A 115,343-nucleotide genomic window follows, 5' to 3' on the forward strand; every position below is an offset into this window, starting at 1 on the left:
CGCCGAGAGCCATGTTCAAGTCTTCAGCTGCCTGCTCATGGTTCAGCCATCCTTTGCGTACAGCCATCAGCCAGCGCAAGAATTCGCCACCACCCTCATGGATCAGGCGTGCATCGGCATAGGCATCAGTCGCATCACGCATTTGAAAACGATGACTAAATTCATGCGACACAAACAAGGTCATCATGCGTTCTGTCTCCGCATCCGGCTGCAAGGGCCAATTGACAAAAGCCAGACGCATGACGTCGGCAGCGTCGCCATCTGGCCTGAGGCCACCAGGACCTGCAACCCTGGAGACCGCAACGATGGGCATCTCGAATTTTGCTTTTGGCAAAGCCTGGCGCAAAAAAGTGACGCTTTCGTCACCCGTTTTGCGTATATTGCTGATATTGGCTTCCCCCATTGCGGCGTCAAAATAGCCAATAAAATTACCCACCACCTTTAATTGCTTTGGCAATAATAAGGCAGCCATATCACCACCGTTTCCATCAGCGGGCCTGGCATTGTCTGCAAATAACCGAGCATTCATGGCAATACCAGGTGCACTAAAACTGTAGTTCACTTTGCCGCAACTTTCATCCACGGCAAAATTGCTGGTATGAACGTAAATCGCGTCACCCACGGGAAAAGCTGCGGGATACCCCCGCACTTTATTCGCACTGACAGGTACCTGGAAACGTAATTGCGTACACGCCGCCTGCTGACTGCTCGCTTGCTCACCATCCGCCTTGCTGCAAGCATCAAGTGGCTGCCAGCTACTACGTATTTTTGCTGCATCACTGCCATGCTTTTTAAAAACCAGTTGAGCGCATGCCGGTGGTAACTGATAACTCACTTCGAGTGCCTGTGGATGCAGAAATTTGATATTGACGTCAACATCTGCGCAAGCACAACCAGATACTGCCAACAAGCAGGTCGCAAGTATTTTTTTATATTTCATAGGGATAATTATTCAGTGGAATTATTTTCCTGAAGTGGCCCAGTATGTTCCAACAGATAATAAACCCCATCTTCACCTTGCCCCTGTTCGATTTGATGCCATCCCAGATGCTGATAAAATTTCAGGGCAGCATGGTTTTGTGCCACGCATTTCAATTGCCAGGGGAAAGGCAAATAAGTTTGCAGATGCTGCAACAGAGCCCTGCCCAGACCCTGCGTTTGCGCTTGAGGATCTACATACAAGTGATGGATATAGGCATCACCTTCCTGCACTGCAAGAACGGCCAATATATGATCCATTGCATCCACTGCGACCCACACTGTTTCGCCATGAGTAACATCAGCAAAACCGGGAATGGTTTCTACAGCACGCTGCTGCCATGCAGCTTCAACCAGGCATTTCTGGTAAATTGCCTGCAGGGCGCTGGCATCCGAATCACTGGCTCTGCGTATGGTAGTCAAGACTGAGCAGCCGTTTGCTGGCTCAGGAATACGGTCAAAGTATCTTTCGGTAGCTGCTTGCCTATCTGGAACAAGATACGGCCAACCGCACCCCGGTGATAATTTCCATGGGTGGCTACATGCAATAACATCTCACCACGGGACATGCAGCCAGGTGTACCATCCACAAAAGTAAAGCGTATGTCATCTGCGAACCTGGTTTCTTGCTGGGCAGCGACATAGTCCATGTACCACTGATCCACTTCTTGCACGCCTCGCTGCAAATCGGCCAGCGTGGGTGTTTCTTTGGTGTTCAGCGCAGTAAAGCCATGTTGCTGGCTTTGCAGGTTGGCGACGAAAATCTGGTCAACTACATAGATATGATTGAGGATGCGTATCGCATCATGCAATTCACGCGCATGCTCGTCTGGCGAGACGCTGGCTGCCAGCTGATACAAGTCGGCATTGGCCCAGGCCTTGTATTCAAACAAAGTCAGTAAAAGTTTTCTGGTATGCATACAATTCCGCTAAAACACACAATAAATTCATACGTCGGCAATGGTCTGCAAAGTAGCCTGCAGCAAATTGCATTTTCACACATATTTTAGCGAGTAATACACTTACGCGTCGGGATACTGGAATCGATAGTGAGCGGGCAAAAAAAAGCCTGTCATCAGAACAGGCATTTGTGTCATAGCGCAGACAATTTATTTTGCAGCTTCTGTCGAGGCAGTCAGCAAATGCAGGGGCCGCACCTCTTGAGATTTTGACTTTACCTCACTAATGGAAATTGTTCTGCCATCCAAAAACACTTGATAAGACGAAGCAGATCCGCCTGAATTTTGCCTTAGCGACATACGTGTCTTGCCATTGAGCTGGTAATCAACGCCAGAACCGCCATGTACTGCGCGGTATTTGATGGTCTTGCCATCGATACCGGCATTGAACGCCGCAGCCCCCTTCATCTTCAGCAAGACATCATACAAGCCATCTGCATTTCTGCCAGCAAATTGCGCCATTTCCACTTCCACATCTTCACCTTCCAGGTATTTACCATAAGGATTCACGACGATGGTCTCAGCCATGGCAAACCCCGTCACGGCGAACAAAAAAAACGCAGCAATCAATGGCTTTGGTAGTTTCAATTTTATTTACCTTTGGATGTAAGTGACTTATAGACTGGCAATCAGCGATTCATAGCAATTCATATACGCTGAATTTTGGGTCTGGCAATCTTACATAAATAAAATCAAAACTTGGATATAGGCAGAAATATTTACAAAATTTACATTTTTTACAAACTCATCCCCTATAGGCTTTGTCCAGGTCAGCAATGATAATTTTCTTCATCTGGAACATAGCCATCATGACCCTTTGCGCCTTGGCCGGGTCAGCGTCATTGAGATAATTGATCAGGGCTTGTGGCACGACTTGCCAGGAGAGACCGTACTTGTCCGTCAGCCAGGCACACTGGCTTTCTTTGCCGCCGCCCGCCAATAATTTGTCCCAGTAATAATCTACTTCTTCCTGCGACTCGCAATCGATGACAAAAGAAATCGCCGGAGTGAAGCTGTAATGCGGGCCGCCATTGAGTGCCACAAATTCCTGCCCGGCCATGGTGAACTTGATGGTCAGCACCGTCCCCTTGGGCAGGGGTGCGCCTTCACCATAGTGGGCAATGCTGAGAATTTTTGCATCCTTGAAGATGTCGAGATAAAACTGTACGGCTTCTTCAGCCTGATGATCAAACCAGAGGAAAGGGGTGATTTTTTGCATGATGCTGTCTCCGTATTAAATATAGATTCAAGATGAAGTACACGATCTGCTGCTAAAACTTATTCCAATATTCTTGCAATTCACTGATCAATGATAACCAGGGTACCCCTGCTGCCAGCCGCAACCGCGTGCGGAGTATGCGCAGGCACCAGATACAGCTCACCCGCTTTGACAGCGACAATCTCGCCGTGAATGTCGAGATTCATTTGCCCATCCAGCACCAGCAGCGCTTCCGTGAAGTCGTGGGTTTCGTCAGGATAGTCACATTCATCCATGCGCAAGACTTTGACTTGCGCACCACCAGCCTTGCCCAAGATGGCAGACCGCCACGCACTTGGCAAAGATGCCGCTTCTGAAATCAAATTTTTATGCAACATCTGTCTGCAAACCTTTCAATGACTGTCTTTTAAAGCCGGGTCCCAGTGTTCTGCAATCTTCCCGTTTTCTATGCGGAACATGTCAAACCAGGTTGTCGTGTATTTCTTGCTGGCATCTTTGGGATCTGGCACAGTACTGACAAAGCTCAAAATCACTTTGTCGCCTTCGGCAGTAATCGCCACCAGCGGCGCCTTGACCCTGGCCTGTATGTCTTTGGGTTTGACGAATTTGCTGAAGAGTTCGACAAAAGCCGCACGCCCTGTCCCTACTCCTGGGTTGTGCTGCATATAGGACTCGGCCAGATATTTGTCTGCCAGCTCCATATGCCCGCCTTCAAACACTTCCCGCCAAAAGTCATACACCAGCCGCTTGTTCGCAGCCAGCCGCGCATCCGCACTGGCCAGCATGGCCTCATGATCAGGATTGGCCTGCACAGGCAATTGCGCATGAGCAAGCAAAGGCAGACTAAGACAGGAAACCAGGGCAAGACGACGAAAAGAAATCAACATGAAGCGCTCCTATTGGAAAAACATATTTTGCTTACCAGCCTGCAGCCAAGTGCCCCACAAAGCAACGCTACTTGCCCGCATCACCCTTCGCAGGCTTGGCAGCAGCCCCACCCGTTTGGACCTCAACAATCGCCCTTTGTTCATCCGCCTTCTGCTGCATCAACTGCGCCGCCTCTTTCGCCTTATCCAGCTGTGCTTTCTGTTCGGAAAGAATATTGGCCGAAGCGCTGGGTTCAACCTTGGGTTCTGGTGGTTTGTTGCAGGCAGCAAGAATAGAGACGCAAGCTAAAACGAGAATGGTACGCATGGAATACTCCTAGAAGCTGCAGCATCGCAGCCATGACCAGATTAATTGTAGATAGGTATTCTAGCAATAAATAGCGTCTAGCAAAAAACAAAAAAGCCCGAAGAGTTTTCGGGCTTTTGTGCTCTATAAAGGCGCGCGCAGCGTCGCCTTACCAATCAGCCGTATCCGTGGCACGCTGAGAAATTCATTCAGCGGGATGCAGTACAAGGCGCAAAGCACAGCAATACGTCGGTATTGCGCGCATTTGCAACGCAGTAATGCGCCCGCTTAATGGATTTATCGGCGTGACACAACTACATGTTGCGACGATATTGCCCTCCTACTTCAAACAGCGCAGTCGTAATCTGCCCCAGCGAACAAACCCGCGCCGCATCCATCAACCTTGCAAACACATTCTCATTATTGATCGCCGCCTGCTGCAAAGCCGCCAATGCATTCGGTGCCACATCCGCATGACGGCCATGGAAATCCGCCAGACGTTGCAACTGCGATTGCTTTTCTTCTTCAGTCGAACGCGCCAGTTCTATTTTTTGTGGTGTGTCATTGGCTTTAGGATTGCGAAAGGTATTCACACCGATGATAGGCAAAGTGCCGTCATGTTTCAGGTGTTCATAGTGCATGGATTCTTCCTGTATCTTGCCGCGCTGATAGCCGGTTTCCATTGCACCGAGTACACCACCGCGTTCAGCAATGCGCTCAAACTCTTGCATGACGGCTTCTTCTACCATGTCAGTCAGTTCTTCGATAATGAAGCTGCCCTGGATAGGGTTTTCATTTTTCGCCAGACCCCATTCGCGATTGATGATGAGCTGGATAGCCAAAGCACGGCGTACAGATTCATCCGTAGGCGTGGTGATTGCCTCATCATAGGCATTGGTGTGCAGGCTGTTACAGTTGTCGTAAATCGCAATCAGGGCTTGCAGCGTGGTGCGGATGTCATTGAAGTCGATCTCTTGTGCATGCAGGGAACGGCCACTGGTCTGGATATGGTATTTCAGTTTCTGGCTGCGGTCATTCGCACCATATTTGTCACGCATTGCCACTGCCCAGATACGACGGGCAACACGGCCCAGCACGGTGTATTCAGGATCCATGCCATTGCTGAAGAAGAAGGACAGGTTGGCCGCAAAATCATCAATGTGCATGCCACGTGCCAAATAGGCTTCGACGAAGGTGAAGCCATTCGACAGCGTGAACGCCAGTTGAGAAATCGGGTTCGCGCCTGCTTCGGCAATATGGTAACCAGAGATTGAGACAGAATAGAAATTGCGCACCTGGTGATGGACGAAATATTCCTGGATATCGCCCATGACCTTCAGCGAGAATTCTGTCGAGAAGATGCAGGTGTTCTGACCCTGGTCTTCTTTCAGGATATCTGCCTGCACCGTGCCGCGCACGTTCTGCAATACCCAGGCACGTATCTTGGCGGATTCATCGGCAGTCGGCTCGCGCTTGTTATCGACGCGGAATTTTTCCATCTGCTGGTCAATCGCAGTATTCATGAAAAAGGCCAGTATCGTCGGTGCCGGACCATTGATGGTCATCGATACCGATGTGGCCGGATCACACAGATCAAAGCCATCGTACAAAACTTTCATGTCTTCCAGCGTCGCGACGGAGACGCCGGAATTGCCAACCTTGCCGTAGATGTCCGGACGTATGGCCGGGTCTGCGCCGTACAGTGTCACTGAGTCAAAAGCAGTCGACAGGCGTTTCGCATCCATGCCTTGCGACACCAGCTTGAAGCGACGGTTGGTACGGAAAGGGTCACCCTCACCGGCAAACATGCGGGTAGGGTCTTCGCCCTCGCGTTTGAAGGCAAATACACCGGCGGTAAACGGGAAAGAGCCGGGCACGTTTTCCAGCATCAGCCAGCGCAGGATTTCGCCGTGATCGACAAAGCGTGGCAAAGCCACTTTGCGTATCTTGGTACCAGACAGGGATTGCTGTACCAGGCGGGTGCGTATTTCTTTGTCGCGAATCTTGACGACATATTCATCACCGGCATAGGCAGCCTGCATGTCTGGCCACATGCTGATGAGTTTTTTGGATTCGCCATCCAAACGGTTTTCACGTTCAGTAATCAAGTCATCAAAATCAGCAGACTTGCCAGCCACTGACAGCATGCGCTTGCTTTCTTGCAGTTGCTGGCGTTCACGCGCAATCAAAACCTGCTTGCCGGTATTCTTGTGATAGGCGCGTACCGTGTCAGCAATCTCAGCCAGGTAACGACTGCGGGCTGGTGGCACGATGACATTTTTGGCGCTGGAATATTTCACGTCTATGGCAGCCAGTTTGCTGGGCTTCGCCAGCAAACCACGTTGCACCAATGCTGGCAAGATGCCTTGATACAGGGCAGTCACGCCGTCATCATTGAAGCGTGAGGCTTGCGTGCCGTAGACTGGCATTTCATCCGGCTTCTGTGTCCATAATTCGCGGTTGCGCTGGTATTGCTTGGCAACATCGCGCAAGGCATCCTGCGCGCCTTTGCGGTCAAATTTATTGATGGCGACAAAATCGGCAAAATCCAGCATGTCGATTTTTTCCAGCTGTGACGCAGCACCAAATTCTGGTGTCATGACATACATGGAGACGTCGACATGCGGCACAATTGCAGCGTCACCCTGGCCTATGCCTGAAGTCTCGACGATGACCAGATCAAAACCGGCGACCTTGCAGGCCGCAATCACATCTGGCAAGGCTTGCGAAATCTCGGAACCGGCTTCACGGGTTGCCAGTGAACGCATGAAGACCTTGAGCTTACCCTTCCAGGGGTTGATGGCATTCATGCGTATGCGGTCACCCAGCAAGGCACCGCCAGATTTGCGGCGCGATGGGTCTATGGAAATCAGGGCAATGTTCAGGTGATCATCCTGGTCCAGGCGTATGCGGCGTATCAGTTCATCCGTCAGTGAAGATTTACCTGCCCCCCCAGTACCCGTGATACCCAGGGTTGGTGTCTTGCTGACTTTTGCTACTTCCATCAATTGCGTGCGCAATTCTGGCGCGACCTTGTCGTTTTCCAGCGCCGTAATCAATTGCGCCAGCGGGCGGTGCTTATCGGCGATATCGCCTTGCTGCAATACTGCCAGCGTCGTTGGTGCATAGCCAGAGAGGTCACTGTCGCAAACCTGTATCATCGACAGGATCATGCCCACCAGTCCCATGCGCTGACCATCTTCAGGGCTGAAAATACGGGTCACGCCATAGGCATGCAGGTCGGCTATTTCTTCCGGCACGATGACACCGCCGCCGCCGCCAAATACTTTGATATGCGCACCGCCGCGTTGCTTGAGCAGGTCTATCATGTATTTGAAGTATTCAACATGGCCACCCTGGTAACTGGAAATGGCAATGCCCTGGGCATCTTCCTGCAAGGCGGCTGTGACGATTTCTTCTACCGAACGGTTATGGCCCAGATGGATCACTTCTGCACCATTCGCCATCAAAATGCGGCGCATGATATTGATCGAGGCATCATGGCCATCGAACAGGGAAGCGGCGGTAACAAAGCGCACTTTGTTGGCAGGTTTGTATTCAGTCAGGTTCTGGGCAACGGACAGGTCAGTCATGTCTTCCTCATCGGTCTTGTTTTATCACAATGATTATTGTCTTTTGGCAACAATCACTGTGTTTGGGTTAGGCTAAGTTATATGACGTTAACGTAAACGTCAATATGAAAATGTAAAAGGACAATCTCAAGCTGGGCGTGGCTTATGGCAGCAAAATGTCTGAAAAGCTTCATGAACATTGGGTTTTAATAAAATACCAACTATCCATACAATTGCCAACACAAGACTATAGACTCCAGACTGGCAAGCAAGGCTTCCCGCCCGACTTGCCAGATTGCAGATTGCCAATAGGAAATTACGCTACGCGCGACACTTCCTTGATCACTGTTGTATTTTGAGGCTTCAGTAAAACTGCTTTCTCTGCATGATACGCCTGCATGGCCTTTTCTTTGACATGGCCATAACCGCGTATTTTTTCAGGCAGGCTAGCGAGGGCAACGGCCTGTTCCAGATTGTCTGCATTCAAACCCGCAGCAAGCTTTTCCATCAGTGCGGTATATTCAACAATGAGGGCACGTTCGGCCTTGCGTTCTTCTGTGCGGCCAAAGATATCCAGTTCCGTACCACGCAAGCCCTTGAGTTTGGCCAGCAGCTTGAATGCCTGCCAGACCCAGGAACCATATTGCGCCTTGACCAGATGACCCTGCCCATCTTTCTTCGAGAAGATAGGCGGAGCCAGATTGAATTTCAGGCTGAAGTCGCCTTCAAACTGTTGCTTCAGTTTCGCGGCGAATTCGCCATTGGTGTACAGACGTGCGACTTCATACTCATCCTTGTATGCCATGAGTTTGAACGCATATTTGGCAACTGCCATGCTGAACTTGTTACCAGCGTTCAATGCAGATTCAGCCTTGCGGACCTTATCGACCAGGTCCACATATTGTTGGGCATAGGTGGCATTCTGGTAATCCGTCAATACCGCAATACGGCGTTTGATGAGTGCATCCAGGCTTTGCGGCATCTGGATGACAACAGGCTGGCCAGGGATGGCGATTTTTTCAACGCGGGCAAAATCCACCGCTGCACGGCGGCCCCAGAGGAAGGCTTTCTTGTTGGCTTCGATCGCCACGCCATTCAGTTCTATGGCGCGCAACAAGGCTGTTTCGGATACCGGTATCGCGCCCTTCTGGTAAGCAAAACCCAGCATGAACAGGTTGGTAGCGATAGAGTCACCCATCAGTGCCGTTGCCAGCTTGGTGGCATTGATGAAATCAACATTGCCGCCGACTGATTCAGAAATCAGGTGCTCTACTGATTCCAGCGGGAATTGCCAGTCAGGGTTCTTCGCAAACGGGCCAGTCGGTTGTTCATGGGTATTGATGACGGCACGGGTACGGCCTGCGCGCATCTTGGAAATCGCGTCATGTGCGCCAGCGGTCAAAATATCGCAACCCAAAATCAGGTCAGCTTCACCAGTCGCAATGCGCTGTGCACGCAATTTGTCAGCCTGGTTGACGATGCGTATATGCGAAGTCACTGAGCCATTTTTTTGCGACATGCCTGTCATGTCGAGTACCGACGCGCCCTTGCCTTCCAGATGTGCGGCCATGCCCAGCAGGGCACCAACCGTGATCACGCCTGTGCCGCCTATGCCGTTCAACAGGATATTGTAAGAGCTTTCACAGGCTGGCAATTGTGGTTCTGGCAGCGCGCCAAAGTCATCAGTCTTTGCCGTGCCAGTCTTGGACTTGACCAACTTACCGCCTTCTACTGTAACAAAGCTGGGACAGAAACCCTTGACGCAGGAATAATCCTTGTTGCAGGACGACTGATCTATGCTGCGCTTGCGGCCAAATTCCGTCTCCACCGGCATGATGGACGTACAGTTGGATTGCACGCCACAGTCGCCACAGCCTTCGCAGACCGCTTCATTGATGAACATGCGCTGGTTAGGGTCAGGGAATTCGCCTTTTTTGCGGCGACGGCGTTTCTCTGCGGCACAGGTCTGGTCGTAAATGAGTACGGTCGCGCCGGGGATGTCGCGCAACTCACGCTGCACCGCATCCATGTCCTTGCGGTCATGCAGGGTCAGAAAGCTCGGCAGGTTGGAGCGATCGGTATAACGCGACAAATCCTCAGTCACCAGGGCGATGCGCTTGACACCTTCTGCCGCCATCTGCTGTGCCATCATAGGTACACTGATAATGCCATCGACAGGCTGACCACCCGTCATGGCAACGGCATCGTTATACAAAATCTTGTAGGTGATATTGACCTTCGCAGCGACGGCTGCGCGTATTGCCAGGTAGCCGGAATGGAAATAAGTACCGTCACCGAGGTTCTGGAACACATGCGGCAAAGTCGAAAATGCGGCCTGCCCTATCCACGGCGCACCTTCGCCACCCATATGGGTCGTCAGTTTATTGAATTCAGGGTAAATCGCCGTTGCCATGACGTGGCAACCAATACCAGCCAGTGCCAGGCTGCCTTCAGGCACCTTGGTCGAGGTATTATGCGGGCAACCTGAGCAATAGTAAGCTGGGCGCGCTGGCGTATTGACTTGCTTGCTGAGCACCACATCCTTGGCTTCCAGAAACGCCAGGCGTGCCTTGATGAGGTCGCTGGTATGGAAGCGGGCTATGCGTGAGGCAATCACGCGGGCAATTTGTGCTACCGAGAAATCAGCTTTCGAGGTCAACAGCCATTCACCACGCGGATGTACCCATTCGCCTTTTTCATCAAACTTGCCGATAACGCGCGGACGCACATCGTCGCGCCAGTTATATAGTTGTTCCTTGAGCTGGTACTCGACCATCTGGCGTTTTTCTTCAACCACCAGGATTTCATCGAGCCCCTGGGCGAATTCACGCACGCCGTCAGGTTCCAGCGGCCAGGGCATGGATACCTTGAACAGGCGTATGCCTATCTCGGCTGCGAATTTTTCATCGATGCCCAGTTCTTCCAGTGCTTCCAGCACATCGAGGTAAGACTTGCCTGAGGCAACGATGCCCAGGCGCGCAGTCGGGCTGTCTATGGTGACATGGTTGAGTTTGTTGATACGGGCATAGGCCAGGGCTGCATAGATTTTGTAATCCTGCATCAGGGCTTCCTGCTTGCGTGCCTGGATACCCAGGGTGTCCAGAGACAAACGGGTGTTCAGGCCACCTTCAGGCATGACAAAGTCTTGCGGTATCTTGATTTGCAGACGGAAAGGATCAGCATCCACAGACGAGGTGGACTCTACCGTATCCGCCAGCGCCTTGAAGCCGACAGCGCAGCCAGAGAAACGCGACATGGCCCAGGCATGCAAGCCCAGGTCCAGGTATTCCTGCACATTGCTGGGATACAGCATGGGGATCATGCAGGCAGAGAAAATATGATCAGACTGGTGTGGCAGAGTCGATGAATACGCACCATGGTCATCACCAGCCACCAGCAAGACACCGCCATGTTTGGATGTGCCTGCATGGTTCATATGCTTGAAGACATCGGCGCTGCGATCCACGCCCGGGCCTTTGCCATACCACATGCCAAATACACCATCGTATTTGGCCGGGCCTATCAGGTCTACCGTCTGCGAGCCCCAGACTGAGGTGGCGGCCAGGTCTTCATTGACGCCGGGCACGAACTGCACATGGTTTTGCTCCAGCAGTTTTTTGGTTTTCCACAATGTTTCATCCAGGCCACCCAGAGGGGAACCACGATAACCGGAAATAAATCCCGCCGTATTCAAGCCCGCAGCAAGGTCGCGCTGGCGCTGCATCATGGGCAGTCTCACCAGTGCTTGTATACCTGACAAAAAGATCGTGCCGCTGTTCGACGTATATTTATCGTCGAGTTGCACATCATTCAATTGCGGGGGGCTGGTGATCTGGCTGGCTTCGAGTGCATCGCTGGATGCTTCTTGATTGCTATTGCCTGTTCTGGCAAGGGACGAGAGTCCAGCAGACTCCATGGTGGTGTCGGATGACATAAGGTGGCTCCAAAATTTGTGATTTAGATCGCAAAGAGCATGCGTTGCATCCGGTAAGACACAATTTTGCTCAGAGCCTATAGCGAGGTATCAGAGATAGGCTCTCGTTGCGTTGGTAGTGATAACTACCATTTTATTCGAATTCGACACAAAATTCGATATCAAGACGCTATCTGTATCACATCTGCCAACGTCAGATATGCTACGAAGGTGCTTGAGACCAAGCTGGTCGAATCAAAGAGACATCAAAAGAAGCTTTCGAAATTTCGCTGCAGCGCTTCTTCGACTTCCTTTGAAATCTGCTGTGTTCACAGTGTAGGTGGAATACGTCTTTGTGGAAAATATGGAATTAAAATATGGGTATCATGAAAAATGATACCCATGTCATACAAGCATGAACTTGCACTCAAGGGGAAATTGACGATGGGCTGAAAAACCTCAGTATGTGCGTTTCCATACAGCACGCAAGCCCAACGCGAAGAATATGCCTATCGCCAGCCAGATCACGGAAGCGACTATTTCAAAAGTATCCAGCCGCTTCAACCATGCAGGGTTAATCATGATCAGGGGGAAAAAGATCAGACCACGCACTACGCAGATAAAAGCGACCACAAACAAACCTGTGCGCAGCAATGGCAGGCGGTGCACAAAACCAGCCGCTGAAAAAGCATACAGGCTGCATAACCACATCAAGGCAGTGATCAGCAAAGTGCTGACCGGAGCAAGCCAGGTGCCTTGACGGGCTGACTCGACTACCGAGGGTGGTGCATGGAAAAAGTGGATCCAGTCTGCGCCACCGAGCAAGGCAATGATGTGCAACAAGCCACCAAGAAAAGCCGAGGTACCTGCCAGTGTCGCCCAGGGTTCTTTTTTTGCTGTAGTCATTTCTTTGCCGTCGGCTTGCGTATGGAGAGCGCTCATTATTGTTCATAAACATACTTCACGCAAAAAAAACGGGAGCATATAGCTCCCGCAATCTCCTGTAACGAAGAAAAAAAAAATCCAGTTTATTTGGTCGAGTACATGCCTGCATAACGTATGCCGAAATACAGGATGAAGGTATAGCAGGCTGCAGGCACATAGAAAGACACGTGCAGGCCTATGCTGTCGGCAAGGTAACCTTGCAGGAAAGGGACGAGGGCACCGCCGACGATAGCCATGCACAAAATACCTGAACCCTGCCCCGTCAATGGCCCAAGCTTGTTCAAGGCCATGCTGAAGATGGTCGGGAACATGATGGAATTGCACAGACCCACCGCCAGTATCGCCCACATCGCGAACGAACCATGACTATAGATGGCAGTGAGTATCAGGATGATGGCGGCAGCCGAATTAAATGCCAGGGTCTTGCCAGGACTGACCTTGCGCATGACGGCAAAACCGATGAAGCGGCCTACCATGGCACCGCCCCAATAAAAACCGACATAGTGAGCGGCGACTGCCGGTGTCAAGCCGCCTACATCTGCCTCACCCAGGAAATTGATGAGGAAGCTGCCTATGCTGACCTCACCACCCACATACAGGAAAATACCGATGGCCCCCATGACCAGATGACCATGCGACAATACCGATGCTCTACCGGTGCTGACTGTCGTATCGCTGTCTTCTGCGTGAGTAATTTTGGGCAGCCTTGCAAAAGCAAACAAGACAGCCAGCAACAGCAATGCCCCCGCCAGCATCAGGTAGGGCATTTGCACTGCAGCACCGGCGCTGGCACGATAAGTGACTTGTTCTGCCGCTGGCAACTGATTGATCTCTACTGCTGTCAGTGCAGCACCAGATAAAATCAATATGCCGCCAAGTACAGGAGCTACTGTGGTGCCCAGGGAATTGAAGGCTTGCGTCAAAGTCAGGCGACTGGATGCAGTCTTTGCTTCACCCAGTACAGTGACATAGGGATTGGCCGCCACCTGCAAAACCGTGATACCGGATGCCAGAACAAAAAATGCCAGCAGGAACAGCGCGTAGCTGCCCATGGAAGCAGGATAAAACATGGCACAACCAATGGCAGCAATCACCAGGCCAGTCACCGCGCCATGTTGATAGCCAATTTTCCTGATCAGCATGCCAGCCGGTATTGAGACAATAAAGTAAGCGCCAAAAAAACAAAACTGCACCAGTGTCGCCTGCACATAGCTGAGGGTGTAAATCGATTTCAGATGCGGGATCAGCACATCATTGAGTGAGGTCAGAAACCCCCACATGAAAAACAAAATCGTCACGATGACGAGAGAACTGGTCTGGCTTCTGGCATTGCCATCAGACGTCACGGCAGCAGTTGTCGGTAGTGAAGTTTCCAAGATATAGCTCCTTGTAGTTAATTTTTTTCCTGCTTGCCCAGATGATCAGCCAGCATGGCTGACACACCCAGGAAGGCCGGATATTCTTCAGTGATCAGGTAAGTTGGTATCTGCGCCAGAAAACTGCTGAGCCGCCCCTTGGCTTCAAAGCGTTGACGAAATGCCGATGCAGCAAACAAAGGCCCCAGCCTGGGAACAATGCCACCACCTATATACATGCCGCCCGTTGCGCCAAGAGTCAGCGCAACATTACCGGCCATGCTGCCGAGGATGGCGCAGAAATGCTCAACCGTGCGCAGGCAGTCTGCGCAACTGCCATCCAGTGCACGGCGCGTGATATCTGCTGCATCCAGGGTCTTGCCGGAGATGGCAGCACAGATCAATTCCAGCCCCTTGCCCGACAACAGGCGCTCTGCCGAGACATGCTCATATTGTTGCCACAGTGATTCGAGTATGCGCATTTCTTCCCGGCTTACTGGCGCAAAGCTGGCATGCCCGCCTTCACTGGACAAGGCAGCCCAGGAATTACCTGCGGGGATAATGCCGGATACACCCAGCCCCGTACCAGCACCTATCAGGCCGATAGCCGAACCCGGTACATCAGCGCCACCACCAATTTTCTGCAACTGGCTGGCATCGAGATAAGGCAAGGCCATGGCAAGCGCAGTGAAGTCATTGATGACCAGCAGACTGCTGAAGTCCAGTTGCCCACGCACGGCAGAAATGGAAAAACTCCAGTGATGATTCGTCATGCGAACGTTGTCACCATCAATGGGGTTGGCGATCGCAATAGCAGCGTGCGCTATTCTTGCATCATGTCTGATCTGCACTTGCCTGACTGTAGTGCTGGCGAGATAGCTTTTAATCGCATCCGGCAGACTGGGGTAATCAATGCAGGCCAGCACGCTGATCGCCTCAAACTGACGCTCTGCGGTTTCCAGCGCAAAACGTGCATTGGTGCCACCTATATCGGCCAGCAGGCGCGGGTAAGTCTGGTTGGTCTTCTGACTGAACATCATTTCAACTCTGCGCAGTTCAAGGTGTCCTGGTCTTTTGCCGCACCACCGACGATTTGTATATTCGTGAAGGCGGCACTGAAAGCGGCTGTGCTGCTGACGCTGAACGGAACATCCACACTATTAAGCTTGACGCCTTTCGCAGTGAAACAGGACAGGGGGACTTTGATGGTCTGCTTTTCTTTCTTGCCAGCCAACCGTTTGAAGGCTTCAGTCACATCCACACTGGCACTGCAATGGCTGCGGCTGTTGCCACCACAGTGCATGGACAGGCTGACTGTGCCTGCAGGTGCAGTTGCAACGATGGTGTCAAAGCTCAACGCGCCATCCTTGCTGGCAAAGGCAGGTATGGCTTTGCCTTGCGCAGCACGGGCTTCCATGCGTGCGGCACCGCTCCAGCTGACCAGCTTGGCATCTTGCTGGCTATTGACCTGTGCAGTCTGGACGCTGATGCCGGGCATATTCAATACGCGGTTCAGATCCGCCCCCACCGCCTGCTGTTCATTGCCGCTGACGACATACAGAGGATAAGTTGCACGGTCAGTCTGATTGAATACCGGATAAGCATTCGTCACACCGCAACCACCGGAAGGATATTTACTATCGAGCTTTCCAATTTTTGTCTTGCTGGAATAGTTGAGTCCATAGCCAAGCTTGAACAGAGGCGAATAGTTAGCCTCATCAAAATTCAGGCTGGTCTGGCACACTGACTTTGGCCATGAGAACGACAGCGTACCCTTGAAGTCATGCGCCACTTTGCCATCTGCGGCACGGAACAATACATCGGCCACACCCTTGCCTTCTGAACCTGGTAGCCAGGCGGCGACAAAACTGTCAGACAGATTCAACAAGTCGTTCACGTACAGTGGGCGGCCTGAGACAAACAGCGTCACTACAGGTTTACCCTTACCTGCTACTGCCTGCAACACAGCCAGGTCTTCAGGGTAGCGGCCACTATGACGCAAAGTACCAGCGGGGCCGATGTCGCCGTACATTTCTGCATACGGTGTTTCACCGATGACGGCTATCACGGCATCAAAGCGGCTGAGATCCACACCCCTGGCATCTGCACTGAACTCAACATTGGCATCACCCACGGCTGCCTTGATGCCCGTCAGTATGGAATCAGCATTCGGGAAGTCTGCATTTTTATTGTCCGTACCTTGCCAGGTCAGCGACCAGCCACCAGTCTGATTGGAGATATCATCCGCAGTCTTGCCAACTACCAGGATTTTTTTGTTGCGTGCCAGTGGCAAAGTAGCACCATCGTTCTTCAACAAGACCAGGGATTCACGCACGGCCTGCCTGGCCAGCTCACGGTCTTGCAAGGCATCCTGTTTGCCTGCATAGGTATTTTCAGATGGCTTTTTACCGAACAAGCCTGCCCGTAACTTGACGCGTATGATGCGCGTCACTGCATCATCTATCCTGCTCATGGGTATTTCGCCAGACTTGACCTGGGCGATGGTGTTGCTGATGAAAGCCTTCCAGACATCCGGTACCATGACCATATCAATACCGGCATTAATCGCTTGTGGGCAACTGTCGTTGCGGCAGCCAGGTACTTCACCTATACCATCCCAGTCGGTGACGATGAAACCATCGAAGCCCATTTTTGTTTTGAGCACATCTGTCAGCAGGGCCTTGCTGCCATGCATCTTGCCGTAGTTGGCGCCTGAGGTTTTATCGTTCCAGCTATTGTAAGAGGCCATCACGGTTTGCGCGCCTGCTGCCAGCGCGGTCATATAGCCTTGCGCATGCACATTGAGCATCTGCGTATTGGTGGACAGGTTGACACCCCTGTCCTTGCCCTGGTCCGTACCGCCATCACCCATGAAGTGCTTGGCAGTGGCAATCACATTGCCATCCTCCATGAATGAGCCCTGCAAGCCTTTTACATATTCACCGGCATACTGGCGCACCAGTGCGCCATCTTCAGAAAAGCTTTCATAAGTACGCCCCCATCTGTCATCACGCACTACCGCCAACGTAGGGCCGAATACCCAGGCAATGCCTGTGGCGCGCACAGACTTGCCCATGGAGCGACCTATCTGCGCCGCCAGTTGCGGGTTGTGGGCAGCGCCCAGGCCGATATTGTGCGGGAACAGGGTTGCGCCGTAGACGTTGCTATTGCCGTGTATGGCATCTATGCCCCAGACCACGGGTACTTTGACGGCCATGTCAGTCGCCATCGATGCTTCATAATATTTATCCGCCAGCGTAACCCAGTCAGCCGCCGTGCCGCGCTTATTATTGCGGTCTGGCCAGCTGCCACCACCATTCAGAACAGAACCCAGGTAATAGCGACGGACATCCTCCGGCGTGATGGACTTGATTTCAGGCTGTGTCATCTGGCCTATTTTTTGTTCCAGCGTCATGCCTGCGACAATCGCAGCGACCTTGGCTTCGATTGCGGGGTCCTTGCTGATGGTACTCTGAACCTGCGGCCAGGCTGAGAGGTTATTGGCAGGCATATTGCCAGGGCCAAATTGCTGCGAATTGCCAGTCGCAGCCAAGCTGATATTTCCCGCGCTGTAAGCCAGCATCAGGGCTGAGCCTAGTCCAAGTACGCCTGTCTTTAATTTCATGTTTTTACTCTTTATCGTTAATGAATCATCTGATCCACTTTGTCTCTGGATAAACGGATACTGCCTGCTTTTTACTGCTGAACCACATACTAATTTTTACGCCTGTTTTGCGTTTACGATTTGCGCTTGAATACACGCACATAATCCACCAGCATCTGTTGCGGGAACGCCGTGCTGGCATCGGGTGCGCCAGGCCAGTCACCACCTGTGGCCAGATTCAGAATAAGGAAATGCGGATGATCAAACACCCACTTGCCCGCCAACTGATCAGGGTGGACTGTTTGATATTGAATGCCGTCCACATACCAGCGTATTTCTGCGGCTTCCCATTCAACGGCATAGATGTGATAGTCATCGGCGAATTTGCCACTGGCCAGGCTGTATGGCTTGCCATTACCCTGCGCACCTGAATAGCCGGGGCCGTGCACCGTGCCATGTATGGTCGCAGGCTCTCTGCCTATGTTTTCCATGATGTCTATCTCGCCGCAATTGGGCCAGCCTGCGGTGCCTATGTTATTACCCAGCATCCAGAAAGCGGGCCATATGCCCTGGCCTGCGGGGATTTTTATACGGGCTTCAAAGCGGCCATAAGCTGTTTCCTGCAAGCCAGCAGTCTTGATGCGGGCTGAGGTATATTCGCGGCCTGAATAATTTTCTTTGCGTGCTTCGATGATCAGTTTGCCATCGGCGAGACGCAAGTTCTCTGTGCGACTGGTATAGAACTGCAATTCATGATTGCCCCAGCCATCGCCACCGGTTTCTTCTTGCCATTTGCGGTGATCAAGCGTGCTTCCGTCAAATTCATCTTGCCAGACCAATTCCCAGACCGGGCTACTGACTTGCGTTGTAACGCTGGGTTCGAGCACGGGGACTGCAACCTGGGTAGCGCTACCACCGCAGGCACACAAAAAAAACAGGCAAGCAAGAGTAAGGTATTTTTTCATATGGAGCTGATCCCTGTCGACAACAGCATGGCCTGCAAATACAGGCCATGCTGTCAGGCTTACATCAATAACTTACACCTACACGTACACCAAAAGAACGCTGGTCTATATAGCTGGCGCCCATTTTGCCGCCACCTGCATTCCAGCCATTGGTCTTGGCTTTGGCGTCGGTGAAATTGCGTACATAAGCTTCAGCAAACCATTTGTCATTCGGCGCTACCAGTTTCAGCGACACATCGCCCTTGGCATAGGCTTTCTGTGTCAGACCAATATGGGCATTGTCAAAATTGCGCAGGTCGAAATACACCTTGTCTTGCCAACGCATGCCTATCCATGGTGTCAGAGTATAACCATTGTCGAATGCAAACTCTTGCGAGAAATTCATGCCAAAAGTAAATTTAGGCGCATTCGGCATTTGGTTGCCTTCCAGATTGTAAGCACGGCGGCCACGCAATCTGTCATCAGTACCCAGATAAACTGCCGGACAGGGAACTGCACCAAACTCTGCGCGCTGGTCACAGGCATATCCATCATCATAGGAATCATAATCATGGATCACGCTTTTCAGGTAACTGAAGAAGCCCCCCAGTTTGGCACCCGGCCATGGACGATAATCCCACTCGGTTTCTATACCTGACAAATTGACTTTGGCAACATTGACTGTCTGCCACGCAGTTGCCACGTCACAAGTCGGTGCCCATGACGGGCAAGGCAGGTTGTCTGGCGTCGTGACCTTGGCCAGGAAGTTGCTGCCGGTTTGCTGCATGTCTTTATACTGCATGGCAAACAGGACGACGGACAAGGCCAGACGGTTATCCAGCAATTTGCCTTTGTAACCCAATTCAAAATTGGTGACAGTTTCTGGCTTATAGGTCAGGTAGGTTATCTGTTCTTTTTTATTGTCACCATACACGCAGGTAGTCTGGCCGCACTTGTTGGTACGGTCACCAAAGCCGCCGGATTTATAGCCAGTGGCCAAAGCCGCGTACACCATATCGCTTGGCGTCAACTGCGCTTGCAGACCGAGACGATAGGTGCCTTTACTCCAGCTGTCGCTATGGTCATTATTGGTGCCGGGACCATAACCCGCATAGGCGGCTGCACCACCGAGGGAACCCATTTGCGGCGTGATCTGGTTGCCATTTGGGGTACGGTAACTGTCAGTACCTGGGGTACCATAATCAAACATGCCGTTGTAGTAGCCATAGCTTTGGCCACCCCAGCTATTGCCACCATAATTCATACCACCTACGTCGGTCTTGGTATCACGTGTGTAGCGTGCGCCCACCGTAGCTGTCCAGACCGGAGTGAATTTCCAGTCCGCCTGTGCGAACAGGGCCTTGGAATCGATTTGACGGTCAGGCTGCGCGTAGAACTGGCTGATAGGGATATTGTTGGGGCCATAGTGCATCTGTTCCTGGCCAAAGTTGATGGCATTCTTTTCATGCATCCAGAATGCGCCAGCCACATACTGCCAGTTATCAAAACTCTGCTTCAGTTGCAGCTCATTCACGGTAGAGAGGTATTTGGAATTCAGGGTACGTGTGAGGTTATCCGAGATAGGCCAGACTGACCAGTTACCATCTACCGGATTACGGCCAGTGACTTCAAAAGCATAGGGCGAGACGCCACCATCATCATCATGCAATTGGCTGCGTTTCTGGTTTGCATACACAAAGCCGTATTCCAGCGTCGTGTTCTTGTTCATGTTCCAGATAGCTTTGGAACGTACGGTATCGATGGTCATATCGACCTTGCCCGGCACATTGATCAATACATCGTACTGACCACGCACACAAGCCCAGCGCGTACCGGCAGACTGATCACAATCACGCATGCCTATATAGCCAGCACCAGAGTCCTGGAAATGTTCATAGGCAAGTTGCCATTCCAGGTCATTGTTGACCTTCAGTCTGGCAGCCAAACGTCCTGCCCACTGGTTCTGGTTATTATAGCCGTCAGCCTTGGATACCTTGCTGTTGAAACGCTGGGTCACATCAGGTATGCCGTCCGGCTTCCAGCCCAATGCCGGAATATTCGCTTCCGAGAAGTCCTGCATCTGGTTGAACGGACTGTCCCGTGTCACCTTCATCAAAGTGGCACGCAGGGCCAGGTTGTCATTCACTGCAATATTCTGTATGACATTCAGGTTGCGCAAATTCAGGCTGCCAGTTTCCAGAGAAGCACTGCCATAGGTAGAACCAAATTCCGGTTTGGCCGGTATGATATTGATACTGCCTGCGGTTGAATTGCGGCCAAACAAAGTACCTTGCGGACCGCGTAATACTTCTACTTGGTCAAGATCAAACATCAGCGCTTGTGCACCTTGTGGACGCGGCGAATACAGGCCATCTATATGCAAGCCGGCAGAGGGGTCACCGATCTCGGTGAAGTTGGTGGCAGTAATGCCGCGTATGGTGATCTTGACGGCGGAGTCATTGGCCTGTCCATCCATTTGCACATTCGGCAATTCGCCGGAGATACCTGCCAGATTATTAATGCCTTGCTTGGTCAGTTTTTCCTGGCTGAAGGCAGTCACTGCCAATGGTGTTTTTAATAAAGATGTGGCGCGGCGGGTTGCGGTAACGGTAATTTCCTGTACTTCGTTTTTATCTGCGTCTGCTTTTTTTGTTTTGGATTTGCTATCTACTTCTGCGACTTTACTGCTTTCCTGATCTTGTGCCCATGTATAAGCTGTCAACTGTGCGCAGGCGCTGGCTACGGCCAGGCTTATCAGGGTACGCTTGGTTATTTGATGAAACATCATGTCTCCCATATTTTTTCAGTTATCGGCTGACGGTAGTGAACCTCACTAGCGGTCGCCGTGGTCCGCACATGGCTTGCATGCGCGTCTTACTGGTATTTTTGTTTTGGCTGGCATCTTTTTGCGCCATGCACATGTATTGCTGAAAACACTGCCCTGCATTACCCATAATGAATTAGTCATGGATAGATAATTCAATAATGGGAAGGTTTCCAATTTTATCGAAAATGCATAGTGCTACCCCCGTTTCTGTTTGTCAATGAAAATGTGTTCTTGGTACGCCCCGATATATCCTGCATGCGACAGACATATCGATTACATCTGCCTGCTAGGCAGTTGAGGATGCCTGCTGTTGTTGCGCTGCAGTAGTTACAGCAAACGTATCGTCTTTTGCTTTTCCTGCTCCCAGCAAAAAATCCCGGTACCAATGCGCGCTTAGTTTTAGAGTGCGTTTTTGCGTGACGAAGTCGACATACACAATGCCAAACCTGCGCGAGCAACCTTCAGCCCATTCGAAGTTATCCAGCAAACTCCAGAGGAAGTAGCCCTTGACCTGACAACCCAGGCGTATCGCGTCCTTGACAGCCAACAGATGGCGTATCAGATAGTCGCGGCGCAATTCATCCCTGATCTGGCCGTCATCATCAAGATGGTCATCATAGGTTGCACCGTTCTCTGTGATGTACATGGCATGCGGTTGATAATCGTCCTGTATGCGCTTGAGCAAACTGGTCATGCCTTCTGGAGCGATTTCCCAGCCAAAGGCAGTACGTTCAACACCTACCGCATCCACCAGGCGCGTATTCAATGGCGATGCGCCGGGTGCGTGTTCTATGATTTCAGGAAAATAGAAATTCACCCCCAGAAAATCAGTGGAAACTGCCATGGCCTGCAGATCCCCTTCGTGTACCACCGGGACATATTCTCCCAGCGCCTGCCAGACATCCTGTGGGTAGCCACGGCCATACAGGGGATCGAGATACCAGCGATTGCGCAAGCCATCGTGCAAGCGGGCCGCCGCGAAGTCTTCAGGCTTGTCGCTGGCTGCAGAAATAGGATGGAGATTCAGTGCCAGGCCTATTCTGGCATCTGCGACATTGGCACGTATTACCGGCGTTGCCAGACCGTGCGACAGCAAGACATGATGGCATACCTGGATTGCTGTCTTGAAGTCTTTGATGCCTGGCGCATGGATGCCGTCCGCATGTCCCAGCATGGTTGTACACCAGGGCTCATTGTGGGTAATCCAGTGCTTGACCCTGTCACCCAGATGCTCTGTGACGACATCGGCAAATTCAACAAAAGCGTGCACAGTATCACGCGATGCCCAGCCGCCCTGGTCTTGCAGGTATTGCGGCAAATCCCAGTGATACAGTGTGGCCCAGGGTTGCAGGCCACGCTCCAGCATGCCATCTACCAAACGCGAATAGAATGCCAGCCCCTCAGGATTTGGTTTGCTGCCAGGCCCGGAAAATATGCGTGGCCAGGAAATGGAGAAGCGGTAAGCATTGCTGCCCAGGCTTTGTGCAATATCCAGATCTTCAGGCCAGTGATGATAATGGTCAGAGGCTACGGCGCCACTGCTGCCATCACGTATGGTCCCTGCTTGCTCACAAAAACTGTCCCAGATGGATGGAACGCGGCCATCTGTCGCTGCCGCACCTTCTATCTGATAGGCAGAGGTTGCAGTACCCCATAAAAAGTCGCTGTTAAAATCTGTGCGCTGCAACTGTGTAGCAAGTGACGGAACTGCATGAAGAAGATTTTTGCTCATATTTTGCTTGCTCAATCTAAAGTTGATTCAAATTAAAATTATTTGGAAAGCTTTCCAATTATAGTTAAAAAATTTTGAGTATTTACTACTCAGAATTTTTATACGCACTTATTGCAAACTCTTTCCTGTGTCCCCACCCAGCTACTGCCCGCTCCAGAGGGCAAGATGGATGAACTACCAACTCATCTGCGTGGCAAGACTGTTTGCAGACAGTAGCCAGGAGATCTACGGCATCCATTAGCTGCGAAAAAACCCGCGCACACTTTGTATCAGCCCAGCCTTAAATCACTGAGGCCTCGCTAATTCCCGACCTTACAGACTGCAAACTACTTGAATTTCAGCATTCACTATTCACAAATATTTGATACAGCCATTCAGATACAGGTGGAATAACATTCAGCTTTTTAATTTCATGGAAAGGTTTCCATAATTTCATAAAAAAAATGAATAGTCAAGAAAACCATTCACTCTTTTTAAACTTATTTGCGCTCTTTCTACAACAGGCTTTCACACCAAAAACTCAGCCAGACTTAAGCACACTCAACAAGTCCTTCTGCTGTTTTGTCTGAACTTTCAGGCTAAAAACTAAACATCACGGTCATCAGCCAGCCTTGTTTCGCTGCTGCGCAGGTTTCGCCAGGGATGCGCGCATAGTCACTTTGATCGGGTAATCACGTGTGACTGGCCTTCTTAGCCCATAGCAACGGTTCAATAATTCATTCAATGCACTGAGCGTGACATCACGCCATGGAATATGCACGGAAGTCAGTGGCGGTGCGGCATAGGCTGCGCTCATGGTGTCATCGTAACCGATGACGGACACATCATGCGGCACGGAAATACCAGCTTGCTGGAAGTAAGACAAGGCTCCCAAGGCCATTTCATCATTCGCGCAAAACAGGGCTGTGAAGGGGCGGCCTGATTCCAATAATTCTTTGGCGCAATTCCAACCACCTTCAGGTGAAAAATCGCTCTCGGCTATCCACATCTTGCCAGTGTCAATTCCTGCATGGCTGAGTTCTCCAAGGAAACCGTTGATCCGTTCCACATTATCCGGCGCGGTCGATGGACCAGCGATGACTGCGATATGTTTGTGCTTGTATTCAAGCAGGGCGCGTGCAGCCATGACGCCGCCATGCACATGGTCAGCAGTAAAGCACTGGCTAGCGATGGTTTTTGAATCATGGTTCAGGACGACCAGACGGTCACGTTTTTGACCGAGGATAGAGAAGTCCTCATCCGTCAGTACATTACTCATGACGATGAGGCCATCGCAACCACGCTCCATCAGGAATTCTATGCCTTCTACACCCTGCCGCCGTTCATCACCTATGCCCACGCCAAACGCAACCACCATATGCAAACCAGCCAGACGCAATTCGGTGTCGATGGACTGCAGGATGGGCATGTAAAAAGTACCCTTGAGCACAGGGATATACACACCTATCATTTGCGAATTGCCAGACAACAAGCTGCGCGCGGCATGGGAGGGACGAAAATCCAGTTCTGCAATCGCTTTACGCACACGCTCCTGCGTCTTTAAAGACACCGACCCTTTGCCGCTGACGACGCGTGAAGCCGTGCCCAGTCCCACACCCGCCAGGCGGGCCACATCCTTGATAGTCGCCACTTGATTCTTTTCCATGTTTATCATCCGGCCAGTATATTAAAAATTTACCCCGACTATCGTAAATTATCTTCTTCAATCACAAACGTGACTCTGTTTTTGCATCGAACAGGGAAACCCTGTCGGTGTGGATATCAAAGCGCACCGTCTCGCCCAGAGTAAACTGCCGGTTCTCATGATCCAGCAAACACAACTGCTGCTTACCCATAGACAACCATAAAAGTTGATGATTACCCATGGGTTCCAACAGGCTGAGCGCACCACTGTATGCGCCATCTGCCTTCACCTGCATATATTCTGGCCTTATACCCAAAATCACATCCTGCGCTGACGATGTTGTCTGAGACGCATAAGCCGATAAATCCAGGTTGATCACTTCATTACCAAACTGCTTATCTTCATTGAGCTTGCCTGCAATAAAGTTCATGGCTGGCGCGCCCAGGAACCCTGCCACAAACAGGTTTGCCGGTCGCTCATATACTTCGGACGGTGTACCGAGTTGCTGTATCTTGCCAGCCCACATGACGACTATACGGCTGGCCAGGGTCATGGCTTCCACCTGATCGTGCGTCACATACAACATGGTGGAACCAAGATTCTGATGCAGCAGCTTGAGTTCACGGCGCAATTCTGTACGCAACTTGGCATCCAGGTTTGATAGTGGTTCGTCAAACAAAAACACCCTGGCTTCCCTGACCAAGGCACGGCCTATCGCCACCCTTTGTCTTTGCCCACCGGATAGCTGCGCTGGCTTGCGCTGTAGCAGAGCCTGCAATTGCAGCATCTCTGCCACCCTTGTGATACGGGCTTGTATTTCTGGCTTGGCAATACCATTGATGCGCAAGCCGAAAGACATATTCTTTTCCACCGTCATGGTCGGGTAAAGCGCATAGGATTGAAACACCATGCCTATCTGCCTGTCACTCGGCTCGGCGCAGCTAACATCCTTGCCTGCGATTTCTATGCTGCCTGCGGCAATATCAATCAGCCCGGCTATGCTGTGCAGCAAGGTAGATTTTCCGCAACCGGATGGTCCCAGCAAGACCAGGAATTCGCCCTCTTCCACATCCAGATCCAGTTGATCGATGATCTTTTGTCCGCTCAGCTGTATACCCAGATTCTTGAGACTTACATATGCCATGCACCCACCCTTGATCTTAAACTCAGCTTAACCTTTGACCGCACCGGCGGCAATGCCACGCACAAACCAGCGGCCCGAAATGAAATAGATAGTCAGCGGCAGCAAGGCCGTCAATATGGTTGCTGCCATATTGACGTTATACATCCTGGTACCGGTCGTCGTATTGATGACGTTATTCAGTTGTGCCGTCATCGGTAAATGTTCACGCCCGGCAAATACCAGGCCGAGGATGTAATCGTTCCACACTCCGGTGACTTGCATGATGGCAGCCACGACTATCATGGGCAGGGACATGGGCAGCATCAATTGCACAAAGATGCGGAAGAATCCGCCGCCGTCTATGCGCGCTGCATGGAATAATTCCTGCGGTATGCCCAAATAGTAGTTGCGGAACAGCAGGGTCATGATGGGCATGCCAAAAATCACATGCACCAGGACGATGCCAGGCAGGGTACTGAAAATATTCAGGGCCGCCAGCACCCGTACCAGCGGGAACATCATGACTTGCACAGGAATGAAAGCGCCCGCCAGCAAAATACCAAAAAGTAGTTGTGAGCCACGTGGCCGCCAGAACGACAAGGCATAGCCATTCAGCGCGCCCAGGAAAATCGCCAGCACTGTACTCGGTAAAGTGATCGCCACTGAATTCCAGAAGCCGCTACTGATGCCTTCGCAGGCCACGCCTGTACAGGCCATGCTCCAGGCTTGCCGCCATGGCTCTACCGTCATGTGCATGGGCAGGGCAAAGATATTGCCCAGGCGGATTTCCTCCATGGACTTGAAGGAAGTCACCAGCATGATATACAGCGGGAGCAAAAAGAATGCCGCAGCAGTCAGCAGGAAGGCATAGATGCCTACGCGTGCCGGTGTCCACGTGCGCTTTGTGTTTGCCTTCATATTTTCCCCTTGCGTGCTCTTGCATACGCATAGGGTATCAACAGTGCCAGCACGGGCAGTAACATCATGACGGCACCGGCAGATGCGAGTGACAGGTTGGCGCGGCCAAACAAGTGGTCCATAATGAATTTTGCCGGTACTTCGCTGGCAGTGCCGGGGCCACCCTGTGTCATCGCTTCGACCGCATCAAAGAGTTTGACGACAGCCGTTGCCAGTAACAGGAATACAGTGGCAAAACTGGGGGCCAGCATGGGAATGATGATGGACAGATAGACCCGCCAGGTGGGTATACCATCCATGCGGGCGGCCTTCCAGATGTCCTGGTCTATGCCACGCAATCCTGCGAGCAGCATCGCCATGACCAGGCCGGAAGCTTGCCAGACGGTGGCGATGACGATGGTATAGATCACCATGTCCTGATCGACTATCCAGTCAAACTGGAAATCCTTGAACCCCAGTTGCCGTATGCCCTCTTGTATTCCCACACCCGGAGTCAGCATCCACTGCCACACCAGTCCTGTGGCGACGAATGACATGGCGTAAGGGTAGAGGAAGATGGTGCGCAGGACGCCTTCACCCGTGACGTTCTGGTCGATGAATACGGCAAGCAAAAAACCAATGATGATGCAAGCCAGGATGAACAACATGCCATAAATAGCCAGGTTATTCAGTGACAACAACCAGCGCTCATTGTCGAACAGTCGCTCATACTGACTGAAGCCGACAAAGTTATTGACGGGCAGAGTGCGTGAACTGCTCAATGAAATTTTCAATGTCCACAATAAGGTCGCCAGGTAGCCGAATACCACCGTCAGACTCATAGGCAACAAGGCAGCATGAGGTATGAGTTTGGTATGCAGCTTGCCTTTGTATCTGGCGCTGGGCGAAGTGGTTGGCATGTACGAGGACGCTTGGCAGGGTATCAGTATGGCACTTAGTTCTTTAATGCTGCGATGATATTCTTTTGTACTTTTTCTACCGCCATATTGGTATTCCAGTAAGCTGTCAGCACATCGGTCAGGGCTCCGTTCTGGTCTGGCGTCAGGTAAATCTCACCTATACCTGCGTGACGGCTTTTGTCTTTCATGATTTCCACACCCATCTGGGCACACAGATTCAATTGCGTTACATCAAGGTCATTGCGTATTGGAATGGAACCCTTGAGTTTATTGAATTCCAGTTGCGGCCCTGGTGCCACCACGATGCTGGCCACCAGTTTTTGCGCCTTGATGGCTTCTGGATTTGCAGTTTTTGGAAAGACAAAAGCGTCGCCCTGTATCAGGTAAGGTGCTTTTGGTCCCAGGCCAGGCATGCAGCCATATTCGCGACCCGCGACTTGTTTGGCCGCGACGAATTCACCGAGCGCCCAGTCACCCATGATTTGCATGCCTGCCGAGCCTTTGATGAGCAAGGCGGTGGTGTCATTCCAGTTGCGCCCGGGTGATGCGGTATCAATATAGGACCGCAAGCGTTTGAAGCTCAGCAAGACTTTGCGAAAGGCTTCTGAATTCATGGCGGTGACATTACGGTCACGCATCACGCTCAGATAGAGGTCCTTGCCACCCACATTTGCCAGCATGGCCATGAAGACGATGGTCTCTTGCCAGGCCTGACCACCATGCGCCAGCGGTATCAGACCTGCTGCCTTAAGCTTGTCGAGGGCAGCAAACAGTTCATCTGGCGTGGCTGGTTCTTTGTCGATACCGGCTTTTTTGAATGCGGATTTTGAATACCATATCCAGGCTGGCATGTGGATATTCACAGGTACGGCATAGTAATGACCCTTGATCTTGAGGACATTACGTATCGGTTCTGGCAGGGTTTTGTCCCAATTTTCTTTAGTAGCGATATCATCGACATTGTTGAGCATGTCTTGTTCGACGACATCCTGGAATTGCCTGGAAATATTGAATTGCGCTGCGGTAGGTGGATTGCCGCCAACCATGCGGTTGATGGCAACTGAACGCGCCTGATCACCACCAGCGATGGCAGTATCTGTCCAGACACCACCGGCAGCACGATAGGCGTCGGCAAACCTGGCAACGGCAGCAGATTCACCACCAGATGTCCACCAGTGCATGACTTCAGCCTTGGGCCCTGCGGCATGCGCAGACATACAGGCTGCTACCAGGCTGCCCAGCAACAGAGCACGCACTGGTTTTTTGGTTTTATACATTTTGTCTCCGCCTAAGTTTCCACGGGTGCAGATGGCAGATCGTGGCCTGCAATTTTTCTGCTGTCTTCTGCTTTTTTATCGTTATACCTGTTACTGCATGTATGGAAATTTCCGCCTCTCATCACGTTCAGTCGCATCGACGGAATACAATTGGAAACGTTCCCATAAATCCAGGCAAAATATAACACCCAGGGTTTTCCAGTGTCAACATATTGTCATTATGAATAACAACAGTCTTGTTCAATCTTCTCTCCACAACAAATTACCCTGGGCATATTCATCCATGCTGCACCATGGTCTCGCGCAACTGCGCGACGATGAGATCAACAAAACTTCTCACCTTGGCATTGGCATAGCGACTTTCCCTGTGTACCACATGCACAGGCAAAGGCGCAGTTTCATATGCCTGCATGATGCGGCATAATTGCCCGCTATCAAAATATCCCCCAACCTGATAAGACAGCATGCGGCTGATGCCCAGCCCCGCCAGACTGGCTTCTATCGCTGCATCATTGCTGCTGACGGTCAGGCGGGGTTTGACCTTGACTGCCATGTTCTGCCCTGCATGGCTAAAGCGCCATTCAACCATGGGTGTGACGCCAGTAGCAGCAATGATACTGTGCCTGCTCAACTCCTCCGGGCTTGTTGGTGCCTCATGTCGCTGCAGATAAGCAGGTGCAGCACATAATACCCGGCGTATCTGCCCTACCCGTATTGCCTTCATGCTGGAGTCTGGCAACTCGCCTATACGCACACCGACATCAATACCTTCTTCCAGCAAATTCACGACACGGTCGAGGAAAAGCGCAGACACATCCATGGCTGGATAGCGCTGCAAATATTCGACAATACCGGGCATGACAAATATTTTGCCAAACATGACGGGAGCTGTGACTGTCAGGTGACCACGCGGTTCGGCATTGATGCCTGCGGTGGCTTCGTCAGCAGCTTCTACATCGGCAATGATGCGGCGCGCATCTTCAAGATAACGCTGCCCTGCTTCTGTGACCCTGACAAAGCGCGTGCTACGGTTAAGCAGCTTGACACTGAGCCTGGCCTCCAGCGCAGCAATGGCGCGTGTCACTGCGGGTGGAGACATGGCCAGACGACGTGCTGCAGCAGCAAAGCCCTCTTCTTCGGCAACTGCCACAAATACGGTCATCAGATGCAGCTTGTCCATGGCACTCCGGCGATTATTCCACTATTTACAATAATTAATTGTAAATGATGGGCATTCTTCAGACAAACGATATTGCGTAAATTTGAGCTCTCTGCAACTCCCCTATCAATATCCACTAAAGGACAAATGCATATGGATAAATCATTAGAAATCGCCCGCCCTCCCTTGCCACCCTTCACGCTGGAAACGGCAATACAAAAAGTGCGCATGGCAGAAGATGGCTGGAATACACGTGACCCGGACAAGGTGGTGCTGGCTTACACCGTAGACACAGTCTGGCGCAACCGCCATGAATTCCCGCAGGGGCGCGAGCAAGTCAGGGAATTTTTACAGCGCAAGTGGGCGGCTGAACGTGAATACCGCCTCATCAAGGAACTATGGGCATTTAGCGAGAATCGCATTGCCGTGCGCTTTGCCTACGAGAGTTGCGATCATGCAGGCAACTGGACACGCTCTTACGGCAATGAGAATTGGGAATTTGCTGAGAATGGCCTCATGCACAGACGTCTGGCCAGCATCAATGATCTGCGCATCAGCGCAGATCAGCGCCTGTTTCACTGGCCCCAGGGCAGGAGGCCGGATGATCATCCCGGACTGAGTGCTCTTGGCTTATAAGTAAAACCAAGATCAAGTCCAAACAGTGGTCGCAGGAAAAACACGCGGCGTATGATCTCGTAACTAAGGAAACAGCTTGCTCCGGTCAGCGCAACCAGCAAGATACCTTCTGGTAGGGCAGGCAGGGCCAGCGGCTTCATGCTATGCGCCATGATGACGATATAAGTCTGATGCAGGATATACACAGGAAACACCGCCTGCGTCAGATAGCGTCTTGCCGGGCTGTCGAAGTTCAGGTACTGCTTCGCATAACCGCAGGCTGCAATAATTGCCGACCAGGCCATGCAAACCCACACACCGCGCTGGAACATGATGAGCCACTTCGGTGTTGCATCATATTCAAAACTGAAATAAATGATCAGGAACAACCAGCCACATGCGGCTATTCTGAGCGCCAGCCAGCGCAGCTCAGCCAGCTCTTGCCAGAATGCCTGTGAATTGGCGATCAGTGCGCCGAATGTAAAGATAAACAGGTAGCAGGCATGGTTATACCAGTCGCTGGTCAGGCCATTATTTGGAGGGTAAGAACTGAACAGACCTATACGCACCAGCGCCAGATATGCAACAGGCAAAACCAGGATGCGCCAGCCCTTCATCTGCCTTTGCAGCCAGTTACGGGCAGCCTGGAACCATGCAGGCTTGAAAGCCAGCCAGAACCACAGCAGCACGCTATATACCCACAAATAAGTGACGAACCACAGGTGATTCCAGGTAGGCAGGTCCAATACCTTACCCTCTATCTTGAAACCGCGATAGTGATGCAGGTAGAGCTGCATGAACTCGCTATAGCTGCCGGCATAGGCAAGTTTCTCCACCACTTCAAGATACGCCTGTGGCGGTACCACGACGAACATGCCAAAGATCAGCGGCAGCAAGAGACGCAGGCTGCGGCTGCGCAGGAATTTCCCCGTAGCGATTTTTTCCAGCATGAAGGCAGATGCCACGCCGGAAATGAAAAACAGCAGGCTCAGACGCCAGGGATTGGTCAGCATCATCAGCGGCTGTATCGCGCTATTGGCATGCGGACTTTTGACATGCCAGCCCCATTCCACATAATACATGCCTACGTGATACAGGATGAGCAGGAAGAAGGCAATGATCCTGACCCAGTCGAGAAAATACAAACGCTGCGATGGCAAACCTGACACTGCTATGCTTGAATTTGACATGATTTCAATGATTGGCTGTTGACGAACACAGGCGCAATACTAAAAGCATGATCAAATCCACACCAGAAAAATGTGGCAGACTGGATGTGGGCAGGGGTGAAATGGAAACCTCTGCCAGGGATTTAGCTGGCAAGCGCCTGCACAAGCTCATCTCTGTGCTGTCGGCTACATGGCAGGCGCAGTCCATCCACAAGCACCAGTTCTGCATCTCCCTTTTGCGCTGGCAAGACCTGGGTAATCTGGTCCAGCCTGACGATATGGCTGCGGTGGCAACGCACAAAGCCCTGCCCCAACCTTTCCTGCAAACCCGATAAGGTCTGCCGCACCATGTGCTGCTGTTGGCAGGTAAAGATCATCACATAATTGTCTGCAGCTTCCAGCCGTATGATGTCGGCTAGTTTGATGACAGTGACACGGCCTTTTTCATTCAAGAGCAAATGCTGTTCTGCCTGGATTTTCTTCGCCCTGCTCCTGCGCTCACTGACTCTTTGCAGGGCACGCAAGAACCTCGCTTCATCATAGGGCTTGAGCAAATAATCGATCGCGTTTGCATCAAAAGCCTGCAGGGCAAACTGGTCATAGGCAGTGACAAAAACGATCAGTGGTACAGGCGCGGTCAGTTGACTGGCGACGGTGATACCGTCCATCTCTGGCATTTGTATGTCGAGGAAAACCAGGTCGGGCTGCTGCCTTTGTATGCACTCCAGCGCTTCTTTACCATCCCGGGCTTCTGATACGACGGCGTCTGCCACATGCTCGGCCACCAAACGTCTGAGCTTGTCCCTGGCATAGGCTTCATCGTCGACGATAAGAATTTTCATGGCGCTATGCCTCCTGCATCAATGGGCAGGCGCAACTCGGTCATTACGCCAGATGGCATCAGATCGATCAATCGCAGGCTGGCTTTATCCTGATACAAGACTTGCAGACGCTGGCGCAAATTGCTGATGCCTACGCCAGAACCTTGCCCACTCTCCTGCAAATGACCGGCGTCATCTTCAATGCGTATGATGACTTGCCCGGCCTCCTTATATGCACTGATCTTGATGCGGGTAAGCTGGCTGCGTTTTTCCACCGTGTGTTTGAAACTGTTTTCCAGTATGGTTTGCAGACTCATGATGGGTACTTTAATGCTGAGCACGTCGTCAGCAATATCCCAATGGATTGCCACCCTGTCGACAAAACGCAGGCTCATCAGTTTTGCATAGGCTTGCAACAGTTTCATTTCATCTGCCAGAGTGGTTTCGCTATGCTGACCCAGTTCCATGCTGGCCCGTAACAAGGTCGCAATCTGGCTCAGGGCAGTGTCGGCCAGTTTGACATCGGTGTACATCAGCGATGATATGGTATTGAGTACATTGAACAGGAAATGCGGCTGCATTTGCTGTGTCAGTCTGTGCAATTGCGCTTCGCGTAACAGTGCCTGGGATTTTTCTGCGTTTTCTTTTTCTTCCAGCAAAGAGGCATAGGCTTGCAGGCCAAAGATGACGACATAGAACATGCCAAAGAACATGAAGATCTTGCTGCACTCGTAGATATAAACCGTGATCCAGCCATCATGATGATAGCTCAGCCCCAGCAAGGCATAGACTGAGTGACGCAAGCTGTACACCAGCACGACAAACAAGCTACTGAATAGTGGCAAAGGCTTGATCTGTTGCCAGAACCATTTGGCTGGCGTCTGCAATAAACGTCTGTCAGTCAGCTTGCGTCTTTGCAACAAGAGCAGCAGTGTGCCGACGAGAGCAGAAGAGCTTTCCCAGAATATGGGTTCCCAGATATGCTTGCCACCACCTTTCAGATGATCTTGCACGGCCACAGCCACCATCAATATCCAGAACAGAAACCAGCCTGTGAACACTGGTCTTTTGATCTTGTCCCAATACGCCAGTCCGTCCATCATTGCGCCACGAGATTGCTGGTACCCAGCCATTTACCGCTCGTGCTCAAATCACGCGTCAGTTCCAGCACCAGTTTTTCGACTGCCATGGCAGCATTCGTCAAGGGGATATTTTTTGATGCGCACAGGGTCACGGTACGTGACAGTTGTACATCGCTGATGGGACAGGCGCGCATTTCGCCACGTTCAATTTCTGCCAGCATGGGTGACACTGGCAAGATGGTCGCCCCCATATCGGCCAGCAGGGCTGACTTCAGGATTGCGATGGAAGTGATGTCGATGACGTTGTCTATGCGCTTGCCCTGCTGTCTTACCACTTGTTCTATGCGTGGCCGCACGCCGTGTTGTATGCTGGGTAAAATCAGGGTGGCCTGCAGGGCCTGCGCCAGGGTGATCGATTTGCGCTTGCAGGCGAATTGCGAATCAGTGCGTGTGATGTACATCATTTCTTCTTCCACCAGCGGCTTGCTGGCGAAGCCGCCCAGTTGACCATCATCGAACAGGATAGCCAGGTTCAAACGGCCCGAGCGTAATTGCTCGGTCAGATTACCCGTCAATTCTTCTGTCAGTTGAAACACGATATCCGGGTAAGCTGCACGTACAGCTTTTAACAGTGGGAAGGCCAGCGCACCAGAAGCACTTTGCGGGATGCCCAAAGCGACGGTACCACTGGGCTTGTCTGTCGACTGGGCAACAGCTGATCTGGCATCGCTGACTTGCTTCAAAATCGCCAGCGCATGTTCATAGAATATTTTACCAGCGTCTGTCGCTTGCATACCCTGCGCAGACCTGTGCAACAGCATCGCACCCAGTTCTTCTTCAAGTTGCTGTAATTGCTGAGTCAGGGCCGGTTGCACGATATGCAGCACGCGCGCAGCGCGCGACAGCGAGCCGTGATCAACGATGGCGACAAAATAACGTAGCTGGCGCAATTCCATTTTTTATTCCACAGGCTTGATAGCCCGTCTTTCTATTGACGACGACAGGATCAGGGAAGTCGAAGTGACACCGCAGCGTGCCAGGCTGGTAATCACACGTTCCAGCTCACGCACAGAAGGTGCAACCACTTTGACGATCACGCAATCTTCGCCGGTAATGGCATGGCATTCAACCACTTCTGGTACTTGTTCGGCAATTTTTAAAACCGGCGTATCAGTTGCACGGCTGGCAATGCGTACGAAGGCAGTAATGCCATAACCCAGTGCTTCAGGATTGACCCTGGCGTGGTAGCCGGTGATGACATTGGCAGCCTCCATACGCTTGACCCTTTCGGTCACGGCAGGCTGGCTCAGATGTATGCGCCGCCCTATCTCGGCCATGGTGACCCTGGCATCGGCCTGCAAAATCTCCAGGATTTTGCCGTCCATCATATCCAGATCTATCTTCATGGGAAAAGCCTCTTTTTTCGGTGAGATTAAAAGAAATGTACCTGATTTACCTTTGATTATCCATTCAAAATTCAATCTCACTGACATACACTAATACTCGACAATAAATTGCCACTTGGAAAATACATGCGCCACCTGCCTAGACAAGTCCTGCTTGCCCTGCTCACCGTCTATATAGTCTGGGGCTCTACTTACTTTGCCATTCAAGTGGCATTGAAGGCTTTTCCTCCTTACATGATGATAGGCACACGCTTTCTGGTAGCCGGTGCTATCTTGTACGCATGGCAAAAATGGCGCGGTGCAGCCAACCCGACTTTGCGTGAATGGCGTGACGGCGGCATCGTCGGCATTTTGATGCTGGGTGGAGGTACTGGCTTGACTGCGGTAGCACAGCAATATGTCTCTTCCGGTCTGACTGCGGTTTTCATTGCCTGCTCTCCCATGATTTTGTCTGGTCTGTCCGGCCTGTTTGGTGACTGGCCCAAGCGCCGTGAATGGACAGGCATACTCTGCGGTTTTGCCGGTGCCCTGCTGCTGGCATCCGACGGCCAGTTCTCGGCTCAACCGCTGGGCATACTATTCTTGCTAGGGGCGATACTGTGCTGGGATGTGGGTTCCATTTTGTCGCAAAAGAAACTCAAGATGGCGGCAGGTGGCATGGGCTTTGCCAGCGAGATGCTGGTGGGCGGAATGTTCCTGTTCATCATCAGCCTGTGCAAGGGTGAGCAACTGACAGGTGAAGTCACCGTCAATGCGGTGGCGGCCTGGGCTTATCTGGTGGTAGCTGGCTCCCTGCTGGCATTTACTGCATATATGTATTTGTTATCCAAAGTACCGGCGGGCCTCGCTGCCAGCTATGCCTATGTCAATCCCGTCATTGCAGTTGCCCTGGGTGTCGTGTTTGGTGGCGAACATCTGTCCATGCGCGAGATGCTGGCCATGAGCATCATACTTGGCAGCGTCATCATGATGACGAATGCGCATAAAAAGAATAAGGAACAGGCTGCTGCCTGAGACTGACAATAAGGGTGAAATGGTGCTGCAATATGGCAGCATCAAAAGGTTTGCTGCAAACTTAAAAGAATTCGGCAGTGTCGTTGGACACTTCAATCTTCAAATCGCCGCTGGATACCAGTTCATCATAGAAACAAGTCCGGTTGCGGCCATTGGTTTTGGCGAAATACAGAGCCTGGTCGGCTCGCCCGACGATGGCAACGGCAGGTTCAAACGGGTCTATGCGGGCATAGCCTATGCTGATGGTCACCGTACCTACCTGAGGGAAATGGTGCTGCTCCACATTCTGACGGAAACGCTCAAAGATGGTATCGGCATCTTCCTGCGAAGTCGAGCGCAGCAAAATGACGAATTCTTCCCCACCAAAACGGAACAGCCTGTCTGAAGGACGGAAAGAACTGCGCAAGAGATTGGCGATCAGGATCAGGACTTCGTCACCATATAGATGTCCAAACTGGTCATTCACGCGTTTGAAGTGGTCTATGTCCAGCACAGCCAGCCAGTGCTGGCGCTCAGGTTCATGGCTGCGACGTTCTTCTTCTGCACGCTCAGCTTCGGTGCTGGCGCGCTGTTGCAAAGCACTGCTACGCAATACCTTGGAAAAATTGTCATCAAAAGTCTTGCGGTTGAGCAAACCCGTCAATGAGTCGCGCTCACTGTAGTCAAGCAGGTTCTGGAAGTTACGGTAGACAATCAGCATGCCATTGACGACTTCCATGGCGGTTGTCGTGTAATTGGCAGGCTTGTAAATCTCCAGACAAGTATGCAGCTTGTCATTGATCCAGATCGGTAGCCAGATGATTTTGCCACCTTCGATGACTTGCTCTATGACTTGCTGCTTTTGTGCAATACCCTCTTTCAGTTGAGGATAAAGTTCTATTGAATCATGAGATGCAGGAGATGCCTGGGTCTCGTCGGCAATAGCGACTGTGTCGTCTTCTATGCTTATATGCGGTTTGATAAAGACTTGCTGGCCAACAGAAACCACATCCAATACCCGAGCAGATTCCGCGTTGGTCAATTGACGCAGCGCAGTAATTACTGAAATATTCAGTAAATCATGATCGCGATGCCCGGTAATTTCTACCAGGTGTTTAATGATTGATTCCATGCCCCGTATTCCTGCATCTTCCTGCCGATTCCAGCCGATCCTTGCATAAATTACCAGTACGAACTCGCCAGCAACAATTTGCCACACACAACCACCATGCGCAAATTGCCCTTATACAATAGTATAACAAGTCAGGGCTGGCTTTACCTGATATTCTGCAAACAATTCATACAGAGACATATTTTTACAAAATTGCACTTATTATCAATTGAAACTCATTTTCCATTAAGTCAGGGCATTCATAGAGATACCGAACTAAAGTAATATTAGCAAAACTCATTTCAATCACTTTTATGCCGGGGTGTAACCATGAATCGTCTGCGTACCAATTCTTGCGTTCTCACTCTCGCCTATATGGCAACTGGCCTGCTCGTGACTGGCGCAGCACATGCCAATTCAGTCATACAGGTTACGGATAGCAGCGGACAGGCTGTTCAGGATGCGGTGGTCTATGCAGAGCTTGCCGGCAACCCACAAAGCGCCAAATCAGCCACTGCGGAAATCCAGCAAAAAGACAAGAAATTCATGCCTTTTGTGACGGTAGTGCAAACCGGAACGTCGATTTCCTTCCCCAACAATGACACCGTCAGGCATCACGCCTATTCGTTTTCGCCGGCAAAACCCTTTGAATTGAAGCTGTATTCAGGCAAACCCGCTGCACCCGTGGTGTTCGATAAATCAGGCACCGTCATTGTTGGCTGCAACATCCACGATCAGATGGTTGCCTATATACATATCGTCGATACTCCCTATTTTGCCAAGACTGATGCGAGTGGGACAGCCCGCCTGCCCACTATTCCTGCCGGTAAATATGTCTTGAAAACCTGGCATCCAAAACAGCCGGCTTCTGCACCAATACAAGAACAAAACATACAAATCGACGGCAATGGCCCCAACCTGACTGTAAAATTGAATTACAAGGCCGGGTAAGCAGGAAATACTTTTCCACGCACATTAAGAGGAAAGTTCATGCGTTTGCATAGTTTGGAAAGCCGGGTTGTCACTCTTTTTATAGGCTTGCTGCTGACGGTACAACTGGCAGCCTATTTTGCCATCGGCAATGCCATAGACAGAAATGCGCGTAATGCAGTCGAAGAGAATTTGAAAATCAATGAAAAATTCCTGTTGCGCCTGCTGGATCAAAATGCACAAAAACTCGTCCAGGGCGCAATCGTCCTCGCCAAGGAATATGCCTTCCGCGAAGCCATAGGTACGCATGACACTGAAACCATCGTCTCAACCCTCTCCAATCATGGCAATCGCATAGGTTCGGACCTGACCATGCTGGTTGGTCTGGACCGAAAAATCACCGCTTATTCAAATACCAGCAAAACCAGCCGCAGCAACGGCGCGACTAATGAATTGAGCAGCAGCCTGCAACAATCAGTCGCCGCCCTGATACAGACAGCAGAAAAAACTGGCAGCGCTGCCAGTACGGCGATTGTCGATGGCAAGCCCTACCAAATGGTGGTCGTGCCTATCGAAGCACCGGTCACCATCAGTTGGGTTGTCATGGCCATTCCCATAGGCAAGGCTCTGGTTACTGATATGCATGAATTGTCACGCATGCAGATCAGTTTGCTGACTTCAGAAAAACAGGGGCGCTGGCTAGCCAATGTTTCCAGCCTCAGTGATGAAAACGCCAACAAGCTGGCACAGCAATTACCGAGCGCAGATAAGCAGATCAACTACCTGCCAGCCTTGCAAATCGATGATGACCAGTACAGTGCCCGCATACTCAAACTGGCACAGAATGAACAGTTCAACACCATCGCCGTACTGCAATTGTCTATCAGCCAGGCAGTAGCCCCTTACAAGGAATTGCAACGCAACCTCCTGATCCTGACAGTACTTGCTGCGGTGGTCGCCAGCATTATCAGTGCCATCACGGCACGCCGGATTACCGGGCCAGTGCGGCAACTGGCAGAGACTGCACGCAGCCTGGGTGCCGGTGATTACACGGCTACCATCAATGTCAAACAAAAAGATGAAATTGGCGACCTGGCCCGCACCTTCATGACCATGCGCGATGGTATCGCCCAGCGTGAAAAGGAAATCAGCCGCCTGGCTTACTGGGACACTCTGACCAATTTGCCCAACCGGGCACTGTTTACCGACATGCTGGAAGAAGCCATCGCCAGCGCACGTTCCCATGAAAAATCCTGTTATGTGTTGATGATGGATCTGGACCGTTTCAAACATGTGAATGACGTCATGGGACACCGCTTTGGCGATATCCTGCTGAACCAGGTTGCGATACGCCTGTCAGCTGAACTAGGCGCTGGTGGTACCAAGCCAGCCCGCCTTGGCGGTGATGAGTTTGCCATACTGCTACCGAACAGCTCAAAAGAAAATGCGCTGGATCTGGCTAACCGTATCCTGCGCTCTTTGGAAAAACCGATATCCATAGAAGACCAGACTGTCGATCTGGGGGCTGGCATAGGTATCGCTGGCTTCCCTGAACATGCGGGTGATGCCCAGAGCTTGCTGAGCCGGGTTGAAGTCGCCATGTATGCAGCAAAGCAGGGCAACAGCGGTGCTGTGATTTACTCACCCGACATTGACAAATCCAGCCAGCAAAGCCTGTCACTGCTCAGTGAATTGCGGGCGGCGCTCGAGCAACAGGCCTTCCGTTTATATGTACAACCCAAGGTCGGTCTTGACCATGGGCAGGTGATTGCCGTCGAGGCACTGGTGCGCTGGATACACCCTGAGCGTGGTTTTATTTTCCCCGATCAATTTATTCCCTTTGCCGAACAAACCGGCTTTATACGCCAGCTAACTCACTGGGTCATGAATGAGGCAGCGCGGGTCTGTCATCTGTGGAATCAGCAGGGGATACATCTGAAAATCTCAGTGAATATCTCTACCCGTGATTTGCTGGATCAGGACTTGCCCGGCAAATTTGCCCAGATACTGCAAAACCATGAAGTGAAAGCAGCTTCGTTTTGCCTGGAAATCACTGAGAGCGCCATCATGGATGACCCGGTCAGGGCTTTCCAGACCCTGGACAAGTTGCATGCCATGGGCCTGGAATTATCTATCGATGATTTTGGTACCGGCTATTCTTCACTGGCCTATCTGAAACGCCTGCCCGTCCATGAACTGAAGATCGACAAGTCTTTTGTACTCAAGATGGAAAAAGATATCGATGACACCAAGATCGTTAAATCCACCATAGATCTTGGCCACAATATGGGCTTGCGTGTGGTTGCCGAGGGTGTGGAAAACATAGAAGTCATGAACCTGCTGAAAGAGCTGGGCTGCGATCAGGCCCAGGGCTATTACATCAGCAAACCCATGCCTTCAGCCGATATGCCAGCCTGGCTCGACAAATGGCAAGAGCAACACTTACGAGATGTGCAAACCTGACTCAGGCCAGATGCACGAACTGGCCTGATTTGCGGTCACGCTTGCGGTTGTACATGCGGCTGTCGGCAATTTTGATGAGCCGCACATAATCGCTGCCATCCTCAGGAAAGCTGGCCCAACCTACCGATACCCCTACACTGACAACCACCTCTTCCAGCGCAATGGGCTGTTCGACAATATTGCAGATTTTTTCCACGGTATTATTGATGTCTATGGAATTCTTGGTGTCTTTCAGCAGCAGCACGAATTCATCACCGCCATAACGCGCTACTTCATCGGTTTCACGTATGGCTGAACGCAGGCGGGCGGCGATGACGACCAGGGCCTTGTCGCCGGCATCATGGCCATGATTGTCATTGATGTATTTGAAGCGATCGAGATCGATGAACAACAAGGTGAAACCTTCGCTGGCGCCCGGGTTTTCCAGTGCCTGCTTTTGCAAATAATTAATCTGGGTAAACAGGGATTCACGGTTCGCCACCTGCGTCAGCTTGTCATAGCGCAGCTTGTTTTCCATCTCGATAAAAGTCTGGGCCAGGGTGCCTATCTCATCGCTACGACGGATTTGCAGGCTGGGCATGGGTTCGCCATTACCAAACTTTTCAGCCGCGGAAGTCAGCTTGCGGATATCGCGTATCACGCGTTCGACAATAGTCAGACCTATGGTCAATGCAAAAATGATGCATGCCAGCGCGATCACCATGCTTTGCATGAAACCCTGGTTAATACTGCTCATGAAGTCGGCACGCGGCACCGCTACCACGGTCAGCCAGTTCAAGCCCTGCCTGTTGCCCAGTGGTGAAATCGCGACATCGATGGTGCCGTTGCTGAGTTCCATGGAGTGTGTCTGGGTAGACTGCAGTTTCATGCTGCCCACTCTCTGAAAAGTCTCACTGATCAGCGGTGTTTTCATATCAATGGCACGCATGCGCTCGGGTGTGCCGTTAACTGTTCGTTCGGGCAATTCCTGGCCAGAAGTGGCGACGATATAGCCATCCGCATCGACGATGTAGGCAACACTGTTCTTGCTGATTTCCAGCTTGCGCAGGAAATTGGATAATTCCTTAAGTGTCAGGTCAGTTGCCATGACACCGGCAAATTCATGGTTCTTCTGATAAACGGCTTTTGCCAGCGTAATGGTCGGATAATGGAAAGAAAAATTATTATAGATTTTTGACCAGACCGGTCTTTCCGACGTTTGTGCAGTCTTGTACCAGGGGCGCAGTCGCGGATCAAAATCATCACTGCGCAAGACATTCGAACGGTCACCCACATGACTCACGCGATAAACTGTGCGCTTGTCGCTGTCAGGTTCACGCCAGAACAACTGCACCATTTCCTTGGAAATTCTGTAGACACCAACAAAACGCCCGTCGCTACCGCCAAAGTAGACATAGTTGTTGACATCCATGAACAAGCCGCTGGCAGCCCAGAATTTCTCTTCCAGGGCTTTCATGTCAGCAGAAAAATTCTGTTCTTTGGGTAAATTGGTAGGGCTGGGCGCTACCGACTCCAGTGCAATCAGGGCACCATCCAGGTGTTTTTCAGTCGCCAGGTTGATGCGGTTGACCATGTCGCCCAGAATCCGCTGTGTCAGCGTATAGACGGCATCTGTCCCGGCCTTCATGGAGACCCAGCCTATAGCGGCGGATACGCCTATCACCAGGACTATGATGGGTATCACCAGTTCTCGACGCAAAGAAGAACGACTCATACTTGGGCTCAATTGGGCTCAAAAAAAGCTATCGGAAATTTCTGTTCGGTGTTCTGTCCTGCACTGCCCTGCGTCCACACAAGCACTTCACGCCATCCTGCCAACGGCCGAAATGCCATTTAATTATCCAGTGAAGAAAAATCAGGGGGCTTTAGTATATACCGTTAAAAATTGTTAAAACCATCTTATGTGGCAACACAGAGATTAAATCTTGCGTATTGTGGTAAATGAACTGGCCGGACCAGTTCGAATACTAATGTCAGCTTAACTTTTCATCCATTTCTTTTATTAATTGAATCGGTTACTCTCATGAAAAATTTCTTTTGAGCAACCAACATACCATGGACTTATACGCCACCGATAGTGAAGTTACGCGGTTAGAGCAGCGTTTGACCGGAATGGTGGTGCAAGAACAACTTGACGAGTTGCTCACACTGGCCTGGCACCTGCGTCAGCGCGATAGTAGTCGTGCCCTGAACTTGTGCGAGCAGGTCAGCAAATTACTGAACAACTCAGCCAGGACAGACACCGACAAGGCTCTGGTTTACCTGCGCCTGCAATTGATCAGGGCAGAAGAAAAATGGCTGCATGCCGACCTTGACAGTGCGGCGGCCATCATCCACGCCATACTCCGCCACCCCGACGTACATCTGGATCCAGCTGCCCTCAGCGACGCCCACCGCATACTGGGCTTCATCTTCTCGGATCAGGGCAAGCATGTTGAATGTGACATAGAGATGGCCATTTCCATCGATGAAGCCAGCAAGGGGGACGATGTCCTGCGCAAGCAATGTACGGCTGCCGCCCTGGCCAGGGTTGCAGTCATGCGCGACGACAAATTGGCCAAGTCTTATTTTGACCGCCATTTCGGCTCCAGAAACCTCCCCAGGGAAATCCATCCTGGCCTGGCGGCCTTGATGGACGATTTTCTCGGTTTGCATGCGGGCTTAAATGGTCAGCTGGACGATTCTGTGGCGCATTTAAGCAAGGCATATCAAGCCTGTCTTGATTCTGGCCAGATACGCCGCGCCATCCTGACAGCGGCGAATATAGGTTACAGCTACAGCAAGACAGATGATTTTGAAACCGCGCTTGAATGGCTGCAAAAAGCATTGAAGCTTGCCAAACCTACGGGCTGGGCACCCAGCATAGGGAATTGCCTGATGCAAATCGGCGACACTTTGCGAAAAATGGGTTCACTCGATGCGGCTGACCAGATGTTGCATGAAGCACTGGAACAGTTATCCAGGTTAACCGGCTCGCGCAATTATGCCTTGACCATCAGCGTTCTTGCCGATGTCGCCCTCGACAGACATGACTATCACCTGGCCTTGAATCTGTTCACCCAGTTGGCTATGCTGCAAGGTGCACAAGAGCAGGCCGATTTGCAGGAAGCTGCCAGACTTGGCCAGGCAAAAGCACAAGCCAGACTCAAACCTGCAGTCAGGGAAGCTGCAATTCACAAATCCGACACACTTGTGGCAAAGCGTTAATTGGTCTTGTGCAACATCTGACTAACTTGTATAAAGAAACCCAGCACCAGCCGCAAGCTGGATTACCGGGACAAGCCGCCAAGAATTGCCTTCATGCCGTACCAGAAACCCAAGCTCATTGCCAGCCTGCTAGCAGGCTGCCTTGCATACCACAGTGCCGCAACTGCACAGAGTCTGCCCCTGCCCGACAAAGGCAGGTTGCTGGCTACCGGGGGTGTCATACAACTCGAAGGTGCAGGCGGCGGTGGCCTGACGCCCTGGGCGACCATTACCGGTTACGGCAGTGAAGACAGCTATGGTGTCAATGCGCATATCACCCAGGTCAGTACCCAAGATTATCGCTTGCACACCTATGGTGTTGCTGTGGGTATCGCCGACAGGCTGGAAATGTCTCTGGCAACACAAAAGTTCAATGGCAGTCTGGCCCCTTTGGACAAGCTGGAATTACAGCAGGACATCGTCGGCATCAAACTCAAAGTCGCTGGCGACCTGGTTACCGATCAGGACAACTGGCAACCTCAGGTCGCCATCGGTGCCATGTACAAGCGTAATCACGCAGTCAAAGGTCTGGAGGCACTGGGCGTCACCAGTGTCAAACAACTGGGTGCGGTGGGTGACACTGGCGTGGATTATTATCTGTCTGCCACCAAGCTGATACTGGATCACAGCCTGCTGCTCAACGGCACTGTACGTCTGAGCAAAGCCAATCAAATGGGCTTGCTGGGTTTTGGTGGTGACAAGCGCAATCGCTATCAGCTCTTGCCTGAGGTGTCACTGGGCTACCTGATCAACCGCAAACTGGTGGCTGGTCTGGAATACCGCAGCAAGCCGCACAATCTGGTGCTGGATAATGAAAAAGCTTATTACGATGCCTTCCTGGCCTGGTTCCCGGGCAAGGCAGTATCCCTGACACTGGCTTATGCCCATCTGGGTGACATCACCGCCTTCAATCCCAAAAACCAGCGTGGCTGGTATTTGTCACTGCAAATCGGCAATTGAGGGATGCGTATGAACATCATTAAACCTGCTACTGTTTTGGCATTTTTTCTGTTCACCGCAGCGACGGCTACCTCTTCTGCCTATGCCCAACTGGCACCGCAAACTCTGTATCAGGCCTTGGGAAGTGAGAGCGGTGTCAGTCAGATCGTTGATGAAGCCTTGCTCATCATCCTGCAGGATGAGCGTATCAAAGCCTCATTCAAGGAAACCAATATTCCCCGTTTGGCACAATTACTGAAAGAGCAATTTTGCGTCATCAGTGCAGGCCCTTGTCAATACACTGGTGACGACATGAAAACCGTGCATCAGGGTCTGGGCATCAATGCTGCACAATTTTTTGCGCTGGCAGAAGATGTACAACTCGCCATGGATAAACTGGCTATCCCGCCTGCCACGCAAAACCGCCTGATGGCCTTGCTGGCACCGATGAAACGCGATATCGTTTTCCCCAAGCCAAAACAGTAATACTTTTCTCCTTTTTTGCATCAATTCTGAATCTGATTTTCAGTCATCTTCGTATATAGAGCAGATGCACGGTTTTCCGTGCGAAATTGCCGCTTGATCAAGAGGAAATATGATGCAAATAAAGAAAAACTTCGTCGCTCTGGCTTTATTGGGCAGCAGTGCTGCCTGCATGCAGGCCAGCCAGGCTCAGGACATGATGAAGCCGGACATGGGCAAACTCATTGCCACCGGCGGCGTCAGCCAGCTCGAAGGTGCCGGTGGTGGTGGCCTCACTCCATGGGCTTTGATCACTGGTTACGGCACCCGTGACAGTTATGGTGCCAATGCCCACTACACCCAGGTCAACACTCAGGATTACAGCCTGAAAACCTATGGCGTCGCTGTCGGCATCGCCGACCGGGTAGAGCTGTCGCTCGCCAGCCAGGAATTTACCGGCTCACTGGCACCCTTGAACGCCCTGAATATCAAACAGGATATTTTGGGTGTCAAAATCAAGGTCGCTGGCGATGCTGTATATGAGCAAGACAGCTGGATGCCACAAATTGCCGTCGGTGCCATGTATAAGCGCAACAAGGGCATAGGTGGTCTGGGTGCACTGGGTGTGACGAACGTCAAACAACTCGGTGCCAAGGATGACAGCGGTGTTGACTATTATGTTTCGGCCACCAAGATCTTGCTGGAACAAAGCCTGCTGCTGAACGGCACGGTGCGCATGACCAAGGCCAACCAGATGGGCATACTGGGCTTTGGTGGCGACAAGAAAGACAGTTATAAACCCATGCTGGAAACTTCAGTCGCTTACCTGATCAACCGCAAACTGGCTGTCGGTGCTGAATATCGCATGAAGCCGCGCAATCTCGGCGTGGATAATGAAAAAGATTATTACGATGTCTTCATCGCCTGGTTCCCGGGCAAAAATGTGTCTGTCACCGCTGCCTATGCGACGCTGGGCGACATCACCATTTTCAATCCAAAAAATCAGCGTGGCTGGTACTTGTCCCTGCAAGCCGGATTCTAAGCGCCCACTGACAGATACACATTAGAAAGATCACATCATGAATACAATTCTCTCCCGTATCGGCAAAATCGCCATCAGCGTCTTCCTGCTCACCAGCTTGTCTGCCCACGCGCAAACCGGCAGTGACGCCCTGTACCAAAGCCTGGGCGGCAAAACTGGCATTAGCACTTTCGTCAACTCCTTCGTCGCCATCGTGCTGGACGACGTACGCATCAACAAGGCTTTCAAGGAAACGGATACTGAAAGACTGGCCAGTTTGCTGACCGAGCAATTCTGTGAGCTCAGCGGTGGCCCTTGCAAATACAGTGGCCGCAGCATGGCAGAGGCGCACAAGGATATGCAAGTCACGAATGCTCATTTCAATGCCTTGGCAGAGGACTTGCAAATCGCCATGGAAAAACATGAAGTACCATCATCAGTACAAAACAAGCTGATCGCCAAACTGGCACCCATGCAGCGTCCTATCGTCACCAAATGAGCAATGTAAAGACAGGAAAAAAGATGAATCCATTATTTCTGCAAAAGTATCGTACCTTACTCACCCTGGCGCAGACGGTGACACTGATGCTGGCAGCAAGTTCGCCCATGTTGGCGCATGCTGCCAAACTGAATTTCCAGGCTGTCGATAAAAATGGTAACCCCATGAGTGATGTGGTGGTGTACGCGACACCGACAGGTATACCCTTGCCTGCATCAGAGAAAACAGAAGCCACAATATCGCAAAGTGACATGCAGTTTTCACCATATGTAACGGCGATACGCACGGGCTCACAAGTCAAGTTCCCCAACTATGACAAGATGGAACATCATGTGAAATCATTCTCGGCAATCAAGGAATTTGAGATCAAGACGTACGAGCGCGGCGTGGTGCCACCACCCGTCATCTTCGACAAACCCGGCATCGTCATCGTCTACTGCCTCTTGCATAACTGGATGCGTGCCTATGTACTGGTGCTCGATACACCCTACTTCGTCAAGACCGACCAGAACGGCTCTGCCATGCTCGATAAACTGCCAGATGGCAATTACGAAATCAAGGCTTGGCACCCTAATCTGGGCAGCATCAAACCGGCGCTGAGCCAGGCTGTCAAAGTCAATGATCAGTCAGCTCCCATCAAGTGGCAATTTGATTTTGTGCCTGTACCTAGAAAATCAAAATCTGCTGGTTACTGAAAAATAAGTTAGGACTTGCGCAGAATTGTCCCAGCAAGGCTATCGCTTTAGGAAACCTCCCTTGCAAGGGAGGTTCGTTGCGTTGGCGGGCAACATGTTGTCCGAAACCCCAACTGCACCTATCGCTTTAGGAAACCTCCCTTACAAGGGAGGTTCGCTACGTCGGCAGACAAAACATTGTCTGAAACCCCGACTATACCGCGGCGACGAAGACAGTACTTTAGTACGCGGCTCCTAGGAGAGGCGCTGTAACGCAGCTGGGGCGATTTTGCGCAAGTCCTAATAAAAATGAAGCCGGGCGCGAGTGCTTGGCCTCATTCTTTTAACTACACTTTGCCAAGACTATCAAGCCACGTAGCAAACTCTTTATCCATGCTGGTACCCCAGGACCTGACCAGGGATTGATAGCGCGGATAATCGCCACTGCGTGTAAACACCAGCATCTTGTCTATCTCTGGCCTGTGTTTTTCCATCATGAAACGCACGGCCAGATAGCCCCAGCTATATACCCTCTCCGTCCCATTATTGTTTTCATAGCCCGTATCGAATAACTGGCTCAATGCATATTTCTTTTCAGCGGCAACCTTGATGGCTGGTAGATTATCCTTGCCCTTGGACACATATTCTGCGATGCCTTCTGTCCACCACACCAGGTAAGGTGTCAGTGGCGCAGGCTTGGCACAGTTTTCCGGTGGCGCATGCGAGTCATGCAGGTTGGCACAAAAGTCGCCATACAGATTGAAGCGCCCATCCAGATAATGTACGTACTCATGACCCAGATTGAGGATGCTTCCATCTTTTTTCTGGTTCGCTACAAACTCGGCCTGATTACCCGGACGTTCTGGATAGCCCTCCAGATACATGCCGCCATTATTGGTAGGCATATCAAAATGCTGGGTCGCATATTTGATGAAGTCTTCCTTGGACTGATAGATGTTGGCCCTCAGGCTGCCGTTATGGTCATCCTTTACCGGCTTGCCTGCCGTGCCGAAAATACCATGGAACTGCTGCTCCAACGCGCCCAGCATCTGGCAAGACTTGCGTTCATCATCTGGCGTCAAGGCTTGCGAGCGCAAGCTCAGGGTCGGGCTGCACTGATGTACATGCGTCAGCACTTTTTGTATTTGCTGATCGCGCTCCAGGTCACGTTGAGCAGATATTTGCTGCGGATTCGTGCTACAGGCGGCCAGTCCTAAAGCCAGCAAAGGCAAGACCAGCACCCCACTATTTCTGATTTTCAACTCCGTCTCCTTTTTCATTTCTCTTCTGCAAACAAGATTTATATCTTGATATCAGTTCGTTGTAAATATGTCTCAAATATTTTATTAATATACCTTAAATATATTTATATTGGTACATTTGAGTCCCGCCAGAATTTGGATTTCTTGTTTTTCACCCAGATTTTGGTAGTGATCAGCAATGACATGCTGGCAGAAAAAACCACTGCTGCCGCTTAAAGCAGGGTGAAAAACTGAACATGAATTTGCACTACATAAAGAGAAGGCTGGCCTGGCTGGTAACAGAAAAAGCAAGAGCCAGACCCGAAAGATATCCATGCACACGTGCTGACGCAAAGTGAAATGGAGGTGGCTGTTCATTTGAGGGATTGAATGGTGAGACTGAGGGCAACCTCAAAACTATGGAGCATACTTTGAAAACTTTACCCAACATGAAAAAATCCGCATTGGCCATTTCCCTGGCACTGATAGGACTACAAAGCAGCTATGCACAAGATGCTGCGCCAGTACAAAAAGTGGTCGTGACCGGTTCAAATATCAAACGCCTGGAAGTGGAGGGTGTTTCGCCTATTACCGTTATCTCCAAGGAACAGATATTGCGCTCCGGTGCAGAGTCAGTGCTTGATTTGATGCGCAACCTGACTTCTGCTGGTGGCAATGGCTCAGAATTCACGGACGGCAATAATTTCAGAAATGGTGCGGCAACTGCCAGCCTGCGCGGCATGCCCACCTTGATTTTACTTAATGGTAATCGCCTGCCAGTTTCGGGTTCGGATGATTCTGACGGTTTTACATCGGTCGACATCAACTCCATCCCCCTGGCTGCAATTGAACGCATAGAAGTGCTCAAGGATGGTGCTTCAGCCATTTATGGCACAGATGCTGTAGGTGGTGTCATCAACTTTATCATGCGTAGCAACTATGAAGGATTTGAGGTCAGCGCCGGCTATGGTAAAACGACAAGCGGTGGTGGCGATGTCAGCAAATTCTCTCTGACTGGCGGCTTCGGTAACCGCGAAACGGATAAATACAATATTTCGTACAGCTTATCGGCTGAAGAGCAAAAACGCATACGTGGTGTGGATCGTGATTGGGCCAATCATATAGACTTCACCAACAAACCCGGCGGCGTGCAGTATGCCAACGTCTATGGCGCGATCGCCAATGGACAGGCGGGCCCAGGCACACTGGCCATTGGTTCAAACCGGTTCCCTGATCCTGAATGTGCCAAAAGCGCCCAGATGCCCTACCCTAGCGGCGCAGACTGGTTTCCATCCGCGATCCGGAATGGCTGCTTGCACGGCACTGCCGAGTTTTCCGACCTGGTCAAACCCACCAAGCGCTTTGGTGGAACGCTCAATGCCAACTGGGACATCAGTCCGGAGATGACGGCATTTGCTTCAGCCTTTGTGACCAAGTATCACAAACGCATCTACGGCGAAACATCCTGGCTGCAAAACCGCGACCGCGGCAATATTTCTGTCCCCGCCAGCAATCCCTTCAACACTTATGGCAAGACTGTGACGATCAGAGCCAACTTTCCTGGTGAAGGCGGCCTGGAAACGGATCTCAATACCCTGTGGCTGGTTGGCGGATTGAAAGGCCAGGTTGGCACGTGGGATTGGTCAGTAACACTTGCCCATACTGTGGAAGACACTAATGCCACTACTCTGGGCTCCTACAAGCTGGAAGCCTTCAATAAAGCCATAGAAGATGGCCGCTACAATCCTTTCGGCGCAAACAAAAACCCGGCTGCCCTGATCAATGAGCTGGCTGGCAATATGTATGTCAAAGCCAAGAGCAAGTCTGACTCGATCAAGCTGCAAACTTCTACAGAATTCGGTAGCTTGCCAGGTGGTGCAATTGGCGTCTCCATAGGCTCCGAATTCCGTAAGAATTCACTGGATTACAATCCCTCAAGTGACTGGCAACAGGGTCTGCTGGCAAAATACGCTGTGCTTCCTGCCATACGTGGTTCAGAATCACTGTCAGCCCTGTACGGCGAAATGCGCATACCTGTGTTAAAGAATCTTGAAGTACAAGCAGCTGTCCGTCATGATCGCTATGAACTGGCCGGTAACACCACCAACCCTAAACTGGGTGTCTTATGGAACGCGGATAAAACCTTCCTGTTACGCGCGAATTACAGTACCGGCATGGTGGGACCGTCGTTGCCGCAACGCTTCAGCCAGGGTCGTGACGTTTTCTATACAGTCAACGATATCAAACGCTGTGTTGGCGGGGATTCTTATTTTGATCGCTTTTGCAGCACCCAGGTCAATACAAAAAATGCCGGGACCAAGGACTTGAAGCCCGAAAAGTCCAATCAATACAATATCGGTTTTGTGTTTGAGCCTATCAAGGACTTGAGCCTGGGCATGACTTACTTTGACATCAAATGGAGCAACAAGATTGATGTCCTTGATACAGTGACAGTCCTGGGTAATGAAGATGGCGCCTACAAGGCCAACGTCACCCGTGCCGCAGTTACACCAGAAGACATCGCTGCCTATGCAACTTTGTCTGCAGCAGACAAAGCACGCCTGGGTCCATTGCGCGGCCAACTGAAAGCGCTAACCACGGGTTTCGTCAATCGCTTTGAAGCACATACCTCTGGTATAGATGCAGATTTTGCCTACACCCTGCGCACACCAAACTTTGGCAAATTCAAGATCTCCGGTGAAGCCACCTATACCATCAAGTACAACACCAAATTATTGGCGGACAATGTGTATATCAACTGTCCCGACAATACGTCTTGTGATACGGGTGAATATAATAACCCGCGCTTGCTGGCAAATCTCGGGGTCAGTTGGGATATGGGTCCATGGTCGGCGACAACACGGGCAAATTATACTGCTGGTTTCCGCATAGACCGCACGCCTAACCTGGTCATCAACTCTTGGTACGATCTCTACACCAATGGTGGCGTGGTATCGCCTATGACGACGATAGATGCATCCATGTCGTATTCAGGCTGGAAAAATATGGTGTTGCGCGCAGGTGCGAATAATCTGTTTAATCGCGATCCTTCATTTGATGCGACCTCCAGCATGGGCTACAACTCTAGCTGGGGCAATCCGCGCGGACGTTATGTCTATTTGAATTTGAGCTATAAATTCAAATAAGCAAAAAAGATAGCATCCTGTCTTGTGAAGGGAGTTATCCATGAATCCCGGCGTGTACAGCGCCGGGATTTGTTTTTCCTATGCCCATTTCCGCATGATGTAGAGTGAAAATGATCAAGACAATCCTGGCAAGAGACCTTATGCTGACCCCTCTTTTTTCTTTAGCATGGGCAGAAATATGAACTTTGGCATAGGCGGTTCCACAGCAGCCACAGAATTAGCCAGCATCCAGACAGACTTGAGCGATGTCAGCCCCATCAGCGCAGCAGAGCGCCAGGCCAGAGTAGAAAAAGCTGCCAGACTGATGCAGGATCATGGCGTTGATGCCATGATCCTGCCTGCTGGCAGCAGCCTGTATTATTTCACCGGCCTGCGCTGGTACCCCAGTGAGCGCCTGACTGCCGTTGTAATGACACCGGACGCCAGGCTGACATATCTCTGCCCGGCCTTTGAAGATTCCAAGTTGCGTGAAACCCTTGGCGCAGATGCCGACATCCGCCTGTGGCAAGAAGAAGATGACCCTTGCCTGCTGATCAAAAACTTCTTGCTGGATGCTGGTTATAAAACAGCCACAATCGCCCTTGATGAAAACGCGCCCTTCTTTGTCTTCGATGGCTTGCGCCGTGTCTTGCCGCTGGCACAAATCATCAATGCCGCCAGCATCACGGCTGAATGCCGCATGCATAAATCAGCAGCGGAGCTGGCCATCATGCAAAAGGTCAAGAACCTGACGCTGGAAGTACAAAAGAAGGCAGCAAAAATTTTGCATGAAGGTATTTCTTCTTTTGAAGTCGCCCGATTTATTGACCAGGCACACCGCGCTTATGGTGGCAGCGCATCCACATTTTGCATCGTCAGTTTTGGTGCAGCCACCGCCATGCCACATGGCCCGGACGGCGAACAATTCCTGCGTGAAGGGGACATGGTACTCATCGATACCGGTTGTAAGCTGCATGGCTATAACTCGGACATCACTCGCAGCTATGTGTTTGGCAAACCCAGCCAGCGTCAGCGCGATATCTGGGAGTTGGAGAAAGCCGCCCAGGCAGCAGCCTTTGATGCGGCACAAATCGGCGTGCCGTGTGAGCAAGTTGATGCAGCCGCCAGAAAGGTATTGGCTGCCGCCGGTTTTGGCCCTGACTATCAGTTACCTGGCCTGCCGCACCGCACTGGCCATGGCATAGGCCTGGACATTCATGAATGGACTTATCTGGTCAAGGGCAATATGCGCCCACTGGCAGCTGGCATGTGTTTCAGCAATGAACCCATGATCTGCATAGAAGGCGAATTTGGCATACGCCTGGAAGACCATTTCTATATGACAGAACAGGGGCCACGCTGGTTCACGGGCCAAAGCCATGCGGTCGATGCACCATTTGGTCGTGATTAATACCTGCTACCGGCATATTTTGTGCCGGTAGCAGTTATTCACACACAGGCTCACTTACCGCTTATTTTTGCTTACTTGGTTACTGCGGTGCTTTCTTTTTTCTTGGCTGGGGCTGGTGCCTTGACTGCATTTTTTGATTTCAAAAATACCGGTCCCCAGACAGGATGGCCGATTTCAGCAGCAGACAAATTGAAAGCCGGGTCCAGCTTCAGGGCCTTGTCAAATTGCTGGCGACACAACTGCGTGCGGGATGTAACGCAGTAGCTGAAGGCCATGAGCTTCAGGGCACTTAATTGCACGTCCTTGTTATGCCCGTTCCAGATTTCATTGCCACTCAGTTTTTTGATGGCACCATTGTAGTCACCACCATCATACAGCGCCGTACCATCTTTCAAGGCTTGCACATCTGAGCTCAGCAAAGGGACTGCCGGCTCCACTGGTGGCGGTGGTGGCGGTGGCGGAAGTTCTTTTGGCTTCACAACAGGCTTGGGAGCAGGAGCCTGTTTGGGCGGTGTTTCGCAGCCCTGCAAGATGGTACACACCACCACCAGGCCCGTCACATACAGCATTTGGGCTAATTTATTCATTTTTCTTGCACTTTACTTATTCGTGAACTCATGTTCGATGGTTGCAGTATTACTTTTCCCTGCTTCGATTTCGGTAATGAAATCGGGGAAACCAGGATTGGTTACCCTGATCTTGTGCTTGCCTGCAGCCAGACTTAAATGCTTGAGAGGCGGACTGGCCCCTTGCTGTACGCCATCAACAAAAACCGTGCCCCAGGGCTTGATTGCCAGCTTCAGGTTAAGCTTGCTGGCTGCCGCAGCCTTGGCCGCTTTCACTTCCTTCAGGCGCGCTTGTGCAACATCGGTAAATTTACCCTGCGGGTATTGCTGCAAAAATGCGTTCAGCGCTTCCAGCGTAACAGTATTATCGTCCTTGAGCTTGTCCCATGCCAGTTTTTCTGGATCTGGCTTGTCTGCCGCTTCTACCGCGCTGGCAGTTGCAGGGGCGGCATTGCTGGCAGCGGCTACTGCAGGCTTTTCTGCTGGAGCAGCCACGGCAGCAGATGCCGGAGCAGGCACTGACTGCGGCGCAGATGCAGCAGTAGAGGCGGGGGCTGGAGCAGCAAGCAGCGTTTGGCCAGGCTTGTTCGCTCCCTGGCGGCTGGCTAAATAGGCGATTACCAGTACCAGTACTGCAGCTACTGCCAACATGGGAAACAAAAGCTTGCCAGACTTTGCTTGCGCGCTTGCCCCACCTTCTGCAGTCCTGGTTTCCGGCCTGTGTGTTTTGACGGCTGCCACATCCTTGACGGGCAATGCATGGACCTGATGATCCTGTCCCTCTGCGATGCCCGCAGCATGCTCCTCCCGGCCCTTGCGCGATTTGCGTACAGATGCAAAGGAACTGATCCCCAACAGCTGGCGGAATTCATCCATGCTTTGCGGGCGATCTTGCGGCTGTATTGCCAGCGCCAGGTCTATGCCTTTCAGGAACTTGGTGCTAAAGCCCGCATGCTCGCCATCCTGCAAGGGCATCATGGTGTCTTTCACGACACGGCCTACCGATATTGGCGGTGGTGATTTCATGATGGCGAAATACATGACAGCTGCCAGCGCATAGATATCCGTCCAGGATCCCTGGGGCATTTCCACATCGTCAGCATATTGCTCTATAGGCGCATAACCGGGCTTGAGGATAACCGTCATGCCTTGTGTCATGTCACCAATAATCTGGCGGGCAGAACCAAAGTCCAGCAAGACTGCCACGCCATTCTTTTGCACGATGATATTGTCAGGTGAAATATCCCTGTGCAGGATTTTTGAGCGGTACAAGGTGTCCAGCGCTTCAAGTATCTGCTTGAAGATGAACCTCAGCCAGGCCTCAGTCACCAGCTTCGGGCGCTTATTGACGATTTGCTTGAGGGTATGGCCGTCATAATGACGCATGACCATGTAGGCGGTCTTGTTTTCTTCCCAGAAGCGGTACACCTTGACCAGCGAAGGGTGATCAAATTGTGCCAGCAGGCGCGCCTCATTGATAAAGCTCTTCAAACCGGCTTCAAAAGTGGCTTTGTGACGCTCTGACCTGACCGTCACACTGGTATCGGCAGAACGGCCGGCCAGCGCTCCCGGCATGTATTCCTTGATGGCAACTGTGCGTTGCAGGGAATGGTCAAAGGCCAGATACACAATACCAAAGCCACCCTCACCCAAAACACCGGTGATTTCAAAGTCATTTAGCCGCGTGCCGACAGCGAGACAATTCTCGGTACCTGCATGAAATGCAGTTGGTGCTGCAGTGGCGAGTACTTTTTCTGTGTTCAAGGCTGACTCGGATCTTAGTTTTTTTATTGAAGCAGAAGCGGCGTGTTATTCACATTCCCGGCTTCCGGTTCGCGTTAATTCAGCGTTTTACCTGTTCGTCATACAGACAAATTGCAAAAGCCGAGAAATTATCCCTGTTAATTGCCTTTGACGTACTAATATTTTTTTCTGCAATGGCATTCATTTTACTTAACCAGGCCTCGCTACTGTTGGTCGTTGCCAGGCAAAATTCCATTTCATGCTCATGTACCCACTCCCAAAAACCATCAGTACACATGAGAAAGGCGTCACCGTTATGTAATTCTAGGGCATCTGCCGTCACTTCGGGGGCGTTGTCGCCTTCTGCGCCTATGGCAGCAAACAGCCTGTTACGATGAGGATGCTGGCGTATGCGCGACTGGTCGGCCATACCTGCATCAACCAGGCGCTGAGCCTGGCTGTGGTCTTTTGATACCGCCTTGATCCTGCCCTGACGAAACTGGTAGATCCTGGTATCCCCCATATGCGCCCACAAGGCACAGCGATTACTCTGGTCTATCAGTATCGCGGCGATGGTGGTGCTCATTTCCCGCTGGCTCAGATTATCGTGCTTGCTTTGTGCCACTTTCAAAATGGCCCAATCCAGGTAAGAGCGCAAGGCCCTGGCACTGAACGAGGCTTCCTGCACGAATTTTTCTATGACAGCATCAATCGCCAGCCTGGCCGCGATTTCACCACCGGAGTGGCCACCCGTACCGTCGGCCAGGACAAAACAGGCAAGTTCGTCCTCATTTGCCCAGGCCAGTGCATCTTCATTGGTTTTGCGGGTACCAATGGCAGTAAATTGCGCAGTGTCCAGATGCATGGCTAGGCTAAGGTTAGGTTTATGCACAGAAAACTAGCGGTTTGACTCTGCTTTTTCTACTTCTTTTTCATAGGCGAGCAAAAATTCCTTGCCAAACATCGCCTGAAATTCATCTTTCTTACCTGACGAAATACCGTCATACAAGGCATTAAACTGATCCCACATGGCTGCCTTGCGGCGTGCCGGGTTGATCTGGTCCATCAGGCCTGGCGTACCCAATTGCGCTTCGACATGGCTGGGCTGCAAGGTCTTCAGGATAGCATCCGTAATGGCGCGGGTACCTGCAGCCACTCCCATCTGATGGGTACGTATGTCAAAAAAAGCATCTTCCATCGCCTCTGCCGGTGCCATAAAACCTGGCATCTTTTTACGCAGCATCTGGGTCAGCACAGTTTTACTGTCAGGGAAAAATTTTAAAGGATTGTTTTCCCTTAAGACAACCATGGTTACTTCTGCTTTCACTTCACGCTTGAGTAAGGCACGCTGTGAAAGCTCTTCCATCGCCCCCTGAACCGAAGTTGCCATGAATTTGCCCAGGGTTTCCATCAGCTCCACGGTCAGACCGGACGAAAGATTCAATTGTTGCAGACCTGCTCCCTGCAAAAAAGCTTGAATAAGCTCATTGGCATTAGCCGTGGCATTGCCTGCTGCGCTGCCGGCTTTTGCAAGGTCGGGTTTTGTAGCACTTGCCTGTAAGGGCTGAGCATCAGTAACCACGGTTTCAGTCTGAACGGCTGCACCTGTCTGTGAAGTACTCGCTTCAGGACGCAACAAAAATTGCGGAGGTTGTGCTGGAGAACTGTCTTTTCCTGCTTGCAGGCGTACTGCTGGTTGACTTGCTGGCAGGACTTCTGCCTGGATATTTGTTTTTATTTCATTGCTTTTTACTTCATCACTTACGTGGTCTTTTTGTACATCAGGCACAGCTTCCGCCTGCACTACTGCATCAACGGCAACAGGACTGCTTGTCGATTCAGCTGATTCAGTTGATTCAGTTGACTCAACAGCTTCTGCCCGCAATACGTACAAACCTACCTGTATTTGATCGCCTGCATGAAATTCAACAGCAGTTTCTGCCACTATTTCCTTGCCATTAATAGAGACGGGATTAGCCAGGCTCAGGTTATTAATGAAATGCTGGCCGCCAGTACTCCAGATATTGGCCTGGGTACGAGAAACAAAGTGTTTAGGGTCGGGCAGAGCCAGGAAATTCTCTACATTTCGTCCTATCGTAGCTGGTTCCGGGCCGAATACCGCAGAAACCGGATCGGCTGGTGCTTCGTTATTGTAAGAAACAACGGCAATTTTAATCATTAGTGGCACTCCAAAACCATTTTGTATCGCCTATAAAATTAGTATCCTGAACAGGCAGTTTGAGATAATCTTACGACAGTGCTTTTTATGCTGACTCTGGCAACAATTATGGTATCAATTGCGCAAATAAATGATTATTTGTTGTAACGACCACCAAGTTAATATCTTGCCATGTCAACATGAACTCGCAGCTTACCCGATTCTCATGAAATCGGCGACTCAGCGAGGCCAAGTTTTGCTGTTTGCAGCATACATTGCGACAAAGTGCGACACTTGATATCAATTAAATATCGATTTCTGCCTTTGCAAATAGTAGAGCACCGCAGGTATGAACTCGTGCATGATCTGCCCGGTTCACTGCTCAGTTCATTGTTATAGTTTGCTGCCATTTATGCAATGGCTTGCATTTTTGCAATTGTTTTGGATAATTGTTATATATGAGGCAAGGGTAATGAAAGATTCTGAACATAGTCAGCCTGCTCTGTCAGAAGTTACAGGTACGTTTCATTATCAGGAATTGATTGAATCTCGCCTGGGCCAGCCAATTGCAGCAGATTTGATGGAAGCCGAAGCACAAAGACTGGCTGCTTCCCCCGGTGCCAAACTGGCTGCGGGACGCACTGCGTTGGGTTGGTCGATAGAACAAGTAGCGGCGCAATTGAAAATGGCACCACGTCAAATCATCGCGCTGGAAAAAGACGACTATCCCGCCCTTCCTGAGGCGGCGATAGTCAAAGGCTTCACACGCGCATATGCGAAGCTGGTCAAACTTGATCCCGGCCCCATCCTGGCCTTGATGGCAGCAGATACGGACCAAAAGAGGAAACCGGCAGCCAAAACTGACAAACCCCGCCGCCCAGGCAGCCCAGCGCAAAACCAGGGTTCTGCATTGGGTATTTATATCTGCCTGTTTATCGCGGCAGCATTGGCTTACGCTTATTTCAATTTGCAGCACTAAGCGTACCCTGCTCCATCAAAGTACTCTGCAGGGTACGGATTAGTTCAAGCCGATCAGAAGTTATACGAACCGGTCAGATAGAAAGTCCTGCCCAGTGCATCGGTATAACGGCCATCGTAACCAACCTGGTCACCATTGCCTTCTTTCAGTGACAAAGGCGGGTTGACGTTGAACAGATTGCGCACACCCACAGTCAGGGCCAGGTTTTTGCGCAATTGCGCCCGCGTCTGCCAGTCAAAGGTAGTGTAAGAAGAAACATCGCGCTTGACCGTGGCAAAATCACCAAAACTGCCATTCGCATTTACTTCACGCACAGAAGCTGAAGCATCGTGATAGCCAGAGCGATAATTCATCGTCAGGGCGTGGGTGAAAATGTCTGAAGTCTTCAGCGTCGCCACCAGCTTGCTGATGACGCGGAAAGCTACTGCGTTATTTTCATCATAGCGGCCAACACTGCGCACAGTCGGGCTGCCAGGAATGTCAAAGTCAGACATCAGCATATAAGTACCTGTCCAGTTCAAAGCCAGCTTGCCCAAAGGTGTAGCGGTCTTGAAGCTGTGATCCCAGTCTATACCGCGATAATGCGCATTGGCGATATTGTAGGATGGCAGGGTGCCGACCAGGATATTGCCGCCCTGACCTGGCTCATAGAACGTCGAGAACAGGTTTTGATAACGCTCAGGGTGACCAAAGACAATGGCTTCGGGCAATTGCGCGATCTGGTTAGACATTTTCACATCCCACAGGTCCAGACCCAGGGACAGACTGGATGTAGGTTCTATGCGTATGCCCATACTGGCTTGCTTGGATTCTTCCGGCTTCAAGCCGTTTTCACCGGTCAAACGATTACCACCAGTCAATACATCATACTGGGTAGAACCCATGCAATTTACAGCGCGTGGATCTGGTGATTTCACCGGGCAAGGATAAGTGCCGCCAGTATTGCCGCTATGGATAAGCGGTGATGTGATATCGCTCATGCTGGCCATCTTGAAACCCGTACCATACGAAGCACGCAACAAGAGATTATCAAATGCGCGGTAAGCAGCAGACAGTTTGTAAGTCAGTTTGTCAGCCTTGTTACCTTGCGTGGCAGAAGCAATAGGCTTGCCCTGTTCATCAAAATTGGCAGTATTCGTGACGGCACTGTAATCATCGTAGCGCAGCGCAGCGGTCACATCGAATTGCTTGCTGATGGGCAGCAAGAGTTCTGCAAAGCTACCCCAGTTTTTACGGCTGGCGGCAATCGGCAAATCACCAGGAGAATCACCCAGAGGTGCATCAGTATAATTTGGTTGCAGGGCATTGGTGCCCATACCTATGGGCGTAGCGAAGTAGTCATAACGCTGCTTGCTGAAATCGACACCCAGACCCAGTTGTGATTTACCACTGCCGATGGCGAACAGTTCGCGTGAACCACGCAGACTTAATACATCCAGTGTACTCTTGGAGCTGGACCAGTTTTCATGCAAGACTGCTGGCGCCAGAATCGCAGCAGAAGAACCAGCAGGTGCAAAAGGATCGTATTTGCCGCTATCAACTATGGCGTAGAATTTGTCCTTGCTCAAAAAACCACCGGCAAAATCACGAATGCGCTTGGAGATGGAATGCGTGTACGACAAGTTATAGTCAAAACCAAAGGCATTGCCTTCTGCACCCAGCACCAGATGCTGTGCTTCCGTCGTGTAGGCAGTATTACGGCCACCGGCATCAGAAATACGCAGGCGCATTCTGGCTGAATCGAGATCAGCAGGATTAACACCAAGACCAGCCAGATAAGGCGTTACATATTTGGCGAACAAAGGGCTGTCCAGACCCAGGTTCAAAGGCTGTGCAGCCGGTGCATAACGACCGGTTTGCTTGAAGTTGGAAACGACTGCTTCAGCAAAAATAGTGGTGTCGCTATTGAGTTTGTAATTTAACGAAGAAAACAGACTGTCGCGTTTTGATTCGGGTATCAATTGCACTGTCGATGCATAATCGTAGCGGCAACGGTTTTCTACCTGGAAGGTATTGGGCCCGCAGGTTTTGTCTTTCAAATAGTTGGGTGAGAACAAAATGGGGTCTGCACCATTCTTGAAATTCAACTGCGCTATCGATGGACTGGAATTGTCTGACAAAAACCAGGTCGCATAGTTTTTTCCATTGGCTGAAAATCTTCTGACGCCGGTATCAGCAAACGAACGTTGATTGGCATTGAGCATGCTTTGCTCGTCATGACTATACGACAGCAAAACGTTATAGCCATCTTTCTCCAAATCACCAAAGCCTTTGGAAATGCCGATGCGATATGATTTCCCACCCGACTCTTGCGGATGGGTATAACTGAAATCAACAGCCGCATCAGTCTGATTCTTGCGCAAAATAAAATTGACGACGCCAGCGATCGCATCTGAGCCATACAGTGTCGATGCACCATCCGTCAGAATCTCCACTCGTTCAACCGCAGACAAAGGAATACTGGCCAGGTTAACAGTACTACCCGCACCATATGAAGCCAGTCTGTGGCCATTCAACAAGACCAGAGTGTAAGCAGCGCCAATATTATGGATGGAAGCAGTTTGCAAACCGCCACCACCGCCATTGATGGTTTGATTGGCAGTGCTGAACCCTTGCATGCTGGGTAAAGCAGCGATCAGGCTTTCGACGTTGGTCGCACCACTTTTTTCTATGTCAGCGCGTGACAGGGTCTGCACAGGCAAGGCAGTTTCCTGATTAATGCGTTTGATGGATGAGCCTGTCACTTCCACGCGCTGCATGGGCGCTGTTGTATCTTGCGCCTGGCTGGCGCCAGCCATAATACTCAAACCTAGTCCGCTGGCGAACATCAGTCTCAGCGAATGGGATAATACTTTTTCTTTCATTTTGTCTGCTCCGGATCTGGATAATATTTCTTGATTTTCTTGCTTATTTTCTTGCTTATTTTCTTGCTTATTTTCTTGCTTACTGAGTTGGGTATTGCCTGGAATGTGAAGCTCGCGCAGCTCTTCTCGCTTGCACAGTGTCAGTGGTGTTGTTTGCTGCTTCCTAATCCCTTGTGTGAATTAGCTGGCCAAAGCACAAACCGCCTGGATTACAAACTGCGTGCTTATTCTGAGGCGACATCTTTTACTGCTTTTTTGATGACGCCAGCTCTGCTGTCCTGCTAGAGCTCACTGACATTTCTTCACTGATTTCCAGTGAAACTGCCCATGTCATTTTTAATATATCATAAATATATTTTAAATATACGTAAACATTTGCGGAAATTTTAAGCAGACAAAATATTTTTTTGCTGTGCCAATTTCCACGCAAGGGAACAGGCAAACCGTCAAGACAGACATGCTCACGCACTCTAAGCTGACGCGTTTGAAGCAACACTTTTGAAGCAGAATTCTGAGCAGGAGCGTGACCATGCCAAGTGCAAACCAAGCCATGGCTTTTTCGAGTTGGCGACCATCGTCTGATATCTTGCAGATCAGCAGTCTGGATTGCCACACCGGCGGCGAGCCCTTGCGCATCATCACGGCTGGTTTTCCGGTTCTGCCGGGCAAACGCATTCTCGACAAGCGTGAATATTGCCAGGCACATTACGATCATTTACGTACGGCATTGATGTTTGAACCACGTGGCCATGCCGATATGTATGGTTGCATCATCGTCGCCGCTGAGCGAGTGGACAGCGATTTTGGTGCGCTGTTCTTGCATAACGAAGGCTATAGCACCATGTGCGGTCACGCCATCATCGCCCTGACAAGGGTGGCACTGGAAGCCGGTGTGGTGGTCAGCACCGGGCCCATGACTACCATCAAGATAGATGTGCCGGCCGGACAAATCACTGCCTATGCCGAAATGACTGCCGGCAAAGTTACACGCACCTATTTTGACAATGTACCTTCCTTTGTCGCCGCCCTGGACGTAGCAGTTGACGTGCCTGATCTGGGTAAGGTGAATGTCACACTGGCTTATGGTGGCGCTTATTACGCCTATGTGGATGCGCCCAGCCTGGGGCTGTCACTGGCCGCTGATAACCACCGGCAGATCATCGCCATGGGGCGCAGCATCAAGGCTGCGGTGCAGGCGCAAATACCGATACATCACCCTTTTGATGATGAACTCAGCTTTCTGTATGGCTGCATCTTTTCTGCTCCATCCACCACACCGGGCGTGCATAGCCGCAATGTCTGCATTTTTGCCGACGGCGAACTGGACCGCAGCCCGACAGGCAGCGGCGTGTCCGGCCAGGCCGCCATCCTGCATGCACGTGGCGCTTTGCGGGTGGGAGAGAACATCATCATAGAAAGCATACTCGGCAGCCAGTTCAAGGTAGCCGCCTATCATCCGCAAAGCTATGGCTACCACAGCGCCATCATCCCGCGCGTGGAGGGTAGTGCCCACGTGACAGGACGCAGTACTTTTTATCTGGACCCACAAGATCCACTGATACAAGGATTCATATTCCGATGAAAGCCGAATTTGAACAAAGACTGAGTAAACTACGCCAGCGCATGTCCATTGAGGAGAAGCAAACCTTACTGGTTTTCTCGCTCGACAATCTGCGCTATCTCACCAATTATTCTGGTGAAGCGGCGTATGGCATAGTCACGATGGATCAGGTCTTTCTGATTACTGATTATCGCTTCATCGAACAGGCTGAAGAAGAATGCGTCGAATGTCAGATCATATGTCGCAACCGTGATCAGCAAAGCCTGGGGCAGGCGATACGCCAGGTGCTCGATAAAAAGCACATTACCAGCCTGCTGTTTGAAGCAGGACATATCACTTTGCAGACATGGTCAGGCATAGCGCAAGAGTTGACAGGCATTGCATGCACGTCCAGTGCTGGCGTAGTAGAGGAATTGCGCAAAATCAAGGATGCATGGGAGATAGCACAAATCCGCAAGGCAGCTGCGATTGCAGACCAGGCCTTGCATGACTGCATGCCTCTGCTCTGCATAAGCGTCAGCGAACGTGACTTTGCACTTGAACTTGAATACCGCATGCAAAAACTGGGCTCTGAAGGTTTGTCTTTCCCCAGCATAGTCGGTTTTGGCCCACGCTCTGCCCTGCCACATTGCATACCGTCAGCCAAAACCTTGAGTGAGGGCGATCTGATCGTCATTGATTTTGGTGCAGTCGTGAATGGCTATCGCTCGGACATGACGCGCAGCTTTGTCGCTGGCAAGGCCAACTCGCAACAAAGCGATATGTACCGCATCGTGCAACAAGCACAGCAAGCTGCACTGGATAGTCTGCATGCCGGTCAGTTAGCTACCGTCACCAGTTGTGCAGCCAGCAATGTTTTGCAGGCCTCGGAATTTGCCGCTTATACCAGTACTGGATTGGGTCATGGCGTAGGCATACAATTGCATGAACAACCTTTCATCAGTCCGGTCTGCCAGGACATGTTTCAAGCAAACTACGTCGTCACCATAGAACCCGGCATCTATATCCCCGGCTATGGTGGTGTACGCATAGAAGATGATGTAGTCGTACTCGCTGATGGCTATAGCTTCATTAGCCATGCACCCAAGATCTTTGAGCTGGAAATTTAAAACTACCTATGTCCACTACCTCACCCTCTTCGGGCCGCAGTCCTTTCCATAAAAATTTCTATGTCGCGAACAGCATGGAAATTTTTGAACGCCTGGCCTGGTATGGATTTTTCACACTGTCCTCTTTATACATGACCAGCCCGGTATCACAAGGTGGCCTGGGTTTGAATGACCAGGAGCGCGGTTTCTTGCAAGGCATGATCCCCTTCTTGCTGTATCTGCTGCCAGTGATTACCGGCGCACTGGCCGACCGCTATGGTTACCGGCGCATGTTCCTGATTGCTTTTTGCATCATGTGTCCGGCTTATTTCCTGCTGGGTCAGGTGCATGGCTTCTGGAGTTTCTGCGCCGTCTTCCTGGCGGTCGCTGTCGGCGCTGCCTGTTTCAAACCGGTGGTGGTCGGTACCATAGGCCGCACTACCGATGACACAAATCGCGGTCTCGGATTTGGCGTGTTTTATACGATGGTGAATGTCGGTGGTTTCCTGGGGCCACTGGTAGCTGGCTATGTGCGCGCCATCAGTTGGGACATGGTGTTTCTCATGTCCTCGTTCTGGATCTTGTTGAATTTCATACCGGCGATTTTCCTGTACAAGGATGGTGATCATCACGAAACTGGCACCGACCAGCGCGGCTTGCGCCAGGTCTTGCTGGAAACCCAGGAAGTGCTGGGCAATGGCAGGCTGGCACTGCTGGTAGTACCGGCCATCATAGGCATCATGATCGCGGCCAAGGGTGGTATCAGCTATGCACAATATTTCATGGCGATGGCGGGCTGGCTGGGTATCAACCTGCTCTGGAGTGCGCTGAACAAATCGGGCCGTCAGCAACACTGGTACCAGCAGGGCATACGCATAGGCAATGCGCAATTCGTCATCTACCTGCTCATCATGACGGGCTTCTGGACTATCTATAATCAGCTCTTCATTACCCTGCCCTTGTATATACGTGATTTTGTCGATACCCAGGACCTGGTCCTGCTGATAGGCAAATATAGCCCGGCTGCGCTGGATTTTCTGGCAGCCGTCAATGTAGAACAATTGGCGAACGTCTTGCCAGGCCTGGCCGCCAAACTGGGGGCATATGCAGATACTCAGTTACTGGAACAATTGCGCCTTGAACTGGTGAACTACAAAGTCATGCCGCCGCTGGAACAATTACAGTCTGGCCTGCAGGCGTTGCACGCAGGCAAAATCAGTGCTGCGCAACTGGCGGCAGACTGGAGTCAAACTTACCGTCAGGTCAATCCTGAATACATCGTCAATCTGGATTTTGGTGCTGTCGTACTCTTGCAAATTGCCATCAGCACGTATGTACAACGCTGGAAAGCCTTACCTGTGCTGGTCATGGGTACGCTCGTGCTGAGCTTCAGCCTGTGGATGGCAGGTCTGTCAAATGCCTTGTTGTTTGGCGGCGTCAGCGTCTGCATGGCTGTGTTTGTATTTGCCTTGGGCGAAATGATCGCTTCACCCAAGAGTCAGGAATATGTGGCAGCCATAGCTCCAAAAAGAAAAACCGCGATGTTCATGGGTTATTACTTCGTCTCGATGGCACTAGGCAATCTGTTTGCCGGGCTGTTGTCGGGATGGTCGTATACCGTGCTGGCGCGGCAGATGCATCAACCCATGTTGATGTGGAGTTTGTTTGGAGGGATAGGTGTTATTACTTCGATTGCGCTGCTGGTATTTAATTTGCGGCTGAAGAAGGCTGTGCAGGGTTTTGCAGTGGCAGCTTAATTCGTGTAGGTTGGGCTACGGGGCATCAGCCCAACACTGGGCTTCAACAAACGTATACGCTATTGAAACGCCGAGTGTTGGGCTGGTAAAACGTAGCCTAGCGAGGCCCGGCCCAACCTACGAGAATAGCTTAACGCAGACCCATAAAATCTTTTTTGCCAATTTCCACACCGTTATGACGGAACAATGCATACGCCGTCGTCACATGGAAAAAGAACTGCGGCAAGCCGTAGTTCAACAAATACGCCTGGCCTGAGAAAGTCTGTTCTTTTGGTGTGCCAGGGCGCAGGACGACGTTACGAGTTTCGCTGCCTTCAAATTTGGATTCATCCAATGTTGCAATGAAAGCCTTGGTTTTGGCGATACGTTCTTGCAGCTCTGCGAAAGTTTGTTCATTGTCTTCGTAAGCTGGCAATTCAGCTTGTGCCAGACGGCCGGTTACGCCTTTGGCAAAATCAGCAGCGATCTGTACCTGACGTGTCAATGCCAGCATGTCAGGGAATAAACGTGCCTGCAAGAAATTTTCTGCCGGGATGTTCTTGGCTGTCGCATGCGCTTCAGCTTTTTTCAGGACATCGCTGAGGCTGTCAAGCATCTGATTAAAGACGGGGACAGAGGCAGCGTACATGGAAATAGACATGGAAATCTCCTAAATAGTTGGCAGAATGAGCCGAATGGAGCTGCATTATAGGACGTATAGAAGATTTGCGTATGAGCTTGGAATTTTCTCGATTTAAGATCCAATAAGGATATCAAAGCTGGTCTCACCCTGGCCATTCGCCATGAGTTTATGGCTATAGCCATGCCGGTTCAAGACTTCACGCACAAACATCAGGCCTATGCCCTGGCCACCTTTTTTGGTCGTGAAGAAAGGCGTGAACAATTGCCCATGTGGCACATCTGACAAAAGATTGGCTGAGTCCCTGACGGATAAAAGTATGGCCTGCGTATCAGTATCCCGCCTGAGCTCAAGCTTGACATACCCAGTCTCTTGCAAGCCAAGCTTGATGGACGTTTCTACAGCTTCAATCGCGTTCTTGACGATATTCAATAAGGCCTGTTCCATCAAATGCCCATCCAGTATTTGCAGGGGGATATTTTCACGCACTACCCAGTTGAAACTGATACCAAGCTCATGGCATTGCTGGCGATATAAATAGATGATGCCATCCAGCATGGCAGCCAGATCATGTGGCTTCAGCTCAGGTTCTGGCATTTTGACGACGCGGGTGAACCTCTCTATGAACTCACCCAGATTACCATTGCGCTTCCTTACTGCAGCGATGGCGGTGACAAAATCATGACTGTCTTCTGTCAGTAATTGTCCGCTGTAAAATAACAATGATTCCAGCACCGAGCCCGTTGCAGCGACGGTATTATTCACTTCATGTGCGAGTACCCGTATGAGTTTTTCATAAGTGGCTTTTTCTGAACTGGCAAGCTCTGCCGTGATTTCATCTATCAATACGAAATCGCGTTTGAAGCCACGGTCTGTAAATTGATTTTTCTGGCAGCGGTAGCGCCTGCCTTCAGTGTCGCCATAGACGGCACTCTCACCAGGCAATAACTGTTGCAGTTGCTGCAGTAATTCAATACTACCGGTGGCTTCATTTTTCTGGATCAATTGTTGCAAACTCAAGCCTGCGTTTTCTGTCACGTCCAATAAATTCTGGGCACTGACATTCATCAAACTGATCTTGTCATCGAAATCAAACACGATGACTGCTGTGGGCGTTGCTTCCAGCAAGCGATCCAGAAAGCCGCGCTGCTCACCTAACTCCAGCCTTTCTTTATACAGGGCTTCCAGCATGCGATTGAACAAGACCACCAGTTCATTGACTTCCTTATTACTGTCTGGTTTGATGCGGCTGGCATAATTTTCATCTTGCAAGAGGTCATGAAATTGCTGGGCAAAGTCCAGAGGTTGCAAGACTTTATTGGTCAGATAAATACCCAGGGTAAGGCTACAAGCCAGGCCCAGTTCAAGACAGACGATGAGCAAAGGCTGGCTAAGATAAAAGCTGAAAGCCAGCACCAGAAAAATGCCATGGATAAGAAACAGGTAAGCCAGCAAACGCCGCTTCAAGCTCATTGCCGTTCCTCATCATCGATTTCACTTGTGCTGATCTGATGTTTTTCCAGTCTGCGGTACAGGGAAAATCTGCTCAAGCCCAGAGCCTTGGCCACACGTGTAATATTGCCGTGATGCTGCTCCATGGCTTTTTCTATCATCAGCTTTTCTACCTGATCAAGAGTCATGCCAGCGATGCTCATGCCCTGCCCCTGCGCTTCTTCATGCTGCTCGGCAAACAGGAAATCGTTTTGCTCCAGCACAGGCTTGCCCACCAGCAGCAGGGTACGTTCCAGACATTGTTTGAGCTGGCGTATATTACCCGGCCAGGTCCTGCTGGCCAGCCATTGCAATGCAGATGGCGCAAGACTGACTGGCTCCATGTCATAGCTATTTACCAGAGCTACCATGAGACGATTTGCCAGCAAGGGGATATCACTGCGGCGCTCACGCAGAGGCGGCAGGCGTATGGTGATCAGGTTCAGGCGATAATACAGGTCTTCACGAAATTCATTGCTGGCAACCAGTTCTGCCAGTTCGCGGTTGGTGGCTGAGATGATGCGCACGTCAGCCTGCTCGGTCTTGCTGGCCCCCACCGCCTGGTAACTTTGGTTTTGTAATACCCGCAGTAATTTGACCTGGTCATTGCGGTTCAATTCACCGATTTCATCGAGGAATAAACTGCCCTGGCTGGCCATGGCGAAATGGCCCTTGCGGTCACTTTTGGCATCCGTGAAAGCGCCCCTGACATGACCGAACATTTCGCTTTCAAACAAGCTCGTCGTCACTGCCCCCATATTCACCTTGACGATGGGCTTAGTGGCGCGCGGACTGTTGCGGTGTATCGCATCGGCGATCAATTCCTTGCCAGTGCCACTCTCGCCCAGGATCAGTACTGAGGCATTGGTTTTGGCGACCCGGCCTATGGTCGCCAGTACCTTTAGTAACTCCGGATGCTCGCCGATGATGTCGCTGAAATTGAACTGTTGATCCAGCGTCTGGCGGCTCGCGTTACCAGGCGTGGCAACTTGAGCCATATCCAGAGTAGTACGTATCAGTTCCTGCAAAGACGTGTTATTCCAGGGCTTGGTAAAAAAATCTGCCGCTCCCAGTTTGACGCCACGGACAGCCAGGGCGATCGAGCCCCAGGCTGTCATCAACAAAACCGGTAGTGCGGGATAGATGCGTTTGATGTCTGCCAATAAAGCCAGCCCCTCTTCGCCGGTAGTTTGCAAAGAAAAATTCATGTCCTGCAAAACCAGGTGTATTTCCTGTGTCGCCAGTATCTGCATGGCCTGCTGCGGGTCATCGCAACTGACGCTGGTATAGCCAGCTTGCTTCAATAGCAAAGCCAGCGACACCAGCACTGAACTGTCATCATCTATGATCAGGATACGTTGGTTTGTTAATGCTACTGGCATGGCCTTATCTATTGCATATGGGTGAAAACAGAAATGCAAGCTTCACACCCCTGAGTGTGAAGCTTGCCAGCTATCTTAAACGTTTTGGTCTGTGATCAAGAATAATTTTATTCGTAATGCAAGGCTTCCGTCGGGCTGAGACGGCTGGCACGCCAGGCCGGATACAAAGAGCACAGTGTAGAAATAACATAGATCACCGCCACAGAGATCAAGGTAGCGGTAATGAATACCGTCCAGTTAATGGCATCACCCAAAACTCCGGTCAGGGGCAGTTGTATCAGGAATACCATCCCTACCAGCATGGCAATGGAACTCAGCAACAATTGCTCACTGACGATTTGCTGATAGATATGCCTGCTGTTCGCACCGATAGCCCGACGCAAGCCTATCTCGGGAATACGTTGCGTGGTATTTTGCCAGAGTACGCCAAACAAACCAAAACCGACCATGATGAGCAAGAAAACGGCAATGACAGCCAGTATCATCAGAGGTATGGTGTCTTCAGTCATTTTTGACTGACGCATATCTGTCAGCGGTGAAATCCTGTAACCCCAGTCACTGCGTATGAGTTTCAATTGCTGGTTCAGTTTTTCTTCAAAGGCTCTTGATGTCCCTGGCTTGACTTTGATCAGGACAACGTCCATGCGCCTGTCCCCGGTTGCTTTGGAAAAACGCATGATAGAAAAGTTTGTCGGTGCCATGAATTCACCTTTATTACGGAAATCTTCAAACACACCTGTAATGCGCAACAATTGGACATTTTTAGAGCCCGGCTCAGTATCTGCAACCAACTGTCCGACCGCACTCCTGCCAGGAAACATGCTGTCTGCCAGTTTCTTGTTAATGATGATGGCTTTTTCTGGTCTGCCCTCGTCCTCTGCCGAGAACCAGCGCCCATCCAGCAATTTCATGTTCAGAAGGGCAGGAATTTCATCTGCCATTTCGGTCATGTTCACCTTATATTCAGATTTACTGCCAGGCAGGTACAGATCAGAGCGCCAGGTGGCATTACTATATGGAGAATAATTGATGAAACCAACTTGCTCCACTTCAGGCAAAGCGGCCAGACTACGCTGGAAGTTTTCTGTCACGAGAGGATCATTTCTTGGATTAAGCTCTCCCGGACTCAGCATCTTGACTGACCACACATCCCGGTATTCAAATCCCACAGGTAAATGGTACAACTGAAAATAACGTGCAGTCATCAGCGCCAGCCCAAATACGACACAGAAAGCCAAAAGAATTTCCAGGCTCAGCAGCAAGTTCTTGAACTTGCGTTTCCAGATAGGTTTGAGTATGTGGAAAAACATTATGCAGCTCCTTTCAGGGCAAGCACGGGATCAAGGCGTGACATCTTCCACGCGGGGATGACGCCGGACAAAACACCAAACACGATGGCAATCACAAAACCGTAGGCGAACACCGCAAAGCTCAGATCCACTTTCATGTAAGGTACCAGATTTGCATTGCTAAGCCAGGCCAGGGTCAGTTTGGTGAAGATCAGGCCCACGACGCCACCAAACAGGCAAAGCAAGATATTTTCGATAACGAATTGCTTGACCAGTTCACGATTACTTGCACCGAAAGCCTTGCGCACCCCAATCTCGGCGGCTCTCTCCATGATGCGGCCAGAATTCAGATTGATCAGATTCAAAGCAGGTAAAAGCATGAAGAGCAACATGGCGAACACGATTCCGGCCACTAGTTGTGGTGCGCCTGAATCAGCGACCTCATCCTTACTCAGTATGCCTCTGGCAAAGAAGTCCAGTTTGCTGTCTGCCCACATGTAGGTATGGTCCCAATGCGTTGGTTCATCCGCATTGATTTGTTTGACAACCTGTAAAAGCTCATCCTTTATCAAGGGCAAATCTGCAGCACTCTTGCCCATCAGCAGGGCGTTGAAATCCCCTGAATATTGCTCACGGTATTCTGACGTAGGGAAAGTGCTTACCGGAACCCAGATATCCGCGTAAGCATTGAGATGCAGCACGTCTTCCACTACACCGATGATCTCAAACTGCTGTCCGCCAGTATTGATTTTCTTGCTCAGTGCGGCTTCACTTCCAAACAATTTTTTTTCCGTGCTCTCATTGACGACGGCCACAAAACGCCCCTGTTTGACATCATCCTCAGTCGGCACTCGTCCGGACAATAGCTTGAAGTCCATTATCTGCCAATACTCAGCATCAGCGCGACGCATCATGATTTCATTGACACTGTCTTTTTGATAGACAGAAACAGGTTCAGGACCGGTCACTGCGGCGACCTTCTCCACTGTTTTCATTTTACGCAAATACTGATCAATGACCTTATAGCCCAATGGGCTTCTCCTCGTATTGTTTTTGCTGGCCTGAGTGATCGTACTGATTTGCAAAAACCTTTCACTTTTGCCTTCCACGCCCTTTGGATAGAAAGTCGTTTGCAAGATAGCCGTCACCGTCAGCAATACCACCATGGTCAGCACAATGCACAGCAGGTTGATGGCAGTGAACAATTTGCGCCGCATGTATACCTTGCAGGCAATCTGGAAATAATTCTTTAACATCGCCTTGCTCCTAAGCCACCAGTTGGCCGTCAAATACCCGGACTATGCGACCACCCTGTTTGGCTTGCCGCTCATCATGCGTGACCATAACCACGGTCGTACCTTCATGACTGAGTTTGAGCAGGATGTCCATGACTTCAGCCCCCATCTGGCTATCCAGATTACCGGTCGGTTCGTCCGCCAGCAACACACTGGGGCGACCAACCATGGCACGGGCGATAGCCACCCTCTGTTGCTGACCGCCAGATAACTGATTGGGATAATGATCCATGCGCGCAGAGAGGCCCACCCGGGCCAGCGCTTCTTCTGCCAGACGGCGGCGTTCTTTGGCACTGCTGGAACGGTATAGCAAAGGTAGCTCGACATTATCGATGACACGCAGATCATTGATCAGGTGGAAGCTCTGAAAGATAAAGCCGAAGGTGCGGTTACGCATGCTGGCCAGTTCCTTATCGCGCCAGGTTTTCATCTCAGCACCATCAACCGCAATCTTGCCCTTGCCTGGCCTGTCCAGCAGGCCGATTAAATTGAGCAAGGTACTTTTACCGCAGCCGCTGGGGCCCATGATGGAAACAAACTCTCCTTTTTTCACATGCAGATTGATATCCCGCAAAGCCAGGGTTTCGACCTTATCGGTCTGATAGGTTTTACTGACGTTTTCCAGTTTGATCATGATTGCTTCCTTGTTGAATTCTTATTGTGGTCTACTGAGATACTCTGAAACTGCTCAAATGCTTGAAATTGCTGATATCTGAAATCACCAGCCTGTCGCCTTCTTTTGCACCCTGCAAGACTTCCACCATTTTGCTGTCACCCAGGCCAATTTCTACGCTGCGCTTTACTGCCTTGCCATTTTCCAGCACATACACATCCTGCCTGCCCTTGCCGTTTATCGCCGGCCCGTTTTCAACGATCAGGCTGCGTGCTTTTTGTTCCGTGATGATATTCACGTCCACCCTGAGTTTGTGCCTCAGTGAAGGGTGGTTCGCCTTATCCAGTACGACGATGAGCTTCACGGTGCCGTTTTGTATTTCGGGCAAAATGGTTTGTACTTCACCTGGCATGATTTGTCCGCTGTATTCAACCCGCACTTTTTGACCAGAACTGAGGTAACGCGCATAAAAATCAGAGACAGTGGCTTCTACCTTGAAGTTATTCAGTTCAGATACCTTGGCAATCAGTTGCCCGGTATTCAGGCTGGCACCTTCGTCAGCCAGCATCCAGGTCAACAGGCCATCAAATGGGGCTTTGACCTGGGTTTGTTCCAACAATCTCTGCTGCAATTCCATCTGTTTCTGGAAGATGGATTTTTGCAGGCGTGCAGCCTCGATATTGCTTTGCGTAGTGCGACGGGTATCTGTCAGGGTTTCTTTGTGCTGGCGCAGTTGCACTTCATTGCGCTTGACTGCCAGCTCTGCCGCTTGCAAATCAACTGCAGAAGTAATGCCTATGGGCCCCAGTTTTTGGTAACGTGCCAGTTTGACTTTATTGCTCTGCAAATCCAGTTCCAGCAGCTCAATTTCACTGGCAATTTTTTTGAGGTTGGATTCCATCTCCATCGCCAGCAATTGTCCCTTGACGTCTTGCTGGGAAATCTGTTCACGCAAATTGTCGATCGCCAGGCGGATGGTGTGATCATCCAGTACCATCAGCAGTTCACCTGCGCGCACTGTCTGGCCCGCCTTGGCAATGACTTTGCTGATACGTGACTGGTTGGGGCTGGACAATTGCTCTTCGTGAACAGGGACGACAACGCCTGCCGCATTGATGGTGTTGTCGATGGCACCTGTATGTACCTGGCCGACACGAATTTCGCCAAGGCTGACACCAGGACTGATGATGCGATTCACTGCCCATACTGCGCCTGTCACAAAAATGGCGGCAGCAGCAAGCAGCAAGATGGTCTTGCGCCTGCGCTTTTTGAGTGTGTCGTGGCTGAGAGCCTGATCCATGTTGAAACCTGATCTAAGTAAATTGCGGATCAGGTTTGCAAGCGCCGTGCCTGCCGTAACGATTTAAACAAAGTCGTTTAAAATCAGTTGCTTACAAAAAAACTCCAAAGAAAATGATAGTCGGATGGAGGTAAATCCGTTCGTCAACGAACGCTGGTGTGCGAATTAGCACGGTGATGGCGGACTGAAAAACCGTCGCCCAAAAAAAATCCCCTTTCACAGAAGAAAGGGGAAATGTGGCAGCTCACTCTTTTAAACTAGGACTTACGCAAAGCCATCCCAGCAAGGTGCAGCTCCGCAGACAGTACTTTAGTACGGCAAGGTGCTGCAACGCAGCTGGGGCGGTTTGCGTATGTCCGCTTTCCTTAGAAGCGATAGCCTACGCCTACACCTACCAGCCATGGGTCAACCTTGACTGCACTGACTTTAGCGCCACTGATCGTCACGTCACTGCGGATCTGCACTTTTTTTACATCCAGATTCAAGGACCAGTTTTTGTCGAGTTTGAAATCCACGCCAGCCTGTATTGCCAGACCGTAGCTATTGCTCTCCAGGCCACCCGCACCTTTGAGCAGGTTTACATCGGAGATGCGGGTGTAATTGACACCAGCACCGACATAAGGGCTGACTTTAGCTCCAGGCATAAAATGGTATTGCGCAGTCAATGTCGGTGGCAAATGTTTGAAGCTGCCAATGATGGCGCCATCCAGCATGACATCATGTTTTTGCGGATAAGTCAGTATCAGTTCAGCCGCCCAGTTTGGTGTAAAGAAGTACGTAATATCGACTTCTGGGATTTCCTTGCTGGTCACCGTAATACGATCGGCAGCACCAACGCCACCCACAGGATCAGAGCTATTTGCAGGGCTGATATTGACGACACGGGCACGCACTTGCCATGGGCTCTGTTCTTGAGCCATTGCCTGACTTGCCGTGAAGCCGATAGCTGCCAGGGAGAGTGCGATAACAAGCTTTTTCATTTTCATTTCCTCTTTTATCAACAGTGATGAATAAAGTGTAAATCCACACTGCTGGAAGGGACTTGAGTTATATCAACTTTGGTGCGGAGCAGCATACGCGTCTTTTTTAGCTAAATATTCCGTCCTGTGCCAGCTTGAGGTATCCTTGCAGGCATTCTTATTCCCTATGAAAAATCAAGAAAAATGGCTAATTACGTCTACACCATGAATCGCGTCGGCAAAATCGTCCCGCCGAAGCGTCAAATTCTGAAAGATATTTCCCTGTCCTTCTTCCCTGGCGCCAAGATAGGCGTGCTGGGTCTGAACGGCTCAGGCAAGTCTTCCCTGCTGAAAATCATGGCAGGTATAGATAAAGACATACAGGGCGAAGCAGTGCCCATGCCCAACCTGAACATCGGTTACCTGCCGCAAGAACCGCAGCTTAATCCAGAACAAACCGTGCGCCAGGCAGTTGAATCTGCCCTGGGCGAAGTATTTGAAGCCAAGGCCAAGCTGGAAGAAGTGTATGCAGCCTATGCTGAAGAAAATGCAGACTTTGATGCGCTGGCCAATGAACAGGCACGTCTGGAAGCGATTATCTCTACATCATCTGGCGACAATGTAGAACTGCAACTGGAAATGGCCGCCGATGCGCTGCGCCTGCCACCATGGGACGCCAAAATCGGCGTTTTGTCCGGTGGTGAAAAACGCCGCGTCGCCTTATGCCAATTGTTGCTGTCCAAGCCTGACATGCTCTTGCTTGATGAACCGACCAACCATCTGGATGCTGAATCGGTAGACTGGCTGGAACAATTCCTGTTGCGTTTCCCTGGTACCGTGGTGGCGATTACCCATGATCGCTACTTCCTCGACAATGCTGCTGAATGGATTTTGGAACTGGATCGTGGCCATGGCATTCCATGGAAAGGCAATTACTCTTCCTGGCTGGACCAGAAACAAGCACGCCTGAAGCAGGAAGAAGCCACTGAATCTGCGCGCCAGAAAGCACTGCAAAAAGAACTGGAATGGTCACGCCAGAACCCGAAAGCGCGTCAGGCCAAGAGCAAGGCGCGTCTGGCCCGTTTCAATGAAATGAGTGAGCATGAATACCAGAAGCGTAATGAAACCCAGGAGATTTTCATCCCTGTGGCCGAGCGCCTGGGTAATGAAGTTATTGAATTCAAGAACGTCAGCAAAGCCTTTGGTGACCGCCTGCTCATCGATAACCTGAGCTTCAAGATCCCTCCTGGTGCTATCGTCGGTATCATCGGCCCTAACGGTGCTGGTAAATCGACTTTGTTCAAGATGATCAAGGGTCTGGAAACACCGGACAGCGGTGAAGTCGTACTCGGCCAGACTGCAAAAATCTCGCTGGTTGATCAGTCACGTGAAGACCTGGGCAATACCAAGACCGTGTTTGAAGATGTGGCAAACGGTGCCGACATTTTGACGGTAGGCCGTTTTGAAATGCCTTCACGCGCCTACCTTGGCCGCTTCAATTTCAAGGGCGGTGACCAGCAAAAGATCGTGGGCAACCTGTCTGGTGGTGAACGTGGCCGTTTGCATCTGGCAAAAACCTTGCTGCAAGGCGGCAATGTCTTGCTGCTGGATGAACCATCCAATGATCTGGATGTGGAAACCCTGCGTGCGCTGGAAGATGCCTTGCTGGAATTTGCCGGCAGTGTCATGGTTATTTCCCATGACCGCTGGTTCCTGGATCGTATCGCCACCCATATCCTGGCGTTTGAAGGCAATTCACAAGTCAGCTTCTTTGATGGCAACTATCAGGAATATGAAGCCGACAAGAAAAAACGTCTGGGTGAAGAAGGTGCCAAACCAAAACGCATCCGTTACAAGCCTTTGACAGTGTAATTCTGGGGCGGATCTGAAGAAGTCTGAGCCAGGTATGTAATTTGCATAAGCCCGCCTGATAAGAAACTTTAGTTTCATATCAGGCGGGCTTATCGCATAAAGCATCATGGCACTGTTCAGCTCCTTTAAGTTGTTTAACAGTATGTTTTGCTGCAATGCGGTAAGCTTCTGAAAAATATAGATTTTTCTTGAGCAAACATTGGCAAAAGATAAAACATGATACTGAAAAAACACTTAGTCCCTTTCCTGCTTTGTCTCGCCCTCAATCTGTCATCCGGTGTGGTTCTCGCCAATTCTGGAGGCAAGGATGCTGGCGCAGCGGGTGCTGCCTCTACTGCAAAACTGGAAGCTTTCACTGTCAATTTAGCCAGTACTGAACGCTATTTGCAACTCAGTATGGCGCTGCAAATAGCCAGCGCTGAAGTCAGCGACAAGATCAAAATGTTCATGCCCAAAGTCAGACATACGCTGATCTTGCTACTGAGTAGCAAAGAGGGTGAGCAATTGCAAAGCCTGGACGGCAAACATCAGTTGATGGAAGAAATCAAGAATGGCGTTAACAAGACGCTGGAACTGAAAGAGCATGACGGTGTGACCGATGTGTTTTTTGAAAACTTCGTCATCCAGTAAGACTTGCAAGGCCATCAATCCCGGGCACAACAGCTTTCCAGTGCAATTTCTACCATATCGCCAAAGCTGTTTTGCCTTTGTTCTGCTGTCATGCTCGCACCGCTACGCAGGTGATCTGCCACGGTCAGCAAACCCAGTGCCTGCACACCATGCTCGGCTGCCACCGAATACAAACCTGCCAGCTCCATTTCCACGGCCAGTATCTGCATTTTTTCCATGATGTCGAATAGCTGTGGCTGCGCGCTATAGAACAGGTCAGCAGAAAACACATTACCCACCCTGACAGGTTTGCGCAAGTAATGAGCCGTGTTTACGGCCCTGGCCAGCAAGGCATAGTCGGCAATTGCTGCGAAATCATGATCCATGAAACGCATGCGGTTGACCTTGCTGTCGGTGCTTGCACCCATGGCGACGATCACATCCCCCAATTGCATATCGCCCCGCAGGGCACCACAAGAGCCCAACCTGATGAGTTTTTTTACGCCATATTCGCGTATCAACTCTGTCGCATAAATACTGATGGAAGGTATGCCCATGCCATGTGCCAGCACGGAAATTTTCTGGTCACGATACCAACCGGTATAACCCAGCATATTGCGCACGGTATTCACCAGCAGGGCATCGCTGAGCCATTGGTCGGCAAGCATCTTGGCACGCAGGGGGTCACCCGGCATCAGGACGATTTCGGCAAAGTCACCGGGAGCGGCATTGATATGCGGAGTAGTCATGCTATTTCTGTATTGAAGGCGGGTACAGTCGAGCACAAACTGCCACGCGTGCTTTGCCGTAATTGCTGTGGTCGTGGCACTGCTGATTCTCCAAATGTGCAAGCGGCCAGCAGGTTCTTGCTGGCCAGCGCCAGGCTATCTGCATCAGTGGCGTGGATGATAGCTAGCGGAATATCGCTGTCCATGAGTTGGCCCAGTTCAGCCATTTGGCACAAGCCCGTGCTGGCGTCCCGTTTGCCCTTACCTGTAGCACTTAATTGCAAAACCAGCATACCTATGGCACGGGTGTCCATGGCGTTCAGGTATAAACCAGCAGGAGCAAAGACCACCTGTTGCAAGGCAGCGCGGGGCAAATAGCTGGCGTAATTGTCCAGCAAATCAGCTGGTCCACCTAAGGCCGCGCAAGATCTCTCAAACACTTGTGCCGCCTTGCCACTATGCAGGACATCCAGCAAACGCACCTGCGCCTCCAGAGAATTTGCTGCCAGACCAGCAAGTAATAGCATCTCAGCACCCAGTACTAATACCGTCTGGTGCAGGCGTTGCGGGCAAGTGTCAGTACGCAGATAGCTTAGCGCTTCACTTATTTCCAGGGCATTGCCAACGCTGGGTGCCAGCGGCTGACTCATGTCGGTAATCAGGGCCGAGCAAGCCATACCCGCCGCGTTGGCAGTATCTATCAAATTCTTTGCCAATGCCTGTGCCTGCACCAGCCCTGGCGTTTGCGCACCATTGCCACATTTGATATCCATGACCAGGGCATCCAGCCCCGCCGCAAATTTTTTTGACAAAATGGATGCAGTAATCAAAGGCAGGCTATCCACCGTTGCTGTCACATCGCGTATTGCATACAGGCGTTTGTCAGCCGGTGCCAGGTCGCTAGTCTGGCCTATGATGGCCATGCCGCACTCTTTTACCACGTGGCGAAAGCGCGCCAGCTCAGGTGTTGTGCAATAGCCGGGTATGGCTTCCAGCTTGTCTTGCGTACCACCGGTATGGCCCAGGCCGCGCCCACTGATCATGGGGACGATGCCGCCACAAGCCGCCACCATGGGCGCCAACACCAGCGATACCAAATCGCCAACGCCGCCAGTAGAATGCTTGTCCACCACCGGACCGGATAAATCCATGTCATCCCAGTGCAAGACCTTGCCAGAATCACGCATGGCCAATGTCAATGCGGCACCCTCATCCGCTGTCATGCCCTGAAAGCAGGTCGCCATGCAAAACGCCCCCAATTGCGCGTCCGATATGCTGCCATCGACTATGCCGGCGACCAACTCCTGTATCTCCTGCTGATCCAGTATCTGCCCCTCGCGCTTCTTGCGTATCAGCTCTTGTACCAGAAACATCTCAGTATCCTGCCTTGGTTTGTACTCGTACTTCGTTCACGCAAGCCTGCAAATTATTCAAGAGACTGGAAGCACCAAAGCGAAAATGCGAAGGACTCACCCAATCCTGGCCCAGGATGTTATCCGCGAGTGTCAGGTAGGCTGCAGCTTCTTCCACCGTCCTGACCCCGCCTGCCGCCTTAAAGCCACAATGACCACCGGTTTCCCTGATCACAGTCAGCATGGTTTCCGCTGCTGCCAGCGTGGCATTCACCGCCACCTTGCCTGTTGAGGTCTTGATAAAGTCTGCCCCTGCCGTGATCGCTATCAGACTGGCAGCACGTATCAAGGCTGCCGTCCTGAGCTCACCGCTCTCTATGATCACCTTCAGGAGCTTGTCGCCGCAGGCCGCCTTGCAGGCCCTGACCATCTCTGCTCCAGTGCTTGTATCTCCCGCCATCAACGCTGCATAGGGAAAAACCAGGTCCACCTCGTCCGCACCATAGGCGATGGCAGCACGGGTCTCGGCCATGGCAATCTCTACGTCCACCTCACCATGGGGGAAATTGACCACTGTCGCCACCTTGATACCTGGCGTGCCAAAATCACGCAGCACCTTTTTGGCATGCGGAATAAAGCGTGGATAAATGCATATAGCTGCTACCTGCCCTTCTGCACTGCTGGCGGCATTACACAAGGCAGTGATTTTTTCCCTGGTGTCGTCCTCATTCAGGCTGGTCAGGTCCATCAGACGCAAGGCGCGACTGGCTGCCTGCTTCAAAGCGGTCTCCGGAGTGGAAGGCATGTTCTTGCTCCTGTAGCTATCCAAACATCAAAGATAAGCTGCCTGAGAACGAAGTCGCTTGATATACATCAGACCTCAGGACTATGCCTCAGGCAACAACGTTGCAGTATATGTATACCCAAGCCCAATTAGCCGCCAAAATAGCGGCTTTACCCCATACAAACTTCCCATGTACCAGCTCGCTGCCCCCGCTTTTGCCGAAATTGAAATCAAGAAAAGCCGTTTTCTGGGCCAGCTCTATCCGCTTAACAGCCGCACAGAAGCCCGGCAGCAACTGACCAGCATACGTGCACAGCACCCGGATGCCGTGCATGTCTGCTGGGCGCTGATCTGTACTGGTGATTCTGGCCTGGATGATGATGGCGAACCCTCAGGTACCGCCGCCAAACCCATGTACAACGTGCTGGTACACAAGGATGTAACCAATGTGCTGGCCGTGGTCGTACGCTACTGGGGCGGCACCAAGCTGGGCGCTGGTGGCCTGACGCGTGCCTATGGACAAGCCATTTCTGATGCCTTCAAGGTCGCCGAACTGATAGAAGTTGAGTACATGCTCGCCTGGGACATCGTGTGCGCCTATGCCGATGAATCCCATGTACGCCGCCTGTGCGACAAATTTGCCGCCAGCGTCACTGAGCTAGCCTATACCGAATCCACCACCATCAGTATCAGCATCAAGCAGAAACTCGCCACCAGTTTTGAGGCCGAATTGATAGAGATGCTCAAAGGACAAGTCAGCATCGTCAAGCCTGAGATCACTATTTAACTTCCACCTCATCTCGCCCAACCCATCAAGACTGGGCGGGCAGGTTTTTTACATGTAAATTACTGTCAATTCACATGTCATTTACATATAAAATAGATTGGCTTGTCACTGTGAGTACACAGTTTTGTAATAAAGTTCGCTATATTATTGCCGTTACATCTCGTTACGAATAGCAACTATCTCGCGTGGGCAGATAGCTGCATGTAGCTCAATGCGGCATAAAAAATAATAACCATGCAAGAAACCAATGCAAAATACCAATCTGGCTAGCAAAGACAATACAGAAACAGAAGAAGAAAGCGTCAGCCTCAGACATTACGAATTCAAAAAGCGTCTGGGTGAAGGCGGCTTTGGGCAAGTCCATGAAGCCTGGGACAGCAAACTCTGCCGCCCTGTCGCCATCAAACAGCTCAAAGCAACCGAAAGCACAGCCCCTGGCAGCAACCTGCTCAAAGAAGCGCGCCTGGCCGCGTCATTGAAGCACCCGGCATTCGTCAAGATATTTGCCATTGAGGATGAAGACAATAGCCAGTCCATCGTCATGGAACTGGTGCCCGGCCTGACCCTCAAGCAATTGCTGCAACAAAACCCGCAGCAACCGCTGCCAGAACAACAAGCCATCAACATCATCAGCCAGGTCGCCGAAGCCATGCAAGAGGCCCATGCCAGCGGCCTCATCCATGGCGACCTGAAACCGTCGAACCTGATGGTGGAGCCCGGCGGTAAAGTCCGCATACTCGACTTTGGCCTGGCATCCCAAACCGATGCCCAGGCCACCACGTCCATGAGCCAGCTTGACCCGCAAGGCACCATAGCCTACATGGCCCCCGAACGCATGATGGGCAGCCCGGCCAACGCCCAAAGCGACATCTACGCTCTCGGCGTTATCCTTTACGAAATCCTGACAGGCCAGCGCCCCTTCGCCAATGCCAGCGGCCTGGCCCTGGCCGCCGCCCTGATGCAATCGAATTCTGATACCTGGGAATTCCCGGTGGGATGCAAGCCAGAGCTGATCAAACTGGTACTGGCGATGACGGCACGGCAGACCGAGAAACGCTTGAGCGGCATGCAGCAGGTAGTTGAGCAATTGCGTGGGCTGGTGAGTGTGCCTGTGCTTGTTTCTGGAGCGGGTAACACAGCTAGTAACTCTGACAAAGGCTGGAAAGCATTAAGTCCACCGAAAAGATTTGCCATCGTCAGCGCCATCATCGTCGCACTGGGATATGGTGCCTGGCAGGCTGCGCCCTACCTTGAAATTGACAAGATGTCCTTGAAGCCGTTTTCAGAATCATTGGCTATGAAACAGGGGCTTGAGGCTTTAAAGCAATTTGACAGACCAGGTAGCCTGGACGTGGCAGAAGCAAACTTTGAGACGATATTGAAACGCAATCCGCAACAAGCCGGTGCCGTTGCTGGTATGTCGATAATTTATACGTTTCGTTACGACAGCGACAAACAGGATGAAGTGCTGCTACAAAAAGCCGATGCAAGTGCGCAACAAGCATTAAAACTCAATGACAAATTGGCTCTTAGCCATATCGCCATTGCCCGGGTACAGGCACAGTCAGGAAAAAATGAATTAGCTCTGAGTACCTATGAAAAAGCGTTGACGTTCGATCCGGATAACATTTTTGCTTTTTATGGGAGAGTAAAAGTACTCAGACTTATGAAACGTTATGACGAAGCAATAAAATATGCTTCGATGGGACTGGAAAAATTCCCGCATGAAAGATTGTTTGCAGAAGAAATAGGAATAGCCAATTTTGAACAAAGTAAGTTTACTCAAGCAGAACAGTTCTTTAAGTTGAGTATAAAAATACAACCAGACTCTGTATTTGCGTACGCAAATTTGAACAATGCATTAGTTAAACAAAACCGGGATGATGAAGGAATGCAAATCCTCCAGCAAGGATTGCTGATACGGCCGAGTGCCCTTTTATATTCAAACTTAGGTGCAGCTTTATTTAAAAAACGAGATTATGTAGGTGCTGCCGAAGCATTTGAATTAGCTGTTGATCCCAACAAAGGTAATCCAGCAAAATATCTGGGATGGGCAAATCTTGGTGATAGTCTGCGTTGGATACCTGGCAGGGAAAATGAAGCTCAAAAAGCATATGAAAAAGCACGTCAATTGCTTACCCCTCGCCTGCAAGCATCGCCAAATGATATGGCACTTGTTTCTCGTTTTGCCCTGTATTCCGCACGAGTCAGTGATAAAGATAACGCAAACGAGTATATGGGACGCGCATTGAAACTGGGGCCTAAAGATGCCAATGTTCATTTTCGTGTTGGTATGGCTTATGAACTGCTAGGACAGCGAGAAGATGCACTTGTGGAAATCGCTAAAGCCATTGAGTTTGGCTATTCAATGAAATCTCTTGAGTCCGAACCTGATTTACTCAATTTAAGACGCGATCCACGCTATACAAAAATAACCAATAACCAATCAAAATGAACTGGAACAGTTTTTGCTGATCAGCCTGCGAAGTAAAGATTTCTTTATCAGAAATGATTATTGAAACGGCAAGCATGAATCGTGAGACGCATGCTTATTTGTTTAGTCCAACCAATAGAGAACTTGAATATGAGTGATCCAGTCAACTATACATTCACAACATTTTTTAACCAGGGCAATCCACAAAATCGGGCTACTGTTTCTGCAACAGGGAAATTCACTCCTGAGCCACCAATAAGCCCAGTAAACAATAAGCGGGTGCTTAATGTGGGCGATACTGTAACCTTTAATTTCAAAGGTACGGCCACTGATCCTGCCAATACCGTAACAGTCACAGCAAGTGCATTTATCGCGATTTGCAAAGCTGAATTAGAAAATGGAAAAGCTGCAGTCGGAACTGCAAAAACTGCATGCCCAGTTGATGGTGTAACAATGACGATGAATGAAGACAGTCTTGGCTTTTGGGGCTTCACTATCTCATTTACGGCAGATTTCACCAACCCAGCTGGTGATGTAGTGAGTTCAGAGTTCTTCTACCTGCCTGATCCTGAAGTTGACGTCGAAGCTGGTGGAGGTTAATTCGTAGTCAGGTATCTAAAATAGGAACGAGATATTTTAGATACCTACCACCTTCAAATACCGCCTCAACGCCTCACTAGGCGTTTTCAATAGGGCGGCGCAAGCCTCTACATCGCCAGCACTGGCTTCCAGTGACTGGCGAATTTCTTCTGTGGGTATCTGTTCGGCGCGACGTATCTGGCTGTGGTTGTCGAGCAGCTTGTACATGGATGGGCGCGAGACACCGAGTTCTTGCGCGGCTCCCTGTATATACCAGTCGTTGTTTTCCATTGCGCGCAGGACGTCATCGTCACTGAGTTCGGTCAGCTTTTTGCGTGGTGTGGCTGGCTGCGGGATTTTACTGTCTGTGCTTATGCTGGCCTGTGCCACGCTGGATGGGGTTTGGTGGGTGGTTTTTACCAGGCTGGCGAGTTGCGGCACTTCTCCCAGTTGCAGCGCCAGCAGGGCGCGACGCAGGACGTGGGACAACTGGCGGATATTGCCTGGCCAGTCGTAATTGGCAAATTCGCTGACCAGTGCTACCGGCAGGCTGGTGCCCAGTTCATTCGGTAGTTTGCTGTTGCTGAGCAGATGCAGCAACAGTACGCCTATATCTTCCCGGCGTTCGCGCAGGGGTGGCAGATGGATGATGAAACTTTCCAGACGACGTAACAGCGCCTGGTTGAAGCCTTCGCTATATAAATCCTGATCTGTCGCGGCGATCAGGCGGGCGCTGGACTTTTGGTCTTGCTGGGCACCCAGCGGGCGGTAGTCGCCGCTTTCGAGCACGCGCAAGAGCATGGGTTGTATGCTGGCTGGAGTATTGCCTATCTCATCGAGAAAGAGGGTTGCTCCTTCTGCCTCGGCAAACAAGCCTTTGCGGGCGTTTTGTGCGCCTGTGTATGCGCCTTTGACGGCACCAAACAAATCAGCAGCTGCCAGGGCTTCGTTCAGGGCGGCCATGTTGACGCTGACCAGTTCTGCACTGGCACGCTTGCTATAGGCGTGGATGGCACGCGCGGCGATTTCTTTGCCGGTACCGGTTTCACCCAGCAGCAAGACGGGCAGCTCAGTCCCGGCGACCTGGCGTATCTGGTCACGAGCGACGATGGCGGCACTGCCTACGCCTATGAAGCCGAGGGCAGGATTGTGCTTGGGCAGGCAGCGCATCCAGTGCAGGCAAATGATGATGGCACGACCCAGGCCAAGGACGGCACCTGCTTCTATCTGTTCACGGCTGAGCGCCACAGGCGCGCTAACCTCTATGCCATTGACCTCTACCACCATGCGGCTGGCAGGGGGGGTGATGAGGATGTCGTCATTGGCACCGCGACTGATACGCACCGGATCACGCGAGATACCGCCATAGCCCAGCGGCAAACCCTCTTTGGCGGGATGGCGGAATAGCGGCAAGAAGCGATTGATCTCGACCAAACCGTCAGGATTGCTGGCCATGAATTGCTCACCTATGCGCTGGCTATCGGGATGCCAGATGATAGTCAGCCCCAGCAAGGCAGACGCATTGTCAGCCAGCTTGGCCAGGGGTGAGGTCAGGGTGTAATCAGTATCGGTCATTGTGTTTGCTGCAAATCTTGGGCGCAGGCGTCGCAGATGTAAAGCGACAGTGTAAAGCGCCAATGTAAATTTGTATGCTTTACATGTCAATCAGGCTTGAAAAATAGCCCTCTCCCTAGGGAAACGTTGCTGGCACGGCGTTTGCAAATAGACCAGCATCAGGCGAGTCCACATGCTTGCCACCTGAAGGAGAGAACGATGCCCACCACAGAAATTTTGCTTATTGCACTCAATCTGCTGTTATTCATGCTGCTCAGTAAAATGGCCCTGAAAGCCAGACTGGCCCGCAATATCGCCATGCGTTTGCTGACCGACGACGTTTACTACAATGAAACCCGCAGTGTACTCATACAAAAAAATGTAGAGCGCGCCAAACTCAGCTGGGGCCGCGTCAGGATCAGTACCATCGCCCAGATACCTGTCACCCGTCCACAAGACCCGCAGGCAGCCTGGTCTGCTGCCGTCCACACCTCTACCCACTTGCGTCTGCGCCCATTGCCAGAACCTGCGCCATCGGTATTGGAAGTGCCGTATGCCTTGTGGGCCACTACCTGGGCATCAAAAGACACACCATGGTCCACCACAGTGACGCTGAAAGAAGAGAAAAAAACCGAAGCGACACCTGAGGCGACTCCGCAAACCCAACTGCGCAAAGTTGCAGTAAAACCTGGCAAGACTGCACAAGACATGCTCGATCTGGGATTGATGCAGCACGCCCTGTTTTGCAAATAATCCGGAGCACTGACACATGCCAACACTAATCCAGGAGTCATGTATGAAGCCCGCACAGCAATTCGCGAATGCAGAGATGTTATTGAAACTTGATCCCGTCGGTGACTTTGCGCTTTTTCAGGACTGCTTGCCGCCCATGTTGAGACTGCAAGCCAATCTGTTTGGCGAACACACGCCAAGCGAGGCCGAAGAGGCGGCGGCAATAGAAAGTTTCCGCAGCCTGTTTGCTGGCGCCAAGACAGGATTTGACAGACGCAAGGCCGACAAATCCAATGCTGGCACGACGAGCATAAAAACAAATTATCACCGCCGTAAAAGTGACGACAGTACGGGTTGATAATTGGTAATCAGTATCAAACCCGAATGTACTAATGCTGGCGTCTGACAAAATCAGGAAAAAACATGATTACAGAAAAAAAGATCGTCATCTCATCTGAACTTGATCCTTTGGTTATTTTTGCGCCAGAAGAACCCGGCCTGCAATGGCAAAAAATCAGTGGCATGGCCGTACTGGATGAGGCTAGCCGGAACCTGGAAGTTTGTCGCATGCAATGCATGACACTGACAGAAGCCAAGGCATTTGCAGCAGCAGATGACCGTATTACTTTTTTCTTTTACGTTAAGCATTACGCCATCATGTATCACCATCACGTCTTGCATGCAGGTGATGTGATCTTTTTTTCTGGCGCGCCTGTTCTGCATGCCGAACCTGGTGCAGACTGCTTCGAAAAACCTGCCGCACCAGATAGCAAGCTGAGTATTACCGCCGCGCCAGGGAATAACTGGATTTCAATACAGGCACAGGTGCAGGTGCCATTCCTGAACAGTGACAAAGCGCATGCCTATCTGTGGCCATGCCTGCGTCCCGGTCAGGACAATAGCGTTGAATGGATGGATGGAGGCTTGCAGGCGGTGCTTAGCTACAGTCCTGTGCAAAACGCTGGCGTTAATACCAGCAATAATCCAGGTCCAAATAGCGGTTGGTGGGTATGCGGCCAATATGTACATGCAGGTGGCAGGCAAAAACCTGCGCAAGCCTGCTTTGGTGGTCCCAGCATGCCGGTCAGCCCTGGTGATATTCTGAGTTGCCGTATTGTGTATGACGTCGCCACCCGCAGCTGGCTACAGACCATCACGAATACCATGAATAAAAATAGCGTCTCTTTCCCGGTGTCGGTAAAACATAAGCATGGACAGACACATGAGAAAAATACAGTCAGCTTTTGTCTGGAAAAACTGACTCAAGCGCATCACGGACATGCAGAACACAATCACTTATACCAGTGCCTGAGCCTGTTCAATATCATTGCCAGGGCCAGATACCCGCAAAACAACCTGGCGCATGGCTTGAATAATTTACCTCATGTAGATCATGCGAGCCTGAGTGATGACCAGACCAGCTTGCATATCGCCCGCCTTATCTTGTACAGCCCCATGCTGGATGTCAGGTAGCAATAAGGCGATTCTTGAAGAGAATCGCCTTATGCGTAGAGATACTATTCCCAGTTATTAAAGAAAGTCTGGAATACTGCGACCACTTTATCGATGTCTGTTGCAGATACGTCCAGATGGGTGACCATGCGCATATGTGGCGTAACCCTAGCCATGATGCCATGTTCTTGCAAGAGTTTTGCCAGCTCCGCACAAGCTGCGGCTGGCAGGTCGGCGTAGACGATATTGGTCTGTGGTGCCTGTACCTGCAAGACACTGATCTGGCGCAGGCCATTTGCCAGGCGTTCTGCATTGGCATGATCATCTGCCAGCCGCGGGATATGATGTTCCAGCGCATACAAACCAGCAGCGGCCAGCATGCCAGCCTGGCGCATGCCGCCGCCCAGCATCTTGCGCCAGCGCTTGGCCTGGCTAATCAAGTCATGGCTACCGCAGAGTACCGAACCTATGGGCGCGCCCAGACCTTTGGACAAGCAGACCGAAACACTGTCAAAACCCTGCACGACCTGCTTAGGACTGATGCCCAATTTAACGATGGCATTGCAAATACGTGCGCCGTCAAGGTGGGTGGCCAGACCACGCTCATGCGCCAGACTGGTTGCTGCCTGCATATATTCAGGTGCCAGCACCTTGCCGCCTATGGTGTTTTCCAGTGCAAGCAAACGACTGCGGGCAAAATGAAAATCGTCGGGTTTGATGGCATTGGTGATGTCATTCAGAGCGATGCTGCCATCTGCCTGGTTAGTCAAAGGCTGCGGCTGTATGCTGCCCAGTACGGCAGCGCCACCGCCCTCATATTTATAGGTATGTGCTTCTTGACCGACGATATATTCATCACCACGGGCGCAATGGGCCAGCAAGGCCAGCAAATTGCTTTGTGTACCGGATGGCGCAAACAGTGCTGCCTCATAGCCAAACAGATCAGCGGCATAAGCCTGCAGGTGATTGACGGTGGGATCATCGCCATAGACATCATCCCCCAGTTCGGCAGTGTGCATGAGTTCACGCATGGCAGGAGTAGGACGGGTGACGGTGTCACTGCGTAAGTCGATCCAGCTTTGCTGGTTTTCTGACATGGGTTTTCCTTGAGGATGAAAGATGCATGTATTTTAACAATTTTCATCTAACATTTTTTAAATCCACAAGCGCAGGTATTGCTGCACGAGTGGCCTGTAACAGCTACACTGTTGCTCTTGTCCATGCTTACCAGACCAACCACCCATGCGCAGTAAGGATGCGAAAATCGCCGCCAGTCTGTTTTTGCTGCTAGGCCTCATGAGCCCGGTTGTGGTATCCGGTTTGGTGGATTTTTCGCATGGCCTGATCGAGCATGTGAATAAACGCTTTGGCGTTGAGGGACCACGTCGCCTGACACAAATGCAAATTGCCATCAACAAGATCAGGGCTGCTGCGGGCAAGGACTTTGCCAAAAATGCAGCACGCTCTAACGATGGACTATATGAAATGCCGGTTTTACGGCAGGTGAATGATTTTTATAATCGTGTCCCCTACCTGACGGATCAGGAACATTGGGGGGTCAATGACTACTGGGCCACGCCAGTTGAATTTATTGCCTCATGGGGTGGGGATTGCGAAGATTATGCAGTAGCCAAATACATGACACTGAAAGACCTTGGCATACCCGCCGAGCGTTTGCGTATTACTTATGTCAGGGCGACACGCATAGGCGAGACCCATATGGTACTGGCCTACTACCCAACACCGGCAGCAGAACCCTGGATACTGGATAATCTGGTGGAAGAAATACAGCCAGGTTCAGCCCGCAATGACCTGGTGCCGGTGTACAGCTTTAATGATGAAGACTTGTGGCTGGCCAGCGGCAACACCCGCAAGGGCGGTGCATCGACTGTGCGCCTCTGGAAGGATTTGATAGAGAAAATGGAAAAAGAAAAACGCATGTGAGCGGACTTATCCTGCCTCCGCCACGACTATCTTTTCCGGCGCGCCAAAATAAAAACCCTGACCACACTCTACCTGATCAGCAATCAATAATTGCAACGATGCTTCGCTTTCTACATTTTGTGCGATCAGGGAAATGCCCAGGGATTGCGCAAATTTGACGATGGCGCGCAAGTGGGCGTGACTGCTTTCATTCGCTGCAACTTCCTGAACCAGGCCACCATCCAGCTTGATGTAATCTGGCGGTACTTCGCGGATAAAATTCAGGGCATGTGGGTCCAGGCCAAAATGATCGACCCCAAAGCGCACGCGTGCTTCACGCAAGGCACTGACAAATTTCCTGGTCACGGCATGGTCTTTGGCGCAGGCGAACTCACTGATCTCGACTGACAGGCAGGCCGCCAGTTCTGGTGAAAATTTCAGACGCGCTTGCAACCAGTCGCAAAATTCTTTGCTCTCCATGGATTGCAGCGACACATTGATGGCGATATTTTTATACGTACCGCGATTTTTTTGCAGCATGTCCATGACCAGAGTAATCACTGCCTGATCAATTTCAGGCATGAGCTGGTGACGCAAAGCCATGGGTAAAAACTGATTGGCCGGGACCAGGTTACCTTGGGTATCCAGCAAACGGGAAAATACCTCGTGATGCACAAGCTGGCGCAATTGCAAACGCATGACAGGCTGGGCGAACAAGACCCAGCGGTTTTCTGCCAGCGCATTGTGTATCAGGGTGCGCCAGCCATGGGAGCCAGCTATCATGGCTTCGCTGTCTTCCATGGCTGTCAGGCTGATTTGTCCGTTGCCGGACTGACGCATGGTTTCTATCGCCAGATCTGCGCGGGAGAAAATATCACCCCGTGTCTGCGCCGGGCCAAATACCAGGGTACCGGCAGCCAGGCTGACTTGGCGCGAAGCGCGCAGCAATACCTGATTCAAGCGATATTGCAAGGCATCAACCAGCAGCTTCATGGTTTTCTGATCGACATCAATACAGACTGCTGCGATAGAAGCACCGCCTATGCGGCCAAGGATATTGGGATACTTGCTGAAGACTTCGGACACCACCGTCGCCACGTCGGCCAGCAAGATATCGCCTTGTTGATAGCCGTGCTGATGGTTGTATTCTTTCAGTCCATCAAACTCCAGTACAAAGATAACGGCAGTTTCAAAGCGCCCTTCTTCAGACAGCAGATGATTAAAGCGCAGGTCAAAGCCATGGCGGTTTTCCAGACCACTGACTTTGTCGATAAAGGCTTCGCGTCTGAAGTTCTCTGCCCTGGCGATTTCTTCATCAAGCAGGCTGGAGATACGCTCTGTCATATGATTCATGGCAACGACTACGCGTCCTAACTCACGTGTTTGCGGCACAACTTCGATACGGCGGAAATTTTTACCCTGTATGGCGATGGCGACTTCTTCTATTTTTTCCAGTGGTCCCAAAATGATTCTGAGCAAAACCACCGTCAGCCCCCAGACCACGAGGTACATGGCAAACATCCATAAAGCCATTTCCCTCATAGAGCGCCACAGGTACTCATAGGCATAAGCCGGATGGCTGACAACAACGACCTTACCCAGTTGCCGCCAGCCTGATGAAATAAAAGCCTCGCCCTGTGGTGTCTGCAAATCGAACAGGGTAGGTATCCAGCCTGGCACACTGTCTTTGTTAGCGCCTAGCTCCTTGTTGAGCAGCACTTTGCCGGCGGGATCAAGCACCACAATTTTTTTATAGTAACCACGGTCAAACAGGGTGGAAATCTGGATATTTGCCAGAGTCTGGTCATTCTTGACCAGAGCTTCTTCCAAAGGCCGCGACAAGGCCGTGGCAGCATCTTGCGCATGCGAGGCCAGTTGCTGTTGCAAGTAATCCCGCGTCGTCAGCACTGACAGGATTTGCAAGCCAAGAAACACGGCAAAGAAAATGATGGATATGGCAAGAAGGAGTTGGCGTCTCAGCGTCATAAGGTCTCTTTGAGTGTTTTCATTCCCTGGAACTCATTTCTGTCTGCGATTTTCAATGTTTGTTGCCTATGGCGACTTTAACAAGAAAATAGCCTTTTCCACTTATTTCTTCCGCTTTATTTCAGGATTTGCATAAAATTATGGATATGGATTCGTTTTACCCGATCCTTCTCAATATATTTTAAATAAATTTCATGTCCAATACCGATATTTTACGTACCAAGATCAATCTCGAAACTGCAGCTTACCCCTGGAGTGAGTTATTGCGTCATTTTGCCAGCGGTACTGTGCTGGTGGTTCAGCCTGGCCTGGATCTGGTTGAGGTTGCCATGCACATGGCCGAAGACCATGCCGATGTCATTACTGCCCTGCTCGAACATGAGCAACTGGGAAAAGTCAGCGATGAACAGGCCCAGGCATGGCTGGAGCAGGACGCCCAGCACTGGACCGTGGTCGTCAAGCCCTGGATACTGGTGCAGGAACGCCAAAAATGAAGTTCTGACAGCAGAATTGCGGGCTGACATGAACTTTTAACAAGCTGAAGTAGTCTGATGGCCGGAGTCTGAGCCTCAATATCAGCATAGTTTTGGAAGGGCATGATGCAATTTTCACCACAAGTGGACAAACCAGCAAACCCAGGAATCAGCAAACCTGGGTATCCAGCCCTGACAATCTTGCTGGTGATCACCGTACATGTGCTTTTTTGGCAGCTATTGCGCCATCAAAACGTCTTTGTAAGGCATGGCGACATCAATCCGCTGGTGCACTACCTGCAAGTGTTGACGATAATCCCCAAGCCTGAAGTTCCCAAAGTCAGGCAACCAACAGAAGCAGCAAACAAAACTGAAAAGACGGATAAAAGAGCTATACGCAAAGAAATCGCTGCCACAAAAACAGCGAGCCCATCTCTGCAGCCCAGCAAAAAACCATCAGAATCGATACCGGATACCATCAGCCAGCCTGCGCCGCAAGCCATCAGCTCCGATAGCCAGCCGAGCCCGGGGCTGGACCTGGAAGCCGTGCGCAGTTCTGCGCTGGCGCTGGAACGCCAGCGTAAACCCTCAGAAATAGAACAAATGCAGGCCAGCCACAGACGTGGTGACAGCCTGGAAAAGCGGCTTGGGGAAGGGGCTAAGCGGGCAGAAAAGAAAGATTGCCTGAAGGCTTATTCGGGAATAGGCTTGCTGGCTGTCATCCCACTGGCGGTTAGCACCGTTGTGGACACAGGATGCAAATGGTAATGCTGTTGCCAGCTCGGCTATAATGCCGGATTCCGCAATGTGAACAAGGCTGGCACGGAAAGACCAGGACTATCTTGCTCAGGCAAGGGCGAGAGATGCAATACCGCCCTACCCATTAATTATGCTGGTTCTTTGTGCTGTTGATTTGTTGTTGACTTGTTGTCGTTTGTTGCATGTTTAATGTCGAGACGGCAATTTTCATTTTTAATCTGGATCATTCATGAAAAAAACTTCTTATCTGTTCGCCGCCATACTGCTGGCCGCACTTGGCTCTGGCTTCTCTCCCGTGACTGTGAATGCCGTTCAGGCACAAGAAGCGGCTGATCCTGCCAAGCAGCAAACAGTACGTCCAGAAATGGGCAAACCACTTAATGAAATCATGGAGTTGGTGACTGCGAAGCAATTTCCACAGGCACTGGAGAAACTGGTAGTCCTGGAAGCGATGGAGAAAAAAACTCCTTTTGAAAATTTTGCACTGAATCGCATACGCGCAGTCATTGGTTCCAGCACCAATGACTCTGTCATGATGGTCAAGGCGATGGAAGCCATGATCGCCAGCGAATTCTTGAAAGAATCAGAAAAACAGCATTTCACTGAAGCAGTTGCAGGCACACTGTTTAATGAAAAGAAATATGCCGAATCCCGCGAGTGGGCAAAGCGCAGGCTGGCAAAAGATCCTGGTAATGCAGGCATGAGTAACTTGGTCGCCCGTTCCTATTATCTGGAAAATGACTATGCCAATACTATCAAGGTATTGAATGTGCAAATGGCAGAAGACGACAAGGCGCAGCGCAAAACGACAGAAGAAAATCTGCGTCTGCTGACCAGCAGCTATCAACAACTCAAGGATTGGGATGGCTATACAGTAGCACTGGAACGCATGGTCGCGCTGTATCCAAAACCAGAATTCTGGGCTGACCTGCTGTATCGCGTCACCAAGAAAACCGGTTTTTCTGACCGCTTGTTGCTGGACTACTATCGCCTGCTGATCCTGAATGACAAATTTGAGGACGGCGCCCAGTTTGTCGATATGGCAGAGCTGGCCTTGCTGGCCGGTTTGCCTGTTGAAGCCAAGACTGCGATTGACGCTGGCTATGCCGCAAACTTGCTGGGTACTGGCAAAGAAGCTGCAAAACACAAGCAATTGCGCGATCGCGTCAACAAACAGGCGGCTGATGACGTCAAGAGCCTGGATGCTGGTGAAGCAGCCGCAAAAAATGCCAAGACCGGTATCGGCATGGTCAACATCGGTTACAACTATGTGGTTAACGGCCAGTACGACAAAGGCCTGGCATTGATGGAACAGGGTATTGCAAAGGGTGGTCTGAAATCTCCTGATGAAGCAAAACTGCATCTGGGTATGGCTTATCTGAAAGCAGGCAAGCGCGATAAGGCAGTTGAAACCCTGAAGTCAGTACAAGGCCGTGATGGTTCTGGTGATCTGGCACGTTTGTGGTTGCTGGTACCTGCAGATAAATTTGCACCTGCTGCAAAATAAGCTGACGGATATCTTCTTGGTTCGAATATCTACGCCACCTGCGGGTGGCGTATTTTTTTGTCCTGCATATAATAATGTAATCAAATGCAGGCAGATAAAAAAAGGCTGTTTTGCACAATGCAAAACAGCCTGTCAAATTCAGGACCGCAAGCTCTGATTACGGTACTGACGGTACTCCTTTGGATACTTCTTAATTACCCGGCCTTATCGGTGTAGCAGAGACAGGCCGGGCAAAAACTTTTTCATCAGATCATGAATCAAATCAAGAGTGGTATGCAGACTCACCATGGCTGGTGATGTCCAGACCTTCACGTTCTTCATCTTCCGGTACACGCAGACCAACCACCAGATCAACCAGTTTGTAAGCCACGAAGGACACGACGCCTGACCAGATGATGGTCGTGCCTACTGCTGTTGCTTGCGTCATGACCTGGCCAAAAATATCGTAAGGATCAGCCGACATTTTGTTGGTGACATAGTCAAATATACCCTGGCCGCCGAGAGATGGTGCAGCAAACACACCTGTCAACAAGGCACCCAGGATACCGCCGACGCCATGCACGCCAAACACGTCAAGGGAATCATCTGCACCCAGCAAGCGCTTCAGACCATTCACACCCCACAGGCAGATGATTCCTGCCAGCAGACCGATGATCAGGGCACCCATAGGGCCGACAAAACCACAAGCTGGCGTAATCGCGACCAGACCAGCTACCGCACCGGATGCACCACCCAGCATGGAAGGCTTGCCCTTGGACATCCACTCACCAAATACCCATGACACAGTTGCTGCAGCCGTTGCCAGCAAAGTATTGATGAACGCCAGTGCTGCGACATCGCCTGCTTCCAGAGCTGAGCCGGCATTGAAACCAAACCAGCCCACCCACAACAGGGACGCACCTATCATCGTCATTGTCAGGGAGTGAGGTGCCATGGATTCTTTACCGTAGCCCACACGTTTGCCTATCAGATAAGCACCAACCAGGCCAGCGACCGCAGCATTGATATGCACGACGGTACCACCAGCGAAGTCCAGCGCGCCTTTTTGGAACAGGAAACCAGCTTTGGCAGTTTCTGTCGCCAGCGTTGCTGCATCCTTGATTGCATCAGGGCCAGTCCAGAACCAGACCATGTGAGCGATAGGCAGGTAGCTGAAGGTGAACCACAAGACCACGAACAAGAGAACTGCAGTGAACTTTGCACGCTCTGCAAACGCGCCGATGATCAGGCCACAAGTGATGGCTGCAAATGTCGCCTGGAAGGCTACATAGGCAAACTCAGGTATCACTACACCTTTGCTGAATGTCGCTGCAGTACCGAATGTTGCCTTGGCCGGATCCCAGATCCCTTTCAGGAACAGACGGTCAAACGAGCCGATGAATTTGCCACCTTCGGTAAATGCCAGTGAATAACCGTAGATACACCACAAAACCACAATCACTGCGAAGATCATGAAGACCTGCATCAGGATAGACAACATGTTCTTGGAACGAACCAGGCCACCGTAGAACAGGGCAAGGCCAGGAATGGTCATCAGGATGACCAGCAAAGTAGCAACCATCATCCAGGCAGTATCGCCTTTATTTGGCGTAGGTGCCGGTGCTGCCGGTGCGGCGGCACTGGCAGCAGCCGGATCAGCCGCCGCTGGGGCAGAGGCTGGTGCAACCGGTGCAACTACTGCTGCAGAGGCCGCAGGTGCCGAGGCGCTGGCCGAAGCAGTCACCGCAGCAGCAGACGCTGCCGCTGGTTCAGCTTTGGCCGAGGCATCCTGCGCTGATGCTATAGATGTAAAACCGACTGTGACCAGCAAAGCGGCCCCTGCCAGCATGTTCTTCAACAGTTTTTTCATGTGAACTCCCTGGTAGGCTATCAGAGTGCGTCGTTGCCGGTTTCACCGGTACGAATACGCACAACTTGTTGCAAGTCATAGACAAAAATCTTGCCGTCACCAATCTTGCCGGTGCGGGCTGCGGTTTCTATCGCTTCGATAGCGCGATCAACAATCGCATCATCCACAGCAGCTTCAATTTTTGTCTTTGGCAGGAAGTCGACAACATACTCTGCACCACGGTACAGTTCTGTATGGCCTTTCTGACGGCCAAAGCCCTTCACCTCGGTCACGGTGATCCCTTGTACGCCTATGGTGGATAGCGCCTCGCGGACCTCATCCAGCTTAAAAGGCTTGATAATTGCAGTAATCAGTTTCATGCTCGCCTCGATTTTTTTAAAATGTTTTAACTGCAGACAATACCAAAGTAGTTTTGCCTGTGAACTTGCCCGCTGGCGTGACATACAGTTTTTTCTCTGCATTCGTGCCCAGCGCTGCGATACCAAAATTCACACCAAAAAACTCCTTATTCACACCGATTTTCCAATCGGAATAAGAGTACGCACCATTGTTCTTGATGGTTTGATGACCAGCGTGCAAAGCCAGCGTGTAACCTTCAGGCAACTCAATGTTTGCACCAATATCCAGATAACCGCTGTTCTTGCTATCGATAAAACCGAACAGGTTGGTGATCGAGTGTGAATACTTGATATATGCAGGCCCCATGCCTAACTGGCCGTAAATTTCTGTGGTGTTGGCATCAGCAAAACCGGCGACCTTGTTCAGCCCATTGGATGGGTAGATATAAGTCAGGACACCAACATCATAAGAAACATCTTTGGTGATCTCGCCCTTTTTACCGGCATAGATATCCCATTCAAGGTCACCACCACCGCCTGCATCCTTGGTCCATTTGATCGTTGACAGCCATGTGCCAGCATAAAAGCCGCTAGGGTTATTCACATAATCAGCGCCGCCCTGCAAAGCTGGATCAAGACGCGATTGCGCAATCGCACGATAACGGTATTCGCTGACGACGCCAATGTTGAAGCTGACTTCATTGTCTGGTTTGGCTTCTGGCTTGGCATCTTCTGCATGGGCAAAACCACCAAAGAATGTTGTGGCTACAGCAGCGGCGATTACTAGTTTTTTCATTGCGCTTCCCCCTAATGATTAAGATTTGATTTGATTGAACTCTGGGCAGAATCTGTTTTCAGCATGTGGTGGCCAACAATCACTGCCACTCGCTACCACTTGCCCGGTCAGACTCTTAAATTCTTATTTCCCTTTCCTGTTAGCAGGAGTCGTGCCAACTATGGCTGTCACGCCAATAAATTGAATGTGCAACACAGCACCCAGAGTGTATTAATATGCATACAGCCAGATAAACTCTGCGTCCCGCCTGTTTTTTATATTGCGCCGCAATACCAGTCGTGGTTTGGGCAAGATGCGCTATCATTGCCCCATAGGTAAAATAGCAAGCGAAAAAATCCACATTGCGCACCAATTTCGGGCATGACCGATTTCGCACAAAAAAGTGGCAAAGCATGATTTGCACCATAAATGTGCAATTACAAGATAGAGGATAAAAATGGATAAGCAAAATTTCTTTAATGACATGCAGACCAAGATCAGCCAGGCACTGGAAAACTCACCTGCCAAGGACATAGAAAAGAATGTCAAAGCCATGATGAGCCAGGGATTTTCCAAGCTGGACCTCGTCACTCGCGAAGAATTTGATATCCAGGCACAAGTCCTGGCCAAGACCCGCGCCAAACTGGAAGCCCTGGAAGCCAGGGTCGCTGCACTGGAAGCACAGCAAAAAGACGATTAAGTACCAGACCGCATGTCACTCGCCGTACTCAAAAGCCGCGCCCTGAATGGTATGGATGCGCCACAGGTGACTGTGGAAGTGCATCTGGCAAATGGCCTGCCAGCCTTCACTATCGTCGGACTGCCAGAAACCGAAGTCAAAGAATCCAAGGACAGGGTCAGGGCTGCATTGCAAAACGCCCGCTTTGAATTCCCGAATAAACGCATCACTGTGAACCTGGCACCTGCTGATTTGCCCAAGGAATCTGGCCGCTTTGATTTGCCCATCGCACTGGGTATTTTGGCCGCATCCGGGCAAATCCCGGGAGATGCGCTGGAACAGTATGAGTTTGCTGGCGAACTCTCGCTGTCAGGTGAATTGCGGCCCATACGTGGCGCGCTGGCCATGACGTTTGCGATTTGCAAAAGCCAGCAGCACTCTGCACAGGAACCCGCCTTCATTTTGCCACGCGCGAATGCGGACGAAGCGGCACTGGTCAGCGATGCCGCCATCTACCCTGCAGATTCGCTACTACAGGTATGTGCTCACTTCGCTGGTGTGGATGGAGAGCAAAGACTGGTACGCCACCGCCCCGCCTCCAGACCCAGGCGGCCACAGTACGCCGATTTTGCCGAAGTCAAAGGCCAGTTACAGGCCAAACGGGCTCTGGAAGTGGCGGCGGCAGGATCGCATTCAGTTTTGTTGATGGGGCCACCGGGTACAGGAAAATCAATGCTGGCCGCCCGCTTCCCCGGCATTTTGCCTACCATGACAGATCAGGAAGCATTGGAATCAGCGGCAGTGCAATCCCTGACTTCAGGCTTTTCAATTGAGAAATGGAAAGCACGCCCATATCGATCACCACATCACACCGCATCTGCCGTTGCACTAGTTGGTGGAGGAGGCACCCCAAGGCCAGGTGAAATTTCGCTTGCGCATCGTGGCGTCCTCTTCCTCGACGAATTGCCGGAGTTCGATAGAAAAGTGCTGGAAGTTTTACGTGAACCGCTGGAGTCTGGTCATATCACTATTTCCCGCGCGGCAAGACAGGCTGACTTCCCGGCACGCTTTCAATTGATCGCAGCCATGAACCCATGTCCCTGCGGTTACTTCGGCCATAGTAATGGCAAGTGCCGCTGCACACCAGACATTATCGCCCGCTATCAGGACAGGATATCCGGCCCTTTGCTGGACCGCATCGACATGCAAATCCAGGTCGGTGCCCTGCCGCATGCTGACTTACTCAAGCAAGCTGATGGTGAAGCCAGTGCCAGTATACATGCGCGCGTAGAAACCGCGTTTGAACGCCAACAACAGCGTCAGGGCAAGGCCAACAATCTTTTATCGACCACAGAAATTGATCTGCACTGCCAACCGGATGAACAAGCCGGGCAACTCTTGCGCAATGCCATGACCAAACTCAACTGGTCCGCCCGCGCCTACCACCGCGTATTAAAAGTCGCCCGCACGATTGCCGACCTGGCAGGCTCTACCCATATTGCCACGCCGCATGTGGCTGAGGCTATACAGTATAGAAGAGCACTCAAAGAGCATTAAAAAAATTTAATAACTATTTTTTATTCAAAGTATTAATAAACAAACCGTTGAAAAAATATTCCTGAGATTAAAATTATTATGCAATAATAAAAAAACAATATCGCTGTCTTCCATTGACCTGACTTCATGAGATATGAGGTGTAGCTTTGCCAAGCAAATCACTGCGGACACGCAAAATAAAAGAGGATATAAAATCCTCTACTTTTAGATCTTTCGTTGAAACAGCGACTGAAAGGTATGCTGGTTTTATTCCGTAACCACTTGTTTCCAAGTGGATTCATTCCATCAGGCGCTTCAACCAAGTGGCGATTTTCACCAGACTTAGTAGCAAAACTTAGCCAGCAGAAGTGAAGATTAATTTGTCGATGATCAAATCTCGAAAGAGAATTCTCCAACTTGTAGTGCATGACTACAGCCCGTTGCGCCAACATGACGCTAGAAACTAATCCATCCAGGATGTCTGAATACGGAAAATTCTCTGTTGATTCAATGGACATTGATAGCTTCCTAAATCATTTCAAACTCGAAGAGAAGAGTTTTTTGTTGAGGCGTAATTATTTCGATTTCGAGCAATTTGTTGCGCAAATGCTTGGGCATCATTACTAATATGATTAGTATTAGAAACTCTTGGAAAATGGGTTTCACCAATCGATTGACGGTGATTATTTTTTGGGAGATCTCGTCTCTCAATCTCAACACTTAACTTCTTTTCTTGCATGAATAAACTTTTTGTCGACCCATCTTCCCGTAATCGAATTGCGACGTCTGGTTTTCTGACAAAATCGTATAGGCTGGCTAGACTAAACGGATAATCCTTTAATCGCTCATTCATTTGTTCTTCGAATAATGTGAGAGTGTGCAGAGACAAGAAATAATCTTGAGTTCCAATATAGATATTTTCCAAATCGGTAAATGCATGGATGGGATCCGAACCAATATCTAAACTCAGTGCTTTTTCAGTTTTAACTATATTTAATGCAGAGGTTAATTCTAAAGTTTGAAAGTCAAGGGATAACTCATCACTTAATACGGGTTAACGCTTCGAAATGCTTTCAAGGAATGTAAATTTCTTGATTTAGAAGTTGATTCAAATGGCACTAAGATTATTCCACAAGATATTAAGAAATACATTCAAGAGGAACCGACCCGAATAAGTACCTTAATAATAAATTCCTTTCACGAGTTATCTGACATAAATGAATTTTCAGAATCCCATATTCAAACAAAGCCTATTCATATTAGGTCGCCTTTATCCATTATTTATGATTTTCTAACAGTGCCGAATGCACAAGGAACCAGAGCATATTCGTTACTCGCGTGCAGAAATTTTCTATTTCGGGCATTTCGGCTGATTCCAGACCTAAATGGACTAGGTGGATCCGAAACCTTCTCTGTATTAGAAATTGAGAATTCGTTGTCACACATTTGGACTTCATTTCGTGAGCGTTATCTGTCTCGCGGAGAAGATAAATTACCCCCAGGGAGTCCTGGCAAAATTGATGGGTTGATTCGGCATCATCTAGCATTGAGAGAAATGTTATATTTGCGATTCCAGTCCGTTGAAAAATGCGTTGCATATCTAGAAGGTGCCAAATTAGTTCCTGCAAATATTTTTTGCAATACATCCGAGAACGAATCGACAAATAAGAAGCGAACTTACATTTTTGAATTTACACGTTCAAAAAGACTCGATAGCCTGCCAGATGCAGGCGAGATCGTAAATGAATTATGGGGACTACCAATACCGTTTCGTGGGGCCGATATCATTTTCAAAGGAGGATTAAAATTCTCTGGACGGCAAGGATTAATAATGGCTATTCACGGTGGCCCCGGTGCAGGCAAAACATCTTTTGCTTTAGCACTTGCTGCACATGTCATTCCCTTTGGTATTTCTAGTTGGTTCCTCTCAGCAGAGGAATACGAAAAAGATTTGCTTGATAGGATGAATGGTTTGATATCAACATGACCAAATAAGAGACAGCAGTATTGTTTTGCTCAACAGGAGTTGACCATGTCCCCGCAGGAAACCCAGGTTTTACAAAACTTTCTCGATCAATTGGTGAAAGTACAAGACAGCAACAAGGACGTGCAGGCGCTCAGCCTGATTAATGAAGCGGTCAGCAAACAGCCGGACGCGCATTATCTGCTGGTGCAAAGAGCCTTGCTGCTGGACCAGGCTTTGGCCAATGCCAGCCAGCAAATTGCCAGTTTGCAAGCTGAAGTGCGTGAATTGCAAACACAAAGAAACCCTGCACCCGCCAGCAACTTTCTCGACCCTGCCACTACTGGCTGGGGGAATAGTGTCAGCAGCCAGGCTCAACCCGCGGCGAGCTATAGCGTTAAAGGTAGTGCCATACCACCGCCTTTGCCAGTTGGCTATATGAATGCGGCAGCACCTGCAGCCGTAAATGGTCCGGCATCCGGCTTTTTTGGTGGTGGTGCTGGCAATGTACTTGGTACGGTGGCAGCCACAGCTGCTGGCGTTGCAGCCGGAGCTTTTCTGTTTCAGGGCATAGGGCATTTGATGGGCAACCAGAGTAATCAAAATCACGCAACGAGTGCTGACAGTTCTGCTGCGCAACTCAATCAGGGTGGAAGTGACTTGATACCCGGTTATTTTGATCACCCGACAGATACTAGCCCGGCCATAGATACGGCTAGCCTGGACGATGGCACTGACGATATGCTGGATCTGGCTTGACCCCGTTCGAATTAAATCTGCGACATGCCCCGGAATACTCTGGGGCAAATTTGTAAGTAACAATCTCATCATGAAACATAGCGCTGTGTAACAGCCTGATTTACCTGACAGATCTCAGCCTTCCCCATCCTCCTGTCTGCGGGTCTCGCCCCCCGCTCATTGATGCTATTTCGTGCTTTTATGGCATGTCGATTGCGTCTCTCTGCTGTTACAGCACGTTACGAAAATTTCACGAAATGAGTTCATACTACGTATCACAATTCAGCACCGAAAGCGTTGTATGCTGATACTTGAGCGTAAGGGGAAGACATGAACATTCAACTGAACTTGCAGCATGCCATCAGCGCCAGCCTGCTGGTCTTGCTGGCAGCTTGCAGTACCCAGTCACAGCAGAGCGCTGACAACGGCACCGTCGGTAAGACATTGACGCAAGCGGCAGTCGCGCCGGAACAATTACTGAACCGTTTGACCTGGGGTAGCAATCCTACGAGCTTGCAAGCCTTGCAGGCTGTCGGACCTGACCGCTATCTCGATCAACAGTTGCGCGGCCGCAATGCAGTCTTGCCGCCAGCGATACAGGCGCAGATTGATGCGATGACGATCTCCCGTCAGCCGCTGACCGACATCATGCGCGACCTGGAAGCCCGTCGCATCGCCTCAGAACAGCAAAAAGGGACGGACGACACCTTGCGCAAGGAGTACCAGCAAGAATTGACACGCCTGGCCAGGGAAGCCTCTACCCGTGCGCTCTTGCGTGATATTTATTCGCCCAACCAGTTGCAGGAACAAATGAGCTGGTTCTGGATGAATCATTTCAATATCCATAATGGCAAGGCGAATGTACGCGCCATGCTGGGTGATTTTGAAGAACAGGCAATACGACCAAATGCCCTGGGTAATTTCCGCGATTTATTGCGTGCCACGGTGATGCACCCTGCCATGCTCAGGTACCTGGATAATGAGCACAATGCAGCTAACCGCATCAATGAAAACTATGCGCGTGAATTGATGGAATTGCACACCATGGGGGTGAATGGCGGTTATACCCAGAAAGATGTGCAGGAACTGGCACGGGTACTGACAGGCGTGGGCATTAACCTGAGCAAGGATGCGCCACGCATGAAGCCTGAGCTGGAGAAAATCTACTTCAAGCAAGGCTTGTTTGAATTCAACCCGCAACGCCATGATTTTGGTGAAAAACAGGTGCTGGGCAAAACCGTCAAAGGCCGTGGCATGGCAGAGCTGGATGAAGTTCTGGTGCTGCTCTCCAGGCAACCGGCAACGGCAAATTTTGTCAGCCAGAAGCTGGCCAGTTTCTTTGTCTCGGATACACCGCCAAAAGACCTGACCGATAAAATGGCGCAACGCTTCCTGCAAACCGATGGCGATATCGCGGCCACTTTGCGTGTCATGTTTAACTCCCAGGAATTTATCGCTTCGCTGGGCAAGAAATTCAAAGACCCGCTGCACTATATGCTGGCCTCGGTGCGTCTGGCTTATGATGGAAACACCATCGTCAATACCGGCCCCATGCTGAATTGGCTGAACATGATGGGCCAGCAATTGAATGGCAGGCAGACACCTGATGGTTATGCACTCAATGAAAGTTCCTGGGCCAGTTCTGGCCAGATGACGGTACGCTTTGATATTGCCAAATCAATTGCGGGTGGCAATCCGGGCTTGTTCCGTATAGATACTCCGGCTGCACAGCCTGCGCCAGCTATGCCTGCCATGCAATCCATGCAAGTGCAAGGCATGCAAACTGCACCACCGGTGCAAGCTGCGCAGGTAGTACAAGCTGTTTCCCCGGCCCCGCAAGAAAAACCGCCGCAACCAGCACTGGCTGCATCGCCATATGTGAAAAGCTGGAGCACGAAATTCAGCCCCGCTACGCAGACAGCATTGAACCAAACGCGCACGGCACAGGAATGGAATGCCATGTTCCTGGCCTCGCCTGAAATGATGCGTCGTTAAGTTAATTTGAGCTAATTGTCACGGAAAGGTCATCACCATGAACCGTAGAGACTTATTGAAAGTGCTGGCCCTGCTGCCATCGTCTGCCATGCTGGGTTTGAGCAGCCAGGTCATGGCTGCACCGGCTACCCAGAACCGTTTGCTGCTGGTATTTTTGCGCGGCGGCTACGACGCCAGTAATTTGCTGGTACCTACTTCCAGCAATTTTTACTATGAAGCCAGACCCAATATTGCCATTGCCAGACCGGGTTCCATACCGGATGCGGCACTGGCACTGAATGCTGACTGGGGTTTGCATCCGGCCTTGCGTGACACGATTTATCCCATGTTCCAGCAAGGTGAAGCTGCCTTCATCCCCTTTGCCGGTACTGATGATCTGTCGCGTAGCCACTTTGAAACCCAGGACAGCATAGAAATGGGCCAACCCCTGAATACCAGCCGGGATTTCCATTCAGGTTTCCTGAATCGTCTGGCCAAGGTACTGGGTAATAATGGCAAAGTCAGTGCCATGTCTTTCACTGACCAGTTACCGCTGGCCATGCAGGGGCAGGCGCGTATCGCCAATACTGCCTTGCGCAATGTCAGCAAAGCGAATGTCGATCAGCGCCAACGTGAGCTGATCATGCAGATGTATGCCGATACCAGCCTGTCACAAGCCGTCAAGGACGGCTTTGCCATGCGCGATGAAGTAGCACGTGAAATGGCGGAGGAAATGAACAGTGCCAACCGCAATGCCATTTCGACCAAGGGTTTTGAACTGGAAGCGCAACGCATCGCCAAACTCATGCGCGACAAATATGCACTAGGCTTTATTGATGTCGGCGGCTGGGACACTCATGTGAACCAGGGTGCGGCAACAGGTACGCTGGCCGTCAAGTTTGAAGAACTGGGACGCGGACTGGCGGCTTACCGTACAGAAATGGGCGAGACCTGGCGCAACACCACGGTAGTGGTCATCAGTGAATTTGGCCGTACCTTCCGCGAAAATGGCAAGCGCGGCACTGACCATGGCCATGGCACGGTGTACTGGGTTTTGGGTGGCGGTATCAAGGGCGGGCAAATCGCCGGGGAGCAAGTCTCTCTTGAAGCAGGCAAATTATTCCAGAACCGTGACTACCCTGTGCTGAATGAATACCGTGCGGTATTGGGTGGTTTGTTCAGCCGTCTGTATGGTTTGAATGCCGGGCAGATAGAGCAGGTTTTTGCCGGCGTTAAAGCACGTGATCTGGCTTTGCTGTAAGCGTCTCCAGACCGTTCTGGCCTTCTTTATGTAAAGGCAGGTCTATATAAAAATGCGTGCCAGTATGCAAAACATCCTGGCCCTCGCCTCCTTCTTGCGCAGCTTCATGTCCGGCATCCTGCGACATGTAATAACCTATGTCACCATGCATTTGCCGGATAATGGCCTGGGATATCGCCAGACCCAGGCCAGTACCACCCTTGGCACGGGTGTCTGAGGAGTCAGCCTGCGAAAATTTCTGGAACAGGCGCTCGCGGAAATTTTCAGGTATCCCCGAACCCTGATCTATCACCTCTATGCGAATGAGATTGTCGCCTCTGGCTATGCTCAATACCTGCACTACGGCGCCCTCGGGTGAATACTTGCAGGCATTTGACAAGAGATTAGCCATGACTTGCTGGAAGCGTCCGGTATCCACCATGACCATGGCTTGCTCAACCTGGTCGCCGAGCACGATTTCAGTATTCATGCTCTGGGCAAAACCCTGATTATTATTGATGGCCGTTTGCAACAGGTTGTGTAAAGGCAGGCATTCAAAGACAAAATCCATCTTGCCAGCTTCTATTTTCTGGATATCCAGCAAATCATTGATGAGCCTGGTCAGGCTCTCGCTATTTTTGTGGGCCATACCCATCAGGGCAGAGATTTTTTCTGGCACAGCGCCCATGGCACCACCAGTGATCAAACCCAGTGCGCCCCTGATTGCTGTCAGGGGTGTACGTAACTCATGGCTGACGGTAGAAATGAATTCACTCTTCATGCGTTCCATCTTGCGGCGCTCGGAAATGTCCCTGACGATGACGATCAGTTTGCGCCTGCCTGCATGGTAATACTCGGTGATCGCCAACTCAGCCGGGAACAGGCTGCCATCCTTGCGCATGCGCTCGGTCTCTGTGCGCAGGCAACCGGTTTCCAGGAATTCCCGGCGGCTCATGGCCAGGCCCAGCAAATCTGGCTGGCCGGGAGGTGAGAAAAATTTACCGTTTTTGCCGACCACTTCATTAGCCGGATGACCATAGATCGCTACTGCGGCAGGGTTCAGGGCTTCAATCTTGCCGGTATCATCGATCATGATGATGCCGTCCGCCGCATTCTGGAAGATCGCCTGCAAGCGGTCGGATGAATCTTTCAAGGCAATTTGCTGCTCGGTCAGGTTTTTCAGCAAATGTGCCTGATTGCGGTTAATGACTTCTGCCTGCTGTTTGAGTTCAGTCGTTACCGCCAGATCCTGCTCGCGTCTTTCCAGCAAATTAACCAGTACGCTGAAAGCTGCCACGATGGCCAGTATGCCACTCATGGCAATAACGACGATGCCGGTGCTGATTTTGCGCCAGTCTGCCAGGTACAGGTCTTCATCGATGGAAAAATTGATGATCAATGGATATTTGTCCAGTGACTGTATTGCTGCCATACGGGTGATGGCTTTGCCACCTTCAGCCATGCGCGGACTATTGGTGATGACGACACCTGACTTCTTATTTCTTTCATGCACCAGCTCGTAAGTGCTGCCTGTCAGGTTACGCATGCCCATGACTTCGCCACGCTCTGGCCAGCGCGCCAGGTAGGTAAAGTCATTTCTCAGCAAACCTATGGAGGCATGGCCATCGGCACTGAGTTTTTCATAAAACTGCGAATAGAACGACGGCGACATGCCCAGTATGACGACACCAATGAATTCGCCATCACTGCCAGTCAGCCTGTGACTGAGGAAGAACATCCATTTGCCAGTAGTCTTGCTGCGCACTGAAGAACTCAAAAAAATACCTTGTACCGGATTATCACGTTGCGCTATGAAGTAATCGCGGTCAGCCAGACTATAGGTGGGGGCCGGGAAGTTGCGTGAAGTGTTAATGACATTGCCATCCACATCCAGCACGGAAATGACTTCAACGGCAGGCGACAGCGCTGCTTTTTCACGCAGGAACTGGTGAAAATCATGAGTAGATAATTTGCCTGACAGATATTCAGCACTGACGCTCCAGCGGTCCTGGATGCGTTCGGCAATGCTGTCGAGTGCCGTGTAGGCAAAGTCCATTTGCTGGCTGACCGTTTCTGCCAGTACGACGCTGAAAGTTTCAGTCTGTTTTTCCCACTTGCCGATTTCCTGTATGCGCAGCATCCAGATAGCAATGGCAGCACCGACAATAATAGCCAGCACCAGACTGGCCGCCAGCGCAATGGCTAAACGGCTGGTAGGCAATCCTGCTGGCTTCATTTCATGTCGTCCGGTCACGCTCAAAGCTGATCCTTGTGCTCAAAGTCTGGCAAGTTGATAGACCTGCATGCTGCCCGATTTATTTTGACTGTTTTAATTTCCAAATAGTAAAGCATTGTTGCATTGTATATATATATTCTATTCCAGCACTACAAGCTTAACGGATAGTTCTATATCGTCAAAAAAGCAAAAGAATGTAGAAACGCATGCAGGAACGAATGCAGGAACATCAGGACTTTATCAGCAAGCAGCAAATTTGCAGACGATTTACCACGCTTTCTACGAAGAAACTATTTATTTCTATCAAAAACGGCAAGGAAATGTTACGGTTTTAAGAAGATACACCAGATACAAGCCTGCTCTGGCTTGTAAGGACATGTTTACGATCTGTAGCGAGCGTCGGCGGGGTAAAGAGCAGCACATGAGCCCCGATCACGCTCGCGCTTAAGATCGCAAACAGGTTCTAAGGGTATTACATAAAAACTTAGAAAGGGAGCAAGCAAAATGAGAAAAAGCGTTTTGGTCAAAGGTCTGGTCATCAGTTTGTTGCTTGGCAGCGCGCCAGCCTGGGCCGAGGTCACCTCCTGTGAAACCATCAAAGACAAGGTTGCAGCAAAGCTCGAAGGCAAGGGGGTAAATAATTACAGCCTGCAAGTCGTCTCAAAAGATACAGAAACCAAACACCGTGTCGTCGGGACCTGCGAGGGTGGCAAGAAAAAAATCATTTATAAGAAAGAGAAGGCTGGCAGCAGTAAAGCGGAAGAATAAGCTAAGCCAGATACTTTGTCTGAAAAGCGGATTAGCACAGGCGCTGACCTGTCAGCAAAGCCGCTTTTCTCTTTTTGGGTTCTACAATTCCCTGACCATGTAAAAGGCTGGACCTGCATAGCTTGCCAGTTTTATCGTTTGCTCTTCATTCAAGTCAGTCTGTTCAATAAATCCCAGACCTTGCCAGTAAGACCTGGTGCTTTGTACTGACACCAGGCAGGCATATTCCCAACCCTGCAGACCGGCATATGCCAGGGCAGAGGCCAGCATGGCACGCGCCAACCCTTGCCCTGCCTGCTCAGGTGCGACTGCCATATCATGCAGGTATATCGCATTGGCGAACTGAGCCACCTGAAAGTCCTGACCCAGTGCAGAGACCCGCCCATGTACAGAAGGATAGGCAGCCAGGTAGGCGGCCACTTTCTTTTCCTGTTCAACGACCCAGGCACAATCTGGCGCTGCAGCCAGACGGCTGGCCAGCAATGCTGGCGGCTCGACCATGTCAGCGACATAGGCCAGGGTTTGTATTTGATAAACGGCAGCCAGATCTTGTGGCTGCATAGTGCGCACCAACATCTTTACTTTGTTGCCTTGGCACTGGCAGAGGAGCTGCTTTCTTCGGCTTTAGGCGGGTCTGACTTTACCATTTCCGGCTTGACGACATCTATCTTGTTTTCACGCATATAGTCATTCATTTCCTTCCATCCTGCATACACTGCCGCTCTGGCTGCATCAGGATTAAGGGCGTAGCAGTCCTCTATGGCGCGGCCAGCATGGCGGCAGGCACTGCCGGTAGCGCGGGCATCAGATTCGCGTGCCGCCGCCTCTCTGGCAGGATCAGGCAAGCCCAGACGGTCGCAAGCCGTCAGCGATGTCAGCATCAGCAAAAAAATCCCGGAGACTTTGGAAAATGACATCACAGCACCAAAAAAAATTAAATAAGACTTATGTGTTGACCCGTGTTGATCTGCTTTGATCAGCAACTGGCCTGCTAATGATAACCCAGTGTATGCCTGCTCAGAATGGCTTGTTGCTCAAGACAGAGGGTCAATTACCTGCCAATTTTCTGAGCAAATTGCATTCTCGCGCAAAAACAGGCGAGATCTGCCCAAAGGAATTATCATGTAGCGCTGGTTTGTTGACGGCAAGAAAGCCGTAAACATGAATGCTATTTTGCAATCTTAAAGAAGTGAATTTCCATGAAATATGCCATCCATCGCGCCTTGCTGCTTAGTAGCCTGATTGTCAGCCTCATTATCGGCCTGGTACCGCTGAGTGCCTGCAGCCCTAAATTTGACTGGCGCGACGCCCGTGGCAGCAATGCGCCATTTTCCATTTTAATGCCGGGTAAGCCGCTGGGTGACAGCAAGGACATGCAACTGGAAGGCATCAATGTAAAAATGGATATGCTGGCAGGCGAAGTCGGCGGCATCAGTTTTGCCGTCGGCAGCACCAAAGTTGATGATGCCAGCAAGGCTGACCTGATCATGGAAGCCATGAAAAAAGGCATGATCAAGAATATCCAGGGAACACCGGAAACCACCAAAAGCTCAGGCGCAGATATGCTGGAAGTGCGTGGCAAATTACGCAATGGCCAGCCTGTCATGATGGTAGGCCGCTTTTTGGTACGCGGCCCATGGGTGTATCAAATTATCATGCTGGGGCAGGAAAAAGACATGAAGCAGGACGTCATAGACACTTATATGACGTCTTTCAAATCCAATTGAAGCAACAATCTGAAACGACAATCAGGCAATTTGGGATTATTATATAAGTGAGCGCAGCCAGATCAGTACCGCTAGCGCATTACTAATATCTGGCCGCTCTATCTTCACATATCATAGAAAAATAGGGGAAATGTCCATGCTGATCACGTTCAAATCCAAGGCTGCTACAGAAATCACCATGTACAAAGAACATGCGCGTCGCATTCTTGATCTGCTACAAAAAGATGTAGAGCGCGGCATCATTACGCCACCGGAATTACCGCAAGCGATACAAAAAATCGAAGCTGCAGTTGCCGAAAGCAAGGCACATTCGATTTCTGAAGAAGTCAGCCGCGATGTCAATGCCCATCACAATGAAAACGGTGATGATAATGAACACGAAACGCCAGAGCCGGTGAGCTTCGCGACCAGGGCTTTCCCTGTACTGGAAATGCTGCACGCTGCCAACAAGATGCAGCGTGAAGTGATGTGGGGCGTATAAAGCCATGACTTCCCACGTAGAAAATACCAGGGAATTCGAACTCCAGACCGCCGATGGCAAGGCGATTTTTGTGCGCGACTGGCCACTGGCAGAGTCTGTCATGGTTCAGCCGCAGCAAGGGGTGGTCATCATGCATGGCCTGGGCGAACACTGCGGGCGCTATGCCCATGTCGCCAGGTTCTTCAATGCCCTGGGTTTTGTCGTGCGGACTTATGATCACCGCGGCCATGGGCAATCCGACGGCGGCAGCGGTGATGTACCAGACTCCATGTGCCTGCTGCGTGACGCCCAGATGGTCATCAGTGACTTTAGCCAGCAACTGGCGGCCCCCCCCATATTATTAGGGCATAGCATGGGCGGTTTGTTCGCTGCCCGCTATGCACTCGAACAACTGACACCGCTACGCGCACTGATCTTGTCTTCTCCTGCGCTGGCGATACGTATGTCGAGCCTGCAGCATGGTTTGCTGAAAGTGGCTTCCAGCCTGATCCCCGGTGTTGGTTTGCCAAATGGCTTGCAAACCCGCTATTTATCCCACGACGGCGAAGTGGTACTCGCCTATGAAAATGATGCGCTGGTACACTCGCGACTGAGTGCCCGCCTGCTGACCAGCATGTTGCAAGCCATGGATTATTGTCATGCCCATGCCGCTGAATTAAATCTTCCCTTGCTGATGATGGTGGCAGAAGATGATCATCTGGTTGACCCTGCCGGTAGCAGGCGCTTCCTGGAAAAGCTGGGTGAAATCCCGTTCAAAGAACATATTTACTCCGGTTTCTATCACGAAATATTTAATGAGCTTGACGCCACCAGGGTATTCGACGACTTGCGCACCTGGCTGGAACTCCAGCAATTTACCCCTTTGGAACAGATACAAAAAGCAGCCTGAGCCGGTGGATTTCAGATATTGGTTCAGATGCTGCTTATATACGGGCAACGTGGCCAGGCCTGCTGCCGGATCACAGAAAACTGATGCAGGCGACAAGGCTGTTACACTAACGCCCTCTCGCCTTATCCGGCTGACCATGTTAAATTGCCATTAAGGCAATTTATTGCAATAAGCAAAACTATCCAGACATATGCAAGATCAACCAAGAAAAACCCTGGGCCGACCAGCCAAACCTGCCCGCAGTGCCAATACGGGCAACACTTCCCATGTGCTCAGCAAGCCACAGGTGGAATTTGAAACCATAGAAATCAAAGCAGATTCTCTGGCTTTCAGCCTGGTCGGGGCAGCGCAGGCAGTAGCCTATGTGCTGGAAGGTACGGCATTACCACAGGCACTGACCAGGGTATTTACGCAAACCAATGCCTTGCCACAGGCACGCGGGGCGATACAGGATATTGCTTACCGTACCATGCGCCAGGTAGGCAGGGTGGATGCCTTGCTGAAGATCATGACCAACAAGACGCCAGAACCGGCCTTGTTATATAGCATGCTGTGCTGCGCCCTGACCTTGCTGGTCGGCAATGATGGTGATGATGAAAAAGCCTATGAAGAATTCGTGGTGGTGGATCAGGCAGTAACTGCCGCCACCTCCAGCCCACACATGGTATTTGCCAAAGGCATGGTGAATGCCGTGCTGCGCCGCTACCTGCGTGAAAAAGATGAATTACTGAAGCTTGTCATGAAGCAACCTGCTGCTGCCTGGAATTACCCCCAGTGGTGGGTAGACCAGTGCAAGGCAGCGTATCCGCAAGACTGGCAAGCCATCTTGAGCTGTGGCAACCACGCGCCACCTTTGACTTTGCGGGTGAACCAGCGCGCCAGCACAGTGGCCGCTTATCTGGAATTACTGGCCAGCCAGCAAATCGGTGCCCGCCAGATAGGCCCGTTTGCCGTGCGTCTTGACCGCCCCATGCCTGTACTGAACATCCCCGGCTTTGAAGCAGGAGTAGTGTCGGTACAGGACGCCGCCGCCCAGTTGGCCGCACCTTTGCTGGATGTACAGACAGGCATGCGCGTGCTGGACGCCTGCGCTGCTCCCGGTGGCAAGACTGGCCACTTGCTGGAACTGGCTGATATAGAACTGACCGCAGTCGACACTGACCCGGCCCGCATCCAGCGCATCCATGAAAACCTGGCGCGCCTGAAATTGTTTGCCACCATCAAGGAAGGCGATGCCTCCCGCAACAACTGGTGGGATAGCCAGCCCTATGACCGCATCCTGGCTGACGTGCCGTGCACGGCGTCTGGCGTGGTCAGGCGTCACCCGGATAGCCGCTGGTTGCGCCGCAAAACCGACGCTGCCCAATTGGCTGCCTTGTCAGCCCGCATACTCGACAATCTGTGGCGCATGCTGAAGCCGGGCGGCAAGATGCTGATGGTCACCTGCTCTATCTGGCCGCTGGAATCCGAAGCCCAGGCCGCCGCCTTTGCCACCCGCAATAGCGCGCAACGCCTGGATGCACCTGGCCAATTACTGCCCAGCATGGGCAATACGTCCGAAAGCAACAACGAACATGACGGTTTGTTCTATGCATTGTTTCAAAAACCACTGCAAAATTAACGAATGCCAACAAGTTCAAGCTATCATTAGCAGACTTTTGTTTCCGTATTGATTGCATGTTCAGACGTTTCGCTTCCCTGCTGCGCCAGTTATCGCTGACTTTGATGTTGGTGCTGCTGGCAATGGCGGCGGCACCTGCAGTCCAGGCTGCCGATGTGGAAGTCAAAACTGCCAGGATAGAAGCCAGCGACGAGGGTTACCGCCTGGCCGCCACTTTTTCACTTGAACTCAGTGACAGCTTGCGCAAGGCTATCCGCGATGGCATCCCGGTATCCTTCACCACTGAAGTTGAACTGACCCGTTCGCGCTGGTACTGGGTGGACGAAAAAGTGGTGCGGAGCGAATACCTGGTCAGGATTGCCTATAATGAATGGACGCAGCAATATAACGTCACCATTAATAATGGCTTGCAACAGAACTTCGCCTCTCTCGACACGGCCCTGAACCTGGTGACACGCCCGAACCGCTGGCTGATTGCCGACAAATCACTACTCTCCAGTGGTGCCAACTATAACGTAGCCTTGCAATTGCGCATGGGTCTGAGCAAGATCCCCATGCATTTGCAGATACCCAGCTTCAACGACAGTCACTGGAGTCAGAAAACCGAGTGGAAGCGTTTTTCCTTCAAGGCTGAAGACAAGTGACAAGATTTTTGCGGTATGCGCTGATTATCGGTGGTGCTCTGATGAGCATCCTGCTATTTTTCCTGACCACCGTTTCCGAGAATTCCTCACGCTTTGAGCGTTACTACGAATGGCTGCTGGATGCCAATGCAGTCGTTGCTCTGGCTTTGCTGGTGCTGGTACTGACGCTGGTGTGGCGTTTGTTCCGCCGTTTCCGGGCGCGCGAGTTCGGTTCCAAGCTGATGACCCGGCTGGTGGTTTTGTTTGCCCTGGTCGGTATTTTGCCGGGCACAGTCATTTACGTGGTCTCGGTGCAATTCGTTTCACGTTCCATCGAATCCTGGTTTGACGTCAAGGTCGAATCTGCACTGGATTCTGGCAAGAACATGGGACTGACTGCGCTGGACTTCTTGCTGGCCGACTTGCAATCCAAGGCCAATGACATGGCTGCTGAATTGTCTGATCCGTCTGAAAGCTCGATGTCCATCCACCTGTCACGCCTGCGCGAACGCATGCAGATACAGGAAGCCACCATCGTCAATAGCAAGGGCCGTCTGATTGCTTCTGCCAATGATAATGTCGGCAGCCTGCTGCCGGAATTGCCGACGCCAGACATGCTCAGGCAAGTCAAGCTGTCACGCTATTACGCTGCCAGGGATGAAAAACTGATACAGCCGACAGGGGACGATGACCCTGCCAGCGGGTCGGCAAGTTCCGCCAGCAGCACAAGCGCCAATGCAGCGACCAGCGCAGTCAATACTGCCAGCATGGCGACAGAAACCCGTGGTGCCACGCGCCCGGCACTGGCGCCCGAGCCTGCCCGTATCCTGCGCTCACGTGTAGTTGTACCGCTACGCATGACGACAGGCTGGATTTCACTGCAAAACGAAGCCCTGTACCTGCAATTGATACAACCAGTGCCTGCCAATCTGGCCATGCATGCCGAAGCACTGAGCAATGCTTCGCGTGAATATCAGGTACGTTCTATCGGCCGCGTGAACCTGAAAAAAATGTACATCATCACGCTGACGCTGACATTATTGCTGGCAATTGTTGCCGCCATCACCAGCGCCTTTTTGATTTCTGGTGAACTGGCCAGACCGTTGCTGCTGCTGGCAGAAGGTACCAAGGCCGTGACCGAGGGTAATTTCTCACCCCGCCCTATCGTCACCAGTACCGATGAACTGGGCAGCCTGACCAAGTCTTTCAACACCATGACCCGGCAGTTGTTTGATGCCCGTGCTGCGGTAGAAAAAAACCGCAATGAGCTGGAAAATGCCAA

99 protein-coding genes (2 of these 99 running past the window's edge) are annotated in these 115,343 nt (G+C 51.0%); 41 read left to right on the top strand and 58 right to left on the bottom strand.

Translation table 11 applies throughout. From position 1 onward, the window contains the following. From AC07OI_RS00725 to AC07OI_RS00835, 23 genes are all read right to left on the bottom strand, one after another. Window positions 1–940 carry the 5' portion of a hypothetical protein gene (locus tag AC07OI_RS00725; protein ID WP_495255964.1) on the bottom strand. It extends 695 nt beyond the left edge of the window, so 940 of the gene's 1,635 nt are visible here — the first part of the coding sequence; it begins with the start codon at window positions 938–940; the stop codon falls past the left edge of the window. 8 nt (window positions 941–948) lie between these two features. Continuing rightward, the gene (locus AC07OI_RS00730) at window positions 949–1,401 is read right to left on the bottom strand and encodes a GNAT family N-acetyltransferase (protein WP_492703757.1); all 453 of its coding nucleotides are present in this window, start codon (window positions 1,399–1,401) and stop codon (window positions 949–951) included. Next, on the bottom strand, window positions 1,398–1,898 hold the full coding sequence (locus AC07OI_RS00735; RefSeq protein WP_492703758.1) for a DinB family protein: 501 nt from the start codon (window positions 1,896–1,898) through the stop codon (window positions 1,398–1,400). The genes AC07OI_RS00730 and AC07OI_RS00735 overlap by 4 nt, the downstream gene beginning before the upstream one ends. Window positions 1,899–2,087: 189 nt before the next feature. Continuing rightward, on the bottom strand, window positions 2,088–2,525 hold the full coding sequence (locus AC07OI_RS00740; RefSeq protein ID WP_495255965.1) for a hypothetical protein: 438 nt from the start codon (window positions 2,523–2,525) through the stop codon (window positions 2,088–2,090). A gap of 157 nt (window positions 2,526–2,682) precedes the next feature. Further along, the gene (locus tag AC07OI_RS00745; RefSeq protein WP_492703760.1) at window positions 2,683–3,156 is read right to left on the bottom strand and encodes a VOC family protein; all 474 of its coding nucleotides are present in this window, start codon (window positions 3,154–3,156) and stop codon (window positions 2,683–2,685) included. Window positions 3,157–3,236: 80 nt separating this feature from the next. Beyond that, window positions 3,237–3,533, bottom strand: a complete 297-nt coding sequence (locus AC07OI_RS00750) for a cupin domain-containing protein (RefSeq protein WP_492703761.1) — start codon at window positions 3,531–3,533, stop codon at window positions 3,237–3,239. A gap of 15 nt (window positions 3,534–3,548) precedes the next feature. Further along, window positions 3,549–4,043, bottom strand: a complete 495-nt coding sequence (locus AC07OI_RS00755; protein ID WP_495255966.1) for a nuclear transport factor 2 family protein — start codon at window positions 4,041–4,043, stop codon at window positions 3,549–3,551. 67 nt (window positions 4,044–4,110) lie between these two features. Further along, on the bottom strand, window positions 4,111–4,350 hold the full coding sequence (locus AC07OI_RS00760; RefSeq protein WP_495255967.1) for a hypothetical protein: 240 nt from the start codon (window positions 4,348–4,350) through the stop codon (window positions 4,111–4,113). 293 nt (window positions 4,351–4,643) lie between these two features. After that, the gene (icmF, locus tag AC07OI_RS00765) at window positions 4,644–7,922 is read right to left on the bottom strand and encodes a fused isobutyryl-CoA mutase/GTPase IcmF (protein WP_495255968.1); all 3,279 of its coding nucleotides are present in this window, start codon (window positions 7,920–7,922) and stop codon (window positions 4,644–4,646) included. 295 nt (window positions 7,923–8,217) lie between these two features. Beyond that, on the bottom strand, window positions 8,218–11,835 hold the full coding sequence (locus tag AC07OI_RS00770) for an indolepyruvate ferredoxin oxidoreductase family protein (RefSeq protein WP_495255969.1): 3,618 nt from the start codon (window positions 11,833–11,835) through the stop codon (window positions 8,218–8,220). Window positions 11,836–12,273: 438 nt separating this feature from the next. Next, window positions 12,274–12,756 carry a hypothetical protein gene (locus AC07OI_RS00775; RefSeq protein ID WP_495255970.1) on the bottom strand — a complete coding sequence of 161 codons (483 nt, stop codon included), beginning with the start codon at window positions 12,754–12,756 and terminating at the stop codon, window positions 12,274–12,276. An 86-nt stretch (window positions 12,757–12,842) separates the two neighbouring features. Beyond that, window positions 12,843–14,105, bottom strand: a complete 1,263-nt coding sequence (locus tag AC07OI_RS00780; protein ID WP_492704145.1) for a sugar MFS transporter — start codon at window positions 14,103–14,105, stop codon at window positions 12,843–12,845. A 47-nt stretch (window positions 14,106–14,152) separates the two neighbouring features. Beyond that, a complete protein-coding gene (locus AC07OI_RS00785) occupies window positions 14,153–15,154 on the bottom strand; it encodes a glucokinase (protein WP_495255971.1) in 1,002 nt (333 codons plus the stop codon). Continuing rightward, window positions 15,151–17,739: a glycoside hydrolase family 3 protein gene (locus AC07OI_RS00790; RefSeq protein WP_495255972.1), complete on the bottom strand. Its 2,589-nt coding sequence runs from the start codon at window positions 17,737–17,739 to the stop codon at window positions 15,151–15,153. The genes AC07OI_RS00785 and AC07OI_RS00790 overlap by 4 nt, the downstream gene beginning before the upstream one ends. A gap of 113 nt (window positions 17,740–17,852) precedes the next feature. Then, complete coding sequence (locus AC07OI_RS00795) at window positions 17,853–18,683, bottom strand: glycoside hydrolase family 16 protein (RefSeq protein ID WP_495255973.1); 831 nt, start codon at window positions 18,681–18,683, stop codon at window positions 17,853–17,855. A gap of 64 nt (window positions 18,684–18,747) precedes the next feature. After that, window positions 18,748–21,450 carry a TonB-dependent receptor gene (locus AC07OI_RS00800; protein ID WP_495255974.1) on the bottom strand — a complete coding sequence of 901 codons (2,703 nt, stop codon included), beginning with the start codon at window positions 21,448–21,450 and terminating at the stop codon, window positions 18,748–18,750. A 325-nt stretch (window positions 21,451–21,775) separates the two neighbouring features. Further along, window positions 21,776–23,221: a GH1 family beta-glucosidase gene (locus AC07OI_RS00805; protein WP_495255975.1), complete on the bottom strand. Its 1,446-nt coding sequence runs from the start codon at window positions 23,219–23,221 to the stop codon at window positions 21,776–21,778. A gap of 601 nt (window positions 23,222–23,822) precedes the next feature. Continuing rightward, window positions 23,823–24,851 carry a LacI family DNA-binding transcriptional regulator gene (locus tag AC07OI_RS00810; RefSeq protein WP_495256342.1) on the bottom strand — a complete coding sequence of 343 codons (1,029 nt, stop codon included), beginning with the start codon at window positions 24,849–24,851 and terminating at the stop codon, window positions 23,823–23,825. 76 nt (window positions 24,852–24,927) lie between these two features. Then, window positions 24,928–25,989, bottom strand: coding sequence for an ABC transporter ATP-binding protein (locus AC07OI_RS00815; protein ID WP_495255976.1), 1,062 nt, complete (start codon window positions 25,987–25,989; stop codon window positions 24,928–24,930). Between the two features lie 27 nt (window positions 25,990–26,016). Continuing rightward, window positions 26,017–26,886 carry a carbohydrate ABC transporter permease gene (locus AC07OI_RS00820; RefSeq protein WP_495255977.1) on the bottom strand — a complete coding sequence of 290 codons (870 nt, stop codon included), beginning with the start codon at window positions 26,884–26,886 and terminating at the stop codon, window positions 26,017–26,019. Next, window positions 26,883–27,707: a carbohydrate ABC transporter permease gene (locus tag AC07OI_RS00825; protein WP_495256343.1), complete on the bottom strand. Its 825-nt coding sequence runs from the start codon at window positions 27,705–27,707 to the stop codon at window positions 26,883–26,885. Before AC07OI_RS00825 ends, AC07OI_RS00820 begins: the two co-directional genes overlap by 4 nt. Before the next feature lie 113 nt (window positions 27,708–27,820). Continuing rightward, on the bottom strand, window positions 27,821–29,062 hold the full coding sequence (locus AC07OI_RS00830) for an ABC transporter substrate-binding protein (protein ID WP_495255978.1): 1,242 nt from the start codon (window positions 29,060–29,062) through the stop codon (window positions 27,821–27,823). Between the two features lie 277 nt (window positions 29,063–29,339). After that, window positions 29,340–30,242: a LysR substrate-binding domain-containing protein gene (locus AC07OI_RS00835; RefSeq protein WP_495255979.1), complete on the bottom strand. Its 903-nt coding sequence runs from the start codon at window positions 30,240–30,242 to the stop codon at window positions 29,340–29,342. Between the two features lie 132 nt (window positions 30,243–30,374). Here AC07OI_RS00835 and AC07OI_RS00840 point away from each other — a divergent pair, with 132 nt between their 5' ends. Beyond that, window positions 30,375–30,857, top strand: coding sequence for a nuclear transport factor 2 family protein (locus AC07OI_RS00840; protein ID WP_495255980.1), 483 nt, complete (start codon window positions 30,375–30,377; stop codon window positions 30,855–30,857). On the opposite strand, the gene AC07OI_RS00845 is transcribed toward AC07OI_RS00840, so the two are convergent. The 5 genes from AC07OI_RS00845 to AC07OI_RS00865 form a co-directional block, all read right to left on the bottom strand. Continuing rightward, window positions 30,827–32,026: an acyltransferase family protein gene (locus AC07OI_RS00845; RefSeq protein WP_492703778.1), complete on the bottom strand. Its 1,200-nt coding sequence runs from the start codon at window positions 32,024–32,026 to the stop codon at window positions 30,827–30,829. The genes AC07OI_RS00840 and AC07OI_RS00845 overlap by 31 nt on opposite strands. A gap of 122 nt (window positions 32,027–32,148) precedes the next feature. After that, window positions 32,149–32,847 carry a LytR/AlgR family response regulator transcription factor gene (locus AC07OI_RS00850; RefSeq protein WP_495255981.1) on the bottom strand — a complete coding sequence of 233 codons (699 nt, stop codon included), beginning with the start codon at window positions 32,845–32,847 and terminating at the stop codon, window positions 32,149–32,151. Then, window positions 32,844–33,959, bottom strand: coding sequence for a sensor histidine kinase (locus AC07OI_RS00855; RefSeq protein ID WP_495255982.1), 1,116 nt, complete (start codon window positions 33,957–33,959; stop codon window positions 32,844–32,846). Before AC07OI_RS00855 ends, AC07OI_RS00850 begins: the two co-directional genes overlap by 4 nt. After that, a complete protein-coding gene (locus AC07OI_RS00860) occupies window positions 33,926–34,864 on the bottom strand; it encodes a LysR substrate-binding domain-containing protein (RefSeq protein WP_492703781.1) in 939 nt (312 codons plus the stop codon). The genes AC07OI_RS00855 and AC07OI_RS00860 overlap by 34 nt, the downstream gene beginning before the upstream one ends. A 3-nt stretch (window positions 34,865–34,867) precedes the next feature. Continuing rightward, complete coding sequence (locus tag AC07OI_RS00865) at window positions 34,868–35,314, bottom strand: Lrp/AsnC family transcriptional regulator (protein ID WP_492703782.1); 447 nt, start codon at window positions 35,312–35,314, stop codon at window positions 34,868–34,870. Window positions 35,315–35,440: 126 nt separating this feature from the next. On the opposite strand from AC07OI_RS00865, the gene yedA reads away from it, so the two are divergent. After that, window positions 35,441–36,328: a drug/metabolite exporter YedA gene (gene yedA / locus AC07OI_RS00870; protein WP_492703783.1), complete on the top strand. Its 888-nt coding sequence runs from the start codon at window positions 35,441–35,443 to the stop codon at window positions 36,326–36,328. A 61-nt stretch (window positions 36,329–36,389) separates the two neighbouring features. Here yedA and AC07OI_RS00875 read toward each other — a convergent pair whose 3' ends face one another. Continuing rightward, window positions 36,390–37,439, bottom strand: coding sequence for a GGDEF domain-containing protein (locus tag AC07OI_RS00875; protein WP_492703784.1), 1,050 nt, complete (start codon window positions 37,437–37,439; stop codon window positions 36,390–36,392). A 309-nt stretch (window positions 37,440–37,748) separates the two neighbouring features. On the opposite strand from AC07OI_RS00875, the gene AC07OI_RS00880 reads away from it, so the two are divergent. Both AC07OI_RS00880 and AC07OI_RS00885 read left to right on the top strand, forming a co-directional pair. Next, window positions 37,749–38,369, top strand: coding sequence for a methylamine utilization protein (locus AC07OI_RS00880; protein ID WP_492703785.1), 621 nt, complete (start codon window positions 37,749–37,751; stop codon window positions 38,367–38,369). A 39-nt stretch (window positions 38,370–38,408) separates the two neighbouring features. Continuing rightward, window positions 38,409–40,811: a bifunctional diguanylate cyclase/phosphodiesterase gene (locus AC07OI_RS00885; protein ID WP_495255983.1), complete on the top strand. Its 2,403-nt coding sequence runs from the start codon at window positions 38,409–38,411 to the stop codon at window positions 40,809–40,811. Window position 40,812: 1 nt separating this feature from the next. Here AC07OI_RS00885 and AC07OI_RS00890 read toward each other — a convergent pair whose 3' ends face one another. After that, complete coding sequence (locus AC07OI_RS00890) at window positions 40,813–42,525, bottom strand: sensor domain-containing diguanylate cyclase (protein ID WP_492703787.1); 1,713 nt, start codon at window positions 42,523–42,525, stop codon at window positions 40,813–40,815. Between the two features lie 341 nt (window positions 42,526–42,866). On the opposite strand from AC07OI_RS00890, the gene AC07OI_RS00895 reads away from it, so the two are divergent. The 6 genes from AC07OI_RS00895 (at window position 42,867) to AC07OI_RS00920 (ending at window position 47,673) form a co-directional block, all read left to right on the top strand. Next, complete coding sequence (locus AC07OI_RS00895) at window positions 42,867–44,018, top strand: tetratricopeptide repeat protein (RefSeq protein ID WP_492703788.1); 1,152 nt, start codon at window positions 42,867–42,869, stop codon at window positions 44,016–44,018. Window positions 44,019–44,111: 93 nt separating this feature from the next. After that, window positions 44,112–45,017, top strand: coding sequence for a DUF3034 family protein (locus tag AC07OI_RS00900; protein ID WP_495255984.1), 906 nt, complete (start codon window positions 44,112–44,114; stop codon window positions 45,015–45,017). 9 nt (window positions 45,018–45,026) lie between these two features. Further along, a complete protein-coding gene (locus tag AC07OI_RS00905) occupies window positions 45,027–45,482 on the top strand; it encodes a group I truncated hemoglobin (RefSeq protein WP_495255985.1) in 456 nt (151 codons plus the stop codon). 169 nt (window positions 45,483–45,651) lie between these two features. Next, window positions 45,652–46,500 carry a DUF3034 family protein gene (locus AC07OI_RS00910; protein ID WP_495256344.1) on the top strand — a complete coding sequence of 283 codons (849 nt, stop codon included), beginning with the start codon at window positions 45,652–45,654 and terminating at the stop codon, window positions 46,498–46,500. 37 nt (window positions 46,501–46,537) lie between these two features. Further along, window positions 46,538–46,978, top strand: coding sequence for a group I truncated hemoglobin (locus AC07OI_RS00915; protein ID WP_492703791.1), 441 nt, complete (start codon window positions 46,538–46,540; stop codon window positions 46,976–46,978). Between the two features lie 23 nt (window positions 46,979–47,001). Next, window positions 47,002–47,673: a cupredoxin domain-containing protein gene (locus tag AC07OI_RS00920; protein WP_492703792.1), complete on the top strand. Its 672-nt coding sequence runs from the start codon at window positions 47,002–47,004 to the stop codon at window positions 47,671–47,673. A gap of 326 nt (window positions 47,674–47,999) precedes the next feature. Here the strand turns inward: AC07OI_RS00920 and AC07OI_RS00925 are convergent, their stop codons facing one another. Then, window positions 48,000–48,914, bottom strand: coding sequence for a collagenase (locus tag AC07OI_RS00925; protein ID WP_492703793.1), 915 nt, complete (start codon window positions 48,912–48,914; stop codon window positions 48,000–48,002). A 410-nt stretch (window positions 48,915–49,324) separates the two neighbouring features. On the opposite strand from AC07OI_RS00925, the gene AC07OI_RS00930 reads away from it, so the two are divergent. Together AC07OI_RS00930 and AC07OI_RS00935 are read left to right on the top strand one after the other, a co-directional pair. Further along, on the top strand, window positions 49,325–52,039 hold the full coding sequence (locus AC07OI_RS00930) for a TonB-dependent receptor (RefSeq protein WP_492703794.1): 2,715 nt from the start codon (window positions 49,325–49,327) through the stop codon (window positions 52,037–52,039). A 178-nt stretch (window positions 52,040–52,217) separates the two neighbouring features. Further along, window positions 52,218–53,429 carry a M24 family metallopeptidase gene (locus tag AC07OI_RS00935; protein WP_492703795.1) on the top strand — a complete coding sequence of 404 codons (1,212 nt, stop codon included), beginning with the start codon at window positions 52,218–52,220 and terminating at the stop codon, window positions 53,427–53,429. Between the two features lie 71 nt (window positions 53,430–53,500). On the opposite strand, the gene AC07OI_RS00940 is transcribed toward AC07OI_RS00935, so the two are convergent. From AC07OI_RS00940 to tagH, 4 genes are all read right to left on the bottom strand, one after another. Beyond that, the gene (locus AC07OI_RS00940; protein WP_495255986.1) at window positions 53,501–54,016 is read right to left on the bottom strand and encodes a TssQ family T6SS-associated lipoprotein; all 516 of its coding nucleotides are present in this window, start codon (window positions 54,014–54,016) and stop codon (window positions 53,501–53,503) included. Window positions 54,017–54,028: 12 nt separating this feature from the next. Next, window positions 54,029–55,759, bottom strand: coding sequence for a serine/threonine protein kinase (locus AC07OI_RS00945; protein WP_492703797.1), 1,731 nt, complete (start codon window positions 55,757–55,759; stop codon window positions 54,029–54,031). Window positions 55,760–55,838: 79 nt separating this feature from the next. Further along, entirely contained in the window at window positions 55,839–56,603 is a 765-nt protein-coding gene (locus tag AC07OI_RS00950; RefSeq protein ID WP_495255987.1) for a PP2C family protein-serine/threonine phosphatase, read from the bottom strand. A 33-nt stretch (window positions 56,604–56,636) separates the two neighbouring features. Continuing rightward, window positions 56,637–57,917 carry a type VI secretion system-associated FHA domain protein TagH gene (gene tagH, locus AC07OI_RS00955; protein WP_495255988.1) on the bottom strand — a complete coding sequence of 427 codons (1,281 nt, stop codon included), beginning with the start codon at window positions 57,915–57,917 and terminating at the stop codon, window positions 56,637–56,639. Window positions 57,918–58,368: 451 nt separating this feature from the next. On the opposite strand from tagH, the gene AC07OI_RS00960 reads away from it, so the two are divergent. Next, the gene (locus AC07OI_RS00960; RefSeq protein ID WP_492703800.1) at window positions 58,369–58,875 is read left to right on the top strand and encodes a helix-turn-helix domain-containing protein; all 507 of its coding nucleotides are present in this window, start codon (window positions 58,369–58,371) and stop codon (window positions 58,873–58,875) included. Between the two features lie 53 nt (window positions 58,876–58,928). Here the strand turns inward: AC07OI_RS00960 and AC07OI_RS00965 are convergent, their stop codons facing one another. Further along, complete coding sequence (locus AC07OI_RS00965; RefSeq protein ID WP_492703801.1) at window positions 58,929–61,739, bottom strand: TonB-dependent receptor; 2,811 nt, start codon at window positions 61,737–61,739, stop codon at window positions 58,929–58,931. 529 nt (window positions 61,740–62,268) lie between these two features. Between AC07OI_RS00965 and AC07OI_RS00970 the strand changes: the two genes are divergently transcribed. Genes AC07OI_RS00970 through AC07OI_RS00980 form a run of 3 tightly spaced genes read left to right on the top strand, consistent with a single transcriptional unit; the run spans window position 62,269 to window position 66,145 of the window. Next, window positions 62,269–63,321: a proline racemase family protein gene (locus AC07OI_RS00970; RefSeq protein WP_495255989.1), complete on the top strand. Its 1,053-nt coding sequence runs from the start codon at window positions 62,269–62,271 to the stop codon at window positions 63,319–63,321. Then, window positions 63,318–64,409, top strand: coding sequence for a M24 family metallopeptidase (locus AC07OI_RS00975; RefSeq protein ID WP_495255990.1), 1,092 nt, complete (start codon window positions 63,318–63,320; stop codon window positions 64,407–64,409). The genes AC07OI_RS00970 and AC07OI_RS00975 overlap by 4 nt, the downstream gene beginning before the upstream one ends. 8 nt (window positions 64,410–64,417) lie before the next feature. Beyond that, a complete protein-coding gene (locus AC07OI_RS00980; protein WP_495255991.1) occupies window positions 64,418–66,145 on the top strand; it encodes an MFS transporter in 1,728 nt (575 codons plus the stop codon). 130 nt (window positions 66,146–66,275) lie between these two features. On the opposite strand, the gene AC07OI_RS00985 is transcribed toward AC07OI_RS00980, so the two are convergent. From AC07OI_RS00985 to AC07OI_RS01020, 8 genes are all read right to left on the bottom strand, one after another. Beyond that, on the bottom strand, window positions 66,276–66,785 hold the full coding sequence (locus AC07OI_RS00985) for a DUF1993 domain-containing protein (RefSeq protein WP_492703805.1): 510 nt from the start codon (window positions 66,783–66,785) through the stop codon (window positions 66,276–66,278). A 93-nt stretch (window positions 66,786–66,878) separates the two neighbouring features. After that, window positions 66,879–68,237, bottom strand: coding sequence for a sensor histidine kinase (locus tag AC07OI_RS00990; RefSeq protein ID WP_495255992.1), 1,359 nt, complete (start codon window positions 68,235–68,237; stop codon window positions 66,879–66,881). Next, a complete protein-coding gene (locus tag AC07OI_RS00995; RefSeq protein ID WP_495255993.1) occupies window positions 68,234–69,637 on the bottom strand; it encodes a sigma-54-dependent transcriptional regulator in 1,404 nt (467 codons plus the stop codon). Before AC07OI_RS00995 ends, AC07OI_RS00990 begins: the two co-directional genes overlap by 4 nt. 107 nt (window positions 69,638–69,744) lie before the next feature. After that, on the bottom strand, window positions 69,745–70,947 hold the full coding sequence (locus AC07OI_RS01000; RefSeq protein ID WP_495255994.1) for an ABC transporter permease: 1,203 nt from the start codon (window positions 70,945–70,947) through the stop codon (window positions 69,745–69,747). After that, entirely contained in the window at window positions 70,947–72,182 is a 1,236-nt protein-coding gene (locus AC07OI_RS01005; protein WP_495255995.1) for an ABC transporter permease, read from the bottom strand. The genes AC07OI_RS01000 and AC07OI_RS01005 overlap by 1 nt, the downstream gene beginning before the upstream one ends. 10 nt (window positions 72,183–72,192) lie before the next feature. Next, window positions 72,193–72,855 carry an ABC transporter ATP-binding protein gene (locus AC07OI_RS01010; RefSeq protein ID WP_492703810.1) on the bottom strand — a complete coding sequence of 221 codons (663 nt, stop codon included), beginning with the start codon at window positions 72,853–72,855 and terminating at the stop codon, window positions 72,193–72,195. Between the two features lie 31 nt (window positions 72,856–72,886). Continuing rightward, window positions 72,887–74,134, bottom strand: coding sequence for an efflux RND transporter periplasmic adaptor subunit (locus AC07OI_RS01015; RefSeq protein WP_495255996.1), 1,248 nt, complete (start codon window positions 74,132–74,134; stop codon window positions 72,887–72,889). Window positions 74,135–74,499: 365 nt separating this feature from the next. Further along, the gene (locus AC07OI_RS01020; RefSeq protein WP_492703812.1) at window positions 74,500–75,114 is read right to left on the bottom strand and encodes an OmpW/AlkL family protein; all 615 of its coding nucleotides are present in this window, start codon (window positions 75,112–75,114) and stop codon (window positions 74,500–74,502) included. 183 nt (window positions 75,115–75,297) lie between these two features. Here AC07OI_RS01020 and ettA point away from each other — a divergent pair, with 183 nt between their 5' ends. Both ettA and AC07OI_RS01030 read left to right on the top strand, forming a co-directional pair. Beyond that, complete coding sequence (ettA, locus tag AC07OI_RS01025) at window positions 75,298–76,965, top strand: energy-dependent translational throttle protein EttA (RefSeq protein ID WP_492703813.1); 1,668 nt, start codon at window positions 75,298–75,300, stop codon at window positions 76,963–76,965. A gap of 216 nt (window positions 76,966–77,181) precedes the next feature. After that, the gene (locus AC07OI_RS01030; RefSeq protein WP_492703814.1) at window positions 77,182–77,595 is read left to right on the top strand and encodes a flagellar basal body-associated FliL family protein; all 414 of its coding nucleotides are present in this window, start codon (window positions 77,182–77,184) and stop codon (window positions 77,593–77,595) included. A 14-nt stretch (window positions 77,596–77,609) separates the two neighbouring features. Here the strand turns inward: AC07OI_RS01030 and deoD are convergent, their stop codons facing one another. The 3 genes from deoD to deoC are packed head-to-tail and all read right to left on the bottom strand — an operon-like array spanning window position 77,610 to window position 80,459. Further along, on the bottom strand, window positions 77,610–78,323 hold the full coding sequence (gene deoD, locus AC07OI_RS01035) for a purine-nucleoside phosphorylase (RefSeq protein WP_495255997.1): 714 nt from the start codon (window positions 78,321–78,323) through the stop codon (window positions 77,610–77,612). Next, window positions 78,320–79,675, bottom strand: coding sequence for a thymidine phosphorylase (gene deoA, locus AC07OI_RS01040; RefSeq protein WP_495255998.1), 1,356 nt, complete (start codon window positions 79,673–79,675; stop codon window positions 78,320–78,322). Before deoA ends, deoD begins: the two co-directional genes overlap by 4 nt. A 1-nt stretch (window position 79,676) precedes the next feature. After that, entirely contained in the window at window positions 79,677–80,459 is a 783-nt protein-coding gene (deoC, locus tag AC07OI_RS01045; protein ID WP_495255999.1) for a deoxyribose-phosphate aldolase, read from the bottom strand. A 169-nt stretch (window positions 80,460–80,628) separates the two neighbouring features. Between deoC and AC07OI_RS01050 the strand changes: the two genes are divergently transcribed. The 3 genes from AC07OI_RS01050 (at window position 80,629) to AC07OI_RS01060 (ending at window position 84,259) form a co-directional block, all read left to right on the top strand. Further along, window positions 80,629–81,225 (top strand): IMPACT family protein, encoded by a 597-nt coding sequence (locus tag AC07OI_RS01050; RefSeq protein ID WP_495256000.1) that lies wholly within the window; start codon window positions 80,629–80,631, stop codon window positions 81,223–81,225. A gap of 247 nt (window positions 81,226–81,472) precedes the next feature. Further along, window positions 81,473–83,680 carry a protein kinase domain-containing protein gene (locus tag AC07OI_RS01055; RefSeq protein ID WP_495256001.1) on the top strand — a complete coding sequence of 736 codons (2,208 nt, stop codon included), beginning with the start codon at window positions 81,473–81,475 and terminating at the stop codon, window positions 83,678–83,680. Between the two features lie 129 nt (window positions 83,681–83,809). Further along, entirely contained in the window at window positions 83,810–84,259 is a 450-nt protein-coding gene (locus tag AC07OI_RS01060) for a hypothetical protein (RefSeq protein ID WP_492703820.1), read from the top strand. A 36-nt stretch (window positions 84,260–84,295) separates the two neighbouring features. Here the strand turns inward: AC07OI_RS01060 and AC07OI_RS01065 are convergent, their stop codons facing one another. Further along, window positions 84,296–85,813, bottom strand: coding sequence for a sigma-54-dependent transcriptional regulator (locus AC07OI_RS01065; RefSeq protein WP_492703821.1), 1,518 nt, complete (start codon window positions 85,811–85,813; stop codon window positions 84,296–84,298). A 198-nt stretch (window positions 85,814–86,011) separates the two neighbouring features. On the opposite strand from AC07OI_RS01065, the gene AC07OI_RS01070 reads away from it, so the two are divergent. The 3 genes from AC07OI_RS01070 to AC07OI_RS01080 all read left to right on the top strand — a co-directional run bounded on the left by AC07OI_RS01070 (window position 86,012) and on the right by AC07OI_RS01080 (window position 87,997). After that, complete coding sequence (locus tag AC07OI_RS01070) at window positions 86,012–86,545, top strand: hypothetical protein (protein WP_495256002.1); 534 nt, start codon at window positions 86,012–86,014, stop codon at window positions 86,543–86,545. Window positions 86,546–86,588: 43 nt separating this feature from the next. Further along, complete coding sequence (locus AC07OI_RS01075; RefSeq protein ID WP_492703823.1) at window positions 86,589–86,882, top strand: hypothetical protein; 294 nt, start codon at window positions 86,589–86,591, stop codon at window positions 86,880–86,882. A gap of 65 nt (window positions 86,883–86,947) precedes the next feature. Next, the gene (locus AC07OI_RS01080; protein ID WP_495256003.1) at window positions 86,948–87,997 is read left to right on the top strand and encodes a hypothetical protein; all 1,050 of its coding nucleotides are present in this window, start codon (window positions 86,948–86,950) and stop codon (window positions 87,995–87,997) included. 44 nt (window positions 87,998–88,041) lie between these two features. On the opposite strand, the gene ltaE is transcribed toward AC07OI_RS01080, so the two are convergent. Beyond that, on the bottom strand, window positions 88,042–89,073 hold the full coding sequence (gene ltaE, locus AC07OI_RS01085) for a low-specificity L-threonine aldolase (RefSeq protein ID WP_495256004.1): 1,032 nt from the start codon (window positions 89,071–89,073) through the stop codon (window positions 88,042–88,044). Between the two features lie 145 nt (window positions 89,074–89,218). Between ltaE and AC07OI_RS01090 the strand changes: the two genes are divergently transcribed. Further along, window positions 89,219–89,920, top strand: a complete 702-nt coding sequence (locus tag AC07OI_RS01090) for a transglutaminase-like cysteine peptidase (RefSeq protein ID WP_495256005.1) — start codon at window positions 89,219–89,221, stop codon at window positions 89,918–89,920. A gap of 6 nt (window positions 89,921–89,926) precedes the next feature. Here AC07OI_RS01090 and AC07OI_RS01095 read toward each other — a convergent pair whose 3' ends face one another. Beyond that, window positions 89,927–91,885 carry a bifunctional diguanylate cyclase/phosphodiesterase gene (locus AC07OI_RS01095; RefSeq protein WP_495256006.1) on the bottom strand — a complete coding sequence of 653 codons (1,959 nt, stop codon included), beginning with the start codon at window positions 91,883–91,885 and terminating at the stop codon, window positions 89,927–89,929. A gap of 194 nt (window positions 91,886–92,079) precedes the next feature. Between AC07OI_RS01095 and AC07OI_RS01100 the strand changes: the two genes are divergently transcribed. From AC07OI_RS01100 to AC07OI_RS01110, 3 genes are all read left to right on the top strand, one after another. Next, a complete protein-coding gene (locus tag AC07OI_RS01100) occupies window positions 92,080–92,379 on the top strand; it encodes a DUF2288 domain-containing protein (RefSeq protein WP_492703828.1) in 300 nt (99 codons plus the stop codon). A gap of 102 nt (window positions 92,380–92,481) precedes the next feature. Further along, window positions 92,482–93,126 carry a hypothetical protein gene (locus tag AC07OI_RS01105; RefSeq protein ID WP_495256007.1) on the top strand — a complete coding sequence of 215 codons (645 nt, stop codon included), beginning with the start codon at window positions 92,482–92,484 and terminating at the stop codon, window positions 93,124–93,126. 220 nt (window positions 93,127–93,346) lie between these two features. Further along, a complete protein-coding gene (locus AC07OI_RS01110) occupies window positions 93,347–94,624 on the top strand; it encodes a tetratricopeptide repeat protein (protein ID WP_495256008.1) in 1,278 nt (425 codons plus the stop codon). A gap of 262 nt (window positions 94,625–94,886) precedes the next feature. On the opposite strand, the gene AC07OI_RS01115 is transcribed toward AC07OI_RS01110, so the two are convergent. Genes AC07OI_RS01115 through AC07OI_RS01125 form a run of 3 tightly spaced genes read right to left on the bottom strand, consistent with a single transcriptional unit; the run spans window position 94,887 to window position 97,607 of the window. Beyond that, window positions 94,887–96,473 (bottom strand): ammonium transporter, encoded by a 1,587-nt coding sequence (locus tag AC07OI_RS01115; RefSeq protein WP_495256009.1) that lies wholly within the window; start codon window positions 96,471–96,473, stop codon window positions 94,887–94,889. A gap of 20 nt (window positions 96,474–96,493) precedes the next feature. Beyond that, window positions 96,494–96,832: a P-II family nitrogen regulator gene (locus AC07OI_RS01120; protein WP_110254759.1), complete on the bottom strand. Its 339-nt coding sequence runs from the start codon at window positions 96,830–96,832 to the stop codon at window positions 96,494–96,496. A gap of 16 nt (window positions 96,833–96,848) precedes the next feature. Beyond that, entirely contained in the window at window positions 96,849–97,607 is a 759-nt protein-coding gene (locus tag AC07OI_RS01125; protein ID WP_495256010.1) for a TorF family putative porin, read from the bottom strand. A gap of 436 nt (window positions 97,608–98,043) precedes the next feature. Between AC07OI_RS01125 and AC07OI_RS01130 the strand changes: the two genes are divergently transcribed. Both AC07OI_RS01130 and AC07OI_RS01135 read left to right on the top strand, forming a co-directional pair. Further along, on the top strand, window positions 98,044–98,286 hold the full coding sequence (locus AC07OI_RS01130; protein WP_495256011.1) for an accessory factor UbiK family protein: 243 nt from the start codon (window positions 98,044–98,046) through the stop codon (window positions 98,284–98,286). A 12-nt stretch (window positions 98,287–98,298) separates the two neighbouring features. Next, complete coding sequence (locus AC07OI_RS01135; protein WP_495256012.1) at window positions 98,299–99,822, top strand: YifB family Mg chelatase-like AAA ATPase; 1,524 nt, start codon at window positions 98,299–98,301, stop codon at window positions 99,820–99,822. A 158-nt stretch (window positions 99,823–99,980) separates the two neighbouring features. On the opposite strand, the gene AC07OI_RS01140 is transcribed toward AC07OI_RS01135, so the two are convergent. Together AC07OI_RS01140 and AC07OI_RS01145 are read right to left on the bottom strand one after the other, a co-directional pair. Beyond that, window positions 99,981–100,319: a hypothetical protein gene (locus tag AC07OI_RS01140; protein WP_495256013.1), complete on the bottom strand. Its 339-nt coding sequence runs from the start codon at window positions 100,317–100,319 to the stop codon at window positions 99,981–99,983. 20 nt (window positions 100,320–100,339) lie between these two features. Further along, the gene (locus AC07OI_RS01145; RefSeq protein ID WP_495256014.1) at window positions 100,340–100,654 is read right to left on the bottom strand and encodes a hypothetical protein; all 315 of its coding nucleotides are present in this window, start codon (window positions 100,652–100,654) and stop codon (window positions 100,340–100,342) included. Between the two features lie 582 nt (window positions 100,655–101,236). Between AC07OI_RS01145 and AC07OI_RS01150 the strand changes: the two genes are divergently transcribed. The 4 genes from AC07OI_RS01150 (at window position 101,237) to AC07OI_RS01165 (ending at window position 105,737) form a co-directional block, all read left to right on the top strand. Next, the gene (locus AC07OI_RS01150) at window positions 101,237–101,788 is read left to right on the top strand and encodes a hypothetical protein (RefSeq protein WP_495256015.1); all 552 of its coding nucleotides are present in this window, start codon (window positions 101,237–101,239) and stop codon (window positions 101,786–101,788) included. A gap of 45 nt (window positions 101,789–101,833) precedes the next feature. Continuing rightward, window positions 101,834–102,523, top strand: a complete 690-nt coding sequence (locus AC07OI_RS01155; RefSeq protein ID WP_495256016.1) for a DUF2076 family protein — start codon at window positions 101,834–101,836, stop codon at window positions 102,521–102,523. A gap of 309 nt (window positions 102,524–102,832) precedes the next feature. Further along, window positions 102,833–104,497 (top strand): DUF1800 domain-containing protein, encoded by a 1,665-nt coding sequence (locus AC07OI_RS01160; RefSeq protein WP_492703836.1) that lies wholly within the window; start codon window positions 102,833–102,835, stop codon window positions 104,495–104,497. Between the two features lie 37 nt (window positions 104,498–104,534). Next, the gene (locus AC07OI_RS01165; RefSeq protein ID WP_492703837.1) at window positions 104,535–105,737 is read left to right on the top strand and encodes a DUF1501 domain-containing protein; all 1,203 of its coding nucleotides are present in this window, start codon (window positions 104,535–104,537) and stop codon (window positions 105,735–105,737) included. Here AC07OI_RS01165 and AC07OI_RS01170 read toward each other — a convergent pair. Continuing rightward, the gene (locus AC07OI_RS01170) at window positions 105,709–107,952 is read right to left on the bottom strand and encodes an ATP-binding protein (protein WP_492703838.1); all 2,244 of its coding nucleotides are present in this window, start codon (window positions 107,950–107,952) and stop codon (window positions 105,709–105,711) included. The two genes, AC07OI_RS01165 and AC07OI_RS01170, sit on opposite strands and share 29 nt — an antisense overlap. 504 nt (window positions 107,953–108,456) lie before the next feature. On the opposite strand from AC07OI_RS01170, the gene AC07OI_RS01175 reads away from it, so the two are divergent. Next, window positions 108,457–108,720 carry a DUF1161 domain-containing protein gene (locus AC07OI_RS01175; protein WP_495256017.1) on the top strand — a complete coding sequence of 88 codons (264 nt, stop codon included), beginning with the start codon at window positions 108,457–108,459 and terminating at the stop codon, window positions 108,718–108,720. Window positions 108,721–108,801: 81 nt separating this feature from the next. On the opposite strand, the gene AC07OI_RS01180 is transcribed toward AC07OI_RS01175, so the two are convergent. Both AC07OI_RS01180 and AC07OI_RS01185 read right to left on the bottom strand, forming a co-directional pair. After that, complete coding sequence (locus tag AC07OI_RS01180) at window positions 108,802–109,281, bottom strand: GNAT family N-acetyltransferase (RefSeq protein WP_492703840.1); 480 nt, start codon at window positions 109,279–109,281, stop codon at window positions 108,802–108,804. Between the two features lie 17 nt (window positions 109,282–109,298). Next, window positions 109,299–109,637: a hypothetical protein gene (locus AC07OI_RS01185; RefSeq protein ID WP_492703841.1), complete on the bottom strand. Its 339-nt coding sequence runs from the start codon at window positions 109,635–109,637 to the stop codon at window positions 109,299–109,301. A gap of 282 nt (window positions 109,638–109,919) precedes the next feature. Between AC07OI_RS01185 and AC07OI_RS01190 the strand changes: the two genes are divergently transcribed. From AC07OI_RS01190 to AC07OI_RS01215, 6 genes are all read left to right on the top strand, one after another. Then, window positions 109,920–110,447 carry a hypothetical protein gene (locus AC07OI_RS01190; protein ID WP_495256018.1) on the top strand — a complete coding sequence of 176 codons (528 nt, stop codon included), beginning with the start codon at window positions 109,920–109,922 and terminating at the stop codon, window positions 110,445–110,447. Window positions 110,448–110,583: 136 nt separating this feature from the next. Continuing rightward, on the top strand, window positions 110,584–110,928 hold the full coding sequence (locus tag AC07OI_RS01195) for a DUF1840 domain-containing protein (RefSeq protein ID WP_492703843.1): 345 nt from the start codon (window positions 110,584–110,586) through the stop codon (window positions 110,926–110,928). Between the two features lie 4 nt (window positions 110,929–110,932). Continuing rightward, window positions 110,933–111,817: an alpha/beta hydrolase gene (locus AC07OI_RS01200; protein WP_495256019.1), complete on the top strand. Its 885-nt coding sequence runs from the start codon at window positions 110,933–110,935 to the stop codon at window positions 111,815–111,817. A gap of 190 nt (window positions 111,818–112,007) precedes the next feature. Beyond that, window positions 112,008–113,438 (top strand): 16S rRNA (cytosine(967)-C(5))-methyltransferase RsmB, encoded by a 1,431-nt coding sequence (rsmB, locus tag AC07OI_RS01205; RefSeq protein WP_492703845.1) that lies wholly within the window; start codon window positions 112,008–112,010, stop codon window positions 113,436–113,438. Between the two features lie 56 nt (window positions 113,439–113,494). Continuing rightward, window positions 113,495–114,082 (top strand): DUF4390 domain-containing protein, encoded by a 588-nt coding sequence (locus tag AC07OI_RS01210; RefSeq protein ID WP_492703846.1) that lies wholly within the window; start codon window positions 113,495–113,497, stop codon window positions 114,080–114,082. A 41-nt stretch (window positions 114,083–114,123) separates the two neighbouring features. Next, window positions 114,124–115,343: the 5' portion of a sensor histidine kinase gene (locus AC07OI_RS01215; RefSeq protein WP_495256020.1), read on the top strand. 1,174 nt of this gene lie beyond the right edge of the window; only the first 1,220 of its 2,394 coding nucleotides appear in the window; its start codon is at window positions 114,124–114,126; its stop codon lies beyond the right edge, outside the window.

This window comes from Undibacterium sp. GW821-FHT07F11, from assembly GCF_059418665.1.

What these genes read in the sequence shown, in the direction of transcription:
- deoA (WP_495255998.1), bottom strand. Translation starts at nt 79,675, where the DNA reads ATGTTTCTGGTACAAGAGCTGATACGCAAGAAGCGCGAGGGGCAGATA.
- ltaE (WP_495256004.1), bottom strand. Translation starts at nt 89,073, where the DNA reads ATGTCAGAAAACCAGCAAAGCTGGATCGACTTACGCAGTGACACCGTC.
- AC07OI_RS00750 (WP_492703761.1), bottom strand. Translation starts at nt 3,533, where the DNA reads ATGTTGCATAAAAATTTGATTTCAGAAGCGGCATCTTTGCCAAGTGCG.
- AC07OI_RS00875 (WP_492703784.1), bottom strand. Translation starts at nt 37,439, where the DNA reads ATGGAATCAATCATTAAACACCTGGTAGAAATTACCGGGCATCGCGAT.
- AC07OI_RS00815 (WP_495255976.1), bottom strand. Translation starts at nt 25,989, where the DNA reads ATGGCATATGTAAGTCTCAAGAATCTGGGTATACAGCTGAGCGGACAA.
- AC07OI_RS01055 (WP_495256001.1), top strand. Translation starts at nt 81,473, where the DNA reads ATGCAAAATACCAATCTGGCTAGCAAAGACAATACAGAAACAGAAGAA.
- AC07OI_RS01200 (WP_495256019.1), top strand. Translation starts at nt 110,933, where the DNA reads ATGACTTCCCACGTAGAAAATACCAGGGAATTCGAACTCCAGACCGCC.
- AC07OI_RS00755 (WP_495255966.1), bottom strand. Translation starts at nt 4,043, where the DNA reads ATGTTGATTTCTTTTCGTCGTCTTGCCCTGGTTTCCTGTCTTAGTCTG.
- AC07OI_RS00845 (WP_492703778.1), bottom strand. Translation starts at nt 32,026, where the DNA reads ATGTCAAATTCAAGCATAGCAGTGTCAGGTTTGCCATCGCAGCGTTTG.
- AC07OI_RS00850 (WP_495255981.1), bottom strand. Translation starts at nt 32,847, where the DNA reads ATGAAAATTCTTATCGTCGACGATGAAGCCTATGCCAGGGACAAGCTC.
- AC07OI_RS00825 (WP_495256343.1), bottom strand. Translation starts at nt 27,707, where the DNA reads ATGAGTCTGACGGTGGTATTCGGCTACCTGGCGACCTTATTGTGGACA.
- AC07OI_RS00975 (WP_495255990.1), top strand. Translation starts at nt 63,318, where the DNA reads ATGAAAGCCGAATTTGAACAAAGACTGAGTAAACTACGCCAGCGCATG.
- AC07OI_RS00910 (WP_495256344.1), top strand. Translation starts at nt 45,652, where the DNA reads ATGCAGGCCAGCCAGGCTCAGGACATGATGAAGCCGGACATGGGCAAA.
- AC07OI_RS00800 (WP_495255974.1), bottom strand. Translation starts at nt 21,450, where the DNA reads ATGATGTTTCATCAAATAACCAAGCGTACCCTGATAAGCCTGGCCGTA.
- AC07OI_RS01190 (WP_495256018.1), top strand. Translation starts at nt 109,920, where the DNA reads ATGAAATATGCCATCCATCGCGCCTTGCTGCTTAGTAGCCTGATTGTC.
- AC07OI_RS01050 (WP_495256000.1), top strand. Translation starts at nt 80,629, where the DNA reads ATGTACCAGCTCGCTGCCCCCGCTTTTGCCGAAATTGAAATCAAGAAA.
- deoC (WP_495255999.1), bottom strand. Translation starts at nt 80,459, where the DNA reads ATGCCTTCCACTCCGGAGACCGCTTTGAAGCAGGCAGCCAGTCGCGCC.
- AC07OI_RS01110 (WP_495256008.1), top strand. Translation starts at nt 93,347, where the DNA reads ATGAAAAAAACTTCTTATCTGTTCGCCGCCATACTGCTGGCCGCACTT.
- AC07OI_RS00920 (WP_492703792.1), top strand. Translation starts at nt 47,002, where the DNA reads ATGAATCCATTATTTCTGCAAAAGTATCGTACCTTACTCACCCTGGCG.
- AC07OI_RS01115 (WP_495256009.1), bottom strand. Translation starts at nt 96,473, where the DNA reads ATGAAAAAACTGTTGAAGAACATGCTGGCAGGGGCCGCTTTGCTGGTC.
- rsmB (WP_492703845.1), top strand. Translation starts at nt 112,008, where the DNA reads ATGCAAGATCAACCAAGAAAAACCCTGGGCCGACCAGCCAAACCTGCC.
- AC07OI_RS01155 (WP_495256016.1), top strand. Translation starts at nt 101,834, where the DNA reads ATGTCCCCGCAGGAAACCCAGGTTTTACAAAACTTTCTCGATCAATTG.
- AC07OI_RS00970 (WP_495255989.1), top strand. Translation starts at nt 62,269, where the DNA reads ATGCCAAGTGCAAACCAAGCCATGGCTTTTTCGAGTTGGCGACCATCG.
- AC07OI_RS00895 (WP_492703788.1), top strand. Translation starts at nt 42,867, where the DNA reads ATGGACTTATACGCCACCGATAGTGAAGTTACGCGGTTAGAGCAGCGT.
- AC07OI_RS00905 (WP_495255985.1), top strand. Translation starts at nt 45,027, where the DNA reads ATGAACATCATTAAACCTGCTACTGTTTTGGCATTTTTTCTGTTCACC.
- AC07OI_RS00770 (WP_495255969.1), bottom strand. Translation starts at nt 11,835, where the DNA reads ATGTCATCCGACACCACCATGGAGTCTGCTGGACTCTCGTCCCTTGCC.
- AC07OI_RS00995 (WP_495255993.1), bottom strand. Translation starts at nt 69,637, where the DNA reads ATGCCAGTAGCATTAACAAACCAACGTATCCTGATCATAGATGATGAC.
- AC07OI_RS00860 (WP_492703781.1), bottom strand. Translation starts at nt 34,864, where the DNA reads ATGGAATTGCGCCAGCTACGTTATTTTGTCGCCATCGTTGATCACGGC.
- AC07OI_RS01210 (WP_492703846.1), top strand. Translation starts at nt 113,495, where the DNA reads ATGTTCAGACGTTTCGCTTCCCTGCTGCGCCAGTTATCGCTGACTTTG.
- AC07OI_RS01125 (WP_495256010.1), bottom strand. Translation starts at nt 97,607, where the DNA reads ATGAAAAAACTAGTAATCGCCGCTGCTGTAGCCACAACATTCTTTGGT.
- AC07OI_RS01120 (WP_110254759.1), bottom strand. Translation starts at nt 96,832, where the DNA reads ATGAAACTGATTACTGCAATTATCAAGCCTTTTAAGCTGGATGAGGTC.
- AC07OI_RS00840 (WP_495255980.1), top strand. Translation starts at nt 30,375, where the DNA reads ATGGATAAATCATTAGAAATCGCCCGCCCTCCCTTGCCACCCTTCACG.
- AC07OI_RS00960 (WP_492703800.1), top strand. Translation starts at nt 58,369, where the DNA reads ATGAAAGATTCTGAACATAGTCAGCCTGCTCTGTCAGAAGTTACAGGT.
- ettA (WP_492703813.1), top strand. Translation starts at nt 75,298, where the DNA reads ATGGCTAATTACGTCTACACCATGAATCGCGTCGGCAAAATCGTCCCG.
- AC07OI_RS01065 (WP_492703821.1), bottom strand. Translation starts at nt 85,813, where the DNA reads ATGACCGATACTGATTACACCCTGACCTCACCCCTGGCCAAGCTGGCT.
- AC07OI_RS00915 (WP_492703791.1), top strand. Translation starts at nt 46,538, where the DNA reads ATGAATACAATTCTCTCCCGTATCGGCAAAATCGCCATCAGCGTCTTC.
- AC07OI_RS00865 (WP_492703782.1), bottom strand. Translation starts at nt 35,314, where the DNA reads ATGAAGATAGATCTGGATATGATGGACGGCAAAATCCTGGAGATTTTG.
- icmF (WP_495255968.1), bottom strand. Translation starts at nt 7,922, where the DNA reads ATGACTGACCTGTCCGTTGCCCAGAACCTGACTGAATACAAACCTGCC.
- AC07OI_RS01135 (WP_495256012.1), top strand. Translation starts at nt 98,299, where the DNA reads ATGTCACTCGCCGTACTCAAAAGCCGCGCCCTGAATGGTATGGATGCG.
- AC07OI_RS00935 (WP_492703795.1), top strand. Translation starts at nt 52,218, where the DNA reads ATGAACTTTGGCATAGGCGGTTCCACAGCAGCCACAGAATTAGCCAGC.
- AC07OI_RS00885 (WP_495255983.1), top strand. Translation starts at nt 38,409, where the DNA reads ATGCGTTTGCATAGTTTGGAAAGCCGGGTTGTCACTCTTTTTATAGGC.
- AC07OI_RS01170 (WP_492703838.1), bottom strand. Translation starts at nt 107,952, where the DNA reads ATGAAGCCAGCAGGATTGCCTACCAGCCGTTTAGCCATTGCGCTGGCG.
- deoD (WP_495255997.1), bottom strand. Translation starts at nt 78,323, where the DNA reads ATGACTACTCCGCATATCAATGCCGCTCCCGGTGACTTTGCCGAAATC.
- AC07OI_RS00820 (WP_495255977.1), bottom strand. Translation starts at nt 26,886, where the DNA reads ATGAAGGCAAACACAAAGCGCACGTGGACACCGGCACGCGTAGGCATC.
- AC07OI_RS00890 (WP_492703787.1), bottom strand. Translation starts at nt 42,525, where the DNA reads ATGAGTCGTTCTTCTTTGCGTCGAGAACTGGTGATACCCATCATAGTC.
- AC07OI_RS00990 (WP_495255992.1), bottom strand. Translation starts at nt 68,237, where the DNA reads ATGAGCTTGAAGCGGCGTTTGCTGGCTTACCTGTTTCTTATCCATGGC.
- AC07OI_RS00980 (WP_495255991.1), top strand. Translation starts at nt 64,418, where the DNA reads ATGTCCACTACCTCACCCTCTTCGGGCCGCAGTCCTTTCCATAAAAAT.
- AC07OI_RS00880 (WP_492703785.1), top strand. Translation starts at nt 37,749, where the DNA reads ATGAATCGTCTGCGTACCAATTCTTGCGTTCTCACTCTCGCCTATATG.
- AC07OI_RS01165 (WP_492703837.1), top strand. Translation starts at nt 104,535, where the DNA reads ATGAACCGTAGAGACTTATTGAAAGTGCTGGCCCTGCTGCCATCGTCT.
- AC07OI_RS00735 (WP_492703758.1), bottom strand. Translation starts at nt 1,898, where the DNA reads ATGCATACCAGAAAACTTTTACTGACTTTGTTTGAATACAAGGCCTGG.
- AC07OI_RS01075 (WP_492703823.1), top strand. Translation starts at nt 86,589, where the DNA reads ATGAAGCCCGCACAGCAATTCGCGAATGCAGAGATGTTATTGAAACTT.
- AC07OI_RS00760 (WP_495255967.1), bottom strand. Translation starts at nt 4,350, where the DNA reads ATGCGTACCATTCTCGTTTTAGCTTGCGTCTCTATTCTTGCTGCCTGC.
- AC07OI_RS01140 (WP_495256013.1), bottom strand. Translation starts at nt 100,319, where the DNA reads ATGTCCATTGAATCAACAGAGAATTTTCCGTATTCAGACATCCTGGAT.
- AC07OI_RS01010 (WP_492703810.1), bottom strand. Translation starts at nt 72,855, where the DNA reads ATGATCAAACTGGAAAACGTCAGTAAAACCTATCAGACCGATAAGGTC.
- AC07OI_RS01070 (WP_495256002.1), top strand. Translation starts at nt 86,012, where the DNA reads ATGCCCACCACAGAAATTTTGCTTATTGCACTCAATCTGCTGTTATTC.
- AC07OI_RS01130 (WP_495256011.1), top strand. Translation starts at nt 98,044, where the DNA reads ATGGATAAGCAAAATTTCTTTAATGACATGCAGACCAAGATCAGCCAG.
- AC07OI_RS01090 (WP_495256005.1), top strand. Translation starts at nt 89,219, where the DNA reads ATGCGCAGTAAGGATGCGAAAATCGCCGCCAGTCTGTTTTTGCTGCTA.
- AC07OI_RS00950 (WP_495255987.1), bottom strand. Translation starts at nt 56,603, where the DNA reads ATGCATCTGGACACTGCGCAATTTACTGCCATTGGTACCCGCAAAACC.
- AC07OI_RS00805 (WP_495255975.1), bottom strand. Translation starts at nt 23,221, where the DNA reads ATGAGCAAAAATCTTCTTCATGCAGTTCCGTCACTTGCTACACAGTTG.
- AC07OI_RS00900 (WP_495255984.1), top strand. Translation starts at nt 44,112, where the DNA reads ATGCCGTACCAGAAACCCAAGCTCATTGCCAGCCTGCTAGCAGGCTGC.
- tagH (WP_495255988.1), bottom strand. Translation starts at nt 57,917, where the DNA reads ATGATTAAAATTGCCGTTGTTTCTTACAATAACGAAGCACCAGCCGAT.
- AC07OI_RS00795 (WP_495255973.1), bottom strand. Translation starts at nt 18,683, where the DNA reads ATGAAAAAATACCTTACTCTTGCTTGCCTGTTTTTTTTGTGTGCCTGC.
- AC07OI_RS01060 (WP_492703820.1), top strand. Translation starts at nt 83,810, where the DNA reads ATGAGTGATCCAGTCAACTATACATTCACAACATTTTTTAACCAGGGC.
- AC07OI_RS01005 (WP_495255995.1), bottom strand. Translation starts at nt 72,182, where the DNA reads ATGTTAAAGAATTATTTCCAGATTGCCTGCAAGGTATACATGCGGCGC.
- AC07OI_RS01160 (WP_492703836.1), top strand. Translation starts at nt 102,833, where the DNA reads ATGAACATTCAACTGAACTTGCAGCATGCCATCAGCGCCAGCCTGCTG.
- AC07OI_RS01000 (WP_495255994.1), bottom strand. Translation starts at nt 70,947, where the DNA reads ATGTTTTTCCACATACTCAAACCTATCTGGAAACGCAAGTTCAAGAAC.
- AC07OI_RS00855 (WP_495255982.1), bottom strand. Translation starts at nt 33,959, where the DNA reads ATGGCTGGGTACCAGCAATCTCGTGGCGCAATGATGGACGGACTGGCG.
- yedA (WP_492703783.1), top strand. Translation starts at nt 35,441, where the DNA reads ATGCGCCACCTGCCTAGACAAGTCCTGCTTGCCCTGCTCACCGTCTAT.
- AC07OI_RS01030 (WP_492703814.1), top strand. Translation starts at nt 77,182, where the DNA reads ATGATACTGAAAAAACACTTAGTCCCTTTCCTGCTTTGTCTCGCCCTC.
- AC07OI_RS00965 (WP_492703801.1), bottom strand. Translation starts at nt 61,739, where the DNA reads ATGAAAGAAAAAGTATTATCCCATTCGCTGAGACTGATGTTCGCCAGC.
- AC07OI_RS01100 (WP_492703828.1), top strand. Translation starts at nt 92,080, where the DNA reads ATGTCCAATACCGATATTTTACGTACCAAGATCAATCTCGAAACTGCA.
- AC07OI_RS00835 (WP_495255979.1), bottom strand. Translation starts at nt 30,242, where the DNA reads ATGGACAAGCTGCATCTGATGACCGTATTTGTGGCAGTTGCCGAAGAA.
- AC07OI_RS00785 (WP_495255971.1), bottom strand. Translation starts at nt 15,154, where the DNA reads ATGATGTTCAGTCAGAAGACCAACCAGACTTACCCGCGCCTGCTGGCC.
- AC07OI_RS01020 (WP_492703812.1), bottom strand. Translation starts at nt 75,114, where the DNA reads ATGAAAAAGCTTGTTATCGCACTCTCCCTGGCAGCTATCGGCTTCACG.
- AC07OI_RS00830 (WP_495255978.1), bottom strand. Translation starts at nt 29,062, where the DNA reads ATGTATAAAACCAAAAAACCAGTGCGTGCTCTGTTGCTGGGCAGCCTG.
- AC07OI_RS01015 (WP_495255996.1), bottom strand. Translation starts at nt 74,134, where the DNA reads ATGGATCAGGCTCTCAGCCACGACACACTCAAAAAGCGCAGGCGCAAG.
- AC07OI_RS01185 (WP_492703841.1), bottom strand. Translation starts at nt 109,637, where the DNA reads ATGTCATTTTCCAAAGTCTCCGGGATTTTTTTGCTGATGCTGACATCG.
- AC07OI_RS00940 (WP_495255986.1), bottom strand. Translation starts at nt 54,016, where the DNA reads ATGAATAAATTAGCCCAAATGCTGTATGTGACGGGCCTGGTGGTGGTG.
- AC07OI_RS01080 (WP_495256003.1), top strand. Translation starts at nt 86,948, where the DNA reads ATGATTACAGAAAAAAAGATCGTCATCTCATCTGAACTTGATCCTTTG.
- AC07OI_RS01105 (WP_495256007.1), top strand. Translation starts at nt 92,482, where the DNA reads ATGATGCAATTTTCACCACAAGTGGACAAACCAGCAAACCCAGGAATC.
- AC07OI_RS01095 (WP_495256006.1), bottom strand. Translation starts at nt 91,885, where the DNA reads ATGACGCTGAGACGCCAACTCCTTCTTGCCATATCCATCATTTTCTTT.
- AC07OI_RS01195 (WP_492703843.1), top strand. Translation starts at nt 110,584, where the DNA reads ATGCTGATCACGTTCAAATCCAAGGCTGCTACAGAAATCACCATGTAC.
- AC07OI_RS00790 (WP_495255972.1), bottom strand. Translation starts at nt 17,739, where the DNA reads ATGAAATTAAAGACAGGCGTACTTGGACTAGGCTCAGCCCTGATGCTG.
- AC07OI_RS00985 (WP_492703805.1), bottom strand. Translation starts at nt 66,785, where the DNA reads ATGTCTATTTCCATGTACGCTGCCTCTGTCCCCGTCTTTAATCAGATG.
- AC07OI_RS01145 (WP_495256014.1), bottom strand. Translation starts at nt 100,654, where the DNA reads ATGAATGAGCGATTAAAGGATTATCCGTTTAGTCTAGCCAGCCTATAC.
- AC07OI_RS01180 (WP_492703840.1), bottom strand. Translation starts at nt 109,281, where the DNA reads ATGCAGCCACAAGATCTGGCTGCCGTTTATCAAATACAAACCCTGGCC.
- AC07OI_RS00745 (WP_492703760.1), bottom strand. Translation starts at nt 3,156, where the DNA reads ATGCAAAAAATCACCCCTTTCCTCTGGTTTGATCATCAGGCTGAAGAA.
- AC07OI_RS01175 (WP_495256017.1), top strand. Translation starts at nt 108,457, where the DNA reads ATGAGAAAAAGCGTTTTGGTCAAAGGTCTGGTCATCAGTTTGTTGCTT.
- AC07OI_RS00775 (WP_495255970.1), bottom strand. Translation starts at nt 12,756, where the DNA reads ATGAGCGCTCTCCATACGCAAGCCGACGGCAAAGAAATGACTACAGCA.